Source organism: Pseudomonas extremorientalis, from assembly GCF_024584605.1.
Classification (GTDB): Bacteria; Pseudomonadota; Gammaproteobacteria; order Pseudomonadales; family Pseudomonadaceae; genus Aquipseudomonas; species Aquipseudomonas extremorientalis.
This window is the reverse complement of record NZ_CP089519.1, coordinates 572626-687968: the sequence shown is the minus strand read 5'-3', so window position 1 is coordinate 687968 and position 115343 is coordinate 572626. Positions and strand designations below refer to the sequence as shown.

Below are 115343 nucleotides of genomic sequence, written 5' to 3'. Positions count from 1 at the left end.
CCGGCACTGGTCAGTGAGTGATGGGACGCCTGCAAATCTGCCTTGAAGCGTGGCCCGCGATAGCCGGTTTCCAGCACGCCCATCACCCAGGCGGCCAGGTGAAACAGCGCGCTCATGATTCGGCCCTTCACGCCGTCAGCGGGGTAATGCAGGTGGATATGGTCCGCCAGCTCCGAGCCATGATTGGGGCCTGCCACGGAGGTCACCGAGGCGACCCACTCAGGGCGCTTGGCCGCCGCATACCGCGCAGTGAGCGAGCCCTGGCTGTGGCCGATCAGGTTGACCTTGTCGGCACCGGTTTCGCGGCGAATGCGTTCGATCTGCAGCAACAGTTGCTCGCCACGCACCTCACTGGAATCCAGCGGCGCCACCTGCACGGGAAACACCTGCGCCCCGCCCGCCCGCAATGCCGGGACGATGCCGTACCAGTAAGGGAACCAGCCCAGGCGCACGAAACCGAGCATGCCGGGTACCAACACCAGGGGGTAACGCGTGGCCAACGACTGCGGCATGAACCGGGCATCCTCTCAATCCGATCCATCCAGCCTAGCCCAGCCTCAAGTCGGGCTTGTGACGTTGCCGGTAAATCCAATAAAACTTTTTGCTCCTCCCAAGACTCACAACTTGGAGCGATCACGCCGGCAGAGCGTGGCGCAAAACCGGATTAGCCCCAGGAGATAGAGATGACCGAAGCAAACTTGACTGACGTTGCGACCCTGCGCAGCCGCGCCCGCCAGAACGTCGAAAACGGTGCCGTGACCGAGGGCTATGACGCCGACCGCGAAGAAATCATCCGCCTGCTCAACGCGTCGCTGGCCACCGAGCTGGTCTGCGTGTTGCGCTACAAGCGTCATTACTTCATGGCCAGCGGCATCAAGGCCGCCGTCGCTGCACAAGAGTTCCTCGAACACGCCACCCAGGAAGCCGAACACGCCGACAAACTTGCCGAACGCATCGTGCAGTTGGGCGGCGAGCCGGAGTTCAACCCGGACCTGCTGTCGAAGAACTCCCATGCGCAATATGTAGCGGGCAATAACCTCAAGGAAATGGTCTACGAAGACCTGGTCGCCGAACGGATTGCCGTGGACAGCTACCGCGAAATCATCCAGTACATCGGTGATAAGGACCCGACCACGCGCCGCCTGTTCGAAGAGATCCTCGCGCAGGAAGAAGAGCATGCCGACGACATGGCGGATATTCTCGAAAGCCTGTAACCCGGCAGAACGCAATACCCATGTGGGAGGGGGCTTGCCCCCGATAGCGGTGGATCAGTCAATTGAGATATCGACTGATATGCCGCCATCGGGGGCAAGCCCCCTCCCACATTTGCAGTTAGCCTTTCACGGTTTTTGGCGCCTTGCCTTCTTTCATCTGTTGCAGCAGCGGCGCGCACTCGTTCGGTTCCCCGCCACTGGGGGCAACCAGCGCCAGCAACCCGGCAGCCGGTCCGGCGATGACCCCCAGCGCCACCATGCCTGCGCCACGCAGTGCCAACGGAATGGCCTTCACACCCGCATTCGGCTTGATGAACGGCCCGTTCACATACAGCGGTGAACGCAGGGAGAACAGGCGGAAGCCTTTCGATTCCGGGGTAATGGTCAAGTCCAGTTGCTCGGTGGCCATATTCGCCGTGCCATCGATATAGATGATCGCGTTCTCGGTATCGAACACAAACAGGCGAGTGGTCGCCAGGCCGGTCTTGATGCCGAAGTCCGCCGCTGCGCAGTTGATCTTCACTTCTTTATCGCCGAACAGGCGACCCACCACGTAGTTCCCCACGTTGAGCCCGGCAATTTCCATCAGGCCACGGCTGATCGCGCCGTCGTTGATGAGCATCTTCAGGTCACCGTTGGAGGTGCCCAGCAGTGCCGCCACCGAGTTGCCGCGTCCGGAAATATCGGCATCGCCATTGAGTTCACCGAAACTGGTCTTCATCGGTTCGAAGGTCGGGAACAGTTGTTTGAGCTTGAAGTTGCGCGCGGTGAGTTTGGCGCGACCCTCCATCGGCGTGGTGCGGCCATTCAGGCGAATCTGCGCATCCAGCTTGCCGCCGGCCACGCCGAAACGCAGGGGTTCGAGGCTCAGTTCGCCGTCATTCAGCACCAGGTGGGTGTAGAGATCGGTGAACGGCAGATCGGCACTGTGCACGATGCGTTTTCCGGTGAATTCCACATCGGCATCCATCACGCGCCAGCGCTCGGTGCGGAATTCTTCCACCGGCAACACTTTGGTCGCCGGTTGCTTGCTGTCGCCACCACGGGCTTTTTGCTTGGCATTGGAGTCGGCGCCGATCAGGGGCGCGAGGTCGGTCATCAGCAGTTGGTTGGACACCAGCGTACCGCTGAGTTTGGGCCGTGGCTGGCTGGCGACGTAGGCGAGGCTGCCGTGGATGTCGCTGTTGCCGATCTTGCCGTTGAAGTTTTCATAGCTGAACGAGGCACCGGTGGGCTCGTGCAGCTTGGCGATCAGGTGGCCATCGGTGGAATAGGACGGTGAATCCGGCAGGGTCACGCCGGTCAGCGGATACAGGTTGCCCAGGCTGGAACCGGCGAGTTTCAGGCGCAGGTCGAGGGCGCCCAGATTCAGTGGGTCCGTGAGGGTGCCGGCCAGGGAGATGCTGGTGTCGGCAATCTTGACCTGGGCTTGCAGAGGGAACGGCTTGGCCGCGTCCTGCAAGGCCAGCAGGCCGCCGATCTTGCCGCTGCCGTCGAGTTTCTGGCCGTGGTACTGGCCTTTGACCTTGAGGCCGAATGCATAGTCCTGAGGGGCCGAGCCTTTTTCCAGGGCTTTCTTGGCATCCGCGTCGCCGACGATTTCGCCGAAGGGAATGGGTTTGCCCAACGGATCGATGATCACATCCAGTTGAGACTTGAGGGTCTGGTCGTCGAGGGTCACGTGGCCTTTGTCGAAGCCGATGGCGCCGATATCCACCACCCAGTTGGAGGGCTCGGCGTTGGGGTCCTTGGGATCGAACGTGAAGGTCCAGTTGGCGCGACCGTCGGCCAGGCGCTGCAATTGCGCGCTGGGCTCAGTGAGGTCGATGCGCGGGATCACTACACGCTGCACCAGCAACGCCAGGGGCGAAATGCGCAGTTCCACCTTCTTGAGGGTGACCATCTGCGGGTTTTTCGACCAGTCAGGGTTGCCCAGGGTCAGGTCTTCGGCAATCACATGGGGCCACGGCACCCAGGCGCGCCAGCCGCCTTCATCGGGCTCGCGCGCCCACACCACCGCCAGGTTGCCATTGATGGCAAACGGTCGATGCAATTCTTCGGAGACCTTGGCATTGAGGGGGGGCTTGATGCGGTTCCAATCAAAGAACACCAGGACCAATACCACTATGGCGATTAACAGAACGAAGCTGGCGCAGCTCCAAGCGGCGATTTTACGCGTGCGCGTCATTGCACAGGACTCCTGAATACGACTGGCCGGATGACAGCCTTTAAGGACAGCTTATAGGACTACGACTGGCAAACCGCAGCGGGGTTTAACCCAATCGCCGATTTGCCAGGAAAAAGCTCATTTCCTGACCGACTCGACAGATTCCACCTGCGCCACCGCACCATTGTTACCCATGCGCGTGTCGAAAATACCCACACCGGTGCAAAACCGCGTGCTTGAGAGGCCCGTCCTAGAGCCTCTGACCAGAACAATCAATTCTGTTGATTATTACCATTGTGTTTATGAACTTTTATATCGACTTATCGAGAGTAGCATTAGCCCTGTACCCACTTTATCGCCCTCCCAAGGAGCAACCCATCATGAAACGTCAAGTACTCGCTACCGTCCTGTTATCCATCCTGGCTTCCAGTGCTTTTGCCCTGCCAGCCGCCGAACAGGCCACCCCACAAGTCAAAGCCGACGCCGCTCATTTCAGCCAGACCGTCGCTCGCAGCGGTTCGCAAGAAGAAGAGAACCGTGACTACGCCAAAGGCGCCGTTGCTGAGAATGGCTCGGAACAAGCCAACAAACGCGCCTACACCGAAGGCCTGACCGAAAACGGTCGCAACCGCCTGGAACAGAAAGGTCTGGTTGAAGGTGGCGCCGATCGTCTGCTGGAACGCAATGCTGTTGCCGAAGGTGGCCGTGATCGCCTTGAACAGAAAGGCCTGGTTGAAGGTGGTGCTGAACAAGCCAATGAACGTGCCTACACCCAGGGTATTGCCGAAGGCGGTGCTGACCGTCTGCAAGAACTGCATCAAGCACAGAGCTAACCCCGTGGTGGCCGAAAAAAAAGCCCGATCTGTCGATCGGGCTTTTGCTTTCCTGTAGATCGCGTCACGCCCTTCCCCTGCCAAGTTCGACGCCAACAGAACTGTTTTGCTAGAGTGCGTCGCTGTACTTGCCGACAAAGCCCGCTCGCCAATGCTGCCCCGCGCCGAACAGAAGCAACAGACACGCCTCGCCCTGATGGACGCAGCCCGCCATCTGATGGAGTGTGGCCGTGGGTTTGGCAGCCTGAGCCTGCGCGAAGTGGCGAAGACGGCCGGCATCGTGCCCACCGGTTTCTACCGTCATTTTGCCGATATGGACCAGCTTGGGCTCGTCCTGGTCAGCGAGGTGGGCCAGACCTTCCGCGCCACGATCCGCCTGGTGCGCCACAACGAGTTCGTGATGGGCGGCATTATCGATGCCTCCGTGCGGATCTTCCTGGATGTGGTCTCGGCCAACCGTTCGCAATTCCTGTTCCTGGCCCGTGAACAATACGGTGGCTGCCTGGCGGTGCGCCAAGCGATCGGCGCCTTGCGCGAAGACATCACCCGCGACCTGGCAGCCGACCTGACGCTGATGCCCAAGCTGCAGCATCTGGATGCCGAAGGTTTGCACGTGATGGCCGACCTGATCGTTAAAAGTGTATTCGCTACGCTGCCCGATATCATCGACCCGCCGGCCCAGGCCCTGCCTGACCACCTCACGCCCCAGGCAAAAATCACCCAGCAATTGCGCTTTATCTTTATCGGTTTGAAACACTGGCAAGGCCTGGGCAGCACCGAGTAACGCCGTCATCCCGCTGAGTGGAAGCGCTTGGCCGTGGTGTAGTTCCTGTTCCAGTAGTTGTTGCTCAACGAATCGATGCGGATGCTCTTGCCGGTACGCGGCGAATGAATAAATTTGCCCTCGCCGATATACAGGCCCACATGGCTGACCTGGCCGCGCCCGTTGCCCTTGAAAAACACCGCATCGCCGGGCTTGAGCGCACTGCGCTTGATGGTCGGGGCCGTGGAGCGGTGCATCGCGACCGTCGTACGGGGTAGCTGGATATTGGCTTGGGTCTTGAACAGATAGACCAGGAAACTGCTGCAATCGAAGCCCTGGTCCGCCGAGGTGCCGCCCCATTTGTACGGCGTGCCCAGCAGTTCGTGGGCGCGGTCGATCACGTCATCGATGGATGCTTCTTTCAGTGAAGTGGAGAAAGAGGCGTGAGGCTGCAGATTGGCGGAGGCCGAAGACAGCATAAAAGTCAGGCTGACTATAAACAGGTAACAAAGTGATTTGAACATGATGAACGTCGCAGTGGATTAAACACGGCGCACAGACTAAAGATCTCGCAGGTAACTTGATGAACGCCAATTCCTTTGACCCTGTAGGGAAAATCTGAAAACACCCATCACAGTGCAACAGGCAACACTTCGCACCATTTTGGCGCAATTCAGCCGAGTCTTTTCGCCCTATTTAGTGGCGCCACCCACACACCTACAGGCATTTCCTACACCCCAGTGAGGTTGGCAAGCCCCTTGCTCTAACTGTTGCATCGCTCATAGCTGGAAGCTTCCTGATGCTGGTGATCCACCGCCGAATCGCCCCCCAAGCCCTCTGGGCCGCCGAGTTGCTGCTGAACTTCGAAGCTCGCAGCAAAAGCCGCCTGCGCTGTTTCAGTGCCGACGGTGAAGACGTAGGCCTTTTTCTGGAGCGCGGCCAGCCTCCGTTGCACGATGGCGAATTCCTGCAGGCTGAAGACGGACGCGTCGTACGTGTGCGCGCCCGGCCTGAACACCTCTTACACGTGACCTGCAGCAGTGCATTCGAACTGACCCGTGCGGCCTATCACCTGGGCAATCGCCACGTCGCGTTACAAGTAGGTGACGGCTGGTTGCGCCTGCTCGACGACTACGTGCTCAAGGCCATGCTCGAACAGTTGGGTGCGCAAACGCAAACCATCGAAGCGCCGTTTCAACCGGAGCATGGTGCCTATGGCGGCGGCCATCATCATTCGCGCCATGGCGATGAAGACTTCAATTACCCGCCCAAGCTGCATCAGTTCGGCGTGCGTCTATGAACCCAGCCTGGGCGCTGCTGCGTCTGGCCAGTCCGCAATTGCCGATTGGCGGATACAGCTATTCACAGGGCCTGGAAATGGCTGTCGAGAACGGTCGCGTCAACGATGCGGCCAGTGCACGCCGCTGGATCAGCGACCAGTTGCTGCTCAACCTCTCGCGTTTCGAGGCGCCGTTGCTGCTCGCCCATTGCCAGGCCGCCCAGGCGGCGGATTGGTCGCGCCTGGCACAGTTGTGTGAGGAACACCGCGCCAGCCGTGAGACACGCGAGCTGTATCAGGAAAGCCGGCAGATGGGCTACTCCCTGCAACAACTGCTCAATGGCCTGCCCGAGTTGGACGACGCGGCCCGCACCTTTCTTCAACAGTGCACCGAACCTCACCTCGCCCTGGGCTGGGCCCTGGCCGCCCGCGCCTGGCACATCAGCCCCGCCGATGCCCTCGCCGCGTGGCTGTGGAGCTGGCTGGAAAACCAATTGGCGGTGCTGATGAAAACCCTGCCACTGGGCCAGCAAGCCGCCCAACGCCTGACCAGCGAACTGCTGCCGCTGTTGCAACAAGCCCAGCAGGACGCCAACCACATCGACCCTGATCATCTCGGCAGCGCCGCGTTTGGCCTGTCCCTGGCGTGCATGGCCCACGAGCGCCAATACAGCCGCCTGTTCCGTTCCTAGGAGACAACACACATGAACGCACAACCTCTACGCGTCGGCATCGGCGGCCCGGTGGGCTCCGGCAAGACCGCCCTGACCCTGGCCCTGTGCCTGGCGCTGCGCGATCGCTACAACCTGGCGGTGGTCACCAACGACATCTACACCCGCGAAGACGCCGACTTCCTGGTGCGCAACCAGGCCCTGGCGCCGGAACGCATCATCGGCGTGGAAACCGGCGGCTGCCCGCATACGGCGATCCGCGAAGACGCCTCGATCAACCTGGAAGCCGTGGACCAGCTCAATCGCCGCTTCCCCGGCCTGGACCTGATCCTGGTGGAATCCGGCGGCGACAACCTGTCGGCTACGTTCAGCCCGGAACTGTCGGACCTGACCATCTACGTGATCGACGTGTCCGCCGGCGACAAGCTGCCACGCAAGGGTGGGCCGGGCATCTGCAAGTCCGACCTGCTGGTGATCAACAAGATCGACCTGGCCCCACTGGTCGGTGCCTCGCTGGAGCTGATGAACAGCGACACCACCCGCATGCGCAACGGTAAACCCTTTGTGTTCAGCAACCAGAAAACCGGCGTCGGCCTGGATGACATCGTCGCCTTCATCGAACGCCAAGGCCTGCTGACCGCCGCCTGATCAACCCATAAGGAACCTGTCCATGAACCTCAAGAAACTGCTGACCGCCGCCGCCCTGCTGCTGGCCCCTGCCCTGGCCTTCGCCCACCCGGGCCACGGCGACAACGGCCTGGTGGCCGGCATCAGCCATCCCCTGAGCGGCATCGATCACTTATTGGCCATGGTCGCCGTCGGCTTGTGGGCCGCCCAACAAAAAGGCGCCGCGCGCTGGGCACTGCCGTGCACTTTCGTGGGCACCATGCTGATTGGCGGCGTGCTGGGTTTTGAAGGGCTGGAGTTGCCGGCGCTGGAAAGCGGGATTGCCGCGTCGGTGCTGGCCCTGGGTCTGGCGGTCGCGCTGGCGGTGCGTCCGCCGCTGTTCGTGGCGGTCGGCGCGACGGCGTTGTTCGCGCTGTTCCATGGCGTGGCCCATGGCTTGGAGCTGCCGGACATGTCCAGCCCTTGGGCGTATGCGGCTGGTTTTGTCGGTGCAACGGCGGTGCTGCATGCTGCCGGTTACGCGGTGGTGCGCTTGCTGCCGGCTGCGGCGGCGCCGCTGGTACGGGTTGCAGGGGCGGCTTCGGCGGCGACCGGGGTCTGGCTGTTGGCAGGCTGATTTGCGGCGTATTTGACGGCCTCATAGGGGCAAGCCCCCTCCCACCTTTGGGGAGGGGGCCTGCCCCGATAGCGCTAGACCAGACACCACAGAACCCAAGCCTGCTACCATGCGCGCCTACACCCCTGCCGTGACGACGCCAGCCAATGCCCAGCGCTTTCCAACCCTCCTTGAACACCGTGCTCACGCACTTCCACAGCCTGATCGTGCCGCTCTGGCAAGGCCCGGGCTGGAATGCCGAACTGGCATTGCCGTATGAGGCACTGGACGCCGACCACCGGCCATTACCCGCGCAACGCTACCGCGCCATGGCCTGCGCCCGGCAGTTGTACCTGTTCGCCAGCCTGATAGGCGAGCCCGGCGCGGCCTTTGCCGAAGAACGTGCGGCGGCGTTGTTCCGCTCGCTGCAACGGCACTTCCACGACGCCGAACACGGCGGCTGGTTCTACAGCATCGACCCCGCCGGCCGGCCGCTGGACAAGCGCAAAGACCTGTACACCCACGCCTTCATCATCTTCGCCTGCGCCCATTACTGGGCCAAGGTGCGCGAGCCGCTGGTGGAATCGGTGCTCAATGCCGCCCTGGCCGTGGTCGCCGAACGGTTTTCCACAGGCGACGGCCTGTACGAAGCGGTGCTGGAGCGCAATTGGTCGTCCCTCAAGTCCGGCCCCCTGCAAAACCCGCTGATGCACCTCGCCGAAGGCTTCCTCGCCACGCTGGCCGTGCGCGAAGACGCCATCACCCAAGACGCGCTGCTGGACCTGGCCAACGCCCTGCAGCAGCGCTTCATCGACCGCGAGCACGGCGTAATGATGGAAAAACCGCTGGGTGCTGTGGATAACTGGTTTGAGCCGGGGCACCAGTTCGAATGGTTTTTCTTGCTGGAGTCGTCTGAGTTACTGCGCGGTACGCCGTTGCACGCCTCCCTGACACGGGCGTTTGCCTACGCCGAAGAAAAGGGTGTGGATAACGCGAGCGGCGCCGTCAGTGGCATGTTGGCGTTGGATGGCACGGTGCGCGACGGCACCCAACGCATCTGGGCCCAGGCCGAGTACCTGCGGGCACTGACCTTGCGACCGGACAGCGAAGCGCGGTTGCAGCGCCAGTTGCTGGCGCTGCAACAACACTTCCTGCATGCAAAAGGCTGGCATGAATGCCTGGATGCCCAGGGCGCGGTGAGCCGACGGGATATGCCGTCGACCACGCCGTACCACCTGGCGACCTGTTACCAGGGCCTTATGCAATCCACTTGCGATCTCCGGTAAAGCTGATCGTCAGCCAGCGCGCCGCATCCGGCGTGCCAAGCCCTGTGGATATCTCTTCGCGCAGCCCATCCAGGGTCGCGACGTTATCCACCGGGTAATCCGCCGGCAACACCACATGAATCTCGATAAACCGTGCGCGCCCATGCTTTTGCACGTAGGACACGTAGTCATCGAAGCCATGTTTGGCCCGGGCCGCGTCCATGACCTCGCGCACCTTGTCGTCCAGGTGGTCCGGCGCAATCCCCAGCACCTCGCGCAACGCCGGGCGCAAAATCTTGAACGCCGGCGCCAGCATGCTCAGGGCCAGCAGGATCAGGATCAACGGGTCGACATACACCGCCCACTCGCCATAGCCCTGGGACTTGAGCAACAGGGCCGCCAGAAAGCTGATCAGCAGGCCCACCGAGAGCATCGCGTCCACCAGCCAACTGATGTTGTCGAACTGGATCAGCGATGATTTCAGCGTTCGATTGCGGTAGCGCACGTAGAAAAAATAGGCGAACTCGACGACGGTAAACACCGCCGCATAGATGATCACCAGCCCCAGCTCGATCTCACGCCCGCCATTGATAATGCCGAACACACCGTTGAGGAACGCGTAGATGGCGATCAGCAACAGGAAGCTGCCTTCGATCAGCAGCACCATGGGCTCCAGGTGCCAATAGCCGAACTGGAAACGCTCGTTGCTTTTCTTGGCGATCAGCTTGGCCGTGATCAGCATCAACACCTTGATGGCGGTGGCGATCAGCGAGAAAAAGCCGTCGAACAGAATGGACTGGGCGCCGGATACCACACCCGTGACAATCCCGGCGATCGCTACAGCGAACATCAGGATGGTCGATTGTTTGAGCAGTGCCTGCTCACCTCGGTTACTCACATTTCCTCCCGTCAAAACCTTGAATCCGCAGAGTGCGGAGGGGTTTTCAGGAGGTGAGTGTACCTTATGGCCTGTTTTGGCCGATCTGACGCTATCGGGGGCAAGTCGAATCGTCGCACCGCCCCTCCCACCTTCGACCGCATTCACATGCTGAAACTCGGTCAAGTGTGGGAGGGGGCTTGCCCCCGATGGCAGCGACTCGTTTTTAAGCCTTACTTGGCCCCACGCTCAATCGCAAACCCCGCCCAGGTCTGGCTCACCGGCATCAGCTCCAGGCGGTTGATGTTCACATGCGCCGGTGTGTTCATCACCCAGAAAATCGTGTCAGCAATGTCCTGCGGCTGGATCGGCTCGGCGCCCGCGTAGGTCGCGTCATACCGCGCCTGGTCGCCGCCAAAGCGCACCAGCGAGAACTCGCTCTCACACAGGCCCGGCTCGATGTTGGTCACGCGCACGCCGGTACCTTGAAGGTCGCAACGCAGGTTCAGCGAGAACTGCTTCACGAACGCCTTGGAGCCGCCGTACACATGGCTGCCCGGGTACGGGTAGCTGCCGGCGATGGAGCCGAGGTTGATGATGCCGGCACCACGGCCATGGGCGATCAGGCGCGGCAGCAGCAGGCTGGTGGTGGTGAGCAGGCCCTTGATGTTGGTGTCGACCATGGTTTCCCAATCGTCGAGATTGCACTTGGGCGCAGGGTCGGTGCCCACGGCCAGGCCAGCGTTGTTGATCAGCCCGCGCAGCGTGGCAAACGACGGCGGCAGGTTGGCGATGGCGTCTTCCATGCCCTTGCGGTCACGCACGTCCACGACCAGGCCATGCACTTCGGTCTGCTTGGAAAGCTCTTCGACCAACGCATTCAGGCGGTCGGCGCGACGGCCGGTGAGCACCAGTTTCCAGCCGGCTTCGGCAAAACGACGAGCACAGGCTTCGCCGAAACCTGAGGTTGCGCCAGTAATAAACAGCGTGTCGGACATGGTGTTCTCCTTGCGGGCATCGGGAAAAAAACAGCCAGCAGAATGCCCGTACGCCGCGATGGCGGCAACTACTGGGCACACAAGTTGACACATGCCTGATCACTTTTTGACCACTCAACGCAAAGCCTTACAGGCCGTGGCTTACAGCCATATGCGCGCAGGTTATCCACAACTGCGCCCACAGTCTTTGGGGGCAAGTGCAAAATGCCTCAGGCCTCTATACACAAGGGTTGCAGGCGGTTTTAGAAAGTTTTTTGCTTGACCTTGGCCGGTGCGTATGTAGGCCCTTTCACGAACGGCAAACCAGAACGATGGCTCCAGGCCAGTCATTCCGGCCTCTGCGGCGGTCTTTCCAGAGTTTAGTCACAGACTTATCCACAGGCTGCCGGGACATATTCCAGTCATATACCTGTGTCTTTAAACAGGTTGACAACGGGCTCGGGCGGTCCCTAAAAACCCGCTGATCAAAAAACAATCACCGCGCTACAAGCCGCGTGTTTGTTGGCTTTCAGCCAGCTACTCCCACGTTACCCACAGCCGGTTCCACAGCGGATGGGGACAAGTCAAAACTGTGACAAAACAGAGATTTGCGGCGGCTATATGTCGCGCTTTGGAGGGGGGCTGGATTTGTTTTCCACAATTTGGCTGCAACCCTGTTCATACCACAAAAACAAATGTGGGTCGGCTTGATGTGGGAGGGGCTTGCCCCCTCCCACAAGGGGCCTGCGTTATCCGTTGGATCAGTGACCGCCGAGGTAGGCGTTGCGCACTTCCTCGTTCACCAGCAATTCCTTGCCAGTGCCGGTCAGGCGTATCTCGCCGTTGACCATCACATACGCCCGGTCCGACAAGCGCAGTGCATGGTTGGCGTTCTGCTCCACCAGGAAGATGGTCATCCCGGTGGCCGCCAGCTCGCGCAGGGTCGAGAAGATCTGCTTTACTACGATCGGCGCCAGGCCCAGGCTCGGCTCGTCCAGCAGCAACAACTTCGGACGGCTCATCAGTGCCCGGGCAATGGCGAGCATCTGCTGCTCGCCACCGGACATGGTCATGGCACGCTGGGTACGCCGTTCCTTGAGCCGTGGGAACAGCTCGAACATGCGCTGCATGTCATCAAAGGCATACTTGTCGCCAATCGGGATGGTGCCCATCAGCAGGTTTTCCTCGACGGTCATGTCGGGAAACACCCGCCGCCCTTCCGGCGACTGCGCAATGCCGTTGGAGGCGATGTAGTGGGACGACTTGTGGGTAATGTCGACGCCGTTGTAGAGGATCTGTCCCGACTCGGCCCGTGGCTGGCCGAAGATCGACATCAGCAGCGTGGACTTGCCCGCGCCGTTGGAGCCGATCAGGCTGACGGTTTCGCCTTCGTTGATGTGCAGCGAGACTTTCTTCAGGGCCTGGATCGGGCCGTAATACACGTCCAGGTCCTTCATTTCGAGGATAGGTGCACTCATACCAGCTCCTCTTCGTCAGCGCCCAGGTAGGCGGCAATCACTTTCGGGTCGTTGCGGATCGCGTCCGGCCCGCCCTCGGCGATCACGTTGCCGTGGTCCAGTACCACGATGTGGTCGGAAATACTCATCACCATGCCCATGTCGTGTTCGATCAGCACCACCGTGAGGTCGTGTTCGTCGCGCAACAGGCGAATCATCGCGCTGAGGGCTTCGGTTTCCTGGGGGTTGAGGCCCGCAGCGGGTTCGTCCAGGCAGATAATCTGCGGCCGGGTGCACATGGCGCGGGCGATTTCCAGGCGGCGCTGCTGGCCGTAGGAGAGTTCACCGGCCAGGCGGTTGGCGCAGTCCACCAGGTCCACCACTTCCAGCCAATAGAAGGCGTGGTCAAGGGCGTCGCTTTCAGCCTTGCGGTAGCCCTTGGTGTTGAGGATACCTGCCAGCATATTGCGGTTGACCCACATGTGCTGGGCCACCAGCAGGTTTTCCAGTACCGACATTTCCTTGAACAGGCGGATGTTCTGGAACGTCCGCGCCAGACCCGCACGGTTCACCAGATGCGTTCCGCCGAACATCTTGTAGTACAGGCGACTGAGGAAGCTTTTCGGTGACACGAAGTCGGTCGGCTGAAACCGCTCGCCGAGCAACTGGATCACATTGGTCTGCTTGCCACGTATGTTCAGTTCGATCTTGCCGCCGCTGGCCTTGTAGAAACCGGTGAGGCAGTTGAACACCGTGGTCTTGCCGGCGCCGTTGGGCCCGATCAGGGCGAAGATCGAGTTGCGTTCGACCTTGAGGCTCACATCGCTCAAGGCCTTGATGCCACCGAAGTGCATCATCAAATGTTCCACGCAGAGCACAACTTCCTTGCTCATGGCGCTACCCCCTTGCGTGGTGTCACACCGGTACGGCTGATGCGGATCAGGCCTCGCGGTCGCCAGATCATCATCACCACCATCAACACGCCAAACAGCAGCACGCGGTATTCGGAGAAGCTGCGCAGCAACTCAGGTGCAACGGTCAATACAAAGGCCGCGATCACCACGCCCACCGTCGACCCCATGCCGCCCAACACCACGATGGCCAGGATCAGCGCCGATTCGAAGAAGGTGAAAGACGACGGGTTGACGAAGCCCTGATAGCTGGCAAAGAACACCCCGGCCAAACCTGCCGTCGATGCACCGATAGTGAATGCCGAGAGCTTGACCAGCACATGGTTCAGGCCCATGGAACGGCAGGCGATTTCATCTTCGCGCAGGGCTTCCCAGGCGCGGCCGACCGGCATGCGGGTCAGGCGGTGCTTGATGTACAGCACGGCCAGCACCACCAGGAACAGCACGATGTAGATGAACAGGAATTTGATGTTGGGGTTGTAGTCGATGCCAAAGAACTCATGGAAGGGAACCCCGCCATCCTTCGCGCGCTTGCCGAACTCGAGGCCGAGGAAGGTCGGCGAAGGCACCGGCATGCCATTCGGGCCGCCGGTAAACGACAGCCAGTTATTGAGCACCAACCGGATGATTTCACCGAAGCCCAGGGTCACGATGGCCAAATAGTCACCGTGCATTCGCAACACCGGGAACCCGAGTATGCACCCCGCCAGCGCCGCGGCGATGGCCGCCAATGGCAGCACGGTCCAGAAGCCCAGGCCGAGGTATTGATAACCCAATGCCAGGCCATAGGCGCCGATGGCGTAGAACGCCACGTAACCCAGGTCGAGCAGGCCGGCCAGGCCCACCACGATATTGAGGCCGAGGCCCAGCAATACGTAGATCAGCCCGAGGATCACCACGGTCAACAGGTACTTGTTGGCGAAGATCGGGAACACGATGGCGATCACGATCAGCACCGGGATGATCCAGCGCAGCCGCGACTTGTAGTCCGGTGGCAGCACGTGCACCCCGGAACCACTGCTCTCGAAGCCCTGCAGGATCTTCAGGCCCTTGGGGGTTTGCAGGAACAGGCTCATGGCAAAGCGGCCGACCATCACGATGGCCACCAGCAGGCCCACGCGGGCCGGTTCCAGGTTGAAGCTGTAGCCGTCGAGTACGACGCCGACGATCGGACCGAACACGATCAGCGAAATCAGCCCGGCAAGGATCGTATCGACCACACTTTTCTTGATATCGATTGATTTGGCAGCAGACATGTTTACACCTTCGCCACGAGTGGGCGACCAAGCAGGCCCTGGGGACGGAAAATCAGAATCACCACCAGCAGGGAGAAACTGAACACGTCTTTGTAGTCAGAGTTGATCAACCCCGAGAACAGCGACTCGGAGATACCGAGGATGATCCCGCCCAGCATCGCCCCAGGCAGGGAGCCGATGCCGCCGAGTACCGCCGCGGTGAACGCCTTGATGCCGATGATGAAGCCGGCATAGAAGTCGAAGGTGCCGTAGTTGAGGGTGATGAGCACGCCGGCCAATGCCGCCATGGCGGCGCCGATGACGAACACGTAGGAGATCACCCGGTCGGTGTTGATGCCGAGGATCGACGCCATCTTGCGGTCTTGCTGGGTGGCGCGGCACATGCGGCCGAGCTTGGTGTACTTGATCACGTAGGTGAGCAACGCCATGCCGGCGAACGCCGCCACGAGGATGAAGACCTTGGTGTAGGTGAGCTGGACGAACCCTGTGCCGAAATCGACGCGCCAGGCGCCTGCCAGCAGGGTGGGAATGCCTTGTTGCTTGGCGCCCTGAGCGATCTGCGCATAGTTCTGCAGGATCAGGGAGATGCCGATGGCGCTGATCAGCGGTGCCAGTCGGGTGGAGTTGCGCAGCGGTTTGTAGGCGACACGCTCGATGACCCAACCGTACACGCCAGTGACGACCACGGTGAAGATCAAGGTGCCGAGAATGAGCAGCGGGAAGGATTCGATGCCGAAGTAAGCCAGCAGTGCCAGACTGATCGCCGCGAGGTAAGCGGAAATCATATAAACCTCGCCGTGGGCGAAGTTGATCATGCCAATGATGCCATAGACCATTGTGTAGCCGATGGCGATCAGGCCATAGACCGACCCGAGGGTCAGGCCGTTGACCAGTTGCTGCAGGAAAATACCATCCATAACGCAATCTCACGCGGTGAGCACCTGCACACCGGGAGGTGCGCGGCGCTTCTGGAGGAAAAGACAGATATTGATAACAACACGATCTCCTGTGGGAGGGGGCAAGCCCCCTCCCACATTGGAGCTGTGGTGTTCTGGATTACTTCTGTTTTTCCAGCTGGTGGTATTTGCCGTCTTTATCCCACTGGTAAACCACGTAGTCGGAGATTTTCAGGTCGCCCTTGGAGTCCCAGGCTTTTTCGCCCATGACGGTTTTCACCGGGTGAGCCTTGAGCCACTTGGCGGCGTCTTCGCCCTTGTTGGACTTGGCGCCGTTGAAGCCGGCGGCCAGGGCCTGGACCGACGCGTAGGCGTACAGGGTGTAGCCTTCGGGCTCGGTGCCGTTTTTGCGGAACTCTTCCACTACGGCCTTGCTGTCCGGCAGCAGGCGCGGGTCGGCGCCGAAGGTCATGTACACGCCGTCGACATATTGCTTACCGCCCGCGGTAGCAACCAGTTCGTCGGTGACCACGCCGTCATCGGACATGAACTTCACGTCTTTCAGACCCGCTTCACGGATCTGGCGAACCAGTGGGCCGGCTTCCGGGTGCAGGCCGCCGAAGTACACGACGTCGGCACCGGTGGAGCGGATCTTGGTGACCAGGGCGCTGAAGTCTTTCTCGCCACGGGTCAGGCCTTCTTCCAGCACCGGCTTGACGCCGCGCTTGGTCAACTGGGCAGCGGTGGCGTCGGCCAGGCCTTTGCCGTAGGTGTCCTTGTCGTTGATGACCGCGACCTTCTTGCCCTTGAGCACATCAACGATGTAGTCGCCGGCCACGATGCCTTGCTGGTCGTCACGCCCGCACATACGGAACATGGCGCCCAGGCCGCGTTCAGTCACCTGTGGGTTGGTGGAGCCAGGGGTGATTGCGATGATGCCCGCTTCGTCGTACACCTCGGACGCCGGGATGGTATTGGAGGAACAGAAGTGGCCGACCACGCCGATCACTTTGTCCTGGTCCGCCAGACGGTTGGCCACGGCCACGGCTTGCTTGGGTTCGCAAGCGTCGTCGCCAGCCACCAGCACGATTTTCTCGCCGTTGATGCCACCGGCCTTGTTGATCACATCGGCTGCCGCCTGGGCACCCTTCATGTACTGCTCACCAAAAGCCGCGTTGGCACCCGTCATCGGGCCCGCTACGCCAATCTTCACATCAGCTTGAACAAACGTAGAAACACCCAGCGCCGCTGCAACGGCGAGGGCCAGAAAACCTTTCTTGTAAAACGTCTGGGACATGAGTGGTGCTCCGATATTTTTGATTTTTGGCACGACAACTTGCGTTCAAACTTTTCACTGAAAGCCCAGAGCAAAGCGCGTGCCATTAGGTTTTTATTCTTCAAAAAGACACGGTGTCATTGTTATTGCAGGCGTTTCGGCTCCGTTCGCCAGGACGTGCAACCCTCTAGCGCCCAGAGGTGCAACCGACAGGCCGAAAAAGTACAACCTCGACGGGTCGCACCTGCAACCAGAGCTATAAACGACAGTTCCTACAGCTGTAACAACCTGCGTAACGGAACTGCACATTTACAGTGCGTGATTGCTACGACTTGCACCAATACAGATTAGTAGCCTGCTAAGAAAATGCAGGCTTTTGAGCGGTATTTCGCTGATCAGATCACGATCCTGAGGCATTGGCCGGCGTGATACAGCGAAAATCCTGCTTCATACAGACAGCTACGCAGCCCTACCCCGGACAGCGGTTGCATGGGCGCGAAGGGAATCGGTAAAGCCTGGGGATTCTGGTGACACAAGTAGTCGGCAAACGCCTTGCCGACCACGCTGCCGGTGGTCACGCCACGACCGTTATAGCCCGTTACGGCCACAAGGCCCGGAGCGGGCTCGAACAGGCGCATCAAGTGGTCCGGGGTGAAGGCGATGCAGCCGGTCCAGGTGTACTCCCACTGCACCGATTTGAGGTACGGGAAGTAATGCTGCTGCACCCGATCAGCCCACGCCTTGAGGAACCAGGTAGGTTTCTGGTTGCCGTTGCCCAGGCTGCCGAGTAGCAAGCGACCGTCAGCATCGCGGCGGATGCTGCTCAGCACCTGGCGCGTATCCCAGGAGCCTTGGCCGCCGGGCAAAATCTGCTGGGCGGCTTCGTCTGTCAGCGGGGCCGACGCGACCTGGTAGTAGTAACCGGGGAAAAAGTTGCGCCGCAGCTCGGTCCATTCGCCTTCTGTATAGGCGTTGGAGGCGATGACCACCTGTGCAGCCTGCACTGAGCCCTGGGCGGTCTGCACCGACCAGTGCGCACCTTGGCGCTCAAGTTGAGTAACCGGTGAATGATCGAACAACTGCCCGCCCAGCCCGGCGGCAGCATTGGCGAGGCCGCTGGTGTAAGCCATCGGGTTCAGGGTGCCGGCACGCCGGTCCAGCAAGGCGGCGGCAATCTTTTTGGTACCGGTAGCCTGCTCGCAGGCCTGGCCGGTGAGCAGTTCCACCGGTGCGCCACGACGCTTCCATTGTTCTTCACGACTGCGCAGATCCGCCTCGCCACGGGCGTTGTGCGCCATGTGCAAGGTGCCTTCACGGCGCAATTGGCAATCGATGTTGTATTTGTCGATCAGGCTGAACACCAGCGAGGGGGCCGCGCCCAGCATGCGGTTGAGCTGGCTGCCCACCGCCTCGCCGAAACCGGCTTCGATCTCGTCCGGCGGGATCCACATCCCGGCGTTGACCAGCCCCACGTTGCGCCCCGAACCGCCATGACCAGTGCGATGCGCCTCCAGCACGGCCACGCTTTTACCCTGTTCCAGCAAATGAATGGCCGCCGACAGACCGGTAATGCCGGCACCGATCACGCACACATCCACCTTGACCTCGCCGTTGAGCCCAGCGCGATCCGGCCGGCTGGGGGTGAGGTGTTCCCACAAACATGTTTCGCGTAATGGCATTGCCAGACTCCGTGATGAAACCTAACAAACAGCTCGGTCAATGTGGGAGGGGGCTTGCCCCCTCCCACATGTTGATCCCATTCCGGCCAGCAGGATCAGTCAAACGTGATGCCCTGTGCCAGCGGCAACTCCAGCGAGTAGTTCACGGTATTGGTCTGGCGACGCATGTACCCGCGCCACGCGTCCGACCCCGACTCGCGCCCGCCGCCGGTCTCTTTCTCGCCACCGAACGCGCCGCCGATTTCCGCGCCGCTCGGGCCGATGTTGACGTTGGCGATGCCGCAGTCGCTGCCCACCGCCGACATGAACTGCTCGGCTTCACGCACGTCAGTGGTGAAGATGCACGACGACAAGCCTTGCGGCACGGCGTTGTTCAGACGCAGGGCCTCGGCGAAGTCGGTGTAGCCGACCACGTAGAGAATCGGCGCGAAGGTCTCGGTGCACACCACATCGCTTTGCTCGGGCATTTCCACAATCGCCGGAGACACGTAGTAGGCATTCGGGAACTTGTCTTCCAACTGGCGCTTGCCGCCAAACACCTTGCCGCCTTCGCTCAGGGCCTGCTCCAGCGCGTCCTGCATAGCGTCGAAGCCGTGCTTGTCGATCAGCGGGCCGATCAGGTTGCCTTCCAGCGGGTGGCCGATGCGCACCTTGGAATAGGCCGCCTTGAGGCGAGTGACGATTTCTTCCTTGACCGATTCATGGGCGATCAGGCGGCGCAGTGTGGTGCAACGCTGACCGGCGGTACCAACGGCGCTGAACAGGATGGCGCGCACGGCCATGTCCAGGTCGGCGCTTGGGCCGAGGATCATCGCGTTGTTGCCGCCAAGTTCCAGGATGCTGCGGGCGAAGCGCGCGGCGACTTTCGGTGCCACTTCGCGGCCCATGCGCGTGCTGCCGGTGGCGCTGATCAGGGCGACACGCGGGTCGTCCACCAGCGCGGCACCGGCGTCACGGCCACCGATGATTACTTGGCTCAGGTACTGCGGGGCACCATCGAATTTTTTCAGCACGCGCTCGAACAGTGCCTGGCAGGCCAGGGCGGTGAGCGGGGTCTTTTCCGAGGGTTTCCAGATCACCGCGTTGCCGCACACCAGCGCCAGGGCGGTGTTCCACGCCCACACCGCCACCGGGAAGTTGAAGGCACTGATCACGCCGACCACACCCAGCGGGTGCCAGGTTTCACGCATGTGGTGGCCCGGACGCTCGGAGGCGATGGTCAAGCCGTACAACTGGCGCGACAGGCCGACGGCGAAGTCGCAAATGTCGATCATTTCCTGCACTTCGCCCAGGCCTTCCTGGGTGATCTTGCCGGCTTCCCAGGACACCAGCTCGCCCAGGTCGGCCTTGTATTCGCGCAACACATCACCGAACTGGCGCACCAATTCGCCACGGCGCGGTGCCGGCACTTTGCGCCAGGCCTCGAATGCATGCTCGGCGCGACTGACCTGCTGCTCCACCTCGGCGGCGCCCTCCCAGTGCACACTGCCGATACGGCTGCCATCAATCGGCGAATGCACAGGTTGTTTACCCGACTGGTACAACGCCGGGTTTACCCCGAGACGATCAAGCAATGCGGCAACCATGAGTCACTCCTTCAATTTCAAACAGAAAATTCGCACCGTCACACACACGGCGACCCAGGCCTTATTTGTAGCTGGCCCAAGACTTGCCAACAAACGACGATTAGGCGAGATATCATTCCGTTTATTCATGCAAAGAATAAAAAGAGGCGTGCCGTGCTGAACAAAAGACATTTGCCCTCGATCACTGCCCTGCAGTGCTTCGAAGCCGCCACCCGCCACCTGAGCTTTACCCGCGCCGCCGAGGAGCTGAACCTCACCCAGAGCGCCGTGAGCAAACAGGTGGCGCAGTTGGAAGAACTGTTGCAACACCTGCTGTTTCGCCGGGTGCGCCGCCGTTTGCAGATGACTCCGGCAGGCGACCTGTACCTGGTGGAAGTGCGCAAGATCCTCACCCAGGTGGAGATGTCCACCCACTACCTGCGGTCCTACGGCGGCGAGACCGAAGTATTGCGCGTGTCCACGCCCTACACCTTCGGCGCGCGCTGGCTGGTGCCGCGCCTCAAGGGCTGGCGCCTGCGTCACCCGCAGATCCACCTGGACCTGTGCAACGAGCAGGAGCCGGACGAACTGCTGCAAGGCAAGGCCGACATGGCCTTCTACTTCGGCCAGGGCTCACGCCCCGGTACCGAGAGCCTGAAATTGTTCAGCGAAGAGCTGGTACCGGTGTGTGCGCCGGAAAGCCTGCCGGCGCAGCCTTTGAGTGACCCCACGCAACTGAGCGGCCTGGTCCTGCTGCAAAACGCCTCGCGGCCCCAGGGCTGGCATGACTGGTTCGCCAGCCAGGGTTACCAGACCGAACACAGCTACCATGGGCCGCGCTTTGACACCTTCTATATGTGCATTCGGGCGGCGCAGGTGGGCTGCGGCGTGGCCTTGCTGCCGCGCTTCCTGGTGGAAGAGGAACTGGCCGACGGCAAGCTGGTGATCCCCTGGCAGCATGCGATGCCGAGCCAGGACGCGTATTACCTGGCCTACCCGGAGCATTCAGCGGAGGTGCCCAAGGTGCGTGATTTTGTGAAGTGGATGATGGAACAGGTCATTTAGTGCCTGGAATACCGCCATCGGGGGCAAGCCCCCGATGAGGTCAGTGGTCCCACTGAAAAAATCACTGGCAAAACCCCACAGGTCTATGCGCCACTAGCCCCCTTCCTTAATTGTGCGTAAAGGTCGGCGCCCATCGCCGTCCCGTCTGGAGATTCCCGTTATGAGCGAGAGTGTGTTTGCCGATCGCATCGTGCAGAACTTGCTCGACACCGACTTCTACAAGCTGACCATGATGCAGGCGGTGCTGCACAACTACCCCAACGTGGAAGTTGAATGGGAGTTCCGTTGCCGTAACAGCGAAGACCTGCGCCCGTACCTGGCCGAGATCCGCTACCAGATCGAACGTCTTGCCGAGCTGAGCCTGAGCCCCGACCAACTGGGTTTCCTGGAGCGCATCAGCTTCATGAAGCCGGATTTTTTGCGCTTTCTCGGGCTGTTCCGCTTCAACCTGCGCTACGTGCAGACCGGCATCGAGAACGGTGAGCTGTTCATCCGTCTGCGCGGGCCGTGGCTGCATGTGATTCTGTTTGAAGTGCCGATGCTGGCCATCGTCAGCGAAGTGCGTAACCGCTACCGCTACCAGACGGTGATCCTCGAACAGGCCCGCGAGCAGTTGTACCGCAAGTTCGACTGGCTGACCGCCAACGCCAGCAGCGACGAGCTGTCCGAGCTGCAGGTGGCCGACTTCGGCACGCGCCGGCGCTTCTCGTACCGGGTGCAGGAAGAAGTGGTCAGTGTGCTCAAGCATGACTTCCCCGGGCGCTTTGTCGGCACCAGCAACGTGCATCTGGCCCGCGAATTCGACATGAAGCCGCTGGGCACCATGGCCCACGAATGGATCATGGCCCACCAGCAACTCGGCCCACGCCTGATCGACAGCCAGATCGCCGCGCTGGACTGCTGGGTCCGCGAATACCGTGGCCTGCTGGGCATCGCCCTGACCGACTGCATCACCACCGACGCGTTCCTCGGCGACTTCGACTTGTACTTCGCCAAGCTGTTCGACGGCCTGCGCCACGACTCCGGCGACCCGGTGCAGTGGGCGGAAAAAGCCATCGCCCACTACCACAAGCTCGGCATCGAGCCGATGAGCAAGACCCTGGTGTTCTCCGACAGTCTGTCGCTGCCCAAGGCCCTGGAAATATTCCGCGCACTGCGTGGTCGGATCAATGTGAGCTTTGGCATCGGCACCAACCTGACCTGCGACATCCCGGGTGTCGAGCCGATGAGCATCGTGCTTAAAATGACCGCCTGCAATGGCCAGCCCGTCGCGAAGATCTCCGATGAAGCGGGCAAGACCCACTGCACCGACCCGAATTTCGTCGCCTATTTGCGTCACGTTTTCAAAGTACCTGCCCTATCCAGCAAGGAGTGAATCATGCAAGCCGTACAGCGTGAGATTGCGCAGCAGCTCAAGGTCCAAGCGCCGTTCAACGACCAGGCCGCACTTGAGGCCGAGGTTGCCCGTCGCGTGGGGTTTATCCAGGATTGCCTGCGCAATGCCGGGCTCAAGGCGCTGGTGCTGGGCATCAGCGGTGGTGTCGACTCCCTGACCGCCGGCCTGTTGGCCCAACGCGCGGTGAAAGAGCTGCGTGAAAATACCGGTGATGAGGCCTACCGCTTTATCGCGGTGCGCCTGCCCTACGAAACCCAGTTCGACGAAATCGACGCCACGGCCTCGGTGGACTTTATCGAGCCGGACGAGCGCCACACTGTGAACATCGGCCCGGCGGTCAAAGCCCTGGCCAATGAAGTGGCGGCGTTCGAAGGCAAGGCGGCGGTGTCCCGTGATTTCGTGCTGGGCAACACCAAGGCGCGCATGCGCATGGTGGCGCAGTACACCATCGCGGGCGCGACCGGTGGCTTGGTGATCGGCACCGACCATGCGGCGGAAGCGGTGATGGGCTTTTTCACCAAGTTCGGTGATGGGGCCTGCGATTTGGCACCGTTGAGCGGGCTGGTGAAGAACCAGGTGCGTGCGATTGCGCGGTACTTCGGGGCGCCGGAGTCGTTGGTGGAAAAAGTACCGACTGCGGACCTGGAAGACCTGTCGCCGGGCAAGCCAGACGAAGCGTCACATGGCGTGACCTACGCGGAGATCGATGCGTTCCTGCACGGCGAGCCGGTGCGTGAGGAAGCGTTCAGGATTATCTGCGAGACGTATCGCAAGACGGAGCACAAGCGGGTCATGCCGTTTGCGCCGTGAGGTAGGACGCCATCGGGGGCAAGCCCCCTCCCACACTTTGATTTGTGAACACATCCAAATGTGGGAGGGGGCTTGCCCCCGATGAACGATGATGCGGTGTTACTTGACGGTCACAGTGCCTTTCATCATCGAGATGTGGCCTGGGAACGAGCAGAAGAACGCGTAGTCAGTCCCGGCGGCCAGCTTCGACACATCGAAGGTCACCGAGTCTTTCTCGCCAGCACCGATGATCTTGGTGTGGGCGATGATGCGCGTGTCGCCGTCTTTCAGGTAGTTCTTGTCGATACCGGCGGCCATGCCGTCAGTGGCAACCGGCTGCATGTCGGCGGCGCTGGTCAGCACCCAGTTGTGGCCCATGACGTTTTTCGGCAGGTTGCCGGAGTGCGTCAGCTCGACGGTGAATGTCTTGCAGCTCTTATCGATTTCGATGGCTTTGGTGTTGAAGGACATTTGGTCGGTGGAGTCGACAGTGACCTTGCACTCTGCAGCAAGCAACTGGCCACTTGCCAGAGTCAGCAGGGAAACAGCAACGAGTTTGGCAAACATGTGAATCTCCAAGGCAGGGTTTAAAAAACGCGTAATGCGACAAGGGTGCCTGAAGCAGGCAGAAATTCTTATGACCTGAATCAACAGATTGTATACAACTTTAGGCTATCAGACTTATCGACACAATCAACCAGCCAAAGTGCCGCACGCTGATTATGATCGGCCCATCACCCACTGGAGTCCGAGCCATGCACCTCAATCAACTGTTCAACGGCCTGCTGGCCGCCTACGCCTGCGGTAAGTGAAGGCCAAGCGCACCTTGAAGCTGCTACCATGTCGTCCCAAGGCAGCTGCGCGCCGCCACCCTCACCTTCGACCTTAGAGGATCGCCCATGGCCAAACCTAATTACTCCTTCGCCAAACGTCAGAGAGACTTGGCCAAGGAACAGAAGAAAGAGGAAAAACTGCAACGCAAGAAAGCCGCTGCAGACGAAGAAGCTGGCGCACTGAACCCGGACGCCGATGCTGAAGTAACGAGCGACGAGAGCGAAACACCAAAAGATCCGGCTGAATAATTTTCTTTGTGCTGAGCCGGCTGTTCCGGCTCGGCACAATCAACCATCATTCCAGCGGCATCACCGTCACCCGCACCTCCGGGTCATGGCTCCCTCCCCCCAGAATCACCCCCCGCAACGGCGACACATCGGAAAAGTCCCGGCCCCAGGCCAGGGTGATGTGCTCCAGTGCCGGCTGCACATTGTTCGTCGGATCAAAATCCACCCAGCCTGAAACCGGGCAATACACCGAGACCCACGCATGGGACGCATCGGCGCCGATCAGCCGTGGCTGGCCGGGCGGTGGCTGGGTGAGCAGATAGCCACTGACGTAACGCGCCGCCAGGCCTCGGGAGCGCAGGCAGGCGAGCATCAGGTGGGCGAAGTCCTGGCACACGCCGCGACGGCGCTCCAGCACTTCCACGAGTGGAGTGGCCACCTGGGTGGCTTCGGCATCGAAGGTGAATTCGCTGAAGATCTTCTCCATCAATGCCCGCACGCCCAGCAGCAACGGCTTGCCAGGCGGGAAACAGCTTTCGGAGAACTCGACGAAGGTTTTCTTCAAGTGCACGTAGGGCGATTCGAAACGATAGCGGCAGGCTTCGATCAGCTCACCGGACATCGGCTGGCTGCTGTAGGTCAGGCGGTCGCGGGTCTGGTCCCAGGCCGGCGATTGCTGGAAATCCAGCACCGGCCGCGCCAGCACTTCCACGGTCAGCCCGGCATTCACCAGCAGTTCGTCATGGGGCCTCTCGAACGCCAGGCGGGTGATAGGGTTGCCGAACACGTCCAGCTCATCGCGGCGCGACGACGGCTGCGGGCTGATATCCAGTTGCTGCGAGCTGCAACGCTGCCAGGCGCACGGCCGTGGCCACAGGTGCGCCAGCTGCTGGGCCAGGGACACCGGGCTGTCGTAGTGGTAATGGGTATCGTGGAAAATCTGGTAGCGCGCACTCATCACACCGACACCGTTTGCTGGCTGACATCATCCACATGGGCAAAATGGCGCAAGGCCAGACGATCCGACACTTGCCCACTCTCATCGGCCACTGCTTGCAGCAGGTCGGCCAGGCCGTCCAGTGCGGCACGCACGCTGGACTCGCCGAACAATGGGTTCTCCAGGCAGCCCAGGTCGAAGCGCGCCAGGCGCTCCACCAACGGGCCGAGGCCGGTTTCACGCGGCACGCCAAAGTCATCGTTGAGACGGCGCAGGGTGCGGCTCACCAGTTTGAGCTGGAACAGCACCGCATGGGGGTTCTGTTCATCCAGCAGCAACAGATCGAGCACCGGGATCAACTGCGGCACCGCCAGGTAGCGCGAGCGATAGGTGATGCTGCTGTTGCCCAATTCCAACAACCACTCCAAGCCAGCCTGATCGAACACCGCCACGCCGCGCAGGAATGCCGCCAGGCTGCTGCTCAGGAATTGCAGGCGCTCGATGCGCCGGCCCATCATCAAAAAGCGCCAGCCTTCGTCGCGGGTCATGTCGTCCAGGGCGAACCCGGACAGCGCCGCCAGGGACATCACCAGGCGGTTGAGAAAGTCCAGCAATTCGCCAAAATCCGGGGTCTCGCTTTCCAGCTCCAGGGCTTCGCGTTGCAGCTCCACCAGGGCCTGCCAGTTCTCCCGGGACAGCTTGCCGCGCACCTGGGACGCCGCCCACTGCAAGCGTTGCAGGTTGGCGCGCAGGCTCGATGGCCAGTCATCGCCCAATAGTGCGGCCTGCAAGCGCTCCGGTAACTCGCCCTCTTCCGGCAACAGGCGCAGGTTTTCGCCCAGCTCGACGGCGGCCTGCAAGGCCAGTGGATCGTCGCCGTCCACATAACGCGCCAGCACGATGCGCAGCCAGCGCGCACTGTCGTCACAGCGTTCGCAGTAACGGCCGAACCAGAACAGGTTTTCCACTACGCGGGACGGCAGATAAGGGTCGCGGCGTACCAGGTCATGGGCGCCGATTGCGCGTTGCGCGCGCCAATGTTCACCACCGGATGCGCGCTCACCGAGCACCCAGGTGTCCTTGCTGGCGCCGCCGCGTTGCATCGACACCACTTCGGCATCGGCTTCAGCGGCGACCCGTGTCAGACCGCCGGGCAACACGCGATAACCGTCATCGCTGGCCACGGCGTACACGCGCATGCCGATGGCGCGGTGTTGCAAATGATCATCCTCGGTGTGCCATACCGGCGCCTGGGACAGCTGCGCCAACTCCTGGGCGACGTACGCGTAGGGCCGCGCACGCATGCGCTCGGCCAGGGCTTCGCGCTGTTCTTCATTCAGGTCACGGCCAAATACCGGGGTGAAACTCTGCGACGGAAACGCAGGCTTGATCAGCAGCTCCGGCAGTTTTTCCAGAGCCTCGGCCAGTACCGGCGCTTCACCGCACCACCAGGTGGCGATGGACGGCAGGATCAGTTCTTCGCCAAACAGGAATTCGTTGATCTTCGGCAGGAAACCCAGCAAACCTGGGGACTCCAGCACACCGCTGCCCAAGGCATTGGCCACCAGCACGTTGCCTTGGCGCACCGCATCAAGCAGGCCGGGTACGCCGAGGGCGGAGTCGGTGCGCAGTTCCAGCGGGTCGCAGAAGTCATCATCCAAGCGACGCATGATCGCGTGCACCCGGCGCAGGCCGCTGAGGGTTTTCAGGAACACCGTGCTGTCACGCACGGTGAGATCGCCGCCTTCCACCAGCGGGTAGCCGAGCTGGCGGGCGAGGTAAAGGTGCTCGAAGTAGCTTTCGTTGAACCGGCCCGGCGTGAGCAGCACGATCAACGGCGGCTGGTCATCGCCGGGCGCCTGGCGGGCCAGGGTTTCCTGCAAAGTGCGAAAGAAACCGGTGAGGTGCTGCACCTGCAAGTCGCGGTAAAGATCCGGAAAGGCGCGGGACACGATGGTGCGGTTTTCCAACGCGTAACCGGCGCCAGACGGCGCCTGGGTCCGGTCGGCGGTGACCCACCAGCGGCCATCCGGCGTGCGCGCAAGGTCCACGGCGTACAGGTGCAAAAAGGCACCGTCCGGCGGCTGGATACCCTGGCACGGCCACAGGAAGTTGTTATGCCCGAACACCAGCTCGGCCGGCAGCAAGCCTTGCTTGATCAAGCGTTGCGGACCATACAGGTCGGCAAGCACGGCATTGAGCAAGCGTGCACGCTGGGCGATACCGGCACACAGGTGCTGCCATTCATCGGCGGCCAGCACATGGGGCAGCAGGTCCAATTCCCAGGGGCGGTCGGCGCCCTTGGGGTCGGCGTAGACATTGTAGGTCACGCCGTTTTCCTGGATCTGCCGGGTCAGCAGCGCCTGGCGCTGGGCCAATTGCGCAGGCGTGCTGCGTTGCAGGTGGTCGAGCAGGCGCTGCCAATGGGCACGCACTGCGCCGCTGTCGTCCAGCAGTTCGTGATAAGTGCCCGCGGTCAGCGGGTAACGGTCGAGCAAGTCGGACATGGAACGCTCGGCAGGGACAAGGGGGCTCAGATTAACTCAAATTCACTGCAATCCACTGTGGGAGCGGGCTTGCCCTCTCCCACACTTAAACAGTGTTCAGTCATTTTTATTGGGGAAACGCCGCATATCCAGGGTCATCGGTAATTCATCGTTGACGGTTACCGTCGGTACGGGAAGCTTGCCGGGGCTATGCCCAAGCCGGAAAAACCGCGCCATCCGCCGGCTCTCCGCCTCATTGGCATTTACCGGCAAGCTGTCGTAATTGCGTCCACCCGGATGGGCAACGTGGTACTGGCAGCCGCCCAACGAGCGCTGCATCCAGGTATCCAGCAGATCGAACACCAAGGGCGCATGCACCGGGATGGTCGGTTGCAGGCAGTTGGCCGGTTGCCAGGCGCGATAACGCACGCCGGCGACAAACTCACCGACGCGCCCGGTCGCCTGCAGCGGCACCGGGATGCCGTTGCAGGTCAGCAGGTAGCGTTGCGGTGGCAGCCCGGTCAACTTGACTTGCAGGCGCTCCAGCGACGAATCCACATAGCGCACCGTACCGCCCACCGCGCCCTCTTCGCCCAGTACATGCCAGGGCTCCAGGGCCTGGCGCAGTTCCAGCTCGATACCGCTGACGGCGTAGTCGCCCACCTTGGGAAAACGGAACTCCAGGTGCGCGGCAAACCACTCGGCGCGCAGCGGGTAGCCGGCTGCGTTGAGCTCGACGATCACATCGGCAAAATCCTGCTCGATAAAGTGCGGCAACAGGAAGCGGTCGTGCAACTCGGTGCCCCAGCGCGCCAGCTTCGACGGTGCATAGGGCTCGCGCCAGAAGCGCGCGACCAAGGCACGCAGCAGCAGTTGTTGGGTCAGGCTCATGCGTGCATGGGGCGGCATCTCGAATGCACGCAGTTCCAGCAGGCCCAGGCGGCCGGTAGCGCCATCCGGTGAGTAGAGTTTGTCGATGCAGAATTCGGCGCGGTGAGTGTTGCCGGTCACGTCGATCAGCAGGTTGCGCAGCAGGCGGTCGACCAGCCAGGGCGGGCATTCTTCGCCGGGAGCAGGCATTTGCGCGAAGGCGATTTCCAGCTCATACAGCGCATCGTTGCGCGCCTCGTCCACCCGAGGCGCCTGGGAGGTCGGGCCGATGAACAGGCCGGAAAACAGGTAGGACAACGAAGGATGGTTGTGCCAGTAGCTGATCAAGCTGCGCAGCAGATCGGGGCGACGCAGGAACGGCGAATCCTTGGGCGTGGCGCCACCGAGCACGAAATGGTTACCGCCACCGGTGCCGGTGTGGCGCCCGTCGATCATGAATTTCTCGGTGGTCAGGCGGGTTTGCCGCGCCTCTTCGTAGAGGAACTCGGTGCGCTCCACCAACTCGTCCCAGGAGGCGGACGGCTGCACGTTGACCTCGATCACACCCGGGTCCGGCGTGACGCGAAAGTTGCTCAGGCGCGAATCGGCCGGTGGCTCGTAGCCTTCGAGCAAGACCGGGCAGTGCAGTTCTTCAGCGGTGGCTTCGATGGCCGCCACCAGTTCCAGATAGTCCTCGACGCGCTCCAGCGGCGGCATGAACAGATAGAGCCGCCCTTCCCGCGCTTCGGCGCACAGTGCGGTGCGGGTCAGCCAGTCGGCGGACTCGTCCACCTTGGGCACGCGCTCATCACTCAGCGCAGGTTCGCCATGGCTTTGCAGTTGGGCGGTGGACGGCAGCTCGGGCTGATCCTGGTTAGGGTCCGTCGGGTGCACAAACGGATACTCGGCCGCCGTCACCCACGGCTGCGAAGCCAACGGCAGGCGATAGCCCAGGGGAGAATCTCCCGGCACCAAACGGCAGTGGTTATCGCGCAGGTACCAGCGGCCACTCTGCCAACGATCATTGGCAGGCGTACGCGCCAGCGGCAGTACTTGCCCGATGATTTTATCCAAGCCCTGGGCAAACACCTTGCGCAGGCGTTCGCGCTCCAGCTCATCGCCCAGGCGCGGGTCCTGGGCAGTGACGTTCTGCGGCAGCGCACCTTCGCGCCACAGGTAGTAGAAATTGTCTTCGAAGGCCGGGAACACAAAGCGTGCCGGCAGCTTAAGGCGCTCGGCGACGCTGGCCAGGAAACGCCCGGCCATCACGCCGTCCGCACCGTAATCCTCTCGCTCATCGGCGATCAACGCGCTGTTGTGCCAGATCGGCACGCCGTCACGGCGCCAGTAGCAGTTGAGCGACCAGCGCGGCAGTTGCTCGCCGGGGTACCACTTGCCCTGGCCGAAGTGCACCAGCCCTTTGGGCGCGTAGTGCTTGCGCATGCGCTGGAACAGCTCGGCGGACAGGCGGCGTTTGTCCGGGCCGAGGGCGGCGGTGTTCCATTCGGCGCCGTCGGGATCGTCGATGAAGGCAAAGGTCGGCTCGCCGCCCATGGTCAGGCGGACATCGTCCTTGAGCAGGTCGCCATCGATCTGCCGTCCCAGTGCCTGGATCGCCAGCCACTGTTCCTCGGTGTAGGGCTTGGTGACCCGTGGGGCCTCCCAAATCCTCTCTACAGACATTTCGTGGGTGAATTCACACTCGCAGGGTTCCACCAGCCCACTGATCGGCGCGGCAGACGAGGGATCGGGACTACAGGCCAACGGGATATGCCCTTCACCGGCGAACAGCCCGGAGGTGGCATCCAGGCCGATCCAACCGGCGCCGGGCAAATACACTTCGCACCAGGCGTGCAGGTCGGTGAAGTCCACTTCGGTGCCGGACGGGCCGTCGAGGGCTTTGACATCGGCGGTCAACTGGATCAGATAGCCAGACACAAACCGCGCCGCCAAGCCCAGGTTGCGCAGCAATTGCACCAGCAGCCAGGCCGAATCACGGCAGGAGCCGGAGGCGTTTTCCAGGGTGAATTCCGGTGTCTGCACGCCCGGTTCCATGCGGATCAGGTAGCCGATGTCGGCCGCCAGGCGCTGGTTGAGGCCCACCAGGAAATCCACGGCCGGCAACGGCGTACGGTCGATGCCCGCAAGGTACGCGGCGAACTTCGGCGTCAGCGGCAGGGTTTCCAGGTACGGCGCCAGCTCGCGTTGTTCATCGGCGGCATAGCTAAAGGGGATTTTTTCGGCGTAGGGTTCAAGGAAAAAGTCGAACGGGTTGAACACCGCCATCTCGGCAACCAGATCGACCTCGATGCGCAGCTCATCGGTCTTTTCCGGGAACACCAACCGCGCCAGGTAATTGCCCTGGGGGTCTTGCTGCCAATTGATGAAATGCTGCTCGGGCAGCACTTTCAGCGCGTAGGACAGAATCCGCGTGCGGCTATGGGCGGCCGGACGCAACCGTACAATCTGCGGGCCGAGTTCGACAGCACGGTCGTAGCGGTAATGCGTAACGTGGTGCAACGCGACATGAATCGACACGGCGGCCTCCTGCGAGCCAGGGCATGGACACAAAGCGCGCAAGACTTATGCCAGAGCGGCGGTCATTGCGCTTTATCGTGGGACCCGGTGCAGTACAGCACCAAAACGGCGCCAACGGCGATGCTCTGGTGCAAGTGACGCACATATTTGTGGCGCAGGTGTGAAGGTGGGTGGGGAATCTACCCAATCAGCCGGTTTTGCGCTTGGCGATCACGGCTTGGCGCAGATGGCGTATTTCAAGCAGCTTCTGGCGCATCTCTCGTTGAACCTTGCTGTTAAGTGTCAATAATCCGAGCAATGGGAATAACAGCGCCAACCCATAAAGAATTTTGTGAGGCTGGAATTGAATCATCGGAACTACAAACAGCAGACAGGCGACGTAGATGCCGACCATCACCCACACCCAGGAGGGGCGCCCCCGCAAAATCATAAAGTTGCTATGGACCGTCAACAGAATGAGCAGCGCCCCGGCAGACATGATCTTGAGCCCCACTTGAGCAATGGGCGCATCACGAAAATAGGTGATGAACGCCAGCGCCACAGCCAACGCCAAAGAAAAACACGCAGCAAATACGCCGCCCATAAACGTCAGAAAGTATTGCCTGAAAAAGTCGCGTAGCGTCATTAACTCGTTCATTCGTTTATTTCCTCGTACAACCCAATCGCGATGGTATTGACGTTTCCGGAGTACGCACTCCCGCCAAATCCTATGGTTGCGCCGAGGACGTCTTTGATCTGGGTCGTGGTGCTGTGCTTGAGCTGCGTAGGGGTGAAGCGCTTGGTGAGTTCGCCCGACGCCTGCCGCAATTTGAGCATCTTGGCGGTCAAGCTGGGATGGTTGATGCTCAGCAGCTCTTTCGTCAGCTTGGCTCTTTCCTGGCGATTCAAACCGCGAAGCACATCACGCAGGCTCTTGCCCGTCGATGCTTTGGCAGCCCTGACCAGCTTGACCGTCGTCAGGGCCGAACCGCCTACGCCAGCCAGTGAAACGGCGTCCAGCACAACGGATGCATTCTGGTACCAGCCCTCACTGTCGAGCCAATCGTTTACCTCCGGTTTGGCGACCTCAAGCGCTGTTCGAGCAATGCCGTTAAAGCACTGAAGCGTACTCGCGCCGGCAGCCGCATACCCCACTACAACGATGACGGAACTGGCGCCAGCGCTGAAAGGCACCAGAATGGTTCCACTGGCGATCGCAGCCCAACTGATGACCGCCCCCAAGCAGGAGATTCCGGTATTCACGGCTTCGCCAATCAGTCGCGACTCTCGAGGATTGCTCACGACATGTTGAGCAAACTGTGTTGGCGCAATGTACTTCTGCGCTTCACGCAAAATGATGCGCTTGGGCTTGATGCTGCAGATGGGCTTGAATTCGCGCAGGGTAATGACGTTGAAGTCGGCGTCGATGTATACGACGCCTGCGCCAACGATACCTGGATCGGCGTCGATGGCCGCAAACAGGCGCGGAAGGTTGATCTGGCTTTCGATGCGCTGGCGCGCCATGAACTGCGAGCGGTTGGAGTCCATGCCGATGGAGGCCAGGGGGTTAGCCATAAGTGTTCTTCCTTGAGAATGATGGTGACCAGGCGGGCCCCATCGCGGGCAAGCCCACTCCCACATTTGGAATGCATTCGCCTGTGGGAGTCGGGCTTGCCCGCGATGGCTTTCTAATGGGCGCCACCTTAGCAAACAGGTTACCCAACAGCTAGAAAGCAAAACGCCAGCACGAGGCTGGCGTCTGGCATGTTCAGGCTGCGATCAACGCGGCACGACCGGCTTGCGCGCAGGCTTGCCGCCCTTGCCCTTGGCCGCATCCGCGCGTTCCTTGGCGGCCTGCTTGTTGCGCGCCTGGGCCGCGGCCTTGGCTTGTTCACGCTTGTCCCATGGGTTGCTGCCGTCACTGCCACGGGGCGGCAGGCCGGTATGCTGGGTGAGGATCCTGGTGGTGGTTTCCTTGGCGACCTTGTGGCTGCCGGCCGGCGTCGAGTTCTTGCGACGGGCGCTCTGGTAGCTGTCGGTGCTCGGCTGGTGCAACGGGATCAACTGGTCCTTGCCCGGCCCGATCAGGTCGGCGCGGCCCATGCGGGTCAGTGCCTCACGCAGCATCGGCCAGCCTTTCGGGTCGTGGTAGCGCAGGAACGCCTTGTGCAGGCGGCGCTGCTCTTCGCTCTTGACGATGGTTACCGCGTCGCTCTTGTAGGTGACCTTGCGCAGCGGGTTCTTGCCCGAGTGATACATGGCCGTGGCGGTGGCCATCGGCGACGGGTAGAACGCCTGTACCTGGTCGGCGCGGAAGCCGTTGCCCTTGAGCCACAGGGCCAGGTTCATCATGTCTTCATCGGTGGTACCCGGGTGGGCGGCGATGAAGTACGGAATCAGGTACTGCTCCTTGCCCGCTTCCTTGGTGTACTTCTCGAACATGCGCTTGAACTTGTCATAGCTGCCAATGCCCGGCTTCATCATCTGGTTGAGCGGACCTTCCTCGGTGTGTTCCGGGGCGATCTTGAGGTAGCCGCCGACGTGGTGGGTGACCAGCTCTTTCACGTATTCCGGCGACTCGACGGCCAAGTCATAGCGCAGGCCGGAGGCGATCAGGATCTTCTTCACACCCGGCAACGCACGGGCGCTGCGGTACAGTTGGATCAACGACGAGTGGTCAGTGTTCAGATTCGGGCAGATACCGGGGAACACGCACGACGGCTTGCGGCACGCGGATTCGATTTCCGGGCTCTTGCAGGCGATGCGGTACATGTTCGCGGTCGGACCGCCGAGGTCGGAGATCACGCCGGTAAAGCCGGGGACCTTGTCGCGGATCTCTTCGATCTCGCGAATGATCGACTCTTCGGAACGGTTCTGGATGATGCGGCCTTCGTGCTCGGTGATGGAGCAGAAAGTGCAGCCGCCGAAGCAGCCACGCATGATGTTCACCGAGAAGCGGATCATGTCGTAGGCCGGGATTTTTTCCTTGCCGTACGCGGGGTGCGGGACGCGGGCGTACGGCATGCCGAACACGTAGTCCATTTCTTCGGTGGTCATCGGAATGGGTGGCGGGTTGAACCACACGTCCACTTCGCCGTGTTTCTGCACTAGGGCGCGGGCGTTGCCTGGGTTGGTTTCCAGGTGCAGCACGCGGTTGGCGTGGGCGTAGAGCACCGCATCGCCACGGACTTTCTCCACCGATGGCAGGCGGATCACGGTCTTGTCGCGGGTCATCTTGGGGCTGGCCAGGATCTGCACGACCTTGGCTTCTTCCGGATCATCCTGCGGCCCTTTTTCCTGCTCGATGGCGCAGGCCTGGGTGTCCTGGGTGTTGACGTACGGGTTGATGATCTTGTCGATCTTGCCCGGACGGTCGATACGCGTGGAGTCCACTTCGTACCAGCCGGCCGGCGTGTCGCGACGGATGAACGCGGTACCGCGCACATCGGTGATGTCTTCGATCTTGTGGCCCCACGACAGGCGCTGGGCGACTTCGACGATGGCGCGCTCGGCGTTGCCGTACAGCAGGATATCGGCGGTGGCGTCGATCAGGATCGAATTGCGCACCCGGTCCTGCCAGTAGTCGTAGTGGGCGATGCGACGCAGGGAGGCTTCGATGCCGCCGAGTACGATCGGCACGTTCTTGTAGGCTTCCTTGCACCGCTGGCTGTACACCAGGCTGGCGCGATCCGGGCGTTTGCCGGCCATGCCGCCTGGGGTGTAGGCGTCGTCGGAGCGGATTTTCTTGTCGGCGGTATAGCGGTTGATCATGGAGTCCATGTTGCCGGCCGCGACGCCGAAGAACAGGTTCGGCTCGCCGAGCTTCATGAAGTCGTCTTTGGACTGCCAGTTCGGCTGGGCAATGATCCCGACGCGGAAGCCCTGGGACTCCAGCAGCCGGCCGATGATCGCCATGCCGAACGACGGATGGTCAACGTAGGCATCACCGGTGACGATGATGATGTCGCAGGAATCCCAGCCAAGCTGATCCATCTCCTCCCTGCTCATCGGCAGGAATGGCGCTGGACCGAAACATTCGGCCCAGTACTTGGGATAGTCAAATAACGGCTTGGCTGTTTGCATGACGGTGACCGGTGTTGAGATGGAAAATCGCGGGCGCGGAATATAGCACAAATTTTGACCAATTCCGACGGCAATGGTCGGCTTTTACCCTGGCATCACTTTTCCCCGGTACTCATAGCCGGATTTGCAGGGGGCAAGGGCCTAATCCGCTAGCCCCATCCCCGGAAACACCCTGGATAGGCTGTCAGGATTCAACTAGCCTTTTCATGGAAACCCAGATGAGCAGTAATCCCGCGCCTCCACTGGTAACACCCGACGCCCACGCCGCCTTCATCCAGACCCAACTCCCCACTTGGCTCACCGACTCCCCCGCAGACACCCGCGCAGCCCTGCGCGCCAACCTGCTCAAGAGCAATCAATCCAGGCACAAGATCCAAGAACTCCTCAGGCAACTGCAAAGCCCCGAGGCGTTCGCTTTTCCGCTGTTTGAGCAGGCGCTGCGCCGCGAATACCTGACGCTGCTGAATGCGAAGACTTCGGTCCTGGTGCGCGAATGGAAAAACCATCACCTGTTCGGGCTGCTACGCACCCACGCACGCACCACTGAACAATCCCTTTTGGAGGCGGCCCTGCAGAACTTCGAGGCTTCGGAAGCAGAGGACGGCGGCATGGAGACCGGGACCGAGCTTTTCAACATCACCCAGGACTCACGATTTCCTTCGTTGATTTCCGCGACGCTCTTCGCCGGTTTTTGCCGCAAACTGGACCTGGGCGGGCAATACCTCAAGCATATTCGCACGGTCATCAGCACCAATCTGTCGGTACGCCGGTTCTTTCGCGAGCACGAACAGCAGCGTTTCAACGTTGCCTTGCACCTGGCCTACCTCAAGAAGAAGATGCCGGAAACCCTTTACGAAGAATTGGTCGAGCTCTCCGAGCGCGGACACCACGTGTCCTTCGACTGCTTTCACCTGACGCTTGGTGGAGTGGTGTTGCCTGACGTCCTGGTCATCGTTGACGTCCGGGCAGAAACCGGACCGCTTCTCTACACACCTGAAGACCCGATCGAGGCACTTCGCCAGCACCCCTCGATGGACGACCTGGAAACTCAACTCGTTAAACGCCTGATGCGACCGGACTACCTGGCCTTCTTCAAGCGGCTGGCCCCAGTGCATCAGCGAGAATCGCTGCTGCATGTAAAGCCCATGTGGATTGATTGGCTGCCCATCGGCTCACCCGGGAAAATCAAGCCAGCGCAGCTGGACAAACCGCTGACCCTGACCAAAATCACCGGCAATCTGTTCCACGCCATCATCCTGCGACGGTTTTCCCAGATAGAAAGCGACGCTTGCGAAGTCGCGGTCCCGACGGCACAGGTTGATGCCATCAGCCGACAAAAACGCCTGCAGTTCTATGCCGACCTGGGTAAATCCCTGCTGTTCTTTGCCGCATCCTTCGTGCCAATCGTCGGGGAGGTTGTGCTGGTCGTTACCGCCGCCCAATTGATCGGCACGGTCTATAACGGCTTTGCCGCCTGGAGCCGGGGCGATAGCCAACAGGCGCTCGACGACCTGCTGGACGTGGTGGATAACGTTGCCATGGCCGTAGCGACCGCCGGCGTGATCAAGGCAGGACGCTTTACGGCGGGCCTCGTGAAAGTTCAGGTACGCAATCAGGGCTGGCGCCTCTGGCACTCTGACTTGGAACCCTACCAACACCCCGCGACATTGCCTGAACACGTGGTTGCCGATAAACAAGGTATCTATCAATACCAACAGCAGTCGTATCTAAAACTGGATGATCACCCCCATGCCATTCAGCGCTCACCCGATGGCACACGATGGGAGTTGTCACACCCCAGCAATCCGCACGCTTATGCACCTCCCCTGTTGAACAACGAAGCCGGCGGCTGGCGCCATGTGCACGAAACGCCAGAGGATTGGGACACGCTCAAACTGATCAAGCGCCTGGGCCCAGATGCGGCCAACATAACCCAACCGTCCGTAGAGCCCATCCTGCTGATCAGCGGGCTGGACAGCACCACATTGCGCCAAGCCCATCAAGAGATGGTGCGCCCTGCCCCCTTGCTATGCGATACGGTTACACACTTCAACCTGGACCAGGAAATCAATGATTTCAACCTGAGCCGTGCCGAGGGCACCTCCGTGACGGCTCACTCGCCGCTGATTCAAGCCCACCTGCTCACCTCGCTGCCCGAATGGCCCGCCACTTACGGGCTGAAGGTGGTCGACCAGCAGCAACAGACCGTGATGCAGTTCGGTCAGGGCAACGTCGAAATCAAGGTCAGCGAAGACCGTTTCAGAAAGGGCGAGTTATTGCATGCCATAGAGGCGCAAATGCCTCAGACCGCGTTCAATAATCTGCTGCCCTCCTCGCCTATCGACTACTTCAGTAAAACCGAAAACCTTGCCCTGAGATTGAGCAAGCAGGCCGCACAGAAAAAACAATGGCTGTTTTCTCAACTCAACGCGGCCAATGAAGCCGCGGTCACACCCACCGAAAAAAGTCTGCGCACACTGATGCCGCAACTGTCCAAACGACATCTTGAAGAGATAGAGCGCACACTCCCAGCAAGCAAACGCCAACGCTTGCAAGCGGGAGACAGCCTGGACCCCGTATCGCTCGAAGAAGCAGACCACTACACAAAGATGGCAAAGGTCGCCCAGCTGCAAGAGAGCATTTTCCTCAATACCTTGCGCAACCGGGAAAGCGTGCAATTGATGCTTTACACACTGGAGCAGATACCCGGTTGGCCTGGGGCGCGCCGGATTGATGTGTATGACGACAGTACCGAGGGGCCGCTTCTGGGGAGTATCGGTAACGCGGATGCCCCTTCGAGCCATACGCTGATCCGCAAAGGCGAGCTATACGCGCTTCACGCCTCACCAGATACCCTCCCCCCCCCACTGACCGATCTGCCTCACGCAATCGAGCAAACACTTTCCCCCTTGGAGCACCGTGCACTGCTGCGCCAATCGGGTGCGGATTCGTTTGAGCAGGCCCTGCACAAATCCGGCAAGTCACTGATGGCCAGCAGCCTTCCGCGTCTGCGCGGCAAGCCCCTTACCCTCGAAACCCGGCCCTCGGCAGGGTTGCCACTCGACCCCTTGTTCGCCGAACCAACCCCTCCGGCCGAACTGACAAGGCTGGCTGACCAGACCTTTCAAGCGCCGCCACTGCCTGACGGAAGTTTTCGCTATTACGTCCAGGACGAGCAGAACTACTACCAGATCAAAAAAGACCCGCAGGGATGGCGACTGGTCGATGCGCGTAGCCGTTTCCGGGCCTATTCGCCCTATCTGCGCAAAAACGCCAACGGGGGTTGGGAAATCGACCCCGCCAAAGGTGGGTTACCGGGCGGAGGGGGCTCGCCTGCGCCATCACTCGAAAGCGTCGACTCCATTGACGGGTATGGGTCGGCACACTCGTCCAATTCTTACGGATCAGCCGAGGAAGGCACTGTAGACGCGCTCTACACTCCTCAGGAATTGGCCTACATGCGCACCGAGCGCAGCTACCAGCACAGCCAGAACTATCGGCGTATTTATGACCGCGCCAACTGTGGCCGCTACCCACTGCGCGATGAAAATGGTCAGCCCATGCGGATCCGACTCATGCAAGTCCAAGGGAAGTCGTTAACGTCCGGCACGGTATTCAGCAAAGACCAGCTGCTGCCCTACATCCGCTGGGAAGGTTATGAAAACGTCGCGCGCCTGTATGAAGACAAGCTTGAGGTTTTACCCTTCACCGCCGCTCATCAAAAATTCCCCCAGGAGGCCGCAATGATCGGCGAAGCCACGGTCATCACGCGGCGCCCGCTGAGCAAGGGCGAAGCGCTGGGCGTGTATGGAGGGGACATCCTGCCGTTTTTCGTGGCGAAGGCGCGCCGAGATCCTTATCTGATGGCCGTCAAGGATGTGAGGCCTGTGTCGCCCCACGCGCTCAACACTCAGCCGGTACTGTCCGGCGACAACGCGTTGTCGAGGATCAATACCATTTTTGAATATGAGGCCGATGTTCCGGTGCGACAGGCCGCCTCGGGCTACAACGTTGAGGCGGCACAATTCAGGGTCCAGGCCCAGGTCGGCAACCGACAGGATCAAATGATACTCACCGGATTATTTGCCAGCGAATCTATTCCCGCCGGCACTGAGTTGCGCTGGAACTACCAATACGACGAAGCCACCATCCGTGCGCTGTTTGCCCGGCCGTAAGGCGCGTTATTCGTCGTCGTCGAAGTTGTAGCTGCCCGGGGCGAGGTTTTCGAAGCGTGTGTACTTGCCGATGAACGCCAGGCGGATAAAGCCGATGGGGCCGTTCCGCTGTTTGCCGATGATGATTTCGGCAATGCCTTTGTGCTCGGTCTCGGGGTGATACACCTCGTCGCGATACACGAACATGATGACGTCGGCGTCCTGCTCGATCGCTCCGGATTCGCGCAAGTCGGAGTTCACCGGGCGCTTGTTGGGGCGTTGCTCCAGGGAACGGTTGAGCTGGGACAGCGCCACCACCGGGCAGTTGAATTCCTTGGCCAGGGCCTTGAGGGACCGGGAGATTTCGGAAATCTCGTTGGTCCGGCTGTCGCCGCTGGAACCGGGGATCTGCATCAACTGCAGGTAGTCGATCATGATCAGGGCGATATCGCCGTGCTCGCGCGCCAGGCGGCGGGTACGCGCACGCATTTCCGAGGGGCTGATACCGGCGGTGTCATCGATGAACAGCTTGCGGTCGTTAAGCAGGTTGACCGCCGAGGTCAGGCGCGGCCAATCGTCGTCTTCCAGTTGGCCGGAACGCACCTTGGTCTGGTCGATACGCCCGAGCGACGAGAGCATCCGCATGATCAGCGATTCGCCTGGCATCTCCAGTGAGTACACCAGCACGGTCTTGTCGCTGCGCAACACCGCGTTTTCCACCAGGTTCATCGCGAAGGTGGTCTTACCCATGGAAGGACGGCCGGCGACGATGATCAAGTCGGAGGGCTGCAGGCCGCTGGTTTTCTCGTCGAGGTCGGTGTAGCCGGTGGAAATACCGGTGATGGCGGCGTCGGTGTTGAACAGGGTGTCGATGCGGTCGATGGCCTTGGTCAACAGCTCGTTGACGCCCACCGGGCCGCCGGTTTTCGGGCGGGCCTCGGCGATCTGGAAGATCTGGCGCTCGGCTTCGTCGAGGATCTCTTCGGCGGTGCGCCCTTCTGGGTTGAAGGCGCTGTCGGCGATCTCGGTGCTGATGCCGATCAGTTGGCGCAACGTGGCGCGCTGGCGAACGATCTGGGCATAGGCCTTGATGTTGGCGACGGACGGCGTGTTTTTCGCCAGTTCGCCCAGGTAGCCGAGGCCGCCGACCTGGGAGGTCTGGCCTTCCTTGTCCAGTTGTTCGGCCAGGGTCACCACGTCGATCGGCGAGTTCTGGTCGGCCAGCTTGGCGATGGCGCGGAAGATCAGGCGGTGGTCATGGCGATAGAAATCACCGTCCGAGACTTGATCCAGCACGCGTTCCCAGGCGTTGTTGTCCAGCATCAAACCACCGAGCACAGCCTGTTCGGCCTCGATGGAATGCGGCGGCACCTTCAGGGCAGCGGTTTGCAGATCGTATTGCTCAGGAGCTGAAATATCGTTCATGGCCACTTGGAATTTGGGGTGTGTAGAAAAACAAAAGGCACGACCTGTAAACAGGATCGTGCCCGATGTTAACCGCCTGGCACGCGAGGTGCCAGCCAGTTAGGTGCGGCTTAAGCTGCTACCACGACAACGCGTACGGTGGCTTCAACTTCGGCGTGCAGGTGCACGGCTACGTCGAATTCGCCTACGTTGCGGATGGTGCCGTTCGGCAGACGAACTTCGCTCTTCTGCACTTCAACGCCGGAGGCGGTCAGTGCATCAGCGATGTCGTGGGTGCCGATCGAACCGAACAGCTTGCCTTCGTCACCGGCGGTGGCAGTGATAGTCACTTCCAGCTCAGCCAGTTGGGCAGCGCGAGTTTCGGCCGAAGCTTTTTTGTCTGCTGCGGCTTTTTCCAGCTCGGCACGACGCTCTTCAAACGCAGCCAGGTTGGCAGCGGTTGCAGCGGTGGCTTTGCCGTATGGCAGCAGGTAGTTACGACCGTAGCCGGCCTTAACGTTCACTTTGTCGCCCAGGTTGCCCAGGTTGGCGACTTTTTCCAGAAGGATCAGTTGCATGTGAAAATCCTCTAACTTTTAACCTTCACCGTTCGCGTTATCGGCGTCTTTCGGCGCCAGACGACCGCGAAAATCAATCAGGCCGTCGACAATGGCCAGAACCACGAGTAACGGATAGATCAGCTGCATGAACAGCACCATTGTTACGTACATCCCCACCAGCCAGAACTTGGCCAGGCGCTTCTGCGCGACCAGCCCGTGAATCAGGGCCAGTCCGGCGAACACCAGCGGTACGCTGCAAAACAGCACCAGCAAGGTGGCTTGTGAACCGAAGTACGGTCCGACCACCATGAGTGCCAGCAGCAACATCGCCGGGCCCACGGGGATTCTGATACTGCGAAATTCGCGACCAAAACCACCCGGGTTGTACAACAACGCCTGCCAATATCGCCCAAGCATCAGGCTCAGCACGCTGACGATCTGCATCATTACCGCCATCAGGCCGATCAGGGCCGGTGCAATCAGTGTCGCAAGACGCGCTCGCTCATCTACCGAAAGCTGCTGGTAGAGTTCCCCGAGGGCCATCGGCAGGACCTTGACGATCTCTTGCGACAGCACCTCGATCTGCGGGCGGAAAGCCGCGTCGATCAACACCGAAAACACCAACCCCACTGCCACGCTGACCAGCAGCGTGCGGGCCCAGGACTCACTTGCGCGCAAAACCAACGCAAGGCTCGACGATCCCAGCAGTACCAGAAGTACCTTGGGTTCGCCCAGTTGCAGCCACCAGATCAAGGCGGCCAGCACTCCCAGGGCCAGGACGCCAAGGGCATCCTGCAAACCGCGCCGCAGCAGCACAAGGCAACCTGCGGCAGCACCCAACCAATACAACAACGGCAATGCTGCACATCCAGCCACTACGAGAGTGGCCTGCACGCGACCGCGCATGATGAACTCAGCTAAGGCGCGCATGCATTCAATCCCTTACTACTTGTCGACTGCCCGGTCTCAGCGGCCGTGGCTGTCGGTGTAGGCCAGCAGGGCCAGGAAGCGGGCGCGCTTGATAGCGGTGGCCAGCTGACGCTGATAACGTGCTTTGGTACCGGTGATACGGCTTGGAACGATTTTGCCGGTCTCGGATACGTAGGCTTTCAGAGTGTTGAGATCTTTGTAATCGATCTCTTTCACGTCTTCAGCGGTGAAGCGGCAGAATTTACGACGACGGAAGAAACGTGCCATTTGATAGGCTCCTTAAAAGGTCCGTGGATTACTCGTCAGCGTTATCGCTGTTGTCGCTGTCATCACTATCAGCGCTATCAGCGCCTTCGTGCTCAGGACGGTCGCGACGCTCACGGCGCTCACTGCGGTTTTCTTCAGCCTTGAGCATCTCGGATTGGCCGGTAACGGCTTCTTCGCGACGGATGACCAGGTTACGGATCACAGCATCGTTGTAGCGGAAGTTGTCTTCCAGCTCGGCCAGGGCCTTGCCAGTGCACTCAACGTTCAGCATCACGTAGTGAGCCTTGTGAACATTGTTGATTGCGTAGGCCAGTTGACGACGGCCCCAATCTTCCAGACGGTGGATTTTGCCGCCGTCTTCTTCGATCAGCTTGGTGTAACGCTCAACCATGCCGCCGACTTGCTCGCTTTGATCCGGGTGGACCAAAAAGATGATTTCGTAATGACGCATGAATGCTCCTTACGGGTTGTAGCCTGCCGCTCAAAAACGGTCAGACAAGGAGTGAATGACACTTATGGATCTTGCCGCAGGGAGGCACCTCGGTGCCCGCCAGGAAGGCAAGGGGCGCAATTGTAGAGAAGGGGGAGGATGCGTGCAAGGTGATTGGTGATTATTTGAACAATCTTCCAGACACCCCAAAAACACTGTGGGAGGGGGCTTGCCCCCGATTACGAAGGATCAGCCACATCATCTGCAACTGACACACCGCTATCGAGGGCAAGCCCCCTCCCACATTTTGATCACTTCTTCGTTTTGGCCTTGGCCTTTGCGCCACGCTGGCGCTGGGCTTCGAACAGGCAGACGCCGGTGGCGACCGACACGTTGAGGCTACTGACACTACCGGCCATCGGCAGGTGCACCAGGTAATCACAATGCTCGCGGGTCAGGCGGCGCATACCTTTGCCTTCGGCGCCCATGATCAGGATGGTCGGGCCGGTGAGGTCCTGGTCATAAATGCTGACCTCGGCCTCTCCCGCCGTACCCACGACCCACAGGCCGCGCTGCTGGAGCTTCTCCAGGGTGCGCGCCAGGTTGGTCACGGCCACCAGCGGAATCACTTCGGCTGCGCCACACGCGACTTTACGCACCACCGGCGTCAGCGTCGCCGATTTGTCTTTAGGCACGATTACCGCCAGCGCACCGGCAGCGTCCGCCGAGCGCAGGCAGGCGCCGAGGTTGTGCGGGTCGGTCACGCCGTCCAGCACCAGCAACAACGGCGCACCTTCGGTGCGGTCGAGCAGCTCGTCGAGCATCGCCTCGCCCCAGACCTGACTCGGGCTGACATCCGCCACCACGCCCTGGTGAACGCCCTCTACCCACACGTCCATTTCACGACGCTCGGCCTGGCCGATGGCAACCTTGTTTTGCGTGGCCAATTCAACCAGCGCTTGTACGCGCGGCTCGCTGCGCCCTTCCGCCAGCCAGACTTGCTTGACGCGCTTGGGGTGGTGACGCAGCAGTGCTTCTACGGCGTGGACGCCGTAGATTTTTTCCAGACTCATGACTTAGCCTTAGGTTTGCGCGACCCGCCGCTTTTCGCGGGAGCCGAGCCCGCTTTTGGCGGGCCTTTACGGTGTTTACTGGGCTTGCTCGACGGTTTTTCCGCCCCGTGGGACTTTCCCCCAGACGCCGCTTTACCACCGCTTTTGGCTTCATTGAGCAACTGCTGCTTCAACTCACGGCTCTTGCGCAGTTCAGCGTTTTTCGCCGCTGCATCGCTTGGGCGGTAGGCTTCGGGGGCCTTTTCCTTGGTCGATGAACGACGACCGGCCTTGGCTGGCGCAGGTTCGACGGTCGCTGCTTTGGCAGGCGCGGCCTTGCCTTTGCTGGTCGGTTCGCTACCACGCTTTTTACGGCTGCCCGGCGATTCGGCTGGCTTATCGGACATGCCGAAGTCGATCTTGCGTTCGTCGAGATCGACGCGCATGACCTGCACTTCAACGGTATCGCCAAGGCGGAAGCTGCGACCGGTGCGCTCGCCCGCCAGGCGGTGATGCACAGGGTCGAAGTGGTAGTAGTCGCCCGGCAAGGCGGTGACGTGCACCAGGCCTTCGACGTAGATATCGGTCAGCTCCACAAACAGACCGAAGCCGGTCACGGCGGTGATCACACCCGGGAACGATTCGCCTACGCGATCCTTCATGAACTCACACTTGAGCCAGTTCACCACGTCGCGGGTGGCTTCGTCGGCGCGGCGTTCGCTCATGGAGCACTGCTCGCCCAGCTGTTCCAGGGCCGCTTCGTCGTACGGATAGATCCGCGCCTTCGGAATGGTCATGGCACCGGCGCGCTTGACGTGCGGGGTGTTCATCTTGGAATGGATCACGCTGCGGATCGCACGGTGCGTGAGCAGGTCCGGGTAACGGCGGATCGGCGAAGTGAAGTGGGTGTACGCCTCGTAGTTCAGGCCGAAGTGGCCCTGGTTATCCGCGCTGTACACCGCCTGGCTCAGGGAGCGCAGCATGACGGTCTGGATCACGTGGTAATCCGGGCGGTCCTTGATGCTGGCCAGCAGAGCCTGGTAATCCTTCGGCGTCGGGCCGTCCTTGCCTTTGTGCAGGGACAGGCCGAGTTCGCCGAGGAACGCGCGCAGCTTTTCCAGACGCTCCGGCGGCGGGCCGTCGTGCACCCGGTACAACGCAGGGATCTCGTGCTTTTTCAGGAACTCAGCGGTGGCCACGTTGGCCGCCAGCATGCATTCCTCGATCAGCTTGTGCGCATCGTTACGGGTGGTCGGGGTGATCGCGGCGATCTTGCGCTCGGAACCGAAGACAATCCGGGTTTCCTGGGTTTCAAAATCGATCGCGCCTCGGGTGTGACGTGCGCCCAGCAACACCTTGTACAGCGCATAGAGCTGCTTGAGATGCGGCACGACATGGCCGTACTCACCACGCAATGCTTTGGCTTCGCTGGTTTTCGGCTGTTCCAGGATGGTGCTGACCTTGTTGTAGGTCAGGCGCGCCTGGGAATGAATCACCGCTTCATAGAACTGGTAATCGGTCATTTCGCCGGTTTTCGAGATAGTCATCTCGCACACCATGGCCAAACGGTCGACTTTCGGGTTCAGCGAGCACAGCCCGTTGGACAACTCTTCCGGCAGCATCGGAATCACGCGCTCGGGGAAGTACACCGAGTTGCCACGCACCTGGGCTTCGTTATCCAGGGCCGAACCGATCTTCACGTAGCTGGAGACGTCGGCAATCGCCACGTACAACTTCCAGCCGCCGGAGAACAGACGCAGCTTGCCCGGCTTGGCTTCGCAGTAGACCGCATCGTCGAAGTCGCGGGCGTCTTCGCCGTCGATGGTGACGAACGGCAGATGGCGCAGGTCGATGCGCTTCTCTTTGTCCTTCTCTTCGACTTCCGGCTTGAGCTTGCGCGCTTCTTTCACGACGGCTTCAGGCCAGACGTGAGGAATATCGTAGGTACGCAGCGCGACATCGATTTCCATGCCCGGCGCCATGTAGTTGCCGACCACTTCAATCACATCACCCTGCGGCTGGAAGCGAGGGGTCGGCCAGTGGGTGATCTTCACCTCGACAAACTGGCCAACCTTGGCATTCGCATTGCGGCCCGGGGTGATCAGCACTTCCTGCTGCACCTTCGGGTTATCCGGCACCACAAAACCAATGCCGCCTTCTTCGAAGTAGCGACCGACGATGGTCTCGTGACCACGGGACACCACTTCGACGATCACGCCTTCACGGCGACCGCGACGGTCCAGGCCGGAAACACGCGCCAGGGCACGGTCGCCATCGAACACCAGGCGCATTTGCGCCGGGCTCATGAACAGGTCATCGCTGCCGTCGTCCGGGATCAGGAAGCCAAAGCCGTCACGATGGCCGGCGATGCGGCCGAGGATCAGGTCGAGCTTGTCCACTGGCGCGTAAGTGCCACGGCGGGTGTAGATCAATTGTGCGTCGCGCTCCATGGCGCGCAGGCGGCGGCGCAGGGCTTCGAGCTGGTCTTCGGTGGTCAGACCGAATTCTTCAACCAACTGCTCGCGGCTAGCAGGCGAGCCCCGATCGGCGAGGTGCGCCAGGATCAGTTCGCGGCTAGGAATAGGGTTTTCATATTTTTCCGCTTCACGAGCGGCCTCGGGATCGAGGGACTGCCAATCGGCCATTAGAGAGTTTTCACCTTGTCTATATGCGGGTTAGTTTGGCATACGCGTATTGAAACGGGAAATTTCAGACGTCAACAAGCCTTTTAAAGCCCTTTGCAGCCCGCAACAGGCACCTTGCACGACCACTGGCGAAATTTTCCAGGCTTTTTTCGTGGCGGGGGTTTACAGCTTAAAATCCCCTCCGTATAGTGCGCGCCATCGACGACGGCAACGTTGTTTGATAATGCCCAGGTGGTGAAATTGGTAGACACGCCAGCTTCAGGTGCTGGTGACCTTACGGTCGTGGAAGTTCGAGTCTTCTCCTGGGCACCAAATTCAGATCAAACCCGCGAAAGCGGGTTTTTTCGTTTCAAGGCTCTGATTTTTAACGGAAAACTTGATTTATTTTTTTGAATCAGGGGTTTACAGATCAAAAAGCCCTCCGTATAGTTCGCTCCATCAACAGCGCAAGCGTTGTTGATAATGCCCAGGTGGTGAAATTGGTAGACACGCCAGCTTCAGGTGCTGGTGATCGCAAGGTCGTGGAAGTTCGAGTCTTCTCCTGGGCACCAAATTCAGATCAAACCCGCGAAAGCGGGTTTTTTCGTTTCCGGGGTTTGAAAACTTCCCAGTCGATTTCCGTCTGCGTCCGCACCTGAGAAACTTTATCGTTTATCCTTGCAATGATTTGTTGCACACAAGCGAGGAAAACTTCGGATGACCATCCGCGATACCCGTCTCAAGACATCCCTTCTGCGTGGCCTGACCCTCACCCTGCTCGGCCTGACCTTGCTCTCGCCCACCGCCTATTCCGCCGACAAGGTCTCCCTGACCCTGTACAACGGCCAGCACAAAGAAGTCGGCGATGAACTCGCCAAGGCCTTCGAAGCCAAGACCGGCATCCACGTCAACGTGCGCAAAGGCAGCAGCAACCAGTTGGCCAGCCAAGTCGTCGAAGAAGGCGACCGCTCGCCCGCCGATGTGATCTACACCGAAGAATCGCCTCCGCTGAACAAACTCGGCGAGCAAGGCCTGCTGGCCAGGATCGACGCCAGCACCCTCGACGTATTGCCCAAGGATTATGTTGGCGCCAATGGCGACTGGATGGGCGTGACCGCGCGCACCCGCGTTGTGGCTTTCAACCCGAAGCTGATTGCTGAAAAAGACCTTCCCGAATCGGTACTCGACTTTGCCGGCCCCGAGTGGCAAGGCAAAGTCGGCTTCGTGCCAACCAGCGGCGCGTTCCAGGAACAAGCCGTTGCGATCATCAAGCTGCACGGTCGCGAAGCGGCTGAAGAATGGCTGACCGGCCTGCGCGCCTTCGGCAAGGTGTACAGCAACAACATGGTTGCGCTGAAAGCCGTCGAAAACGGCGAAGTGGCCACTGTTCTGGTGAACAACTACTACTGGTTCGCCCTGAAGAAAGAAAAGACCAATCTGGATTCCCAACTGCACTACTTCACCAATGGCGACGCCGGCGGCTTGATCACCGTGTCTTCCGCTGCCGCGCTGAAATCCAGCAAGCACCCCAAGGAAGCCCAGCAACTGTTGGCGTTCATGGCCAGTGAAGAAGGCCAGCGCGTGATCACCAACACCTCGGCCGAATACCCGCTGCGCAAGGGTATGGAATCCAATCGCGGTCTCAAGCCTTTCAGCGAACTGCAACCGCCGAAAGTCACCCCGGCCGACCTGGGCAACGCCGAAGAAGCCCTCGACCTGGAACGTGACGTTGGCTTGAACTGATGAACCCATCGCTACCCGCCCTGCGCACAGGGCTCAGCCCAAGGCGCAAACGTCCGTCGATCTGGCTGTTGCTGCCGGTGCTGTTTCTGGTTGGCTTGAGCCTGTTGCCGCTGGCGTACGTCGGTACCAAGGCCTGGCAAGCGGGCTGGGCGGAAGCGGTGCATCTGCTGTGGCGACCTTATGTGTTTGGGTTGCTGCGCAACACCCTGGCGCTGATGGTGGGCGTTACGGTGAGCTGCGCAGTGATCGGCCTGTCCCTCGCCTGGCTGCTGGAGCGCAGCAACCTGCCGGGGCGACGTATCTGGGGCGTGATCCTGTGCCTGCCGTTTGCGGTACCGGCGTTTGTCAGCAGCTTTACCTGGGTGTCGCTGAGCGCCAGTTTCGAAGGGCTCGGTGGCGCCATCCTGGTGATGAGCCTGTCCAAATATCCGCTGGTGTTCTTGCCGGTGGCGGCAACGCTGCGCAATCTTGATCCCGCACTGGAAGAGTCGGCCCGCACCCTGGGACTGAATCGCTGGGGCATCTTTTTTCGCGTCACCTTGCCGCTGTTGTGGCCCTCGCTGCTGGCGGGGGCATTGTTGATCGCGCTGCATATGCTGGTGGAGTTCGGTGCGCTGTCGATCATTGGGTTGCAGACCTTCACCACCGCGATCTACCAGCAGTTCGAGCTGGAATTCAGCAATGCGAATGCTGCAATGCTGTCCGCCGTGCTGCTGGTGATGTGCCTGACGCTGCTGTGGCTGGAGCTGCGCGTGCGTGGCAAGGGCCGGCACGTGCGCATTGGCCAGGGCGCAGCGCGACATGCGGAGCAGGTGCGATTGGGCAAGTGGGCGCCATTGGGCCAGGTGTATTGCCTGGCGTTGGCGATCATCGGTAGCGGCATTCCCCTGGGAATGCTCGGTTATTGGCTGGCGGTGGGTTCGTCGGCTGCATTTCCGCTGGCCGAGATCAGTGAGGCGTTGCTGTCCTCCCTGGCGCTGTCTCTCGGCGGCGCCGCGCTTTGCCTGGTACTGGCGGTGCCGGTGGGACTTCTGGTAGTGCGCTACAAAGGTCAGCTGGCGATCTGGGCCGAGCGCCTGCCCTACCTGCTGCACGCCTTGCCCGGCCTGGTGATCGCACTGAGCCTGGTGTATTTCGCCCTGCATTACGTGCCGGCGCTGTACCAGACCTCGGCACTGTTGCTGATTGCTTATGCGCTGCTGTTTCTGCCACTGGCCCAGGCACCGATTCGCACAGCACTGAACAAGGCGGCGCCACAGCTTGAAGAGGCTGCACGCACGCTGGGCGCTTCGTCGTTCAGTGCATTTTGTCGGGTGACGCTGCCGATTATCTTCCCGGCCCTTGGCGCAGCATTTGCGCTGGTGTTCCTGGATGCGATGAAGGAATTGACGGCGACGCTGCTGCTCAGCCCGACCGGCCTGAATACTTTGGCGACGGCGGTGTGGGCGCATACTTCGAATGTGGAATTTGCGGCGGCGGCGCCTTATGCGGCGTTGTTGATAGTGGTGTCGGGGTTGCCGGTTTATCTGCTCACGACGCGGATGTATCTGAGCCGTTGAGACCGCTATCGGGGCAAGCCCCCTCCCACAGTTGACCGAGTTCCAGCTTTGGAATGCTGACAAATGTGGGAGGGGGCTTGCCCCCGATGAGGCCGGCACAGGCAACACTACGCCCTGAACTGCCCCAGGCTCGCCTTCAACTGCGCCGCCAACCCATCCAGCACCTTGCCACTGGCGGTGGTCTCCACCACCGCCTGCGCGGCACGCTCGGCCTGGGCATGGATCACCTCCACCCGACCACGCACCGCATGGGCACCCTGGGCCTGATGCTCGGCTGCACGTGTTGCCAAACCAATCGCGGCATGTACCTGCTCCACCGAGGCCTGCACCGTCTGCTGCAAACGCACGCTGTCACGCAGCACCAACAAGCCTTCGTTGGCCTGGCGCCCAGCCTTGCCGATGGTTTCCACCGCCTCCCGCGCGCCTTGCTGCAACGCCACGATATGCGCCTGGATATCGCCGGTGGAGCTTTGGGTCTTGCTCGCCAGTGCGCGCACCTCATCCGCCACCACCGCGAAGCCGCGCCCGGTTTCACCCGCACGTGCCGCCTCAATCGCCGCGTTGAGTGCCAGCAGGTTGGTTTGCTCGGCAATACCGTGAATCACGGTCAGCACCACCTCGATCTGCTCGCTTTGCTGGGCCAGGCGCTCGATAACCGTGGAACCGGCCTGCACCTGCCCCGCCAGCGCCTCGATCAAACTGCCGACTTCAGCCGAGGTGCGCGAGTTCTCGTCCGTGGCCTGACGAATATCCACCACCTGTTGCAACGCCGCCTGCATGGCGTGGCTTTCAGCCTGAGCTTCATCTGCCATCTGCGACAGCGCACGCAGACTTTCAGCCACTTCATCACGCTGCAAGCCCGCGGCCGCATCGGCACCGGCGTTGCGCAAGGTCATGGCGCCGATTTCCACACCCGTTCGCTGGGCTACATCCCCCGCCTCACGCACGATGGGCTGCAACTTATCCACAAAGCGATTGACCGCCGAGGCCATGTCGCCGATTTCGTCCTTGCTGCTGATTTGTACGCGCTTGGTGAGGTCGCCCTCGCCCGCCGCCAGATCATCCATGGCCGCGATCAACAGCTTCAAGCGGTTGACCACGCGACGACCCAGCACAACAGCGATCAGCAGCAATACGCCAAGACCGACCAGCGCGAGCCCCATGCCAATGCGCCAGCGCAGGGTGCCGGCAGCGTCCTGGACGGCACTGGTGGTGTTGGCCGTCATTTGGGTGGCTGTGGCTTGCGCAGATTGCAGACGGGCGCCCATGGCCGCAGCACTGTCGGCCGCTGCGCCCTTGAGGCTGTCGCCGACCAGTTGATCACCACTGGCGATCAGCGCCGCGAAACGCTTGTCGAGCGCTTGCAAGTCAGCTTCAACCGCAGCTGTCGAAACCCCCATGCGCACCTTGCCGATCTCTACACCATTCGGGCTGATGGACGCTTCCACGTAGAACACAGAAGGATCATCCTTGGCCGCATCCAGCACTTTATCCAGGGCACGATCACCCTTGCCCTTTTCCAACAACGCCTGGTTGATCGGGTTTTCACGGTTCAGGTAGCGAGTCAGGTGCTCACCTGCCGCGTCGTCATACACCACAAACAGCACGTTGGGATTGCGCTGGGCGCGTCGGGCGAACTCCGACAACGTCGGCACGTCACTGTCCCACATGGCGCGGGGCGCCACTGAGGCGAGCAGCTGTGCCATGTCATTGGCGGAGTCTTTCAGGTCTTTTTCCAGGGTCGCACGCAGTTGCTTCTGCTCTTCCTGCAGGCGAGCCGAGAGCCCAGCGGTCAGACGTTGGCGAGTACTTGTCGACAAGCTATCGAGACTGGACGTGACTTCCTTGCCAGCCTGGGCCAATTCGCCGGACAGCTTCTGGCTGTCGACACCCAGGCGATTGCCCAGATCAGCCTCCAGTGCTGTGACCGTGCTTCGCGTCAGGGCGACCGCCACCAGTACTTGCACCAAAAGAGCGATACCTAGGGTAACGAACACCGGCCGCAACAGACGGCTTTGTAACAATGAGAGAACGGCAGACATCGGGAATCCCTCCATCACGGGTGCCATTAATTTGATAGCACCGCGAAAGAAAGAACCAAAGCAAGGGTCGTGCCGCTCGGGCGACAGAAACGACAAAGGGCTCCCGAAGGAACCCTTTGCTTTTTACATCAACAGCTTATTAAGCGAACGGATGACGCAGAACGATGGTTTCGTTGCGGTCCGGCCCCGTCGAAATAATGTCGATCGGCGCGCCAATCAGCGCTTCAACACGCTTGATGTACGCACGGGCATTCGCCGGCAGCTCTTCCAGGGTCTTGGCGCCCACGGTCGATTCGGTCCAGCCCGGCACTTCTTCGTACACAGGCTGCAGACCTACGTAGCTGTCAGCGTCAGTCGGGGCGACATCTTTACCTTCCGCATCTTTATAACCAGTGCAGATATTGATGGTTTCCAGGCCGTCGAGCACATCCAGCTTGGTCAGGCAGATGCCCGAAATGCTGTTCACGTCGATAGCGCGACGCAGGATAACGGCGTCAAACCAGCCGCAACGACGGGCACGGCCGGTGGTCGCACCAAACTCGTGACCTTGCTTGGCCAGGTGCGCGCCGACTTCGTCGAACAGCTCAGTCGGGAACGGACCCGAACCGACACGGGTGGTGTAGGCCTTGGTGATGCCCAGAATGTAGTCCAGGAACATCGGGCCCACGCCCGAACCCGTCGCCACGCCACCTGCGGTGGTGTTGGAGCTGGTCACGTACGGGTAGGTGCCGTGGTCGATGTCCAGCAGGGAGCCTTGGGCGCCTTCGAACATGATGTCCTTGCCGGCGCGACGCAGGTCGTGCAGCTCGGCGGTCACGTCCAGCATCAGCGGCTTGAGCAGCTCAGCGTATTCCTTGCACTCGGCCAGGGTCTTTTCGAACTCGATGGCCGGCTCTTTGTAGTAACCGACCAGCATGAAGTTGTGGTAATCCACCAGTTCACGCAGCTTGTCTTCGAAGCGTGGCATGTTGAGCAGGTCGCCCACACGCAGGCCACGACGTGCGACCTTGTCTTCGTAGGCCGGGCCGATGCCGCGACCGGTGGTGCCGATCTTCAGCTCGCCACGGGCTTTTTCACGGGCCTGGTCCAGCGCAACGTGGAAGGACAGGATCAGCGGGCAGGACGGGCTGATACGCAGGCGCTCGCGCACCGGTACGCCTTTTTCTTCCAGCTTGGTGATCTCACGCAGCAGGGCATCCGGTGCAACTACTACACCGTTGCCGATCAGGCACTGCACGCCTTCGCGCAATACGCCCGACGGGATCAGGTGCAAGACAGTTTTTTCGCCATCGATGACCAGGGTGTGGCCAGCGTTGTGGCCACCTTGGTAGCGCACTACGGCGGCAGCATGTTCGGTCAGCAGATCAACGATCTTGCCTTTGCCCTCATCACCCCATTGGGTGCCCAGGACTACGACATTCTTACCCATAACACTTGTCCTCATTCGCGCAAACTTGGTGCCGGCGATGGCCGGCAGGAAAACTCAAGAAGCCAGTGGCGATACTTGCCAAAGCCCGTTCTGCAGAATCAATTGCCGGTCGCAGTCCGCTTCACGGGCGGCGGCCAATGGCTGACCAGGCAAGGCCTGGACAACACGCTGACCCTCACTGCGCAACTGGCAAACCTGCTGCCAGAGTGCTGCGTCCGTACTGTCGGGCATCCAGATGCCACCAGACGGCAGCTCGACCTCAGCACGCCCCAGGGTCACCAGGGTTTTCAAATCGGTGGAAAAACCAGTGGCCGGACGCGCACGACCGAAGTCAGCGCCGATATCGTCATAACGACCGCCTTGGGCGATGGCCTGGCCAACACCCGGTACAAATACGGCGAACACCACACCGGTGTGGTAGTGGTAACCGCGCAACTCACCCAGATCAAAGTACAGCGGCAGCTCCGGGAAACGCGCCGATAGCTGCTCGGCAATTGCCAGCACGTCATCCAGTGCCGCCAGTACCGGCGCCGGCGCATTGGCCAGGCGCTCACGGGCTGCCACCAGCACTTCACGGCCGCCACACAGATTCACCAGTGCGCGCAGCATGTCGGCCAGATCGGCAGGCACGCCAGCCGTGAGGGCGATCACTTCATCGATGGCCTTGCGTTGCAGGGCATCGAACAGCTGTTGTTCAACTTCACCAGACAAACCGGCCGCACGGGCCAGGCCACGGTAGATACCTACGTGACCCAGGTCCATGTGGACATCCGGTACGTCGGCCAATTGCAGCATGGCCAGCATCAAGCTGATCACTTCAACGTCGCTGCTTGGGCTGGCATCGCCGTACAACTCGGCGCCCAACTGGATCGGGCTGCGGGACGACGACAACGCACGTGGCTGAGCATGCAGCACGCTACCGGCGTAACACAGGCGGCTCGGGCCTTCTCGGCGCAGGGTGTGCGCATCGATGCGCGCCACTTGCGGCGTGATATCGGCACGGAAGCCCATCTGACGGCCCGACTGCGGGTCGATGACCTTGAAGGTGCGCAGATCCAGGTCCTGGCCCGCGCCGGTCAGCAGGGATTCCAGGTACTCGATATGGGGGGTCACGACAAACTCGTAACCCCAGCTCTGGAACAGATCCAACACCTGGCGGCGCGCTACTTCAATGCGCGCAGCTTCTGGTGGCAGTACTTCTTCGATGCCATCTGGCAGCAGCCAGCGGTCTACCGTTGCCATTACGCCATTCCCCTTTGATCCGGGCGGCCAGCCCTCGGCCGAGCCTTGAGTGAAGCAGAAAACACCCGCCCCCTGCATAAACCACGCGCAAGAGCGACGTGACGAACGGCCTGCAATCGGCCTCGTCGGGCACTTTCCTCGAAAAACCTGTCACGCCTGCCGAATCAAACATGCAGACGCAAAAAAGCCGGGAATTTCCCGGCTGCCGCATCATACACCCGTTTTCTGAAAGGATCACCCCGCCTGGCGTTTTAGCCGCCCGACGGAGTGCTTCCTACACAGTGACGAGCTGATTACTTGGCTTTTTCCAGGTAGCGGAAGAAATCGCTACTTGGGTCCAGCACCATGACGTCGGTTTTGTTCGCGAAGCTTTCACGGTAAGCACGCAGGCTACGGTAGAACGCGTAGAACTCCTGGTCCTGACCGTAGGCCTTGGCGTAGATCGCTGCGGCTTGCGCGTCGCCATCACCACGGGCCTCTTCAGACTCGCGATAGGCTTCAGCCAGCAGTACACGACGCTGACGGTCGGCATCCGCACGGATACCCTCGGCCAACTCGTTACCCTTGGCGCGGTGCTCACGGGCTTCACGTTCACGCTCGGTGCTCATGCGCTCGAACACGCTGCGGTTCACTTCCTTCGGCAGGTCGATAGCCTTGACCCGGACATCGACCACTTCGATGCCCAGCTCTTTTTCCGCCATGGTGTTCAGCGAACGGGTGATGTCAGCCATCAGCGCGTCACGCTCACCGGATACCACCTCGTGCAGGGTGCGCTTACCAAACTGGTCACGCAGGCCCGATTCCAGACGACGCGACAAACGCTCGTCGGCAATCTGCTTGAGGCCGGAGGTCGCGGTGTAGAAGCGCTCGGCATCCTTGACGCGCCACTTGGCGTAGGCGTCAACCATCACGGCTTTCTTTTCCAGGGTCAGGAAGCGCTGTGTCGGTGCATCCAGGGTCATCAGGCGGGCGTCGAACTTGCGTACCTGGTTGACGTAGGGGACTTTCACATGCAGGCCCGGCTGGACATCCGCCTGGACCACGCGACCGAATTGCAGCAGCACCGCACGCTCGGTCTGAGCCACGATGTAGAAGCAGTTCCAGGCAGCGATGACCACGACGACGCCCACAATCAGGGCGGTCAGCGATTTATTGCTCATCAACGACTCTCCCTGGTACGTGTTTGCTGTTGCAGCAAGTCGGCGGCCGCACGGGCGCTCGCTTCGTTGGCAGCGGCATTGGAACCGGTGGACGGTGCGCTGGTGCTGCTACGACCACCTTCGATCATCTTGTCCAGCGGCAGGTACAGCAGGTTGTTCTGCCCACCCTTGCTGCCGGTCACGAGAACCTTGCTGGTGTTGCTGAAGACTTCCTGCATGGTGTCCAGGTACAGACGCTCACGCGTGACTTCCGGCGCCTTGCGGTACTCGGCAACCAGCTTGGTAAAGCGATCCGCCTCACCCTTGGCGCGGGAGACCACTTCGTCGCGGTAACCGTTGGCATCCTCGAGGATGCGCTGGGCCTGACCACGGGCTTCCGGCACGACGCCGTTGGCGTAGGTTTCAGCCTGGTTGCGCGAACGCTGCTCGTCTTCACGGGCGCGGATCACGTCGTCGAAGGCTTCCTGTACTTCACGCGGTGCGGCTGCGCTCTGTACGTTCACCTGGGTGACGGTGATACCGGTGCGGTAGGTGTCGAGGAACCGTTGCAAGCGCTCCTTGATCTCGCTGGCCATCAATTCACGACCTTCGGTCAGCACCTGGTCCATCGCGGTCGAACCCACGACGTGGCGCAGGGCACTTTCGGTGGCGTGTTGCAAGCTGATTTCCGGCTGGTCAACGTTCAGCACGAAGTCCTGCAGGTTGCTGATCTTGTACTGCACGGTCAGCGGCACTTCGACGATGTTCTCGTCTTCGGTCAGCATCTGGCCCTGCTTGGTGTAGGCACGCTCACGCGTGACGTTCTCCATGTACTTCTTGTCGATCGGCGGGAAATAGATGTTCAGGCCCGGTCCGACGGTTTCGTAGTACTTGCCGAAGCGCAGCACCACGGCCTGCTCCTGCTCGTCCACCACGTAAACGGCGCTGTACAGCCAAACGGCCGCCAGCACGACAAGACCCAGGCCCAGCAGGCCATAGCCACCGCCCTTGCTTGTGCGACCGCCGTCGTCACCACCACGTTTTTTCCCACCACCGAACAACCCATTCAGGCTTTCCTGCAGCTTTCGGAAGGCCTCGTCGAGATCTGGTGGCCCCTTGCGGTCGCCATTATTGCGGCGTTTACCACCCCAGGGATCCTGATTATTCGAGTTGCCACCCGGCTCATTCCAAGCCATAGCGCTCTCCATCTGATAAAGCAAAGACGCACCCACGGCGCGCCGACCAATGCTACAGAATGCCTGCCACTGCGGCACAACCGCTTTAGGAGGCTTTTATTGCAAAGTGTGTTGTTCGATGAACTCTGTCGGTACCACGCCTTCACGGCTGACCAGCCGATTCAGCTCCGAGCGCGGCAATCGAACGGCCAGCAAGCTGACACCTTCTTCGTCGTGTTCTTCTTTCTGTACCGCGCCCAACTCGAAAAACTGTGCACGCAGTCGAGCAAAACGCTGGGGCAAGCGCAAGGTGCCAACGAACAAATCGCTGCCGAGCAACTCGGCAATGGCTTGTTCAAGCAACTCAAGACCGCTGCCATCACGCGCCGACAGCCAGACCCGCTGGGGCTTGCCGTTCTCATCGCGCTGGATTTGTGGCTCAACGCCCTCAAGCAAATCGAGTTTGTTATAGACCTCGAGGATCGGCAAGTCCTGGGCGCCAATCTCGCCCAGCACCAGCATCACCTGTTCAATCTGCAACATGCGATCCGGTTCCGCCGCATCGATCACGTGCAACAGCAAGTCGGAATTGCTCGACTCTTCGAGCGTAGACCGAAATGCCTCGACCAGCTTGTGCGGCAAGTGACGAATGAAACCCACGGTATCGGCCAGGACAATCGGCCCCAGGTCGTCAAGGTCCAGACGGCGCAGGGTCGGGTCGAGGGTGGCGAACAGTTGGTCGGCCGCGTACACGTCCGACTTCGTCACGTTGTTGAACAGTGTGGATTTGCCGGCGTTGGTATAACCCACCAGGGACACGGTCGGGATATCCGCACGGGAACGGCCACGCCGCGATTGCTCGCGCTGGCTGCGCACCTTCTCGAGGCGGCCCTTGATCTGGCGCAGGCGAACCCGCAGCAGGCGTCGGTCGGTTTCGAGCTGGGTTTCACCCGGACCGCGCATACCGATACCGCCACCCTGGCGCTCGAGGTGAGTCCAGCCGCGGACCAGCCGGGTGCTCATGTGGTCAAGCTGGGCCAGTTCGACCTGGAGCTTGCCTTCATGGGTACGGGCGCGCTGGGCGAAAATATCGAGAATCAGACCGGTACGGTCGATCACGCGACACTCGAAGACACGTTCGAGGTTACGTTCCTGACTGGGCGTGAGGATGTGGTTGAAGATCACCAGATCGGCTTCTTCGGCGTGGACCAGGTCGCGCAGCTCCTCGACCTTGCCGCTGCCAATCAGGAATTTGGCGGTTGGCCGATGACGCGGCACGTTAAAAAACGCAACGGTCTCGGCGCCGGCCGAATTTGCCAACTCCTGAAACTCCTGCGGATCTTCGCGCGCCTCAGGGTCCTGTCCATCCAAGTGAACGAGGATCACTCGCTCACCACCACCGTGGCGCTCAAAGAACAAAGGAGACTCCTATCAGGCGTTACCTGCCTCAACATCACCCTGTTCATCACCCGCTGCGCTAGGCAGACGGATTGGACGAACTGGAACGACTGTCGAGATAGCGTGCTTGTAGACCATCTGGCTGACGGTGTTTTTCAGCAGGATCACGAACTGGTCGAACGACTCGATCGTACCTTGCAGCTTGATACCGTTGACCAGATAAATGGAAACCCCCACTTTCTCTTTACGTAAAGTATTCAAGTAAGGGTCTTGTAGCGAATGCCCTTTTGACATGTGCCGCACTCCTTTAAGGATCAATAATAAAAAATCGGAAAATAGATAGCTTATGGCCGTCACACCCCCAAGGATAGACGGCAATTGCAAGGACTCAGCTCAATATGGAGACCGTTCCCAAGTATTTCAAGGCGCGTGACAGATTGTCGCTGTCCAGGCTGTCCAGCCAGTGCAAATCGCTCCAGCTGCGCAACCAGGTGAACTGGCGTTTCGCCAATTGGCGCGTGGCAATGATGCCGCGCTCCTGCATTTCGGCTGACGTCAGCTTGCCATCCAGATGATCCCAGACTTGGCGGTAGCCTACGGCACGTATCGAAGGTAACCCTGGATGCAGGTCACCTCTGGAACGCAGAGCTACGACCTCGTCCACAAACCCCTGTTCCAACATAATTGTGAATCTTTGTGCAATTCGTTCATGCAGCACCTGGCGATTTGCCGGAGCGATGGCCAGATTCGCCACAGTATAGGGCAATTGTGACTGTCCCGAAGCGCCTGCGTCAGCACTTTGCGCACTTTGTTTGCGCCGGTGTTCAGTCATGGTCTGCCCGCTCACACGCCAGACTTCCAGGGCGCGGGTGAGGCGCTGGGGATCATTGGGGTGAATGCGTGCGGCGGAGACCGGGTCGACTGCCGCCAACTGGTCGTGCAGGGCTTGCCAGCCAAGGCGTGCCGCTTCTTCTTCGAGCTCGGCGCGCACCTGGGCGTCGGCCGGGGGCATATCCGCCAGACCTTCCTGCAAAGCCTTGTAGTAGAGCATCGTCCCCCCCACCAGCAGCGGAATATTGCCCCGAGCGGTGATGTCGGCCATGGCGGCGAGTGCATCGGTGCGAAAATCTGCAGCCGAATAGCTCTCGGACGGGTCGATGATGTCGATCAACCGGTGCGGATACTGGGCCAGAAGCTCTTTCGAAGGCTTGGCGGTGCCGATGTCCATGTCCCGGTAAACCAGGGCAGAGTCGACACTGATCAGCTCGCACGGCAACACCTTGGTCAGCTCGATGGCCAGGTCGGTCTTGCCGGCGGCCGTGGGGCCCATCAGGAAGATCGCGGGGGGCAAGGCGCTCATCAACGGCCGCGCAGGAATAGTTTGTCCAGATCGTCCAGGCCCATCTGGGTCCAGGTCGGTCGGCCATGGTTGCATTGCCCGCTGCGCTCGGTGTTTTCCATGTCGCGCAGCAAGCCGTTCATTTCCGGCAGGGCCAGGCGGCGGTTGGCGCGGATGGCGCCGTGGCAGGCCATGGTGCCGAGCAGCTCGTTGATGTGCGCCTGGATGCGGTCACTGGTGCCGTACTCCATCAGGTCAGCCAGCACGTCAGCCACCAGCCGGTTAGCCTCGGCCTGCTTGAGCAGCGCGGGAATCTGGCGGATGGCCAGGGTTTCCGGGCCAAGGCGTTGCAATTCAAAGCCCAGTTTCTGGAACACGCTGTGGTGCTCTTCGGCGCAGTCGGCCTCACGCTGGCTGACTGCCAGGGATTCCGGCACCAGCAGCGGCTGCCCACTGAGGCCTTCGCTGGCCATGGCAATCTTGAGGCGTTCGTACATGATCCGCTCGTGGGCGGCGTGCATGTCCACCAGCACCAGGCCGTGGGCGTTCTCCGCCAGGATGTAGATGCCCTTGAGCTGCGCCAAGGCGTAACCCAGCGGTGGAATATCACCACCGCCTTCCGGCAAGGCGACCGGCGCCCCCGGCTCAGCCCCCGGCAGCGGTGCAAAAAACTCGCGATACGCAGCCTGGGCTTCGGCCACCGGCACCGCCGATTGCGGGCGCGGGGTGTATTGGTACTGATAACCCGAGCCGGAGCCGGCATTCGGCGCGGTATACGAAGGTTGCGGCTGTGGCGATTGCAGCAGGTTTGCCGCCAGGCTCATTTCGCCTTGAGGGCCGAACTCACCGGCTTGCGGGCCACTCGGCCGGACCACTGCCGTCACAATCGGTGCGGACAACTGATCATCCGGGCGCACATCCCCCAGGGTGCGGTGCAAGGTGCCATAGAGGAAGTCATGCACCATGCGTCCATCACGGAAGCGCACTTCGTGCTTGGTGGGGTGCACGTTGACGTCCACCACCGACGGGTCGACCTCAAAGAACAGCACAAACGTCGGGTGACGCCCGTTGAACAGCACGTCGCGATACGCCTGGCGCACCGCATGGGCCACCAGCTTGTCGCGCACCGCGCGGCCGTTCACGAAGAAATACTGCAAGTCCGCCTGGCTGCGGGAGAACGTCGGCAACCCGACCCAGCCCCACAGTCGCAAGCCGTTGCGTTCGATTTCAATGGGTAACGCTTGCTCTAAAAAGCCCGCGCCGCAAATCGCCGACACCCGGCGCGCTCGCGCAGCGTCATCGTTGGCTTCATGCAGGCTAAGGATGGTCTTGCCGTTGTGGCGCAGGTGGAAGGCCACGTCGAAGCGGGCCAGGGCCAAGCGCTTGATGACTTCCTGCAGGTGATCGAATTCGGTTTTCTCGGCCTTGAGAAATTTGCGTCGCGCCGGAGTGTTGAAGAACAGGTCGCGCACTTCCACCGACGTCCCGACAGGGTGCGCCGCCGGCTGGACCCGAGGCGCCATGTCGCGGCCTTCGGTTTCCACTTGCCAGGCCTGCTCGGCGCTGCGGGTGCGGGACGTCAGGGTCAGGCGCGCCACAGAGCTGATGGACGCCAGGGCCTCGCCGCGAAAGCCCAGGCTCATCACCCGCTCAAGGTCTTCCAGGTCGCGAATCTTGCTGGTGGCGTGACGCGCCAGAGCCAGCGGCAGGTCATCGGCGGAAATGCCGCTGCCATCGTCGCGCACGCGCAACAGCTTGACGCCGCCCTGCTCCACATCGACGTCGATGCGCTTGGCGCCGGAGTCGATGCTGTTTTCCAGCAGCTCCTTGATCACCGATGCGGGGCGCTCGACCACCTCGCCTGCCGCAATCTGGTTGGCGAGGCGCGGGCTCAGCAGTTCAATGCGCGACCCGCTGTTCAGGAGTGATTCACTCATTACTGCGCCGCCAATTCAGTGCCAGGGATGGTCAGCACCTGGCCGACCTTCAGTTCATCGGTTTTCAGGTTGTTGGCGCTGCGCAAGGTAGCGGCCGATACCTGGAAACGCACCGCCAGCATGGCCAGGGTGTCGCCCGGCTGCACGCGATGGTCACGCGGGCCCTGGGCGATTTTCCCCGAGTCACGCAGCCAGGCGATGTAGGTGCCCGGCGGCGGGTTCTGCTGGAAGAACTGGCGGATACCTGCACTGATCGAACGCGCCAGTGCCTGCTGGTGACTGGCGCTTGCCAGCTTCGAGGCTTCGTTGGAGTTGGAGATAAACCCGGTTTCCACCAGGATCGAGGGGATATCCGGCGATTTCAGCACCATGAACCCGGCCTGTTCCACACGCTGCTTGTGCAGCGAGGTGACCCGGCCGATGTTGCTCAGGACCTTCTGGCCCACGTTCAAGCTGGACGTCAGCGAAGCGGTCATCGACAGGTCCAGCAGCACGCCGGCGAGCATTTTGTCCTTGTCATCGAGGGACACGTTGCCGGCGCCGCCGATCAGGTCGGAACGGTTTTCACTGTCGGCCAGCCAACGGGCGGTCTCGGACGTAGCACCTCGATCCGACAGGGCAAACACCGAGGCGCCAAACGCGGCGGCCGAAGGCGCGGCGTCGGCGTGGATCGACACAAACAGGTCGGCGCCTTTCTTGCGGGCGATTTCGGTACGGCCGCGCAGCGGAATGAAGTAGTCGCCGGTACGCGTCAGCTCGGCGCGGTAGCCCTTCATGCCATTGACCTGGCGCTGCAGTTCGCGGGCGATGGCGAGTACCACGTCTTTCTCATGCTGGCCGCGTGAGCCGGAAGCACCCGGGTCTTCCCCGCCGTGACCGGCGTCAATCACCACGATAATGTCACGCTTGCCGGCCGGGGCCGGTGGCGGCGGTGGCAGCTTGACCTGCGGTTGCGACGGGTTCACCGGCACCGCCGGCACCGTTGCTACGCTCGGGGTCGGCGCAGGCGGCGGCGCGGCATCGGCGGCGTTGTCGAACAGATCGACCACCAGCCGGTTGCCGTACTGGGCGTTGGGCGCCAGGGAGAAGCTTTTCGGGGTCACGACCTTTTTCAGGTCGATGACCACGCGCAAATCGGTCGGCGTACGCTGGGCCGAGCGCATGGCGGTAATCGGGGTGTTGGCGGTGGAGACTTTCAACGGCGCGGCCAGGGTCGCCCCGTTGATGTCGATCACCAGACGATCAGGCGCCGTCAGGGTAAAGACGCTGTGCTGGACCGGGCCAGACAGGTCGAACACCAGTCGCGTGTTATCCGGCGCTCGCCACAGGCGAACACTCTTCACCTGTGAAGCAGCCAGAGCATTGACAGTCATTGCCGCAAGCAACACCCCCACGACAGCAACCAACGCGCGAAAGCGCATACCTAACCCCACCAATTATTTGAATTCCAATGCCAAAGCCGCGCACCACGACTGGCCGCGCACGCTTTGGGGCAACAACTTCAACTGACGTCCATGCTCATGCGGCGTAATGGTAATGGTCAGGTCAGGCTTTGGCAAAAAGCCTGTGCCTTTATCTGGCCACTCGATCAGGCACAGCGCATCTTCGTCGAAGTAATCCCGGATACCCATGTATTCCAGTTCTTCGGGATCGACCAGGCGATAGAGGTCGAAATGGAACGCTCGCACGTCGCCGATTTCGTAGGGCTCTACCAGGGTGAACGTCGGGCTTTTTACCGCCCCCGTGTGGCCCAACCCGCGAATGATCCCCCGGGACAGCGTGGTCTTGCCCGCCCCCAGGTCGCCTTCCAGAAAGATCAGCCCCGCTCCCGCCGTGACCTGGGCGATGCGCTGGCCGAAGGCAACCATGGCCTCTTCATCGACCAGGAAAAGAATTACTTCAGACACGGTGACTGCTCCTCCAGCAATTGACGAATGGCAGGGATCAAGTCACTGGCGGCCAACCCGCGACCGAACGTGCCCTGGCGATCTCCCGCCGTTGCGTGCAACCACACGGCCAGGCAGCTTGCCTCATAGGCTGGCATGCCCTGGGCCAGCAGTGCACCCACCAGGCCGGCCAACACGTCACCCAGCCCTGCCGTGGCCATCGCCGGTTGGCCTTGGTCACAGCGTGAAACACGCCCGTCCGGGCTGGCAATCAAACTGCCTGCGCCCTTGAGAATAGCCACTGCGTTGAATTTCTGGCTCAACGCGCGCGCCACCTTAATGCGATCGGCCTGAACCTCGGCTGTCGACAGACCCAACAACCGCGCCGCCTCCCCGGGATGCGGTGTGATCACGCAGTTGGCCGGCAAGCTGACGCTGCCGGTGGCGAGTTGATTCAAGGCGTCGGCGTCCCACACCTGCGGCTGGCTGGCGTTGGCGGCGACCGAAAGCAGGCTTTTGCCCCAAGACGCGTCACCGAGCCCAGGCCCGATCACAATGACCGAGATCTTTTCCAGCAGGCCCATCAGTTGGTTGGCCGAGGCGACGCCGACGGTCATGACTTCCGGCAGTCGCGCCAGGGCCGCGGGCACATGCTCCAGGCGCGTCGCCAGGGACACCATGCCCGCGCCGCTGCGCAAGGCGCTTTCGGCACTCAGCAGCGCTGCGCCGCCAAAGCCGCGGTCACCACCGATGACCAGCAAATGGCCGAACCGGCCTTTATGGGCGTCCGGGGAACGCGCAGCGAGTTGCGGCAAATGGCCGTGCAGCAGCGGTTGTACGTCGGTTATTGCGTGTTTTGTCTGCGGCATGCGTCTTCAAGCTCCGATGTCTGGCAGAATTATACCTATCTAACCTGCGGTTTCCCTTGTCTCATGCCTGCCATCACCACCGATCTGCCTGCCCTCGCCCAATCGATCAAAGACTGGGGCCGCGAGCTGGGCTTTCAGCAAGTCGGCATCAGCGGCCTGGACCTGGCCGAGCATGAACAGCACCTGCAACGCTGGCTCGACGCGGGTTACCACGGCGAGATGGACTACATGGGCGCCCATGGCAGCAAACGCTCCCATCCGGATGAGCTGGTGCCCGGCACCTTGCGCGTGGTGTCGCTGCGCATGGATTACCTGCCCGGCGACACACAGATGGCGCAACTGCTGGCCAAGCCGGAAAAAGCCTATATCTCGCGCTACGCCCTGGGCCGCGACTACCACAAGCTGATCCGCAAGCGCGTGCAGCAACTGGCCGACCGTATCCAGGCGCAAATCGGCCCCTTCGGCTTCCGCGCCTTCGTCGACAGCGCACCCGTGCTTGAGAAAGCCATCGCCGAAAAAGCCGGGCTGGGCTGGATCGGCAAGAACACCCTGGTGCTCAATCGCAAGGCCGGCAGCTACTTCTTCCTCAGCGAGCTGTTTGTCGACCTGCCGCTGCCGATCGACGCACCTCATAGCACTGAACATTGCGGGCGCTGCACCGCCTGCCTGGACATCTGCCCCACCAATGCCTTTGTCGGCCCCTACGTGCTGGACGCCCGTCGCTGCATTTCCTACCTGACCATCGAGCTCAAGACCGCAATCCCCGAAGACCTGCGCCCGTTGATCGGCAACCGCGTGTTCGGTTGTGATGACTGTCAGATCGTTTGCCCGTGGAATCGTTTCGCCCGCGCCACGGCCGAAGTCGACTTCAAGCCACGCCACAACCTGGATAACGCCGAACTGGCCGAGTTGTTTATGTGGGATGAGGATAAATTCCTCAGCAGCACCGAAGGTTCACCCCTGCGTCGCGCCGGCTATGAGCGTTGGTTGCGCAACCTGGCGGTAGGCCTGGGCAACGCACCGTCGAGCATTCCGGTGCTGGAAGCCTTGAAGGCGCGGCGCGAATATCCCTCCGAACTGGTGCGCGAACATGTGGAATGGGCGCTGAACCAGCACGCCAACCGCTAATGCACGTCGTCGTTGTAGACGAACTTGGGCATTTCCCAATGGAAACGGATCGCCAGCAAGCGCAGTAGAAAGCCGCTGAACAGCGTCAGCAGGATCGACTGCTCACTGGGCAGTTCCAGATACAGGCACAGCATGTAGAACCAGGCGGCCAGGAACGACACGCTGGCGTACAGCTCACGGCGGAAGATCAGCGGGATATCGTTGCAGAAGATATCCCGCAGGATGCCACCGAAAACGCCGGTGATCACGCCGCTGACCGAGGCCACCAGCATGCCGTGGCCCATCTCCAGGGCGGTCATGCAACCGATCAGGGTGAAGGCCACCAGGCCCAGGGCGTCCAATGCCAGGAACAACGAACGCAGGCGGCGCATCAGCGGGGCGATAAAGATCGTCACCAGCGCGGCGACGGAGGTCAGCACCAGGTATTCCGGGTGCTTGACCCAAGTCAGCGGGTAATGCCCCAGCAACACATCGCGCACCGAACCACCACCCAGTGCCGTCACGCAGGCGATCAGCACGACGCCAAACCAGTCCATGCCCCGCCGCCCAGCCGACAGCGCACCGGTCATGGCTTCGGCAGTGATGGCGATGAGGTAGAGCATCAGCAGCATGAGGGCGATCCTTGCAAAACTGTGGCGAGCGGGCTAGCCCCGCGTTGGGCTGCGCAGCAGCCCCAAAGCCGGCAATGATATCTGTTTGGAGAGGTGTGTTGGCAGTATTAGGGCTGCTTCGCAGCCCAACGCGGGGCTAGCCCGCTCGCCACAAAAAACCGGCTCACCCTTGAAGGAATTCAAGCCTTGATGAAATGCTTGCGGTAATGCTGCAACTCGGCAATCGACTCGCGAATATCATCCAGCGCCAGGTGCGTGCTGCCTTTGTGGAAGCTGTCCTTCACTTCCGGCGCCCAGCGCGCCGCCAGCTCTTTAAGCGTGGACACATCCAGGTTGCGGTAGTGGAAGTAGCTTTCCAGCGCTTTCATATGCGTATAAAGGAAGCGGCGATCCTGGCAGATGCTGTTGCCGCAGATCGGCGACTTGCCCCTGGGCACCCATTTTTCCAGGAAGGCGATGGTTTCGGCTTCGGCTTCGGCCATGCTGATGCGGCTGTCACGCACGCGCTGGGTCAGGCCGGAGTTACCGTGGGTGCGGGTGTTCCACTCGTCCATGGTGGCGAGTACGGCATCGCTGTGGTGGATGGCGATCACCGGACCTTCGGCCAAGGTGTTGAGGTTGCTGTCGGTGACAATGGTCGCCATCTCGATGATGACGTCGGTGTCGGGGTTCAGACCGGTCATTTCCAGATCGATCCAAATCAGGTTCTGTGGGTTTTGCATGGGTTGATTCTCTTGGCACCTTGGCGTAGCTGCGCAGTTTAGCAGGCGGGGCCGTGCTAGACTCGCGACCGTTTTACCCAACCTTTGCATTATCGACACGGAACACCAATGGCCAAACGCCAGCTCAACCGTCGCCAAAACTGGCGCATCGAAAAGATTCAGGGCGAACGCGCCGCGCGCGCCGCCAAACGTGAATCCTCCGCCGTGGAAGCGCTCGAGGGAGGCGACCTCGGCCCTGAACAAACAGGCCTGGTGATCGCGCACTTCGGCGTGCAGGTCGAAGTCGAGGCGCTCGAAGGCGAACTCGCCGGCCAGGTGTTCCGCTGCCACTTGCGCGCCAACCTGCCGGCGCTGGTCACTGGTGACCGGGTTGTGTGGCGTGCTGGCAACCAGGGTATCGGCGTAATCGTCGCCCAACTGCCGCGCACCACCGAACTGCGCCGCCCCGATAGCCGCGGCCAGCTCAAGCCGGTCGCGGCCAACGTCGACATGATCGTGATCGTGTTCGCGCCGCTGCCCGAGCCCCATGCCAACCTGATCGACCGCTACCTGGTGGCGGCCGAACACGCCGGCATCCGCCCGCTGTTGCTGCTGAACAAATTCGACCTGATCGACGAGCAGAATGCCCCGGCACTCAACGCCCTGCTGGCGGTCTATCGTACCCTGGGTTACCCGGTGCTGGAGGTTTCGGCGCATCACGGTAATGGCATGGAACAGCTGCAACAGCAGCTGGACGGGCGCATCAGCGTGTTTGTGGGCCAGTCCGGCGTGGGTAAGTCCTCGCTGGTCAACAGCCTGCTGCCGGAAGTCGACACCCGCGTAGGTCCGCTGTCGGAACTGTCCGGCCAGGGCACCCACACCACCACCACCGCGCGGTTATTCCACTTCCCCGGCGGCGGCGAACTGATCGACTCCCCCGGCATCCGCGAATTCGGCCTCGGCCACGTCAGCCGCAGTGATGTGGAAGCGGGCTTCATCGAGTTCAACGACCTGATCGGCACCTGCCGCTTCCGCGACTGCAAACACGACCGCGAACCGGGCTGTGCGTTGCTCAAGGCGCTTGAGGATGGGCGCGTGCAGCAGCAGCGGATGAACAGCTATCGATCGATTATTGCGAGCTTGCCGGAGAGCAGTTACTAAAACCGCCCTGCCTTGATACACATAAAGCACGGCACAGCATGGCCTGGTCCATTGATTTAACGGGGTCTGGCATTAAGAATTCAGGACAACTGGGCGGCCCACCGACACGAGCCAGCCTGAATTCGGAATTCCTGCTGCGCATAATTGCTCCGTCACCAGCGCAAGCTGGCAGGAGTCTGGATCCTCTTCGGGGCTGATCCAGCGGCGCAGATGGGGCGAAGCAAGCTCCATAGAAAGACGCGAGCCACAGGGCGGGAGTACTTCGTACCGCGCCTGTGCACCGATGACATGCGAGGCGTGATCAAAGGCGTCAAAGCCTACCTCCCGCTATGACTGCAAAAGAAAACGCCCCGATCAGTATCGGGGCGTTTTCATGAGTGAAGCAGCTTCGGCAGCTTAAGAACCCGTCTTGGGCACCGTAGGATCCTTCACCCCACCGTCATCAAACAGGTTCAGCTTCTGGCGCAACTCATGCGCCGGCAACGGCTCCTGCCCTGGCGGAATCGCGTTCGGGTCGGCCGGTACTTCACCCGGTGCGCCGGCCCCCGGAGTAGGTTGCGGCGCTGGCGGCTGGTCACCTTCAATCGCACGCTGGGCCTTTTTGGTCAGCACCACGATGTCGATCCGGCGGTTGACCGGGTTGAACGGGTCTTGATGATCAAACAGCTGCGACGAAGCAAAACCCACCACCCGCGCCACCTGCGCATCCGGATAGCTGCCGGCCACCAGCGCACGGCGTGCGGCGTTGGCGCGGTTGGCCGAGAGTTCCCAGTTGCCGAAATCCCCCTGGCCCGCGTAAGGCTTGGCGTCGGTGTGGCCGCTGATGCTGATTTTGTTGGGTACCGCTTTGATGGTATCGGCCATGGCCAGCAGGATGTCTTCGAAGTACGGCTTCAAGCGTGCGCTGCCGGAGTCGAACATCGGCCGGTTGGCGGCGTCGGTGATCTGGATGCGCAGGCCTTCAGGCGTGATTTCGAAGGAGATCTGGTCCTTGAACTTCAGCAGTTGCGGGTTTTCCTCGACCTTGTTCTGCAGCTCCTGCAGCAACAGCTCAAGGCGCTCCTGCTCGACCTGTTCGGCCATCGACTCGACAGTATCGCGCTCGATCGGGATTTTTTCCTGAGGCGCTTCAGTCTTGACTTCGGGGTTGATGGTGCGCTCAGGCGCCAACTGCGGCGAACCGCCCAGGTCGATCACAAAGGGCGTGCCGCTTTCCGAAAAGCCAATCGGGTCCTTGAAGTAACCGGCAATGGCGATCTTCTGTTCGGGCGTGGCGGTGGACATCAGCCAAAGCACCAGGAAGAACGCCATCATCGCCGTCGCAAAGTCGGCGAAGGCGATTTTCCAGGCGCCACCATGGTGCCCCGCAGCGAAGCGCTTGACGCGCTTGATGATTATCGGCTGGTTGTTTTCCATGGCTTAGCGACCGCGAACCGCTTGTTCCAGCTCGGCGAAGCTTGGGCGATGCTTGGGGTAAAGCACTTTGCGACCGAACTCCACCGCCAGCGACGGTGGCATGCCGGAAGCGGAAGCAACCAGGCTGGCCTTGATCGATTCGTACAGGTTCACTTCTTCCTTGGCGTCATGGGCCAGGGAAGTCGCCAGCGGGCCGAAGAAACCATAGGCCGCCAGAATACCGAAGAAGGTACCGACCAGCGCTGCACCCACGTGCATGCCAATAGCGGCCTGGTCGCCCTCACCCAGGGACGCCATGGTCACCACGATACCGAGTACCGCCGCGACGATACCGAAACCCGGCATACCATCGGCGATGCCGGTCACAGCGTGGGAGGGGTGCTCCAGCTCTTCTTTAAGGCTGAACAATTCCATGTCGAACAGGCCTTCCAGCTCATGGGGGGCCATGTTGCCGGAGGACATGATGCGCAGGTAGTCACAGATGTAGGCGGTCATGCGCTCGTCTTTGAGCACGGCCGGGTACTTGGCGAAAATCGGGCTGGCGGCAGCGTCTTCGATATCGGCTTCGATGGCCATCATGCCTTCACGGCGGCTCTTGTTGAGGATCTCGTAGACCAGGCCCAACACCTCCAGGTAGAAGGTATGGGTAAAGCGTGAACCGAACATGCCCAGCGACTTCTTGATCACGTGCATGGTCATGTAGCCGGGGTTGGCCTGCAGGAATGCACCCAGCGCCGCACCGCCGATGATCATCACCTCGAAAGGCTGGATCAGCGCAGCGATTTTACCGTGGGACAGGACGTACCCGCCGAGCACGCTTGCGAAGACGACGATGATGCCGATAATTTTAGCCATAGGAGATGAGTACTTGCGCCGTCGGGTTCATGGACATATTGGGTGTAGCAGAAAACTCTTGTTCTACTTATCGGCAAAACTGCGCCAGACTATAGCCCGTTAAGGCGAAAAGCCAGTTCGGCCCGCTCCGGGCGTGTAGACCGCAAGTGATGATCGCGCCCCAATCATGGCTAATGAAACGACAGTCCCAACTGCAAAACCCAACTCTCTCGCCGCTTGGATCAAGCGCCTGGACGAAGTGCTGCTGCCCGTTCCCCAGGCCAGTCACGACCGTGTGTGCAAAGGCATCCGCGATAACCGCAGTTCATTGCGGGATATTGCCGAACTGATGCAAAGCAGCCCGGCCCTGGTGCTCAGCGTGATGCGCGAGGCCAACAGCCACACCCATGGCAGCCTGGCGGAACCGGCGGAAAACCTGGAAGTGGCGCTCAACCGCCTGGGCCTCAAGCGCGCCGAAGAACTGCTGGCACGCCTGCCCTCGGTGCCGGCCAACGAGATCCCCGTGGCGTTGCGCCAACTGTTGCTGGTCAGCCAGCACGCGTCGCAGCAGGCCAACGGTCTGTTCGGCAGCCGCCTGGCGCGGCTGTGGCAAGACATCCACTGGGGCAGCCTGTTGTTCCTGTCGCCACTGTGGCCGATGGCGGTGGCCTACCCCAAGCTTCTGGAGGAGTGGGAGCTGCGGGTTATCCACAAGGGCCAATCAGCCCGCACGGTCGAGCAGGAACTGTTCGGCGTACGCCTGCTGGACCTTTGCGTCGGCCTGACCGAAGCCTGGCACCTGCCGATCTGGGTGTCCCAGGGCTATAAGTTGCTGATGAGCGAGCAGCGCCTGCTGGTCAAGGCCCTGCATATCGCTCGTGAAGACGACCCGCTGCGCCATCAGCAATTGCTCGACGCTGAACCCAATCTGCGGCGCTGGCTGAACCAGCCGGCCAATACCGTGTTGCTGGCCAACGGCCTGGCGATGTCGGCCCAGGAGTCCTGGACCTGCCCGCACACCGAACGCTGGCAGTTGCTCACAGCACTGTACCTGCAACAACCGTTGGATGAGGTGCAGCAACTGGTCCACCAACAAGCCGTCACCAGTGCCCGTACCACCCTGATGCCCGACCTCTGGCACCCGGCGCTATCGCTGATCTGGCCGTGGCATGTGGCGAAGATCCATCGCGGCCTGCTGCCGGCGCCACCGCCCACCGCCGAGGCCCTGGCCGTGTGGCGCAAGCGCTGCACTGAACTCTTGGTGGAACCGAGCCGCTTTGCCAACGCGATGCACCTGACCACCTGCGCCAAGGAGGCCTTGGTCGCCAGCGGCATGCAACGGGTCATGCTGTTGATGGCCGATCGCGCCATGAGCACCTTGCGCGTGCACCAGGTCGATGGCCTGCCCAAGGACGCCGCCAACCTGAGCCTGGACGTGGTCAACAGCACCTTGCTGCAACGTCTGCTGGAAAAGTCCGCCCAGGTGCGCCTCAACCCCGAAAACCATGCCCAGTTCTCAGCCTTGCTGCCGCCGATCCTGCGCCGCCTGTTCACCGGCGAACACCTGCTGCTGCGTTCCCTGAGCTGCAATGGCAAGGTGGTGATGCTGATGGTGGCCGACCAGGGTGGGGGGCCGTTCTCGGAAACCACCGTGCAGGCCTTCGGCAAAACCGCCCAATGCATCGAAAAAGCCCTGCACTGCTTTACCAACCGCAGCGCCTGATGCTTGCGCTACAATCGCCCTCTTTTATCGCCAACATTTGTGCCCAGGAGACCTCACATGCCTGACTTCTCTGGCTTGCCGCTGGTGATCGAGTCCAGCGACCTGATTGGTCGCCTCGGTGCCGAACACCTGATTCTGGTGGACCTCACCAGCGCTGCCCGCTACGCCGAAGGGCATATCCCCGGCGCGCATTTCGTTGACCCCAAGCGCACCCAACTGGGCCAGCCGCCGGCGCCCGGCCTGCTGCCCAGCAAGGCGGACCTGGAAAAACTGTTCGGCGAACTGGGCCACACCCCGGATGCAACCTACGTGGTCTATGACGACGAAGGCGGCGGCTGGGCCGGGCGCTTTATCTGGATGCTCGACGTGATCGGCCACCAGAAATACCACTACCTGGATGGCGGCCTGCTGGCCTGGCTGGAAGAACACCACCCGGTCTCCACCGACGTGCCCGCGCCTGTCGGTGGCCCGGTCAGCCTCACGCTGCACGAAGGCCCCACCGCCACGCGTGAATACCTGCAAAGCCGCCTGGGTGCTGCCGACCTGGGCATCTGGGATGCTCGCGGGCCGCTGGAATACTCCGGCGAGAAGGTCCTCGCTGCCAAAGGCGGGCATATCCCCGGCGCGGTCAACTTCGAATGGACCGCGGGTATGGACAAGGCACGCAACCTGCGTATCCGCCGTGACATGCCGCAGATTCTCGAAGACCTCGGATTGACCAAAGATAAAGAAATCATCACTCACTGCCAGACTCACCACCGCTCTGGCTTCACCTACCTGGTGGCCAAGGCGCTCGGTTATCCGCGAGTCAAAGGTTATGCCGGTTCCTGGGGCGAATGGGGCAACCACCCCGACACCCCCGTCGAGATTTAAGGTTTAAGGACAGTTATGAAAAAGCAGTTGTTTATCCTCAGCCAATACTTGCTGCCGCACCACTTGCTGTCGCGCCTGGCAGGTTGTGTCGCCGAGTGCCGCGTGCGCTGGTTCAAGAATGCCTTCACCGCCTGGTTTGCCAAGCGCTATCAAGTGGACATGTCCCAGGCCCTGGTTGAAGACCTGAGCGCCTACGAGCACTTCAACGCCTTCTTCACCCGCGCCCTGAAAGACGGCGCCCGCCCGCTGGATCAAACCCCAGGCGCGGTGCTGAGCCCTGCCGATGGCGCGGTCAGCCAACTGGGCCCGATCGAACATGGCCGCGTATTCCAGGCCAAGGGCCACAGCTTCAGCGTGCTGGAACTGCTGGGTGGCGATGCGGCCGTAGCTGCACCGTTCATGGGCGGCGACTTCGCCACCATCTACCTCTCGCCGAAGGACTACCACCGCGTGCACATGCCGTTGGCCGGCACGCTGCGCGAGATGGTCTACATTCCTGGACGCATCTTTTCGGTCAACCAGACCACCGCTGAAAACGTACCCGAGTTGTTCGCACGTAACGAGCGCGTTGCCTGCATCTTCGACACCGAACGCGGCCCGATGGCCGTGGTATTGGTGGGCGCGATGATTGTGGCGTCGATTGAAACCGTATGGGCCGGCTTGGTGACACCGCCAAAGCGCGAGCTGAAAACCTTCCGCTACGACGAAGCTGCACGTGCGCCGATCCACCTGGAAAAAGGTGCCGAGCTGGGGCGCTTCAAGCTGGGATCGACGGCGATTGTGCTGTTCGGGCCGGATCAGGTGAAGTGGGCTGAAGAATTGGCGGCGGGTACGCCAGTGCAGATGGGCCAGGGTATTGCACTGCCAAAAGCCTGATTTGAATTCAGTACAGAGCAAATGTGGGAGGGGGCTTGCCCCCTCCCACATTTGCTCTGTATTCCTACTGTGAGATCGAGTTACAGCTGACCGTCGCGATCGCGAAAGCCCAGCAGGTACAACACACCGTCCAGCCCCAGCGTCGAAATCGCCTGCTTGGCCGATTGCTTTACCAACGGCTTGGCCCGGAACGCCACACCCAACCCGGCAATCGCCAGCATCGGCAAGTCATTCGCCCCGTCGCCGACTGCAATGGTCTGCTCCAGACGCAACCCTTCCTTGTGAGCCAATTCCTTGAGCAGATCCGCTTTGCGCTGCGCGTCGACAATCGGCTCCACCGCCACGCCGGTCACCTTGCCATCCACCACTTCCAGCTCGTTGGCGAACACATAGTCGATACCCAGCCTGGCCTGCAATTGCTTGGCGAAGTAGGTGAAGCCGCCGGACAGAATGGCGGTCTTGTAGCCCAGGCGCTTGAGTTCGGCGAACAGGGTTTCGGCGCCCTCGGTCAGGCGCAGGGAAGCGCCGATGGAGTCCAGCACGCTCACGTCCAGGCCCTTGAGCAGCGCCAGGCGTTCCTTGAAGCTGGCGCGGAAGTCGAGTTCACCGGCCATGGCGCGCTCGGTGATTTGCGACACCTGCTCGCCAACACCCGCGGCCTTGGCCAGCTCGTCGATGACCTCAGCCTCGATGAGAGTCGAGTCCATGTCGAACACTGCCAGGCGGCGGTTGCGGCGGAAAAGCGAGTCCTCCTGGAAGGCGATATCGACGTTCAGCTCCTGGGCCACGCTGAGGAACTCGGCACGCAGGGCTTGCGGGTCGGCCGGTTCACCGCGCACGGAGAACTCGATGCAGCCCTTGCCCTTGTCGGCCGGCGTGTCCAATGGCATACGACCCGACAAACGGTCGATATGGTCGATATTCAGGCCATATTGCGCGGTGATGGAGCTGACGCGCTGCAGTTGCTCGGCGGTGACCTTGCGGGTCAGCAGCGTCACGATGTGGCGTTTCTTGCCCTGGCCGGCAACCCATTGCCGGTAATCCTCTTCGGACACCGGAGTGAAACGCACCTGTTGGTCCAGCTTGTAGGCCGTAAACAGGATGTCCTTGAGCACCGAAGACGCCTGCTCGGTGCTCGGAATCTCGACCAGGATGCCGAACGACAGGGTGTCGTGGATCACCGCCTGGCCGATGTCGAGAATGTTCACACCACCCTGGGCCAGAACGCCGGTAATGGCTGCGGTCAGACCCGGGCGGTCTTCCCCAGTGATGTTAATCAGGACAATTTCGCGCAAGGCGCACCCCCAGGCTGGAAAAAAACCGCATTCTACCCACTTTCAGTGACCATCGGGCACAGCCAGCGCTTTGCCGGTCATGGGGCTGTCGCTATACTGCGCGTCAACTTCACGGACCAAGAGCCGAGCGCAAGTGAACCGGCCCACGCCAGTAAAAACCGATAACTTCTTCCTGCTGATCTTCCGGGCACTGCGCCACCGCCGTGTACCGATCGCATTACGCATCGCCAGCCATAACGTGATCCTGGTCGCCCTGGCCCTGGTGATCTACGCCTGCGTGATGGGATTGCAGTTCAAGCAGGCCATGCACGAACAAGCCGACGCCCTGGGCGAGAGCCTGACGACCCAGACCGCCACCTCGGCGACTGAGTTGCTGGTGTCCAACGACATCCTCAGCCTCAACGTACTGCTCAACAACCTGACCAAGAACCCGCTGGTGGCCCACGCCGCCATCTACAGCGTGGACAACCGGATCATGGCCGAAGCCGGGCAACGCCCGAAAAACGGCCTGCTGGGTGAAGCCGAAGGCCTGTATTCGAGCAATATTACGTTTCAGGATGTGAAGGCCGGCCAACTGCGCATCAGCCTCGACATGCAGCAATTCCAGCAGCCGATGACCATCAGCCTGCAAAGCATGGGCATTCTCAGCGCGATCCTGCTGGCCCTGGCCCTGGCTCTGAGCCTGCGCCTGGGACGGCATATCTCTACGCCCTTGATGCAACTGCGCATCTGGCTGCGGGACATCGACGAACATACTCCGGCCACTGATCGCCAGGACGAAATAGGCGACCTCGCTCGCCAGCTGCACGCCAGCTTCGCCCCGGAACCGGTGGTGCGCGAGATTGAGCCCGAGCCTGAGTTCGACGATGAGCCTGAGTTTGAAGTGGAAGACGCCCCGGTCGCAGGCCTCAAACCTGCCACTCGCCAGGCGTTCAAAGCCGAAGAGGACGAGCTGGACGACGAAGACCCGTTCGCCGATCTGCGCGACACCTCGGCCAGCGCCCCGGCCGTCGCCGCCAAACCGGCTCCGGTAAAGAGTGCAGAACCCCAGTACAGCGCCGTTCTGGCGGTGCAACTGGGAGCACAGGATCAACTCCGTCGCCTGCCACGCGCACGCCTGACCGAGTTGCTGGAACGCTACCGTGACTGCCTCGACCAGGCCGCTTCGCTGTACCAGAGCGAATTGCACACCCTGAACGATGGCAGCACGCTGATGCTGTTCCACAGTGAAGACAGCGGTGAAGACTACCTGACCAACGCCATCTGCTGCGGCGAGTTGCTGCGCGCGCTGGGTCATGAATTGCAGATCGAAGTGGCGGACAGCGGCATTACCCTGCAACTGCAGCTTGGCCTGACAGTGGGCGACGATCTGTTCGGCATAAGTCAGATCGACCTGCTGCTCACCGAAATCGCCCAGGACGCCCTGGCCCTGTCCCAACACAGCCGCAACCTGCTGCTGGTGGAGCGCAAGATCAGTGAAGACACGCTGATCCGCCAACGCGCGCGTATCCGCCCGATTGCCAGCCCTGAAGGGGCCAGTTGTGTGGAGCGATTGATGGAGCCGTATCCGTCGATGCTGGAGCGGCAGTTGGCGCGGATGCATGAAACCCGCGCCAAATAAAACGGTAGGACTCATGTGGGAGGGGGCTTGCCCCCGATAGCCGAGTATCAGTTAACACATCATTAACTGAACTACCGCTATCGGGGGCAAGCCCCCTCCCACATTGGGTCCGCAGCCTGGCTCAAATTGCGCACAAACAAAAAGGCCCGCTGATTCAGCGGGCCTTTTTGTTTGTCTGCGATTCAGGTCAGAACCTGAACACTTCCATATCCGTACGGATCGGCGTAGCCATCGGCATCTTCGGCTTCTGCGGCTCTGCCGGCCTGGCCTGCGCCGGCGCGCTTTGCTTGCGCGGCGCTTCGGCAATCGGCGGTTGGTTGGCCAATGGCTTGAGCGCCACCGACAACTGCTGCGCCAAATGCTGCAACAACACGCCCTGGGCCTGGACCTGGGACGCAGTGGAACCGGTGTGCTGTTCCTGCAAGTGCACGATACGGTTATCACGCACCTGCCCACGACGGTCGATCAAGCGCCATTGCGCATCGAGGATGGCCGGTTGCGACGTGCCGGAGTCAAGCCGGGTAATGGTCAGCAACACCTGTACATCAGGCGTGAACCCGGAGGGCCCTGGTGCCAGGACCACCCGCTGGCTGTCCAACTGACCCGCCACCTGGCGCAACATCAACTGATTGATATCAGAGGACAAACTCCCCGCCCAACGGCCATCGGTGGAACCTTGCAGGCTTCCATCGTTCTGACGTTGCAGGAGGGTTTCGCGTTGCAGGTAGTCGGCTACGACCACCGGGCCGAGCAGGACGGCCATGCCGGCGGACTGTGCAGGTTGAGCCGGACTTCCGCTGTCCAGCTGGTACAGCGACACCGGTTGGTGTGTGCTGCAACCCGCCAGCCCCAAAAGGCCAGCGAGCATGAAAATAAAAGGAAGGCGTGGAGCAGTCATCATCCCATCCAGGTGGCTGCCACAAGGCGAACCACAATGTAATACTAAAAATAACCTAAATACGCTCGGCCACGCCGGCGCTGGAAAGGCCATATCATCCGTGAATATGCGCCATGACTCCAGCGCCAAAGCATCGATCTACGCGTTAAATCGTAGATCGAGAGCTCTAAAACGCGTTAAACCGGCGCTTCTACCAGCAAGGCATCCACTCGCTGGAAGCCTCGAGGCAGTTTGTTACCACGCCGACCACGTTCGCCCTTGTAATGTTCAAGGTCGTCAGGGCGTAGCGACAGCGTACGCTTGCCGGCCTGGAGCACCAGGGTCGCGCCTTCCGGGATCACCGCGATGTCGGTCACGTACTCTTCGCGACTGGCCACCCGCTCGCCGGGAATACCGATGATCTTGTTGCCTTTACCTTTGCCCAACTGCGGCAGGTCGCTGACCTTGAACACCAGCAAACGCCCTTCGGTGGTCACCGACGCCAGCCAGTTGCTCTCACGATCATCCACCGGCCGCGGCAGGATCACCTTGGCGTTGTTGGGCAAGCTCAGCAACGCCTTGCCCGCCTTGTTCTTGGCCTGCAGGTCTTCACCCTTGACCACGAAACCGTAACCCGCGTCGGATGCGATCACATACAGCGCATCGTCGTCCGGCAGCAGCACACATTCGAAATTCGCCCCTGGCGGCGGCGTCAGACGCCCGGTCAACGGCTCGCCCTGTCCCCGTGCGGATGGCAAGGTGTGAGCCGGCACCGAATAACTGCGCCCGGTGGAATCGATAAACACCGCAAACTGGTTGGAACGCCCGGCCGCAGCGGTCTTGAACCCGTCACCGGCCTTGTACGACAGACCAGTGGCGTCAATATCATGCCCCTTGGCGGATCGAACCCAACCCTTTTCCGACAGAACGACAGTAATTTTCTCGTTTGGCAGCAGCTCGGTTTCTGTCAGGGCTTTCGCCTCGGCACGCTGCACAATTGGCGAACGACGGTCGTCACCGTAGGTTTCGGCGTCTTTGATCAGCTCGCTGCGCACCAGTTTCTTCAGCTTGGCCTCACTGCCCAGCAGGGCTTGCAGCTTAGCTTGCTCCTTGAGCAGCGCGTCCTGTTCGTCGCGCAGCTTCATCTCTTCCAGTCGCGCCAATTGACGCAAGCGGGTGTCGAGGATGTAGTCAGCCTGGATCTCGCTCAGCTCGAAACGCGCAATCAACTCGGCTTTCGGGTGCTCGGCGGTACGGATGATGTGGATCACTTCATCCAGGTTGAGGTAGGCAATCAGCAAGCCGTCCAACAGGTGCAGGCGGCGCTCGACCTTGTCGAGGCGGAACTGCAGGCGGCGACGCACGGTCTGCACCCGGAATTCCAGCCACTCCACCAGCAGGTTGCGCAGGTTCTTCAACTGCGGCTTGCCGTCCAGGCCGATGATGTTGACGTTGACCCGGTAACTGGACTCCAGGTCCGTGCTGGCGAACAGATGCTGCATCAACACTTCGTGGTCGACCCGGCTGTTGGTCGGGATGATCACGATGCGGCATGGGTTCTCGTGGTCGGACTCGTCACGCAGGTCGGCCACCTGCGGCAGTTTCGACGGTTTGGCCTGCATCAGCGCGGCGATCTGCTCCAGCACCTTGGCGCCCGACACCTGGTGCGGCAGTGCGGTGACGATAATGTCGCCATCCTCGATGTGGTAAACGGCGCGCATGCGCACCGAGCCCTTGCCGGTTTCGTACATTTTCAGCAGGTCGGCGCGCGGTGTGATGATTTCCGCTTCGGTCGGATAGTCCGGGCCCTGGATGTGCTCGCAGAGCTGTTCAACCGTGGCTTTGGGCTCATCCAGCAAACGCACGCAGGCCGTGGCGACCTCACGCAGGTTGTGCGGCGGTACGTCAGTGGCCATCCCCACCGCAATGCCGGTGGTGCCATTGAGCAGGATATTCGGCAAACGTGCCGGTAACACCAGTGGCTCGTCGAGCGTGCCGTCGAAGTTGGGGCCCCAGTCGGCGGTGCCCTGCCCCAGTTCGCTCAGCAAGACTTCCGAGTAACGCGACAGGCGCGCTTCGGTGTATCGCATGGCAGCGAAGGACTTGGGATCATCCGGCGCACCCCAGTTACCCTGGCCGTCCACCAGCGTGTAGCGATAGCTGAACGGTTGGGCCATCAGCACCATGGCTTCGTAGCACGCCGAGTCGCCGTGGGGATGGAACTTACCGAGTACGTCACCGACGGTACGTGCCGATTTCTTGTGCTTGGAATCAGCGTCCAGGCCCAACTCACTCATGGCGTAGATGATGCGCCGTTGTACGGGCTTCAGGCCGTCGCCGATATGCGGCAAGGCACGGTCCATGATCACGTACATGGAGTAGTTGAGGTAGGCATTTTCGGTGAAGTCAGCCAGCGACCGGCGTTCTACGCCGTCTAAGCTGTCTGCGAGGATGTCACTCATGCGGGCCTCATCATGCTTGGGTATGGCGCAGCGGAAATGCCACGGCACCGGGTCAATTCAAAAAAGTGTTGGCTCATGGCTTGGCGCTCCAGCCACCGACAGGGGCGGCAAAACGATAGACCATGGGGCGTTTTTCACCATCGGCACGTGGGCCGAAATTGTTGTCCAGACCGATCCAGGCGCCATCGGCGTCCACCACCAACGCTTCGGCCAGGCCGTAGGGCTGATCGTATCGGCGTTGCGGCGTGAGCATCTCGGAAGCAAATGACCAGCATTGCTCGACAGCCCCCGTGACGGCATCGCGGCGGCACAGCTGGTATTGGCTGCTTTCGAGCGTGAACAACTTGCCCTGAAACAGCGCCACATCCGAAAAATTCCTGGCGACCGCCTTGGCCTTGGGCACCTGGGCAGGCTGCATCTCGGTGCCCGCCTCACTCAATAACACGCACGGGCCATCGCAGTCCCACAGGCTTTGCGGACGCTTGATGGAAATCAGGCCACGCCGTTCACGCTCAGCCGCCAGCCAGATCTGATTGCCTTCAGGGTTGATCGCCAGGCCTTCAAACAATGCATTGAAGTGCAGCAACAGGCCGCTGGCCCGGGCCTCACGCACCATGCCCGGCGCGATCCTCAACCAGTCCGGCGCCCCCGTTACCGGCACTTGCAGCACCGCCGCATGGGCTTCGCTGACAATGTAGCGGTTACCGGCGGCATCGCAGGTGATACCTTCAAAATCCAGGTCACCACCGCGAATGAGCGAGGCTGCCTTGGTGCGCGAACGCAACCCCCAGGGCAAGCCGGACTCGGGCACCGGCGGCACGTCGATATTCACGGTTTCGGCCTTCCAAGTCGTCTCGCTTGTATCCAGGCGGTAGATCTGGTCGTCATCACGATCGGAAACCGTCCACAACTCGTTACCGCACAACGCCAGGCCCGACAGGTTGCCGCCGCGCATGCCGTCTACCGGGTGTTCGGACACCAGCTTTAGCTCGGCCGCAGGCGCGGCAGCCACCTGGGCGGCCGCCAAACTGCTCAACATCAGGATCGCCAGGGCGAAACCTGTGCGCATCAGCCCAGAACCTCGGCCAGGTTGCCTTTGGATTCCAGCCAGGACTTGCGGTCCGGCGCGCGTTTCTTCGCCAGCAGCATGTCCATCATTTCCGAGGTGGCGGCGAAATCGTCGCCCAGCGTCAACTGCACCAGGCGCCGGGTGTTCGGGTCCATGGTGGTTTCGCGCAGTTGCGGCGGGTTCATTTCACCCAGGCCTTTGAATCGCGTGACCTGTGGCTTGCCGCGCTTCTTCTCGGCCACCAGGCGGTCGAGGATGCCATCGCGCTCGGCTTCATCCAGGGCATAGTAAATCTCTTTGCCCAGGTCGATACGGTACAGCGGCGGCATGGCGACGTAGACGTGGCCGGCATCCACCAGCGGGCGGAAGTGCTGGACGAACAGCGCGCACAACAGCGTGGCGATGTGCAGGCCGTCGGAGTCGGCGTCGGCGAGGATGCAGATCTTGCCGTAGCGCAACTGGCTCATGTCCGCCGCGCCCGGGTCTACCCCAATGGCCACGGCGATGTTGTGCACTTCCTGGCTGGCCAGGACTTCGCTGCCATCGACTTCCCAGGTGTTGAGGATCTTGCCGCGCAACGGCAGGATCGCCTGGAACTCCTTGTCCCGCGCTTGCTTGGCGGAACCGCCGGCGGAGTCACCTTCCACGAGGAACAGCTCGGAGCGCATCGGGTCCTGCCCGGCGCAATCGGCCAGTTTGCCGGGCAATGCCGGGCCCTGGGTGATGCGTTTGCGCTCGACCTTCTTGCTGGCCTTCAAGCGACGGCCGGCGTTGTTGATTGCCAGCTCAGCCAGGGCCAGGCCCAGTTCAGGGTGCTCATTGAGCCACAGGCTGAACGCATCCTTGACCACCCCAGAGACAAACGCCGCCGCTTCACGGGACGACAGGCGCTCTTTGGTCTGGCCGGAGAATTGCGGCTCCTGCATCTTCATCGACAGCACGAACGCAATGCGCTCCCACACGTCTTCCGGCGCCAGCTTCACCCCGCGTGGCAGCAGGCTGCGGTATTCGCAGAATTCGCGCATGGCATCGAGCAGGCCCTGGCGCAAGCCGTTGACGTGAGTGCCGCCCTGGGCCGTGGGGATCAGGTTGACGTAGCTTTCCTGCACGCTATCGCCGCCCTCGGGCAACCACAACAGCGCCCAGTCCACGGCTTCTTTATTACCGGCCAGGCTGCCGCAGAACGGCTCGTTGGGCAGGCGCTCGAAGTCGCTGACGGAGTCTTCCAGGTACGAACGCAGGCCGTCTTCGTAATGCCACTCGACCTTCTCGCCGGTGCCTTTGTCTTCAAAGGTCACCAGCAGGCCCGGGCACAGCACGGCCTTGGCCTTGAGCACATGCTTGAGGCGGCTGATGGAGAATTTCGGCGAATCGAAGTATTTCGGGTCCGGCGCGAAGTACACGCTGGTGCCGGTGTTGCGCTTGCCAACAGTGCCGATCACTTCCAGGTCGGTGGCTTTGTAGCCATCGGCAAAGGTCATCTGGTACTCGTTGCCGTCGCGCTTGACCTTGACCCGCACCAGCGTGGACAGGGCGTTGACCACGGAAATACCCACACCGTGCAGGCCACCGGAGAACTGGTAGTTCTTGTTGGAGAACTTGCCACCCGCGTGGAGCTTGGTGAGGATCAGCTCGACGCCCGGCACTCCCTCTTCCGGGTGGATGTCCACCGGCATGCCGCGACCATCGTCGGACACTTCCAGGGAGTGGTCAGCGTGGAGAATGACATGCACCGACTTGGCGTGCCCGGCCAAGGCTTCGTCGACGCTGTTGTCGATGACTTCCTGGGCAAGGTGGTTCGGCCGACTGGTGTCGGTGTACATGCCGGGGCGTTTGCGCACCGGGTCGAGGCCCGAGAGGACTTCGATGGCGTCGGCGTTATAAGAGCTAGCGCTGGGAGTGGCCATGGGGTCTCGTCGTGAGTCGTTCGATTAAAAAATGACCTGCGACTTTACAGTGCAGCAAAGTCGAAGGATTGATACTGATCTGCGCCAATACCGGCAAAGCTCAAGATCGCCGGTAATTGCCGGGCGAAACCCTGGTAACCATGGTCGCCGCCGGCCTGGATGCGCAAGGCACAGGCCCGGTAATACTGCTGGGCGAGGCGATAATCCAGGGTTTCATCCCCGGTCTGCAACCACACCTGATACCGCGCGGCGTCCTGGGGCGCCGGCACTTCCAGTTCGGCCAGGGCCGTCACGTGGTCGTGGGTCAGCTCCCAGGTTTCATCGGTGTAGAGGTTCTTCTGGGTGCCCAGGTAACCGTCGAACATCCGATGGGGGCTGACCGCCGGGTTCACCAGCAATGCCTTGAGGCCATGGCGTTCGGCAAGATGGGTTGCATAGTAGCCGCCGAGTGAGCTGCCGACCAGCAGTGGCCGACCCAGTTCGGCAATCGCGGCTTCCAGTTGAGGAATCGCCTGACGGGGATGGTGATGCAGGGCCGGTACACGCAGTTGCCCGGCCAGGCCAAGGTTGTCCATCACGGTGATCAGCTGGCTGGCCTTGTTGGACGCCGGCGCGCTGTTGAAACCGTGGATATACAGGATCGAAGCGGACATGCCGGGCTCTCCATGACTCAGCCAAAGAGGCGCAGTTTACAGGGATCGAAGCCGTGTGTGATGACCTCAGCCCTCAATACACCGAAGATACAATGTGGGAGGGGGCTTGCCCCCGATAGCGGAGTGTCAGGCACTGTTAGATGTGACTGATCCACCGCCATCGGGGGCAAGCGCGCTCCCACAGTCAATAGCCGTTGCTGCCGTAGTCCACGGTAAATTCGAAGCCCTGGACACGCTCCACCCCGGTCTCCAACCGTCCGTCGGCGTGCAGGCGCAGCCAGCGGTAGCCCGGTGCCTGTTCACTGACCTTGAAATCCTCGCTACCCGGCGCGAACTGGATGCAGGTGGACGGCGACGCCAGCAGGCGCACGCCGTTGCGCTCGTGGTCGATTTCCTGGTGCACATGCCCCCACAGTACCGCCCTCACCTGCGGGAAACGGTCGAGCACCGCAAACAGGGCCTCCGGGTTGCGCAGGCCAATGGGTTCCATCCAGGCGCAACCAATGGACACCGGATGATGGTGGAAGCACACCAGATGGTGACGGTTCGGCGCTTCGCTCAGGGCCTGGGCGAGCAGTTGCAACTGGCTGTCCTGCAAGTAACCGGGCACAGAGCCGGGTACGGCGGAGTCCAGCAGGGTGACACGCCAATGGCCGATATCGACCACCGGTTCCAGCAAGTCGCTGTGCACGGCGGCGTGGGCCATGATCTGCGGCTCGTCGTGATTGCCAGGAATCCAGCGCGTCGGGGCGCCAATGAGCGCAGTCATATCGCGAAACTGCTGATAAGACTCCAGCGTGCCGTCCTGGGAAATATCCCCCGTAGCCAATAGCAGGTCGATCCGGGGCTGCTGCGCACGCACCAGCTCGATCACCCTTTGCAGGCTGTCACGGGTGTTCATGCCCAACAGCGTGCCATCGGCCTCGGCAAACAGGTGGCTGTCGGACAGTTGCACCAGCAAGGCCGGTGCATCGGGGCTCACGGTGGATACGCTCGGCAAGGCGCTCTCCCAAGGCAATCACAGGAATGGACGTTTGGCGTGATTATGCTGGGGCAGGACACAAAGAGGAAACCCAGGAAGCGGACGCAGTTCACATCTACCGAACGGCTTCGAACTCATGGCCCAGGGCCAGGCAGTGACTCAACCATTCACCGAGGAACACATTCAGTTGTGCTTTCTCGTCGGGCTGGTGCATGAACACGTTGGGGTAAGGATAGATGCTGCGAAAGCGCCGCGCATGTTCGGCGCTGATCACTTCGGCCATGCGTGCGTCGTGGTACACCTGCACTTCCAGCTGCGGCACCGGCAGCCAAGGCAGGCTGTGTTCCTGGCGCACGCGCAGGGTGGTGGTGTACGGGCAGTTGACGATCACTTCCAAGGCCAGCACGCCGAGCATCTGGTCGCCATGGGTCACGCCGATACGCCGCGCCTCGGGGGCGTGGCGCATGTCGGGGAGCAGGCGCATCAGCCGCGCATAGTTGGCCTCGCAGGCGGCTTGCAGCCCGATCAGGTCGACTCGATAACGTTCCCGTGCCTTTACTGCCATAACCCCCTCACTTCCGCGCGATTAAGCGCAAGCCACTGCAGGGCGATAATGCTGGCTGCGTTGGAAATTTTGCCGTCGCGCACCGCTTGCAGGGCATCTTCGAAGGCCCACACGGTGACGCGGATATCTTCAGCTTCTTCTTCCAATCCATGGACGCCCCCCGCACCCGAGCTGTCGCAACGGCCCAGGTACAAGTGGACAAATTCGGTACTGCCACCGGGCGACGGGAAATATTTGGTGATCGGCCACAGCGCGGAGAATGTCAGCCCAGCTTCCTCCTCGGCTTCGCGGTGTGCAACCTCCTCCGGCTCTTCATCCTTGTCGATCAGGCCGGCGACCATCTCTACCAGCCACGGGTTGTCGGTACGCCCCATGGCGCCGACGCGGAACTGCTCGATCAGCACCACTTCATCACGCTGCGGGTCGTAGGGCAGCACGCACACGGCATCATGACGAACAAAGACTTCGCGGTTGATCACCCGGCTCATGCCGCCATCGAACTTCTCGTGGCGCAGTTGCACGCGATCAAGCTTGTAGAAGCCCTGGTAGGCATTGTCGCGCTGAACAATCTCGATTGTGCTCGGCGTCGATTTTGCAAAATCCGTCATATCCCTTCCTCGTTGAGCCTGCGCAATTGGCGCCATCCTAACGCGCTCATGCCTCTGGATGCAGCCCCTTTCCAGTTGCCGGGATAGACGGCGGGCGTCAAACACACTCTAATCAGCTTAGTGGCGAACTGACTGCCGTGCTGGCAGTCGAAGCTCCACAAATTTCGCTCTTATCGATAGACGAAGGACTTACATGTCGCTTTTAAAAATCGCCTCCGTGGCCTGCATCGCAATGACCCTCGGCGCGTGCCAGAGCCTGTTCCAGCCGAGTTACAAAGCCCCGGTGGAAGCCACCCGCGACGCCACCGAGCAAAGCAAGCCGGGCTGCGCCAGCGCCGATTGCCCGCTGGTGAATATCGACACCGTGCACTTTGCCAAGGAACCCAAGCTGGACGCATTGATTGAACAGCGCCTGCTGGAAATGACCCAAAGCGATCCCCTGCCGACGAGCCTGGAGACCTATCGCGAGCAATTCCTGAAAACCGCCGCTCCACGCAACAGCATGTACTTGCAGGCCAAGGTACGTGAACAGCATGACGGCTTGGTGATCATCGAATTGTCCAGCTACCTGGACCAGGGCGCCACCCACGGCGAGCCCGGCCGCGCGTTCATCAACTATTCGCGCCAGCGGCAAAAGGCCCTGACCCTGACCGACATGCTGCTGCCCGGCAAGGAAGATGCGTTCTGGAAAGCCGCCCAGGTGGCCCACAACAGCTGGCTGATCAGCACCCGCCTGAGCCTGGAGCCGGAGTATGTGAAGACCTACCCCTTCCAGAAAACCCCGAACGTGGCGCTGACCTATGGGGGCGTGATCCTCAAGTACCCTACCAACACCATCGCGCCGTACGCCCTGGGCCACGTCGAATTGCAGATTCCCTACTCACGCCTGGACGGCATCATCCAGCCTGAGCTGGTGCCTGCACGCCGCTGAAGGCTTTAGCCAGAATTAACTGCAACAGCCCTGCCAGCACCAGCGCCGGCAGGGTCGCGCCGATGTCCGGATACAGATTGGCCAACAGGTGATACGTCGCGACGCCGCCCAGCCAAGCCAGCAGCGCCGGCCAACGCAGGTTGGCGACAGCGCCCTGGCCACGACGACGCAGGATAAAGTGATCCACCAGCACCACGCCGAACAGCGGCGCGAACACCGAGCCGATCAGCAACAGGAAGTTCTGGTACTGCGCCAACGGTGCAAAGCAGGCGATAAGCGTGCAGATCACGCCGATGGCCAACGCCAGGTGCTCCACCTTCAAACGCAACAGCATGCCGCTGGAAACCGCCGCCGAGTGAATATCGGCAAAGGCATTTTCCGACTCATCCAGCAGGATCAGCAGCAGCGGAATCCCCAGGCCAGCCCCGGCCAGCGCCAGCAACAGCGCATTCACCTCACCGCTCGGCGCAAACGCCAGGGTGTAGGCCACGCCCAGGCTCATCAGCCAGAAATTACCGATAAAGAAACCCAGCGCCGTGCCGCCGAACACGTTTTTGGCGCGCTTGCCGAAGCGTGAGTAATCGGCAATCAGCGGCAGCCATGACAGCGGCATGGCAATCGCGATATCAACGCCCACCGCGAACGGCATCGAACTGTCACCGGCGTTGGCCCAGAGTGCGGTGAGGTCGGCTTTGGCGAACAGGTTCCAGGTCAGCCACAGGCAGGCGGCGAGCAGCAGCCAGATGCCCCATTTGCGCAGGATCTGACGCACAAACGTCAGTGGACCGCTGACCGCCAGCAAGGTCGCCAGACCGCCGAAGAACAGCGTCCACAGCAATGGGCTGGCCAACAGGCTGCCGTCGCTGAATGCCCGCGCGCCCAACAGGCTCGCGGCGTCACGCATCACGATGATTTCGAACGAGCCCCAGCCGATCAGTTGCAGCAGGTTGAGCAACGCCGGCAGGCTGGCGCCCTTGGCACCCAGGCTGAGCTTGAGCGCGGCCATGGCGGACAGGCCGGTATCGCTGCCGATGACGCCAACGGCGGCCAGCAGCAGGACGCCGACCAGGGTGCCGAGGAAAATCGCCAGCAACGAACCGGACAAGCCCAGGCCCGGCGCCAGCAAGGCGCCGGTCTGCAGAACCATCAGGCCGATGCCGAGGGAGAACCACAGGGAGAACAGGTCGCGGGCGCCGAAGACTCTTTTGTCGCTCGGCACTGCGATATCGGGGGAGTAAGTACTCGGTTGAATGCTCAAGGGTGTTATCTCTGAGGGGCATTTGTTGTTTGCTGGATCGCTATCGGGGGCAAGCCCCCTCCCACAGTTTGAGTCATGTGGGAGGGGGCTTGCCCCCGATAAGGCCGGTACAGACGTCTTGAATCAGACCTTCTTGTAGAGCTGGCTGCCTTCCTGCTTGAACCGCTCCGCCTGCTCGGCCAGGCCCTTGGCCACGTCCACGTCCACCGCTTCAATGCGCTGGTTGGCCGCGTACTCACGCACTTCCTGGGTGATCTTCATCGAGCAGAACTTCGGCCCGCACATCGAGCAGAAGTGCGCGACCTTGGCCGAGTCCTTCGGCAGGGTTTCGTCGTGATAGGAACGCGCGGTGTCGGGGTCAAGGCCAAGGTTGAACTGGTCTTCCCAGCGGAACTCGAAACGCGCCTTGCTCAAGGCGTTATCGCGGATCTGCGCGCCCGGATGACCTTTGGCGAGGTCCGCCGCGTGGGCGGCGATCTTGTAGGTGATGATCCCGGTCTTCACGTCATCCTTGTTCGGCAGGCCCAGGTGTTCCTTGGGCGTGACGTAGCAGAGCATGGCGCAACCGAACCAGCCGATCATCGCCGCGCCGATGCCGGAGGTGATGTGGTCGTAGCCTGGCGCGATGTCGGTGGTCAGCGGGCCGAGGGTGTAGAACGGCGCTTCGTCGCAGCACTCGAGCTGCTTGTCCATGTTCTCCTTGATCAACTGCATCGGCACGTGGCCAGGGCCTTCGATCATGGTTTGCACGTCGTGCTTCCAGGCGGTCTTGGTCAGTTCGCCCAAGGTTTCCAGCTCACCGAATTGCGCGGCGTCGTTGGCGTCGGCAATCGAACCCGGGCGCAGGCCATCGCCGAGGGAGAAGCTGACGTCGTAGGCCTTCATGATTTCGCAGATTTCGTCGAAATGCGTGTAGGTGAAGTTCTCTTTGTGGTGCGCCAGGCACCACTTGGCCATGATCGAGCCGCCACGGGACACGATGCCGGTGACGCGCTTGGCGGTCAGCGGCACGTAGCGCAGCAACACGCCGGCGTGGATGGTGAAGTAGTCGACGCCCTGCTCGGCCTGTTCGATCAGGGTGTCGCGGAACAGCTCCCAGGTCAGGTCCTCGGCGGCGCCGCCGACTTTTTCAAGGGCCTGGTAGATCGGCACGGTGCCGATCGGCACCGGCGAATTGCGGATGATCCATTCGCGGGTTTCATGAATATGTTTGCCGGTGGACAGGTCCATCACCGTGTCCGAGCCCCAGCGAATGCCCCAGGTCAGTTTGGCCACTTCTTCTTCGATGGACGAACCCAGGGCGCTGTTGCCGATGTTGCCGTTGATCTTCACCAGGAAGTTACGGCCAATGATCATCGGTTCCAGTTCGGTGTGGTTGATGTTGGCCGGGATGATCGCGCGGCCGCGGGCGATTTCTTCGCGCACGAATTCGGGGGTGATGATCTTCGGCACGCTGGCGCCAAAGCTGTGGCCGGCGTGCTGCTGGTCGAGCAGGCCACTGGCGCGGGCTTCTTCGAGCTTCATGTTTTCGCGGATGGCGACGTATTCCATCTCGGCGGTGATGATGCCTTTGCGCGCGTAGTGCATCTGGGTGACGTTGGCGCCGGCCTTGGCACGACGCGGGTTCTTCACATGGGCGAAGCGCAACGCGGTCAACTCGGCGTCGCTGAGGCGCTGTTGGCCGAAGTGCGAGCTGAGGCCCGGCAGGCGCTCGGTGTCGCCACGCGCTTCGATCCACGGCGAGCGCACATCGCCCAGGCCTTTGCGCACATCGATGATCACGTTGGGGTCGGTGTAGGGGCCGGAGGTGTCATACACGGTAACCGGCGCGTTGATCTCACCGCCGAAATCGGTGGGGGTGACGTCCAGGCTGATTTGTCGCATCGGTACACGGATGTCCGGGCGAGTGCCTTCTATGTAGATCTTCTGCGAGCGGGTAAAGGGCTGCACGGAGCCGGAGTCGACTTTGGCCGACTCACTCAAATGCACGGTATTTTTTAATTTTGTAGTCATCACGGGCTCCAATATCCAGGCGGTGGATTATTGTCGGAGCGAACCTGTGACGGACGGACGCACTGGAACCAGTGCTGTGCTTGGCGCACGAGGCTGTTCGATTGTCGAACAACATCCCGGACGAAGCACAAGAGGACTCGCCGGGTGACGAGAAATCTTGTTCCCTACGCAGGCGCTAACCTGATCAGGTTCAACGGGATCCGGTATTTACCGATCTCAGCCTTCCAACAAGGCACCCCGACAAGAACGCGGCCAGTCTAGACCATGCCGTGGGCAAATTGCCAATGGCGGTGCATTCAGCGTGATGAATGGCGTGATTGCGGGATTGTTGCGCCGAGTCAGCACCACTACACTCGGTTGCCGCCACAATGCTTGACGCCAGGAATGGCCGGCCTTAGCCTTGGGCGCTAAATTATCACCGTAATATTCAAACTAGGGATCGCCTCATGCTGCGCAAACTTTCACTGGCTTTTGCCGTGTCTTGTGCGACCAACGGAATGGTCTGGGCAGCTGAAGCGCCCTTGTCCGCCAAAACCGACCTGGTCAGCGTCTACCAGGAAGCGGTGGACAACAACGCCGACCTGGCCGCCGCCCGTGCCCAGTACGGCGCGCAAAAGGAAGTGGTGCCCCAGGCCCGCGCCGGCCTGCTGCCGAACCTGACCGGCGGTGCCGATATCAACAACGTGCGCACCCAGATCGACACCCCGGCCGCCACCGCCAACCGCGATGCGCACTCCTGGCGCGCCACCCTGAGCCAGCCGCTGTTCCGTGCCGACCGCTGGTTCCAGCTGCAAGCCGCCGAGGCCACCAATGAGCAGGCGGCATTGCAACTGTCGGCCACCGAACAGAACCTGATCCTGCAAAGCGCCGAAAGCTATTTTGCCGTGCTGCGCGCCCAGGACAACCTGGCCTCGACCAAGGCCGAAGAAAACGCGTTCAAACGCCAGCTGGACCAGTCCAACGAGCGCTTTGACGTGGGCCTGTCGGACAAGACCGACGTGCTGCAATCCCAGGCCAGCTACGACACCGCCCGCGCCAACCGCATCCTGGCCCAGCGCCAGGTCGAGGATGCGTTCGAAGCGCTGATCACCCTGACCAACCGCCAGTACAACTCGATCCAGGGCATCGTCCACACGCTGCCGGTGCTGCCGCCGCTGCCGAACGACGCCAAGGCCTGGGTCGAAACCGCCGGCCGCCAGAACCTGAACCTGCTGGCCAGCAACTACGCGGTCACTGCCGCCGAAGAAACCCTCAAGCAGCGCAAGGCCGGTCACGCGCCAACCCTGGACGCCGTGGCGCAATATGAGAAAGGCGACAATGACGCCCTCGGTTTCAGCAACCCGAACGCTTTCGGCACGCCGTACCGGGGTGATGTGGAACAGCGCACCATTGGCCTGCGCCTGAGCATCCCGATCTACAGCGGCGGGCTGACCAGCTCGCAGGTGCGTGAGTCCTACTCGCGCCTGGGCCAGACCGAGCAGCAGCGCGAAGGCCTGCGCCGCCAGGTGGTGGAAAACACCCGCAACCTGCACCGCGCGGTGAACACCGACGTGGAGCAGGTACAGGCGCGCCGCCAGTCGATCATCTCCAACCAGAGCGCGGTGGAAGCCACGGAAATCGGCTATCAGGTGGGTACGCGCAATATCGTCGACGTGCTCGACTCACAGCGCCAGCTCTACGCGTCGGTGCGCAACTACAACAACAGTCGCTACGACTACATCCTCGACAACCTGCGCCTGAAGCAGGCGGCCGGCACCTTGAACCCGGGAGACCTGCAGGACCTGGCGCGCTACCTCAAGGCTGACTACAACCCGGACCGCGACTTCCTGCCGCCGGACCTGGCCAAGGCTGCCGCCGAGCAGCTCAAGGCCCGCCCCGGCAACTGAATCCACTGCAACCCCCCTCCCACATTGAGTCAGGTGCTGATTCAGTTAGCCAGCAGTCGACCCAGGCCATCCAGTAAACGCTTCAACGCGCCCTGGTTGGCCTGCATCACCCTGAGCCCCGCCTGCGCCATCTTGCGCGCATCCTGCGGCAGTTCGAACAACTGGCGCACGGCTTCGGCCAACCCTTCTGCGTCGTCCACCGCGCGCAACGCCCCGGCTTCACGCATCATCGTGGTGATTTCGAGGAAGTTGAACACATGTGGCCCCATGATCACCGGCAAGGCCAGCGCCGCCGGCTCCAGTGGGTTATGCCCACCGGTCGCCACCAGGCTGCCGCCTACGAACGCGCTATCGGCCAAGGCGTAGAGAAACAGCAACTCGCCCATGGTGTCGCCGAGCAGTACCGACGTGTTCGCGGTGACGGGTTCGCCACTGGAGCGACGCACCGTGGCAAAACCCTGCTGCTCGCACAGTGCGAACATCGGGCCGAAGCGCTCCTGATGGCGCGGCACCAGAATCAGCAGGGCGTTGGGGTAGCTGTCGAGCAGTCGGCGATGGGCGGCCAGCACCACCTCATCTTCACCTTCATGGGTACTCGCTGCGATCCAAACCGGACGCTCGCTGGCACCCCATTGCGCGCGCAACGCGGCGGCGCGCACCGGCAACTGGGGGTCGATGGTCAGGTCGAACTTGATCGAGCCGGTGACTTCGACGGTTTCCGGCCGAGCCCCCAAATCCAGGAAGCGCTGCGCTTCGGCTTGCGTCTGCACAGCGAACAGGCTCATTTCGGCCAACATCGGCGCCGTCAGCCTGGCAAAGCGCCCATAGCCCTTGGCCGAACGCGCCGACAACCGCGCATTGGCCAATGCCACCGGAATCCCGCGCCGGGCGCAGGCGTGGATATGATTGGGCCACAGCTCGGTTTCCATGATCACCGCGAGCTTGGGCTGTACACGATCAAGAAAACGCTTGGCCGCGCACGGCAAGTCATACGGCAAGTAGCAGTGCTGGATTCGCGGTTCATTGGCGAACAACGCCTGGATACGCTCGGAACCGGTCGGCGTCATGCAGGTGACGGTGATCGGCAGCGTCGGATAACGCTCCAGCAACCCGCGCACCATAGGCGCAGCGGCAATGCTTTCGCCCACCGACACGGCGTGCACCCAGATCCCACCCGGCCGCATCACCGGCAAGCCATAGGAGAAGCGCTCGCCGACGCGCTTGGCATAGGCCGGCGCCTTGCGCGCGCGCAGCCACAGACGTAAAGCCACCAAGGGCAGCGCCAGGTAAAACAGACAGCTGTAGAGAGTTCTATTCATGGCGGCGGAGTTTATCGGCTTTTTCAGTCGATCGCCTGCAAGCACTCGGCAAATCGTTTTGCCAGGAAGCGCGCTGCCGGCCCCAGATGTTCGTCGCGCCGCCAGACCAGCTCGACCACCAGGGCCGGCGGCGTCCATTCGCTGTCCAGTTCGACCATCTGTTGCTGGTAGGTCGGGTATTGCACGATATGCCGCGGCAACCAGGCCCAGCCCAGGCCACTCATCAGCCATTCGGCCAGCACGTAGAAACTGTCGGCGCGCCACACCAGCGGGCTGGCGGCCTCGCTGCCGGGGTAGACACTGGTCTGGGTCGACATCAGCAACTGGCGGAACTGTGCCAGGTGCTGGCACGTTACATAGGTTTGCTTGGCCAGCGGGTGATTCACACCGCACACCGTGACCATCTCAACGCTGCCGACCACGCGCCGCTCCAGGGCTTCAGGGATCTGGTCGTGATAGAACAGCAGGCCCAGGTCAGCCTTGCGCTCCACCAGCTTGCGCGCTACATCACCCTGGGCCGCACTGGACAACTGTACCTCCAACAACGGGTACTGCCCGGCCAGTGCCTCAAGACTATCGAGCACTGGCTGGAACAGCATGGCTTCATCCTGGGCCAGGCGCAGGCAGGCCTCTTCACCACGGGTCAATGACAGTGCCCGGCCATTGAGTCGCTCGCACTGGCGCAGCACTTCGCGCGCTTCTTCCAGCAACACACTGCCGGCTTCGGTCAGCCGGGGCTGGCGGCCACTGCTACGCTCGAACAGGCTGACGCCCAGGTCCGCCTCCAGCATGGCAATCCCATTGCTGACCGCCGATTGAGCTTTGCGCTGCTGGCGCGCCACCGCCGAAAACGAACGCTGCTCGGCGACGCTGACAAACAAACGCATCCGTTCCAGATCCCACTGTACGCTCATGGCTCAACCCATCTTTGATTCGGATAGGTAATGACTTTACCCCATCTGACATAACTCTAAAATACCAGCCTTAACTGACCGCTTTATCCGAGGACTGCCCCATGAACGCCGCCTACTGCTATCTGGCTATCGCCATCTGCTCGGAAGTGATCGCCACCGTTTCCATGAAAGCCATCAAGGGCTGGAGCACGCCTATCCCACTGCTGCTGGTGATCGTCGGCTACGGCGTGGCGTTCTGGATGCTGACGCTGGTGGTGCGCACCGTGCCGGTGGGCGTGGCCTACGCGGTGTGGGCTGGAATGGGGATTGTGATGGTCAGCATCGCGGCGTTGTTCATCTACGGGCAGAAGCTGGATATCCCGGCGATGCTGGGGATGGGCCTGATTGTGCTGGGCGTGGTGGTGATCCAGCTGTTCTCGAAAACCGCCGGACACTGACCACTCCTCAACAGCCTGTATACTGCGCCTCTTGTCTTGAACACTGAGGTCGCCCATGCCATCCGTTATTTCCACCGACGTTCTGATTGTCGGCGCCGGGGTTGCCGGCCTCTGGCTGAATGCGCGCCTGCGCCGCCAGGGGTTTTCCACGGTGGTGGTGGAAAACGCCACCTTGGGTGGCGGGCAGAGCGTGAAGTCCCAGGGGATCATTCACGGTGGTGCGAAGTACGCCCTGCACGGCGCGATCACCGGCGCGTCCGAAGCCATTGCCGACATGCCGCGTCGCTGGCGCGAAGCACTGGCGGGTAGCGGTGAGCTGGACCTGCGCGGCGTACGCTTGTTGTCCGAGGCGCATTACCTGTGGTCCCCCGGCACACTCGCCGGCAACCTCACCAGTTTTTTCGCCAGCAAGGCCGTGCGTGGCCGTGTTGATCAGGTCAAGGGCGACGATTTACCCCCAGCGCTGCAAGACCGCCGCTTCAAGGGCAAGGTCTACCGCCTTGCCGAGTTGGTCATCGATGTACCAAGCCTGATCGAACGCCTGGCCCAACTGGCCGGCGATGGTTTGCTCGCCGGCCAGCACATCGAACCGTTGTTGGAAGGCGACACACTGGTGGGCTTGAAGGTGGACAGTCGCGAGATCCGCGCCCAGCGCATCGTGTTGAGTGCCGGCGCAGGTACGGCGGATCTGCTGACCGCGCTGGGCATCAGCCAGCCGGCCATGCAAAAACGCCCATTGCATATGATCATCGCCAAAGGGCCCGGCCTGAAGCCACTGTATGCCCACTGCCTGGGCGGCGGCACCAAACCGCGCATTACCGTTACCACTCACCCGGCGGCCGATGGCAACTGGGTGTGGTACATGGGCGGCGATATTGCCGAAGCCGATGGTGTGGCGCGCACCCCGCAGGAACAGATTGCTACGGCGCAAAAAGAGCTGGCGCAGTTGCTGCCCTGGATCGACATGAGCCAGACCCAATGGGCGACCCTGCGCGTCGACCGCGCGGAGCCCCTGCAATCGGGCCTGACCCGGCCCGACAACGCCTTCATCGCCGAACAAGGCCGTCTGCTGGTGGGCTGGCCGACCAAATTGGCCCTGGCGCCGGACTTCGCCGATCGGGTGATCAACAGCCTGGAGCGTGACGGCATCCGCCCAAGTGTCGGCGAGCCGCTGCCGGACCTGCCACGACCCGCCATCGGCGTGCCTGCCTGGGAGCAACTGTTGCCATGAGCCTGCCCACCCTGCACGACCTGCACCGCCCCCTGGGCAGCACTGGCCTGTTGGTGTCACCCCTGGGCCTGGGCACCGTCAAGCTGGGCCGCGACCAAGGGGTGAAATACCCCAGCGGCTTCCAGATCCCCGGCGACGACGAGGCCCGCATGCTGTTGCGCCAGGCCCGTGAACTGGGCATCAACCTGATCGACACCGCGCCGGCCTATGGCATGAGCGAAGAACGTCTGGGGCCGCTGCTGCGGGGCCAGCGCAAAGACTGGGTGATCGTCAGCAAAGTCGGCGAAGAATTCGAGAATGGCGCGTCCAGCCACGACTTCAGCGCGGCCCACACCCGGATGTCGATCGAGCGCAGCTTGAAACGACTTGAAACCGATTTTATCGACCTGGTGCTGGTGCACTCCGACGGTAACGACCTGCATATCCTCAATGACTGCGAGGTCTACCAGACCCTGGCGGCGCTGAAACAGGAAGGCAAGATCCGTGGTTTCGGCTTTTCCGGCAAGACCGTCGAGGGCGGCGTAAAGGCTCTGGAACAGGGCGATTGCGCGATGGTCACCTACAATCTGAACGAACAGGCCGAGAAAGCCGTCATTGAATATGCGGCGGCCCACGGCAAGGGCATCCTGGTGAAAAAGGCCTTGGCCAGCGGCCACGTCTGCCTGGAGCCGGGAATGGATCCAATTCGCGCCAGTTTCATGTTGTTGTTTGCGCAAACAGGCGTTGCCAGTGCTATTGTCGGGACCATTAATCCGCTGCACCTGGCCCATAACGTGGCGACCGCTGCCCAGGTCATTCGTCAACTCTGATGCCGCCGACGCGGCCGACCCCGTCGCAAGAAGGAGCCGACATGCCGCGAACGCTCATAAGAAAAAACCCCAGCAACTTCAAGACACTGCCGCTACACGTCGAAGCCACCCCCGAAGGCCTGAGCTACCAGAGCGTCGGCATGCCGCTCAACTTTGCCCAGACCCTGCAACGGCGCAAGCCGGTGGAGGTGGCAGACCCCGAGCGTTTCGCCCTGGAACTGGCCAACCTCGGCGTGTCGGTGCGCCTGACCCTGCATTGGCAAAACAAGGATTACTGGGTGCTGGTGCGCCAGCGCCGCCAGGACCGTGGCGACGTGGTACTCAAGCTGATCTCCGGCTACGTGCCCGCCCATGAGCTGAACCTGCCGCTGCACACCGCCATCCAGGAAATTGCCGAAGAATGCCTGCTGGAGACGCCGGAAGGCTGGCTCGGCGGGCGCTTCAACGACACCTGGCTGCCGGCGCCCTACTCCGCCGCCCTGCATTACCGCGAAGCGCTGCCCTTTCGCCTCAGCCCGCTGTCCGGCGCGGCTCGCCCGGTGCGCTGCGCCACCACCCAGTTGATCGAACGCCCGCGCGCCTACGTGCACCTGCCCACGGCATCGCTGCAATTGATCTACGACCTGCGCCTGGAAGTGCCCAAGGAAGCCAAATCCCTGAGCCTGTTCCATGTGGACGAGCGCCTCGAAGGCGACCAACTGGTCGCCCGCCTCGACCGTCAACGCCCGGACCTGTACCTGATGCCATTGAAAGACGGCCAGCCCCAGGCTGAGTTGTACACCGTCAAGAAAGACCAGTTGTACCCGGCGAGCACGCGAGGCTTGTACCTGGCGGAGAGCTTCGCCCAGCAGGAAGGCTGGCTGGTTCGTGAGGAGCGGATTCGCTGGAAGGATTGGCTACGCCAGCAAGGTCTGGCGGAGCCTGAGAAAGAGTCGAAATTGAAACGCCTGGCCCAGCGGGTGCTGCGCAAGATCGTGCCGAAGAAAAAAACCAAGGCCTGACGCAAGCCAGCTCCCACAGTCGATGGCGTTCAGCCTTTGAGCAAGCGCTCCAGGCCCACCTTCAACGGCGTGGGCTCAGGCAGTGTGAAGCTCGCCAGCAACCGCTGGTTGTTCGCCCGCGAATGCCGGATATCGCCGGAGCGTGCCGGCCCGTAAGTCACCGCCGGCAGCTTGCCGACGATGTCTTCCAAGGCCCGCAGCACATCCTTGAGCGTGGTGGTGCGGTTCCAGCCGACATTGATTGCGCCCAGCGGAGCTTCAGGCGCTTCAATAGCCTGCACCAGCAAATCCACCAGGTCCCCCACATACATGAAGTCGCGGGTTTGCTCGCCATCGCCAAACACGGCAATCGGCACGCCCTGTTGCACGCGCTCGCTGAAGATACTGATCACGCCGGAATACGGCGATGACGGGTCCTGCCGTGGTCCGAAGATATTGAAGAAACGGAAGATCACCGGCTCCAGGCCATGCTGGCGACGGTAGAAGTCGAAGTAGTGCTCGCCGGCCAACTTGTCGGACGCATAGGGCGTGAGCGGCGCCTTGGTGGTCTCTTCGTCGATCGAAGCCCCTTCGCCATTGTTGCCATATACCGCGGCGCTGGAGGCATACACCACACGCTTGACGCCGGCCTTGCGCATGGCTTCGCACACATTCAGGGTGCCGACGAAATTGCTCTGGTGCGTGCTGACCGGGTCATCCACCGAGGCCTGCACCGAAGCCACCGCTGCCAGATGCACCACCGCCGCTGCGCCGACAGCGGCACGGGCGACCCACTCGGCATCGGCCACATCACCTTCCAGCAGTTCGACGCGCGGATTGTCCAACGGCAAGTTACTGCGCTTGCCGGTGGAAAGGTTATCCAGCACCCGCACGCCGTAGCCTTTGGCGAGCAGCGCATCGACCAGGTGCGAACCGATAAACCCCGCGCCGCCGGTGACAAGAACCTGCTTACTCATTGTTGCGGATCTTCTCGACGATGGCGGTGGTCGAGCTGTTCTCGACCAGACCCAGCACCTTCACCTTGCCACCATAGGCGCTGACGATGTCCGCCCCCACGACCTGGTCGACAGAGTAGTCGCCGCCCTTGACCAGCACGTCCGGCTTGACCTGGGCCAACAGGTTTTCCGGGGTCGCTTCAGGGAAGCTGATCACCCAGTCCACCGCGCCCAGCCCCGCCAGCACCGCCATGCGCCGGTCGACACTGTTGATCGGACGGCCAGGGCCTTTCAGGCGGCTGACCGACGCATCGTCATTGACCGCGACAATCAGTCGATCCCCCTGGGCACGCGCCTGTTCCAGGTAGGTCACATGGCCGGCGTGCAGGATGTCGAAACAACCGTTGGTGAACACAATGCTTTCGTTGTGGGCGCGGGCATCGTCAATCGCCAGCAGCAATTGCTCGATGGTCAGCACGCCCCGCTCCGAGCCTTCGGAGCGCTGGATTGCACGGCGCAATTCAGGCGCGCTGATGGCAGCAGTACCCAACTTGCCCACTACGATGCCCGCCGCCAGGTTGGCCAGGGCCACGGCGTGGGGCAGTTCTTCACCGGCGGCAATCGAGGCCGCCAGGGTAGAAATCACGGTGTCGCCGGCGCCGGTGACGTCGAATACTTCACGGGCACGTGCCGGCAAGTGCATTGCCGGGTGGCCGGGGCGCAGCAGGGTCATGCCGTGCTCGCCGCGGGTCACCAGCAAGGCGCCGAGGTCGAGGTTGGCCATCAGCCTCGCGCCCTTGGTCACCAGGTCGTGCTCATCGGCGCAACCGCCGACGATGGCTTCGAATTCGCTGAGATTCGGCGTAATCAGGCTGGCTCCGCGATAAATCGAAAAGTCCTTGCCCTTGGGATCGGCCAACACCGGAATGCCCCGGGCCTTGGCGGCCTGGATCAGTTCCTGGTGGTTTTTCAAGGCGCCTTTGCCGTAGTCGGACAACACCAGCACCTTGATGCCTTCCAGCAACTGATCGACCTGACCACTCAAGGCCAGGGCGTCGGTGGCGAAGGGTTCTTCAAAATCGATACGCAGCAATTGCTGGTGACGGCTCATCACCCGCAGCTTGACGATGGTCGGCTGGTGGGCGATGCGCTGGAACAACGCCCGCACGCCGGCACCGCGCAGGCTGTTGGCCAGGCTGTCGGCGGCTTCGTCGTCGCCGGTGACGCCGACCAGCGAGGCCGGGGCGCCGAGCGCGGCAATATTGAGGGCAACGTTGGCAGCGCCACCTGGACGGTCTTCGATTTGCTCGACCTTGACGACCGGCACCGGCGCCTCAGGGGAAATCCGTGAGGTACCACCATGCCAGTAACGGTCGAGCATGACATCGCCGACCACCAAGACAGGGGCTTGATCGAATCGCGGCATGGACAACTTCATGGAGCAACCCACATACAAAATGAACAGGGGCGCGATATTAGCACAGGGCGAGCGTCGCCTAGTTCGAGAGCTTTGTCCGGGATGCATCACGGGCGAATTCTGATCACTTTTTAAACAGGGCCGCCAAAATATGGTCCACGGCGTCGGCCAACTCGACGTCATCCGTATTGATTTCGCAGTCCGCCTTGATCGGGGCCTCATAGGGGCTGTCCAGGCCGGTGAAGGCCTTGATGCGCCCTTCCAGGGCGGCGCGATACAAGCCTTTGGGGTCACGTCGAGCGCACACATCGAACGGTGTACTGATATAGACCTCAAAGAACTGCTCCGCCCCGAACAGCGCTTTGGCGGTCGCCCGGTCGGCGCTGAACGGAGATATCGCCGAGACAATCACGATCAGTCCCGCATCCACCATCAGCCGCGCCACTTCGCCGATACGCCGGATATTTTCCTTGCGCGCCGCATCGCTCATGCCCAAGTCATTGCACAGGCCGGTGCGCAAGTTATCGCCATCGAGCACAAAAGTGTGCCGCCCTTGCTCGCTGAGCCGCACTTCCAGGGCATTGGCCAGGGTCGACTTGCCCGACCCGGACAACCCCGTCAACCACACACAGCAAGGCTGCTGATGCTTGAGTGCAGCCCGTGCCGCCACCGACAACGACATCGCAAAGGGGCGGATAGAAACAGAACTGCCGACGAGCGACTGACTATTCATAACCCAGGACCTCATAGTCACGTTGATAGGCACGCCGAACCAGCCGACGAGTACGCAAGGAGCAGAAATCCCTGACCGGCCCATTGCGCCGTCCCAGTGAAACATTCAGATGTGGCAGGGATGTGGTCACGCCGAGGCGCTCGCACAGGTGCTGGAAGTCTTGCTCCAAGGACTCCTGACGCCCCAGGAAATCCATGGCCATGCGCCCTATCTCGTCCACCAGAAAATCGATCTGGGGCGCAAAGTGCAGCTGGCGACGCAGGTTGTCGGGGTGCAGCCAACCGGCCACGAATTGATCAAAATCGCGATAGCTTGAAACCAGCGCCTGGGCGTGCAGGTCACGACTCCCCATATGATTGCCGCGCAAGTAGGTATAGGCCGAGTAGGCGCGCTCCAGCGGGTCACGCACGAAGGCAAACTTGAAGCTGCGCTCGCAGTGCTCGGGAAATTGCTGCTGGTACCAGTAATACGGCAGGTGCCCCGGCCAGCGCCCATCGAGCAATGCCGAGCAGACACTGCTGCCGGCGCACTTGGGCACGTGGATGAATACACATTGGTGTCGTTCGAAGGCCGGGTTGAGAGTGGTCACTCCAGACAGGGATTTATTCACCGCTTGGCGATCCACCACCGACAACCGCCCCAGCAAGAACACCCTTTGGGGCTTGGGAAGCAATTTCCAGAACAGACGCTGCAACATTCCATTACCCACGCAAGAAGGTTAGCCCTCTCGTTCGTCATTCGAATCGAGAAGGCCAACATAACAAACGGCAGGTCGCGAATTATTTGGCTTTGGTCAAGCTGGGTAAGGATCTTGATACAAATACCGGGGCGCCTTGCGCGCCCCGGTCTATCAGGTGATGTTAGCCGTTGCCGGCTCATCCAGGCCCATGGCGTGCAGGCGCGAGTAGTAGCCGCCCATGGCCAGCAGTTCCACATGTGTACCACGCTCGACAATTTCGCCGTGGTCCATCACCAGAATCATGTCGGCTTTCTCGATGGTGGACAGCCGGTGCGCGATCACCAGGGTGGTGCGGCCTTTCATGACCTTGTCCAGCGCGGCCTGAATGTGACGCTCGGACTCGGTGTCGAGTGCCGACGTAGCCTCATCCAGAATCAGCAGCGGGGCATTTTTCAGCAATGCACGGGCGATGGCCAAGCGCTGCCGCTGGCCGCCGGAAAGCAGCACGCCGTTCTCACCGACTTCGGTGTCCAGGCCTTTGGGCAGCTGGGCGATGAAGTCCATGGCATAGGCATCGGCGGCGGCTTTTTCGATGTCCTCACGCGGCGCATCCGCCAGGTCGCCGTAGGCGATGTTGTTGGCCACGGTGTCATTGAACAGCGTGACGTGCTGGGTCACCTGGGCCACATGGCGGCGCAGGTTACGCAGGCGGTAGTCTTCGATCTCCACCTCATCCAGCAGGATTTCCCCGGTTTCGTGGTGGTAGAAGCGCGGAATCAAGCTGGCCAGCGTGGACTTGCCACTGCCCGAACGCCCGACCAGGGCGATCATCTGCCCAGGTTCTGCGGTGAAGTTGATGTTCTTCAGCACCTCACGCTCGGCACCTGGATAGGTGAAGCTCAGGTTGCGCACGTCGAGACGGCCGCTGACGCGATCACGCTCCACGGTGCCGCTGTCGACTTCCGGTTCTTCATCCAACTGCTCGAAGATGCTTTCGGCACCGGCCACGCCCTTCTGGATCGTCGAGCTGACTTCCGACAGCTGCCGGATCGGCTTGGGCAGCAGGCCCGCAGCGGTGATGTAGGCCACCAGGTCACCTGCCGTGGCGTCCCCGCGCAGCAGCAGCACCAGGAACATCAACGTCGCCATGGCGGTATAGATCACCAACTGCAGCATTGGCGTATAGACCGCGCCGGTCTTGTTCATACGCAGTTGCTTGTCGGTGTTGCCCTGGCTGGCTGCGGCAAAGCGATGCTGTTCATAGCTTTCGCCACCGAAGCTGCGCACCACGCGATAACCCTGGATGGTCTCCGAGGCCACGTGAGTGACGTCCCCCATCGCCACCTGGATCTTCTTGCTCTGCTTGCGGAATTTCTTGCTGGTGCTGCCGACCATCACGGCGATCAGCGGCAGGATCGCCAGCATCACCAAGGTCAGCTTCCAGTTCATCCACAGCAGGTAGCCGAACAGGAACACCACCGTCAGCCCTTCGCGGATGACGACCTTGATCGCATCCGTGGCGGCGCCGGTGACCATGGTCACGTTGAAGGTGATGCGGGAAATCAGGTGCCCGGAGTTATGCGTGTCGAAATAACGGTTGGGCAGCACCAGCAACTTATTGAACAGCTGGACCCGCAAGTCATGCACCAGACCCAGGGAGACCTTGGCCAGGTAGTAGTTGCCCAGGAACGAGCCGAGGCCCTGCCACGCAGCGATCAGGATGATCAGCAGCGGCACGGCCATCAGCAACTTCAGGTCCTTGAAGAACGGGACCTTGGGCATGAACACCACGTCCGGGTTGCTCAAGCCATCCACGAAATACTTGAGGATCCCGGCGAGCATCGGCTGGGTGGAAGCAAAGATCACGAAGCCCACGATACTCAGCAGGAACATGCCGATGTACGGTTTCACATAGCCCAGCAGCCGGAGATAGATCTTCAGGCTGGATTCCTGGTCCGCTTTGGGCGGTGCGTCACTCATGTGTCGAGCTCACTGATTGGGTAGGACGCGAACTTTATCACATGCGTCGGGGTTGGCCCGAGCCCAGACCAGGACACTGGCCAGCGCAATCGGCAGCCACGAGATAAACCACTCCGCCCGTGGCGTGCCCGTGAGGCTCGCCGCATCGAACTGCATGGCCAGGAACGAAAACACCCACATGCCGATGATGCCCTTGCCGTAGAGCGTGTCGCGGGCTTTCCAGGCTTGCCACAGCACGCCGAACCACAGCCCGCACCAGAGCAGCAGGCCAGGCAGGCCCAGTTCGATGGCGACATGGGAAAACAGGTTATGGGCGTGGTCGAAATAAATGCCGTCAGCCAACACTTTGTAATCGCCCCCCAACCCAAGGCCGGCCCACGGATGCTCAGCGATCATCTGCATGGAAGACATGAAGATCTGGGGCCGATAAGAGACACCGCGAGCCAGCATCAACGATTGCATCGCGAAGAACACCGCCAGTGCCGCAACCACCGCCCCAATGGCGATCACTGCGGTACGTCGGTCACGGCACCACGCCGGCATCGCCACTACCGTCAACAGCAACGCCAGTGCAGCGCCACGGCTTTGGCTCAGTACCACGAACAGCCCGAGAAGACCGATGGACAGCACCCACGCCACTTGCATCCAACGACCACGCGGCAGCCAGTGCAGCAGCCAGACCGCCGCCAGGCCAATCACGTAGGCCCCCAGGATCGGGTGGGACAGCTGCCCCAGCCCTTCAAGGCGGGCGAACCAGGCATTATGCTCAACCCCATAAAACTTGATGATCGCCACCAGCGAAGAAAGGGCCAGACCGAAACCGCCCCACTGCATCACACGAATGACACGCTCGGTCTGCCCACAGGCGAACACCGGGAAAAACAGCAGGAACACGCCGATATACAGCAGGCGCTTGGCCTCACGCGAAGGATCTTCAGCGTTGGTCCACAACAAACTGACCGAGCCCCAGACCGCCAGCGCCGCAATCATCAGGCATATCCAGCGTTGCTCACGCCAGACTTCCATGAGCCGCTCACGCGCCGACCAGGCAAACACCATGGCCGGCAACCACAGAAACAGGGTCAAGCCTTGTTGATAAATTTTATTGGTAGGCGCAAAGGCAATTGCCAGCAAAAACCACAGCAATCCGAAAATCATCCATACCTGCGCCCAACGACTTGCTTGCATCACTCGCTCCTGAATACGTTCAACCTGCCAACCCGGCATGGTTAAAACCCAAAACTTTCGGCATTATTGCCGATCACTGTGCCCGCGACTCCCACAAGGCTTTCCGACGATGCAATGTTCAAGGCTTCCCCAAGCCGATTTAACCACGATGATTGAAGGCGCCAAGATCCTCGAACAGGACAGCCACGGCCCCAAAGTCTACCTGTTGGCGGACGGGAACATCCTTAAACTGTTTCGCCGCAAGCGCCTGCTTTCATCAGCACTGTTTCGTCCCTACTCCAAACGCTTCATCGATAACGTGGCGCAGCTGCAACAGCGTGGCATCCCCACCTTGACCGTACTTGCGTACTATCAGTTGGCTGCACCTGGCATGACGGCGGTGCTGTATCGCCCACTGCCAGGGGAAACGCTGCGCCAGATTTCCAACAAGGAAGGCTTTGACTGGCAGTCCAACCTCGACCCGCTGGTAGCACTCATTCGCCGCCTGCATGGCGCAGGCATCTACTTTCGCTCCCTGCACCTGGGCAACATTGTTGTCACGCCTGACAATGAAATGGGGCTGATCGATGTGGCGGATATGCGCTTTCTTCGCGCCCCGCTCAACCCCGCACTCGCACGGCGCAACGTGCAGCATTTCGCACGTTATATTGCGCGCGAGAAGCTGAACGAACGCTTTCCAATGCAAGCACTGGAACAAGCCCTGCTAGCGGCATGAGAAAAGACGCCGGGAGGTTTCACTGAAATCCTTCCACGCTTGCTCCGGCGCCAACGCTCGCGATTGAGCCTCCAGCACACTGTGGGCCGGCGTAGCGAAAGCGCGCTCCATCAGGCGCCCCCAAGCGTGCACATTGTCTGACGGCGCGTACCAGCCGGCATCCGCCAACTGTTCGCGAAACACCGCCAACTCGCTGGTCAATACCGGCACACCGGCCATCACCGCCTCTTGCAGGATCAGTCCCAAGCCCTCTTCCGTCGATGGGATGGCCACCCAGTCAAACGCACGGTACAGAGTCGCCGCTTCTGGCAGATGGCCCGGCAACGATACCCTGCCTCGCAAATCCAGCTCGTCGATGCGCGCCTCAAGGGCAGGCCTTGCCGGCCCCTCACCGATAATCACCAGGCGCGCATCTGGTTGATGGGCCGACACACTGGCAAACGCGTCAAGCAAACAGCCGAACCCCTTACCCTCCACCAACCGTCCGACGGCGCCCAGCACGGGCGAGCCTTCCAGCGGCAAGCCCAGATGCGAACGAGCCTGTTCCCGGGAAAGCGTGGCCGCACGAAAAGCCACTGGGTCAAATGCACTGCGCAGCACCGCGACGGGCCGTTGCAGATACCGCTCCAGCGAGCTTGCAAGGGTTTGCGACACGGCGGCGATGGTCAAGCGTGCAGCCGGAAACTGGTCGAGCAGCTTCTGGTCTGCTCGGCGCAAGCGCGTGGCGCCGTGAAAGACGACAACGGCCCGTACCTGCGGCAACCGTTGGAGTACGGGCAATATCACCCGGGCCACGCCAATTCCATCCAGCAGCACAATTTCCAGATCCTCAGGCAGCGCCTTGTGAAACCGCGTACGCATCAGCGGCGTCAGCAGTTTCCACACGTGCCGGCCCTTGAGCTGGGCAGAGGAGAGGTTCCACTCTCGCACCGGATCACCTTTCTGCGCACCGCCTTGAAGCAGCCAAGTGTTGATCGGTGAAGGACAAATGGCATGAGACAGTATCTGTTGGTGAACCTTCTGCACTGAAGCGAATGCAGAACCCCCGGCCCACATGATATTGAGGATACTCATCGATAAAAGTGACCTTTTGCGGCGTGAAGGTGGCTTGTCATAAGCAACTAATGGATCAACCAGCCGATACCCAGTCCCAGTATCAACATGGCCGCCAGCTTGATCCGCTCTCGCCGCTTGCGCCGTGCTTTGGTCAGACGCTCTTTCGCCGTCGCCACATGCAGACCGAAACCGGTATGCAAAACCGCATCACCTTCAAGAGTCACGGCCACCAGGTTCAACTGCGCGTAACGCTTGGACAACCCTTTCTCACCCTCAAACCCGGCATAGGGAGCGCACAACCGATACTCCTTGATACGACGCAGCCCAGGGTTCAGTGAAAACCCCTGCCACTCAGGCTTGTCGGACTGCAAGGGATAACACGGCACCCCGCCGATCACCTCGCGCGGCCCCAGATGGATATAGGGGCTGTGCACCTGCAAGTCATAAACGTAATTGCGTAACCATACCTGCAGAATGTCGGGGCGCTGCTCCAGCACAGTTTTGGAGTCCTCGACAAAACCCGGTCGATAAAACGCCCAGTCATCCTCGCAATGAAAAATGTAGGGAGTCTTGACCAACTCGTAAGCCAAGTCGATGGATGCCAACTGCCCAAGCTTTGGGCGGTTGATCAAAAAAGTGCAATGTCTTTGCCAGTGTTCGGGAACCGCAAGGCGCACGGCTTCATCGCCGGAGTCTTCAGTAATCAAGACTTCGCGTATGTCCGCCGTATTGAACAGATCGAAGCTCTCGAGCGTGCGCTTCAACAAATCGAAGCGACCACAACTGGTCACCACGAGCGTTATGTCGCTTTGATCGGAGAATTGCATTCAAGCCTCGATAATATCATATAGCCATCATTTACGGCTACTCAGCCGATATTAAACGCCCAGCTTCAGGCGCAACCTTTCCAGCATACTCAAGGGAGAACGCGGCCTTAAGGGCGGCTTTAATACCTCGACAATACGCTGGCCGATACGGGCAAAACTGAACTCGCCAACCGCCAGCGCTTGCCCACGGCGTGCAATATCGGTCGCCAACGACGGGTTGGACCGCAACACGGCGAGCTTTTCCTGCAACTGCGGGATGTCCTTATAGAACACCACATTGACCATATCCTCAAAGCCAAGGGCCTCGTTTTCCGCCGCACCCTGGTCAAACGCCAGCAGTACGCAGCCACAGGCCATGGCTTCGAAGTTCTTGATCATGTATTCGCCCATGCCCACATCGGCACTGACGAAAAAGCGGATGCGGTTGAGGGTGGCGCAATATTCCTCACCGGACTTGGTGCGCGTCACCACCAAAGGCTCAACCTTCGCCAGCTCATCGAGCAATGCCTTGCGACCACTGTAGGCCACGCTGTTGGTGCTGCCGACAAATGCCAGTTCAATATCACGCTCACGATCCTGGGGCTGCAACAGTGCCTGGTCATAGCCCTTGGGTACGAATACCGCATCAAAACCTTCGGCCCGCAGGCGCTCGGTCACCATGTGGCCGGAGCTGATCACCCGCGCCCACGGGAGGCGCCGGTAATGCGCGCTGAACTTGCCGGTGTACTTGCAGGGAATGTAGTTCTGGTAAGCATCGTGCTCGAGGATCACCAGGTTCGGGATCGTGCGGATAAACCCGACCTGACGGATTTCCTGCTTGAAGCGCAGGAAGAACACGATGCGGTCGTAACGGGTCACGTCGACTTCGCGCCGGAAGTAACCACGCAGGTTGCGCTGATCAGCACTGCTCAGCCAGCGGGTATCACACTCGCAGTGCTCGGCAATGCCTTCGTACAAGCGATCGAGGATGGCGCGCTGTTCTTTCTGCACCAGAAACAAGACTTTCATGACTCATCCTTTCCCAAACGCCACAACAACTCGTGCCGTCGTACGGCCTTGCGGAAAAATTCGTTCTCACCATAGGGCGACGGCGCACGGCCCGCCAAGACACGCTGCAGCCAGCGTCGTACACGGCGCTTGAACGGCGGTGCCGGTTGCAGGTCATGCATCATGCCCAACGCCATGGCCTTATCGCGCTGCTGCGCCAGCGACAGCGACACACTGTAGGGTGACAACACCAACGCGTCGTCGAACTGCGGCGGCAACGCAATGCCGGCGCCTGCATCGCCCATGGGCCAGCGGTCGTTGTCATGCAGGTGGTTGGCATAGCCCAGGACAGTTGTCGGTTGCCACTCCAGCCCTTGCAAGGCTTCGGTGACCGCCTGGTGCGCACAGATGTGATCAGGGTGCGGGTCGAGGACCGGATGTGGCAGCACAATCACCTCGGGGCGCGCCGTCAGCAGCAAGTGGCGCAGGTCGGCCAACAGGTTGTTCCAGGTGGGCAGGCCATCCTGGTCCGCCGGCAACGGGAACGGGTTGAACTGGCGGAACAGGCGGATATCCGACAAATCCGCCTCACGCGACGCGACCGGCTGATCCGGCGTCGCCCGCATCGCCGGCAATTGCAGGCAGAAGTAGCCCAATTGCACGCATTGCGCCTCGGGTACCCCGGCCCAGCGGGGTACGGCAATGCTGTCCCAGGCACGCAGGCGTCCCTTGATGCGCGCGGCCTCGACCGCATCCAGGCCCATCTTTTGATAGTGCTCGGCTTCGATTTCACCGGCGGTGAGGGTCACGATCCAGGGTTTGTCGGCCTGGCTGTAAAGACCAAATGCGGCCAGCTCGGCATCGTCGGCATGGGGCGCGATGACCATCACCCGTTGCGCCGTGTAATCCGCAGTGGCCCAGGCCCAAAGCCGGGGCGCTCCCAGCAATCGGCAAAAGCGCCCATGCAAGCGCAACTCATCGGCCATCAGGGCCGGGGCCAAGCCACTGAGGTTGAGATAACGCACGCCATTCACGCCTCGCTCGAAGGCCTGGCGGTCGGGACTCTCGCCCCCCAGAATCTCGACAGCAGGGTCCAGCAGGCGTCCCAACCAAGCGCTTTTGACCCGGATCGCCAACACCAACGTCGCATCGGTCTCCAGAGCCGAATCAACCAGCAGACGCCCGCCCTCGAAGCGAACCCCACTCACCTCGGCATCCGCCGAAAAACGGTATTGATAGTCTTCGCCAGGCGCATAAAACAAATGGTCGGCAAACCAGGCTTCATGGGCAACCCAGGCCAGCACGCCCAGTACCAAGGGCAACCACCAGGCCACGCAGATGCCGATCGCCACCAACAGCAGCAAGCCGATCAACAGGCCGATGCGCTTGTTGCGCCGATGGCGCTTGAGCAATTGCTGTTTGCGGCTCATACGGTCAGCACCGGCACAGGGTTGCACCAGCGGTCCTTGTACTCGCGGTCGGCACGCCCAAAGGAAAACCGCAGCGGCTTGCCGACTTCACGCGCCTGTTCCCAGGCACTCTGGGTGTTGAGAAAACTCAAGACACTGCCCGGGCTGAACGCACGGGTTTCAGGGTCGACGCCACCATTGACATACTCCACGCTGATCCACTCGGGCGACTCGACCCGGTACACCAGTTGGACCGCAATCGGCGCATCGTTGAGAAAGATCACCGAGCCGATCAGCCACTCGCGCAGCAGCTCGATCACCTCAGCCATACGCTCGGCGCCCGTGGCGACAAAGCCCCAGCGGCGCAGGAACAAATCGCAGTAGATCGCCGCCAGCTCCTGGCTGGAAAACTCACCCACCGGCCGCACGACGCCGCCCGCCTCTTCCAGCAGGCGCAGTTCACGGCGCTGGTTGTAGCGGAATTTCTTCGACAGTTCTTCCGGCGTACGCGCCATGGCCAGTTGCTCGGCCTGGGGCTTGAGGCCACTGAAACGGCCTTCGTTCAACACCGACAGATAGCGCGCACGCTGACGCAGCGGCGCCTTGGCCCTAGCGGCTGCCGGCAAGATCAGCTCGGCATTGCCCAGGTCGAACAGGCCCTTTTTGCCGCGCTGCTTGAGTACATCCTTGGACAACGCCAGGTCACGCCCCCAAGTGGCGATGCACGCCTGAAGATCGCCGCCCTGCTCCCAGGCCAGGTAACGCACCGGGATCTCGGCAAGCCCCGCCAGGCGTTCGATCACCTGTGGATGGGTGGCGACGCTGCCGCCAAAACGCTGCCAGGCATCGCTGTAGACTGGCGCGTCAACAACGGACCAGCCTCGCTCGCGCCAGCCTCGGAATCGATTGAGCATCAAGCCCCCGCGGTCAGTTCAATAACGTGCGGCAGTTGCCAGAAAGTATCGCGTACCGCCTGATCCGAGAAACGCGCATGCAGGCGCTCCAGCATCATCTCGGCACACTGCCGTTGCTGCTGGCGATCCATCGCGGCCAGGTGCCGCAGCCCGTGGGCCAGGCGCTCGGTGTCGCCAAAGGGGAACAGGACACCTACCCCTTCCACTACTTCCTTCGCCCCGCCACAGGCCGTGACCAGCAACGGCACGCCAGCAACCATGGCCTCCAGCAACACCATGCCGAACGGCTCGTGGTCGGAGCTCAGTGCAAAGACATCGAATGCGCGGAAATACCGGCGCGCATCCGGCACCTGGCCAAGGAACAGCACCTTGTCGGCAACGCCCAGTTCCCGGGCCAGTTCCTTGAGGTCCTGCTCCAGGCGGCCACTGCCGAGGATCGCCAGTCGGCTTCGCTCCGGCAGTTGCGGCAGTGCCAGGGCAAAACCCTTGAGCAACGTGGCCTGGTCCTTGTCCGGGTGCAGGCGGCCGACATTGCCGACTACCCACTCGTCCGGCGACAGCCCCAGGGCGTCACGTGCCTCATCCACCGGCACCTGCATGGCCTGCTGGGCGTCGACATCGATGCGGTTGTACAGCGTCTGGATCCGCGTAGCCGGCCAAGCCGGCAGGCAACGGCGCATATCGTCACGCACCGCGTCGGACACCCCGAGCAGGCTCAGGCGCTTGCGGAAAATGCCGGCAAACAGCTTGCGGCTACGGCGCTGGTAATCACCAAAGGCATGATGCACACCGATCACCGGCAACCGCGTGGCCAGCAAGGCCACGTAGATCGGCTTGAAACGGTGGGCAATGCAGAATCTGAAATTGCGCGACGCTGCGATCTTGCGCAGCTCGGCAATAGCCCCAAGCTTGAGGCCGCGAACGGCCTTGGAGCTGAATTCCATGAACAGCACTTCATCACTGGCGCAACCGGCGGCCACCTCGAGGTCGGCGACCCCGGTGAGGAACACCGTGGTCACTTTGTAGCCGGAGCCTGCGAACAGACTGGCGTACTGCCGCGCGCAGTCCAGGAACGGCCCGTCATAGCCGTGGCAGAACTGCAGGACGTGGCGTTCAGCCGAGCGCGTCATAAGGGTCCACGCCGTCCTTGACGACCAGGATGTCTTCCATGATCAGGTATTGCAGGTCGGAGCCGAAGAACATGTTCAGCGCGTCGGTCGGCGAGCAGATCATCGCTTCGCCGCGACGGTTGAGCGAGGTGTTCAGGGACACGCCGTTGCCGGTCAGCACTTCGAGCTCTTTCATCATGTCGTAGTAGCGCGGGTTGTACTCGCGCTTGAGCACCTGGGCGCGGGAGGTGCCATCTTCATGGACCACTTCCGGCACGCGGGTCTTCCACTCTTCGGCCACTTCAAAGGTGAAGGTCATGAAGGGTGCAGGGTGGTCGACCTTGATCATCTGCGGCGCGACGGTGTCGAGCATCGACGGGCAGAAAGGCCTCCAGCGCTCGCGGAACTTGATCTGATGGTTGATGCGGTCCGCCACGCCGGTGGCGCTAGGGCAACCGATGATCGAACGACCGCCGAGTGCACGCGGGCCAAACTCCATGCGGCCCTGAAACCAGGCCACCGGGTTGCCATCGACCATGATCTTGGCGATGCGCTGGGGCATGTTCTCGATCTTGCGCCAGTTCGGCTTGCTCTCGTGCTTGGCGCACGCGGCGATCACGTCTTCGTTGCTGTAGGACGGGCCGAGGTAGACGTGCTCCATCTTCTCCACCGGCACACCCCGGGCGTGGGACACGTAGGCCGCTGCGCCCACGGCAGTACCGGCATCGCCGGAGGCCGGCTGTACGAACAGCTCCTTGACGTCATCACGGGCGATGATTTTCTGGTTCAGCTTGACGTTCAACGCACAGCCGCCGGCGAAGGCCAGCTTGCCCGTGTCCTTGAGGATGTCGCCCAGGTAGTGGTCGATCATCTGCAGGGCCAGCTTCTCGAACAGCGCCTGCATGCTGGCGGCGTAGTGGATGTACGGCTCGTCGGCGATATCGCCTTCGCGCTTGGGGCCCAGCCACTCGATCAGTTTTGGCGAGAAGTAGAAACCCTTGCCCTTCTCTTTATAACGGCGCAGGCCGATGACGTTGGCGTAGTCGGTATTGATCACCAGCTCGCCGTTCTCGAAGGAGGCCAGGCGCGAGAAATCGTACTTGCTGGCATCGCCATACGGCGCCATGCCCATGACCTTGAACTCACCGTCGAGCATCTCGAAACCGAGGAACTCGGTGATCGCGCCGTACAGGCCGCCCAGGGAGTCCGGATCGTAGAATTCCTTGATCTTGTGGATCTTGCCGTTTTCGCCGTAGCCGAAGAACGTGGTGGCGTACTCACCTTTACCGTCGATCCCGAGGATCGCGGTTTTCTCCTGGAAGCCGGAGCAGTGGTAGGCGCTGGAAGCGTGAGCCAGGTGGTGTTCAACCGGTTCGATCTTGATTTTCTTCGGATCGAAGCCCAGTTGCTCCAGGCACCAGACGATCTTGTTGCGATAGCGCTTGTAGCGACGGTTGCCCATCAGGATCGCATCAAGGGCGCGGTCCGGGGCGTACCAGTAACGCTTGGCGTAATGCCAGCGCGCCTCACCGAACAGGCTGATCGGGGCGAACGGGATCGCCACCACGTCAACGTCGGAAGGCTTGATACCGGCCTGTTCCAGGCAGAACTTCGCCGACTCGTAGGGCATGCGGTTCTTTGCATGTTTGTCGCGTACGAAGCGTTCTTCTTCGGCGGCAGCGATCAGCTTGCCGTCGATATACAAGGCTGCGGAAGGATCATGGCTAAGGGCGCCGGACAGGCCAAGAATCGTCAATGCCACAGGGGTCTAGCCTCTTTTAGTCTGCATGCAGGCGGGTTGCGCCTGAAAAAAGTGTGTTTCCCGCCTGGGCGGGAAACAGCTAAAGGGCGGGATTATAGCGTAAAAGCGAGGGGAAGCTGTTAGCGGCGAGCGTCAAGAGGGATCAGCGGAAGATCTCGATGCTGCCGTCCCGGCTTTGACGGTAAACGGTGTAGGGCAGCACCAGGGTGTCCAGCACGCCGGAGGCGACAAACTCGACCGCGACAAAGGGTAGCATGCTCCCGCCATGGTCGATCAGGCTGTTGTCCTTCAGGCTCTTGTCGGGCGCCGGCTCCCCATTGAGCGTGCAGAACCCGTAGATCACCCCGCTGTAGATGCGCGGCACGTTTTCGCAGTGACTGCGCGAGTCCTTGAGGTTCTGGCTGGTGACCGCGTCGGGTCGGAAGACCGTATTGATGGTTCCGCAGCCCGTCAACACAAGCGACAGCGTACTGCACAAGACTTTCGACCCCATCCTCATGACCCTCTCCTTATGGCCCATCCGCCATTGTTATTGCCAAGGCTGACCACGCTACCATCGCCAAGGTGGGTGACCCAAAGCAGCAACATTGATTTGCAGCGTAGGACGATTCCCAAATGATAAAAATCGCCTGAGCCACTAAACTCGCGCCCCTTTGCGCGTCTACCTCCTATGCGCGCCATGGATTCCGGCTGACTGATGAAAACCCTCGCCCGCTTCACCTTGTTGCTGCCTGGCCTGTTGGCCCTGAGCGATGCCGCTCGGGCCGACGACGCCCCGCTGGTACTCGACCCCAGCGTGGTCACCGGCTCGCGCAGTGCCAGCCCGACCTTCGACCTGCCGTACTCGGTGGACGGCATCAGCCGCGAACAGATCAGCGACGGCCAATTGGGCATCAACGCCTCCGAGGCCCTGTCCCGCGTGCCTGGCCTGGTGGTACAGAACCGCCAGAACTATGCCCAGGACCTGCAGATTTCCTCCCGAGGCTTCGGCGCCCGCTCGGCGTTCGGCGTGCGCGGCATCAAGCTGATTGCCGACGGCATCCCCGCCAGCACCCCGGACGGCCAGGGCCAGGCGGCCACCTTCAACCTCGATACCGCCGAACGCATCGAAGTGCTGCGCGGCCCTGCCGCCACCCTGTATGGCAGCAATGCCGGCGGCGTGATCCAGATGTTCTCCCGCGACGGCGAAGGCCCACCGCGCATCGGCGCCGAGACCCTGGTGGGCAGCGACGGCCTGAACAAGAACCACCTGAACGCCGAAGGCGCGACCAACGGCGCCGGTTTCGTGCTCGACGCTTCGCGCATGGACACCAACGGCTACCGCGACCACAGCAGCGCACGCCGCGACCAGACCTTCGCCAAGCTCAATGTCCAGCCGGATGACGACAGCAAGCTGGCGCTGATCTACAGCAGCCTGGAGCAGAACGGCACCCAGGACCCGCTGGGGCAGACCTGGGCAGCGTACAAGGCTGACCCACGCTCGGTGAGCGCCAACGCGCTGACGTACAACACGCGTAAAAGCATCGATCATCAGCAATTGGGGATGAATTACGAGCGGTACTTCGGCGATGCGACACTGCAGGTGAACGGATATACGGGGCGGCGGAGTGTGATTCAGTATTTGTCGATTCCAAAGGGCACACCCGCCAACGAGCGTGGCGGCGGCGTGGTGCAATTCGACCGCAAGTTCTATGGCGGCAGCGTGCGCTGGATGCAGCCTATTGAAAGCGCACCGGGCGAGCTAATGATCATCTCCGGCCTGGATTTCGATCAAAGCGAA

General features: G+C 61.4%; 98 protein-coding genes, 2 tRNA genes and 1 riboswitch (2 of these 101 only partly in view). Of the genes, 31 read left to right on the top strand and 69 right to left on the bottom strand.

Going from position 1 to position 115343, the window contains the following annotated elements; all coding sequences use genetic code 11:
* On the bottom strand, positions 1-512 hold the 5' portion of the coding sequence (locus tag LUU92_RS02990) for an esterase/lipase family protein (protein WP_071491641.1). Its footprint begins 379 nt before the window's first position; only the first 512 of its 891 coding nucleotides appear in the window; its start codon is at positions 510-512; its stop codon lies beyond the left edge, outside the window.
* A gap of 171 nt (positions 513-683) precedes the next feature.
* On the opposite strand from LUU92_RS02990, the gene LUU92_RS02985 reads away from it, so the two are divergent.
* On the top strand, positions 684-1214 hold the full coding sequence (locus LUU92_RS02985) for a ferritin-like domain-containing protein (RefSeq protein ID WP_028615542.1): 531 nt from the start codon (positions 684-686) through the stop codon (positions 1212-1214).
* A gap of 118 nt (positions 1215-1332) precedes the next feature.
* Here the strand turns inward: LUU92_RS02985 and LUU92_RS02980 are convergent, their stop codons facing one another.
* Positions 1333-3402 carry an AsmA family protein gene (locus tag LUU92_RS02980; protein ID WP_257103135.1) on the bottom strand — a complete coding sequence of 690 codons (2070 nt, stop codon included), beginning with the start codon at positions 3400-3402 and terminating at the stop codon, positions 1333-1335.
* A 359-nt stretch (positions 3403-3761) separates the two neighbouring features.
* On the opposite strand from LUU92_RS02980, the gene LUU92_RS02975 reads away from it, so the two are divergent.
* Together LUU92_RS02975 and LUU92_RS02970 are read left to right on the top strand one after the other, a co-directional pair.
* Positions 3762-4214 (top strand): hypothetical protein, encoded by a 453-nt coding sequence (locus LUU92_RS02975; RefSeq protein ID WP_071491643.1) that lies wholly within the window; start codon positions 3762-3764, stop codon positions 4212-4214.
* Positions 4215-4365: 151 nt separating this feature from the next.
* Positions 4366-4998 (top strand): TetR family transcriptional regulator, encoded by a 633-nt coding sequence (locus LUU92_RS02970; RefSeq protein ID WP_058423535.1) that lies wholly within the window; start codon positions 4366-4368, stop codon positions 4996-4998.
* A gap of 5 nt (positions 4999-5003) precedes the next feature.
* Here LUU92_RS02970 and LUU92_RS02965 read toward each other — a convergent pair whose 3' ends face one another.
* Positions 5004-5501 (bottom strand): C40 family peptidase, encoded by a 498-nt coding sequence (locus LUU92_RS02965; RefSeq protein ID WP_222540877.1) that lies wholly within the window; start codon positions 5499-5501, stop codon positions 5004-5006.
* A gap of 275 nt (positions 5502-5776) precedes the next feature.
* On the opposite strand from LUU92_RS02965, the gene ureE reads away from it, so the two are divergent.
* The 5 genes from ureE (at position 5777) to LUU92_RS02940 (ending at position 9435) form a co-directional block, all read left to right on the top strand.
* A complete protein-coding gene (gene ureE, locus LUU92_RS02960) occupies positions 5777-6277 on the top strand; it encodes an urease accessory protein UreE (RefSeq protein WP_071491645.1) in 501 nt (166 codons plus the stop codon).
* On the top strand, positions 6274-6948 hold the full coding sequence (locus tag LUU92_RS02955) for an urease accessory protein UreF (RefSeq protein ID WP_257103134.1): 675 nt from the start codon (positions 6274-6276) through the stop codon (positions 6946-6948). The genes ureE and LUU92_RS02955 overlap by 4 nt, the downstream gene beginning before the upstream one ends.
* A gap of 12 nt (positions 6949-6960) precedes the next feature.
* Positions 6961-7575 carry an urease accessory protein UreG gene (gene ureG, locus LUU92_RS02950; RefSeq protein WP_071491647.1) on the top strand — a complete coding sequence of 205 codons (615 nt, stop codon included), beginning with the start codon at positions 6961-6963 and terminating at the stop codon, positions 7573-7575.
* Between the two features lie 22 nt (positions 7576-7597).
* The gene (locus tag LUU92_RS02945; RefSeq protein ID WP_071491648.1) at positions 7598-8170 is read left to right on the top strand and encodes a HupE/UreJ family protein; all 573 of its coding nucleotides are present in this window, start codon (positions 7598-7600) and stop codon (positions 8168-8170) included.
* Between the two features lie 146 nt (positions 8171-8316).
* Positions 8317-9435, top strand: coding sequence for an AGE family epimerase/isomerase (locus LUU92_RS02940; RefSeq protein ID WP_257103133.1), 1119 nt, complete (start codon positions 8317-8319; stop codon positions 9433-9435).
* On the opposite strand, the gene LUU92_RS02935 is transcribed toward LUU92_RS02940, so the two are convergent.
* From LUU92_RS02935 to amaB, 9 genes are all read right to left on the bottom strand, one after another.
* Positions 9407-10312, bottom strand: coding sequence for a cation diffusion facilitator family transporter (locus LUU92_RS02935; RefSeq protein ID WP_071491650.1), 906 nt, complete (start codon positions 10310-10312; stop codon positions 9407-9409). The two genes, LUU92_RS02940 and LUU92_RS02935, sit on opposite strands and share 29 nt — an antisense overlap.
* Positions 10313-10524: 212 nt before the next feature.
* Positions 10525-11289, bottom strand: coding sequence for an SDR family oxidoreductase (locus LUU92_RS02930; RefSeq protein WP_058423435.1), 765 nt, complete (start codon positions 11287-11289; stop codon positions 10525-10527).
* 740 nt (positions 11290-12029) lie between these two features.
* Positions 12030-12746, bottom strand: coding sequence for an ABC transporter ATP-binding protein (locus tag LUU92_RS02925; protein ID WP_071491651.1), 717 nt, complete (start codon positions 12744-12746; stop codon positions 12030-12032).
* The gene (locus LUU92_RS02920; protein WP_071491652.1) at positions 12743-13618 is read right to left on the bottom strand and encodes an ABC transporter ATP-binding protein; all 876 of its coding nucleotides are present in this window, start codon (positions 13616-13618) and stop codon (positions 12743-12745) included. The genes LUU92_RS02925 and LUU92_RS02920 overlap by 4 nt, the downstream gene beginning before the upstream one ends.
* The gene (livM, locus tag LUU92_RS02915; protein WP_071491653.1) at positions 13615-14892 is read right to left on the bottom strand and encodes a high-affinity branched-chain amino acid ABC transporter permease LivM; all 1278 of its coding nucleotides are present in this window, start codon (positions 14890-14892) and stop codon (positions 13615-13617) included. The genes LUU92_RS02920 and livM overlap by 4 nt, the downstream gene beginning before the upstream one ends.
* A gap of 2 nt (positions 14893-14894) precedes the next feature.
* Positions 14895-15809 carry an ABC transporter permease subunit gene (locus LUU92_RS02910; RefSeq protein WP_058423439.1) on the bottom strand — a complete coding sequence of 305 codons (915 nt, stop codon included), beginning with the start codon at positions 15807-15809 and terminating at the stop codon, positions 14895-14897.
* Positions 15810-15948: 139 nt separating this feature from the next.
* Entirely contained in the window at positions 15949-17085 is a 1137-nt protein-coding gene (locus LUU92_RS02905) for a branched-chain amino acid ABC transporter substrate-binding protein (protein WP_025999776.1), read from the bottom strand.
* Between the two features lie 374 nt (positions 17086-17459).
* Positions 17460-18743: an L-pipecolate oxidase gene (gene amaA / locus LUU92_RS02900; protein WP_257103132.1), complete on the bottom strand. Its 1284-nt coding sequence runs from the start codon at positions 18741-18743 to the stop codon at positions 17460-17462.
* Between the two features lie 95 nt (positions 18744-18838).
* A complete protein-coding gene (gene amaB / locus LUU92_RS02895) occupies positions 18839-20329 on the bottom strand; it encodes an L-piperidine-6-carboxylate dehydrogenase (RefSeq protein WP_058423442.1) in 1491 nt (496 codons plus the stop codon).
* A 153-nt stretch (positions 20330-20482) separates the two neighbouring features.
* On the opposite strand from amaB, the gene LUU92_RS02890 reads away from it, so the two are divergent.
* From LUU92_RS02890 to nadE, 3 genes are all read left to right on the top strand, one after another.
* On the top strand, positions 20483-21373 hold the full coding sequence (locus LUU92_RS02890; RefSeq protein ID WP_071491656.1) for a LysR family transcriptional regulator: 891 nt from the start codon (positions 20483-20485) through the stop codon (positions 21371-21373).
* Between the two features lie 160 nt (positions 21374-21533).
* The gene (gene pncB, locus LUU92_RS02885; protein WP_065900159.1) at positions 21534-22748 is read left to right on the top strand and encodes a nicotinate phosphoribosyltransferase; all 1215 of its coding nucleotides are present in this window, start codon (positions 21534-21536) and stop codon (positions 22746-22748) included.
* A 3-nt stretch (positions 22749-22751) separates the two neighbouring features.
* The gene (gene nadE / locus LUU92_RS02880; RefSeq protein ID WP_071491657.1) at positions 22752-23579 is read left to right on the top strand and encodes an NAD(+) synthase; all 828 of its coding nucleotides are present in this window, start codon (positions 22752-22754) and stop codon (positions 23577-23579) included.
* Positions 23580-23678: 99 nt separating this feature from the next.
* Here nadE and azu read toward each other — a convergent pair whose 3' ends face one another.
* Positions 23679-24125 (bottom strand): azurin, encoded by a 447-nt coding sequence (gene azu / locus LUU92_RS02875; protein WP_071491658.1) that lies wholly within the window; start codon positions 24123-24125, stop codon positions 23679-23681.
* A 332-nt stretch (positions 24126-24457) separates the two neighbouring features.
* Here azu and LUU92_RS02870 point away from each other — a divergent pair, with 332 nt between their 5' ends.
* Positions 24458-24640, top strand: a complete 183-nt coding sequence (locus LUU92_RS02870; RefSeq protein WP_071491659.1) for a hypothetical protein — start codon at positions 24458-24460, stop codon at positions 24638-24640.
* 46 nt (positions 24641-24686) lie between these two features.
* Here the strand turns inward: LUU92_RS02870 and LUU92_RS02865 are convergent, their stop codons facing one another.
* From LUU92_RS02865 to LUU92_RS02840, 6 genes are all read right to left on the bottom strand, one after another.
* A complete protein-coding gene (locus LUU92_RS02865; RefSeq protein ID WP_257103131.1) occupies positions 24687-25577 on the bottom strand; it encodes a transglutaminase family protein in 891 nt (296 codons plus the stop codon).
* Complete coding sequence (locus tag LUU92_RS02860; RefSeq protein ID WP_222540869.1) at positions 25577-28063, bottom strand: circularly permuted type 2 ATP-grasp protein; 2487 nt, start codon at positions 28061-28063, stop codon at positions 25577-25579. Before LUU92_RS02860 ends, LUU92_RS02865 begins: the two co-directional genes overlap by 1 nt.
* 96 nt (positions 28064-28159) lie before the next feature.
* The gene (locus tag LUU92_RS02855) at positions 28160-31450 is read right to left on the bottom strand and encodes a transglutaminase family protein (RefSeq protein ID WP_257103130.1); all 3291 of its coding nucleotides are present in this window, start codon (positions 31448-31450) and stop codon (positions 28160-28162) included.
* 187 nt (positions 31451-31637) lie between these two features.
* The gene (locus LUU92_RS02850) at positions 31638-32087 is read right to left on the bottom strand and encodes a hypothetical protein (RefSeq protein WP_071491663.1); all 450 of its coding nucleotides are present in this window, start codon (positions 32085-32087) and stop codon (positions 31638-31640) included.
* Positions 32084-33004 (bottom strand): Ssp4 family T6SS effector, encoded by a 921-nt coding sequence (gene ssp4 / locus LUU92_RS02845; RefSeq protein ID WP_257103129.1) that lies wholly within the window; start codon positions 33002-33004, stop codon positions 32084-32086. Before ssp4 ends, LUU92_RS02850 begins: the two co-directional genes overlap by 4 nt.
* Before the next feature lie 204 nt (positions 33005-33208).
* Positions 33209-35512 (bottom strand): YgiQ family radical SAM protein, encoded by a 2304-nt coding sequence (locus LUU92_RS02840; RefSeq protein WP_071491665.1) that lies wholly within the window; start codon positions 35510-35512, stop codon positions 33209-33211.
* Between the two features lie 218 nt (positions 35513-35730).
* On the opposite strand from LUU92_RS02840, the gene LUU92_RS02835 reads away from it, so the two are divergent.
* Positions 35731-39687: a dermonecrotic toxin domain-containing protein gene (locus LUU92_RS02835; protein WP_257103128.1), complete on the top strand. Its 3957-nt coding sequence runs from the start codon at positions 35731-35733 to the stop codon at positions 39685-39687.
* Positions 39688-39693: 6 nt separating this feature from the next.
* On the opposite strand, the gene dnaB is transcribed toward LUU92_RS02835, so the two are convergent.
* From dnaB to rnr, 7 genes are all read right to left on the bottom strand, one after another.
* Positions 39694-41091 carry a replicative DNA helicase gene (gene dnaB, locus LUU92_RS02830; protein WP_071491667.1) on the bottom strand — a complete coding sequence of 466 codons (1398 nt, stop codon included), beginning with the start codon at positions 41089-41091 and terminating at the stop codon, positions 39694-39696.
* Positions 41092-41201: 110 nt separating this feature from the next.
* The gene (gene rplI, locus LUU92_RS02825) at positions 41202-41648 is read right to left on the bottom strand and encodes a 50S ribosomal protein L9 (RefSeq protein WP_003171376.1); all 447 of its coding nucleotides are present in this window, start codon (positions 41646-41648) and stop codon (positions 41202-41204) included.
* Positions 41649-41666: 18 nt separating this feature from the next.
* A complete protein-coding gene (locus LUU92_RS02820) occupies positions 41667-42560 on the bottom strand; it encodes a YybS family protein (protein WP_071491668.1) in 894 nt (297 codons plus the stop codon).
* Positions 42561-42596: 36 nt separating this feature from the next.
* Positions 42597-42827, bottom strand: a complete 231-nt coding sequence (gene rpsR, locus LUU92_RS02815; protein WP_002551829.1) for a 30S ribosomal protein S18 — start codon at positions 42825-42827, stop codon at positions 42597-42599.
* Positions 42828-42855: 28 nt separating this feature from the next.
* A complete protein-coding gene (rpsF, locus tag LUU92_RS02810) occupies positions 42856-43278 on the bottom strand; it encodes a 30S ribosomal protein S6 (RefSeq protein WP_003236224.1) in 423 nt (140 codons plus the stop codon).
* Positions 43279-43568: 290 nt separating this feature from the next.
* Positions 43569-44330 (bottom strand): 23S rRNA (guanosine(2251)-2'-O)-methyltransferase RlmB, encoded by a 762-nt coding sequence (gene rlmB / locus LUU92_RS02805; protein WP_092246628.1) that lies wholly within the window; start codon positions 44328-44330, stop codon positions 43569-43571.
* Positions 44327-46954 (bottom strand): ribonuclease R, encoded by a 2628-nt coding sequence (gene rnr, locus LUU92_RS02800; protein ID WP_071491670.1) that lies wholly within the window; start codon positions 46952-46954, stop codon positions 44327-44329. The genes rlmB and rnr overlap by 4 nt, the downstream gene beginning before the upstream one ends.
* A 225-nt stretch (positions 46955-47179) precedes the next feature.
* Here rnr and LUU92_RS02795 point away from each other — a divergent pair.
* From LUU92_RS02795 to LUU92_RS02780, 4 genes are all read left to right on the top strand, one after another.
* Positions 47180-47266, top strand: a tRNA-Leu gene (locus tag LUU92_RS02795).
* Positions 47267-47418: 152 nt separating this feature from the next.
* Positions 47419-47505: transfer RNA gene (locus LUU92_RS02790), tRNA-Leu, on the top strand.
* Positions 47506-47650: 145 nt separating this feature from the next.
* On the top strand, positions 47651-48676 hold the full coding sequence (locus LUU92_RS02785) for an extracellular solute-binding protein (RefSeq protein WP_071491673.1): 1026 nt from the start codon (positions 47651-47653) through the stop codon (positions 48674-48676).
* On the top strand, positions 48676-50235 hold the full coding sequence (locus LUU92_RS02780) for an ABC transporter permease (RefSeq protein ID WP_257103127.1): 1560 nt from the start codon (positions 48676-48678) through the stop codon (positions 50233-50235). Before LUU92_RS02785 ends, LUU92_RS02780 begins: the two co-directional genes overlap by 1 nt.
* A 107-nt stretch (positions 50236-50342) precedes the next feature.
* Here LUU92_RS02780 and LUU92_RS02775 read toward each other — a convergent pair whose 3' ends face one another.
* The 12 genes from LUU92_RS02775 to LUU92_RS02720 all read right to left on the bottom strand — a co-directional run bounded on the left by LUU92_RS02775 (position 50343) and on the right by LUU92_RS02720 (position 64691).
* Positions 50343-52277, bottom strand: coding sequence for a methyl-accepting chemotaxis protein (locus LUU92_RS02775; RefSeq protein WP_071491675.1), 1935 nt, complete (start codon positions 52275-52277; stop codon positions 50343-50345).
* A gap of 139 nt (positions 52278-52416) precedes the next feature.
* On the bottom strand, positions 52417-53706 hold the full coding sequence (locus tag LUU92_RS02770; protein WP_071491676.1) for an adenylosuccinate synthase: 1290 nt from the start codon (positions 53704-53706) through the stop codon (positions 52417-52419).
* Between the two features lie 54 nt (positions 53707-53760).
* The gene (locus tag LUU92_RS02765) at positions 53761-54948 is read right to left on the bottom strand and encodes an ATP phosphoribosyltransferase regulatory subunit (RefSeq protein ID WP_016972601.1); all 1188 of its coding nucleotides are present in this window, start codon (positions 54946-54948) and stop codon (positions 53761-53763) included.
* A gap of 293 nt (positions 54949-55241) precedes the next feature.
* Complete coding sequence (gene hflC, locus LUU92_RS02760) at positions 55242-56108, bottom strand: protease modulator HflC (protein ID WP_025857365.1); 867 nt, start codon at positions 56106-56108, stop codon at positions 55242-55244.
* Positions 56108-57283 carry an FtsH protease activity modulator HflK gene (hflK, locus tag LUU92_RS02755; RefSeq protein ID WP_028615515.1) on the bottom strand — a complete coding sequence of 392 codons (1176 nt, stop codon included), beginning with the start codon at positions 57281-57283 and terminating at the stop codon, positions 56108-56110. The genes hflC and hflK overlap by 1 nt, the downstream gene beginning before the upstream one ends.
* Positions 57284-57379: 96 nt before the next feature.
* Positions 57380-58681, bottom strand: coding sequence for a ribosome rescue GTPase HflX (gene hflX / locus LUU92_RS02750; protein ID WP_071491677.1), 1302 nt, complete (start codon positions 58679-58681; stop codon positions 57380-57382).
* Between the two features lie 12 nt (positions 58682-58693).
* Positions 58694-58954: an RNA chaperone Hfq gene (gene hfq / locus LUU92_RS02745; RefSeq protein WP_058423463.1), complete on the bottom strand. Its 261-nt coding sequence runs from the start codon at positions 58952-58954 to the stop codon at positions 58694-58696.
* Positions 58955-59048: 94 nt separating this feature from the next.
* Positions 59049-60020, bottom strand: coding sequence for a tRNA (adenosine(37)-N6)-dimethylallyltransferase MiaA (miaA, locus tag LUU92_RS02740; RefSeq protein WP_071491678.1), 972 nt, complete (start codon positions 60018-60020; stop codon positions 59049-59051).
* Positions 60020-61936, bottom strand: coding sequence for a DNA mismatch repair endonuclease MutL (mutL, locus tag LUU92_RS02735; RefSeq protein ID WP_071491679.1), 1917 nt, complete (start codon positions 61934-61936; stop codon positions 60020-60022). Before mutL ends, miaA begins: the two co-directional genes overlap by 1 nt.
* A complete protein-coding gene (locus tag LUU92_RS02730) occupies positions 61936-63357 on the bottom strand; it encodes an N-acetylmuramoyl-L-alanine amidase (RefSeq protein ID WP_025857370.1) in 1422 nt (473 codons plus the stop codon). The genes mutL and LUU92_RS02730 overlap by 1 nt, the downstream gene beginning before the upstream one ends.
* A gap of 15 nt (positions 63358-63372) precedes the next feature.
* On the bottom strand, positions 63373-63843 hold the full coding sequence (tsaE, locus tag LUU92_RS02725) for a tRNA (adenosine(37)-N6)-threonylcarbamoyltransferase complex ATPase subunit type 1 TsaE (RefSeq protein WP_071491680.1): 471 nt from the start codon (positions 63841-63843) through the stop codon (positions 63373-63375).
* Positions 63831-64691: an NAD(P)H-hydrate dehydratase gene (locus LUU92_RS02720; RefSeq protein ID WP_257103126.1), complete on the bottom strand. Its 861-nt coding sequence runs from the start codon at positions 64689-64691 to the stop codon at positions 63831-63833. Before LUU92_RS02720 ends, tsaE begins: the two co-directional genes overlap by 13 nt.
* 63 nt (positions 64692-64754) lie before the next feature.
* Here LUU92_RS02720 and queG point away from each other — a divergent pair, with 63 nt between their 5' ends.
* A complete protein-coding gene (gene queG, locus LUU92_RS02715) occupies positions 64755-65819 on the top strand; it encodes a tRNA epoxyqueuosine(34) reductase QueG (protein WP_071491682.1) in 1065 nt (354 codons plus the stop codon).
* On the opposite strand, the gene LUU92_RS02710 is transcribed toward queG, so the two are convergent.
* A complete protein-coding gene (locus LUU92_RS02710) occupies positions 65816-66430 on the bottom strand; it encodes a trimeric intracellular cation channel family protein (protein ID WP_058423469.1) in 615 nt (204 codons plus the stop codon). The two genes, queG and LUU92_RS02710, sit on opposite strands and share 4 nt — an antisense overlap.
* A 179-nt stretch (positions 66431-66609) precedes the next feature.
* A complete protein-coding gene (gene orn / locus LUU92_RS02705; RefSeq protein ID WP_071491683.1) occupies positions 66610-67152 on the bottom strand; it encodes an oligoribonuclease in 543 nt (180 codons plus the stop codon).
* A gap of 108 nt (positions 67153-67260) precedes the next feature.
* Between orn and rsgA the strand changes: the two genes are divergently transcribed.
* Complete coding sequence (gene rsgA, locus LUU92_RS02700; RefSeq protein ID WP_071491684.1) at positions 67261-68292, top strand: small ribosomal subunit biogenesis GTPase RsgA; 1032 nt, start codon at positions 67261-67263, stop codon at positions 68290-68292.
* Positions 68293-68688: 396 nt separating this feature from the next.
* Here the strand turns inward: rsgA and motB are convergent, their stop codons facing one another.
* Positions 68689-69708, bottom strand: a complete 1020-nt coding sequence (motB, locus tag LUU92_RS02695) for a flagellar motor protein MotB (RefSeq protein ID WP_071491685.1) — start codon at positions 69706-69708, stop codon at positions 68689-68691.
* 3 nt (positions 69709-69711) lie between these two features.
* Entirely contained in the window at positions 69712-70563 is an 852-nt protein-coding gene (gene motA / locus LUU92_RS02690; RefSeq protein ID WP_058423471.1) for a flagellar motor stator protein MotA, read from the bottom strand.
* Positions 70564-70729: 166 nt separating this feature from the next.
* On the opposite strand from motA, the gene LUU92_RS02685 reads away from it, so the two are divergent.
* Genes LUU92_RS02685 through asd form a run of 3 tightly spaced genes read left to right on the top strand, consistent with a single transcriptional unit; the run spans position 70730 to position 74014 of the window.
* A complete protein-coding gene (locus LUU92_RS02685; protein ID WP_071491686.1) occupies positions 70730-72265 on the top strand; it encodes an HDOD domain-containing protein in 1536 nt (511 codons plus the stop codon).
* A 57-nt stretch (positions 72266-72322) separates the two neighbouring features.
* On the top strand, positions 72323-73138 hold the full coding sequence (locus tag LUU92_RS02680; protein WP_071491687.1) for a rhodanese-like domain-containing protein: 816 nt from the start codon (positions 72323-72325) through the stop codon (positions 73136-73138).
* 15 nt (positions 73139-73153) lie between these two features.
* Positions 73154-74014, top strand: coding sequence for an archaetidylserine decarboxylase (gene asd, locus LUU92_RS02675; RefSeq protein ID WP_071491688.1), 861 nt, complete (start codon positions 73154-73156; stop codon positions 74012-74014).
* Between the two features lie 80 nt (positions 74015-74094).
* On the opposite strand, the gene serB is transcribed toward asd, so the two are convergent.
* On the bottom strand, positions 74095-75309 hold the full coding sequence (gene serB / locus LUU92_RS02670) for a phosphoserine phosphatase SerB (protein ID WP_071491689.1): 1215 nt from the start codon (positions 75307-75309) through the stop codon (positions 74095-74097).
* A 133-nt stretch (positions 75310-75442) separates the two neighbouring features.
* On the opposite strand from serB, the gene LUU92_RS02665 reads away from it, so the two are divergent.
* Positions 75443-76930: an AhpA/YtjB family protein gene (locus LUU92_RS02665; protein ID WP_071491690.1), complete on the top strand. Its 1488-nt coding sequence runs from the start codon at positions 75443-75445 to the stop codon at positions 76928-76930.
* 187 nt (positions 76931-77117) lie between these two features.
* Here LUU92_RS02665 and LUU92_RS02660 read toward each other — a convergent pair whose 3' ends face one another.
* From LUU92_RS02660 to LUU92_RS02625, 8 genes are all read right to left on the bottom strand, one after another.
* Positions 77118-77828, bottom strand: a complete 711-nt coding sequence (locus LUU92_RS02660) for a PqiC family protein (protein WP_071491691.1) — start codon at positions 77826-77828, stop codon at positions 77118-77120.
* Positions 77829-78004: 176 nt separating this feature from the next.
* Entirely contained in the window at positions 78005-80269 is a 2265-nt protein-coding gene (gene parC / locus LUU92_RS02655; protein ID WP_257103125.1) for a DNA topoisomerase IV subunit A, read from the bottom strand.
* A gap of 73 nt (positions 80270-80342) precedes the next feature.
* Complete coding sequence (locus tag LUU92_RS02650; protein ID WP_071491692.1) at positions 80343-81338, bottom strand: esterase-like activity of phytase family protein; 996 nt, start codon at positions 81336-81338, stop codon at positions 80343-80345.
* Positions 81338-83245, bottom strand: a complete 1908-nt coding sequence (parE, locus tag LUU92_RS02645; protein ID WP_071491693.1) for a DNA topoisomerase IV subunit B — start codon at positions 83243-83245, stop codon at positions 81338-81340. Before parE ends, LUU92_RS02650 begins: the two co-directional genes overlap by 1 nt.
* 44 nt (positions 83246-83289) lie before the next feature.
* A complete protein-coding gene (locus tag LUU92_RS02640) occupies positions 83290-83898 on the bottom strand; it encodes a YqiA/YcfP family alpha/beta fold hydrolase (RefSeq protein WP_071491694.1) in 609 nt (202 codons plus the stop codon).
* Positions 83899-84082: 184 nt separating this feature from the next.
* Complete coding sequence (gene cpdA / locus LUU92_RS02635; RefSeq protein ID WP_222540863.1) at positions 84083-84898, bottom strand: 3',5'-cyclic-AMP phosphodiesterase; 816 nt, start codon at positions 84896-84898, stop codon at positions 84083-84085.
* A 97-nt stretch (positions 84899-84995) separates the two neighbouring features.
* Entirely contained in the window at positions 84996-85445 is a 450-nt protein-coding gene (locus LUU92_RS02630; RefSeq protein WP_012721893.1) for a DUF1249 domain-containing protein, read from the bottom strand.
* A complete protein-coding gene (locus LUU92_RS02625; protein WP_058423483.1) occupies positions 85436-86053 on the bottom strand; it encodes an NUDIX domain-containing protein in 618 nt (205 codons plus the stop codon). Before LUU92_RS02625 ends, LUU92_RS02630 begins: the two co-directional genes overlap by 10 nt.
* A 193-nt stretch (positions 86054-86246) precedes the next feature.
* Between LUU92_RS02625 and LUU92_RS02620 the strand changes: the two genes are divergently transcribed.
* Complete coding sequence (locus LUU92_RS02620; protein WP_071491696.1) at positions 86247-86984, top strand: RsiV family protein; 738 nt, start codon at positions 86247-86249, stop codon at positions 86982-86984.
* Here LUU92_RS02620 and cytX read toward each other — a convergent pair.
* Together cytX and thiC are read right to left on the bottom strand one after the other, a co-directional pair.
* On the bottom strand, positions 86950-88242 hold the full coding sequence (gene cytX, locus LUU92_RS02615; RefSeq protein WP_257103124.1) for a putative hydroxymethylpyrimidine transporter CytX: 1293 nt from the start codon (positions 88240-88242) through the stop codon (positions 86950-86952). The genes LUU92_RS02620 and cytX overlap by 35 nt on opposite strands.
* A gap of 123 nt (positions 88243-88365) precedes the next feature.
* Positions 88366-90255: a phosphomethylpyrimidine synthase ThiC gene (gene thiC, locus LUU92_RS02610; RefSeq protein WP_257103123.1), complete on the bottom strand. Its 1890-nt coding sequence runs from the start codon at positions 90253-90255 to the stop codon at positions 88366-88368.
* A 144-nt stretch (positions 90256-90399) separates the two neighbouring features.
* Positions 90400-90505, bottom strand: a riboswitch (TPP riboswitch).
* A gap of 196 nt (positions 90506-90701) precedes the next feature.
* On the opposite strand from thiC, the gene LUU92_RS02605 reads away from it, so the two are divergent.
* Positions 90702-92141, top strand: coding sequence for a TolC family outer membrane protein (locus LUU92_RS02605; RefSeq protein ID WP_071492293.1), 1440 nt, complete (start codon positions 90702-90704; stop codon positions 92139-92141).
* 41 nt (positions 92142-92182) lie between these two features.
* On the opposite strand, the gene waaA is transcribed toward LUU92_RS02605, so the two are convergent.
* The gene (waaA, locus tag LUU92_RS02600) at positions 92183-93460 is read right to left on the bottom strand and encodes a lipid IV(A) 3-deoxy-D-manno-octulosonic acid transferase (RefSeq protein WP_257103122.1); all 1278 of its coding nucleotides are present in this window, start codon (positions 93458-93460) and stop codon (positions 92183-92185) included.
* A gap of 23 nt (positions 93461-93483) precedes the next feature.
* A complete protein-coding gene (locus LUU92_RS02595; protein ID WP_071492295.1) occupies positions 93484-94374 on the bottom strand; it encodes a LysR family transcriptional regulator in 891 nt (296 codons plus the stop codon).
* A gap of 101 nt (positions 94375-94475) precedes the next feature.
* Here LUU92_RS02595 and LUU92_RS02590 point away from each other — a divergent pair, with 101 nt between their 5' ends.
* From LUU92_RS02590 to LUU92_RS02575, 4 genes are read left to right on the top strand one after another with little or no spacing between them, the layout of a single operon-like run.
* Positions 94476-94811: a DMT family transporter gene (locus LUU92_RS02590; protein WP_012721885.1), complete on the top strand. Its 336-nt coding sequence runs from the start codon at positions 94476-94478 to the stop codon at positions 94809-94811.
* Positions 94812-94866: 55 nt separating this feature from the next.
* On the top strand, positions 94867-96042 hold the full coding sequence (locus tag LUU92_RS02585; RefSeq protein ID WP_071492296.1) for an NAD(P)/FAD-dependent oxidoreductase: 1176 nt from the start codon (positions 94867-94869) through the stop codon (positions 96040-96042).
* Positions 96039-96851 (top strand): aldo/keto reductase, encoded by an 813-nt coding sequence (locus LUU92_RS02580; RefSeq protein ID WP_071492297.1) that lies wholly within the window; start codon positions 96039-96041, stop codon positions 96849-96851. The genes LUU92_RS02585 and LUU92_RS02580 overlap by 4 nt, the downstream gene beginning before the upstream one ends.
* Positions 96852-96892: 41 nt before the next feature.
* Entirely contained in the window at positions 96893-97852 is a 960-nt protein-coding gene (locus tag LUU92_RS02575) for a metal ABC transporter ATPase (RefSeq protein WP_071492298.1), read from the top strand.
* A gap of 29 nt (positions 97853-97881) precedes the next feature.
* Here the strand turns inward: LUU92_RS02575 and LUU92_RS02570 are convergent, their stop codons facing one another.
* From LUU92_RS02570 to LUU92_RS02545, 6 genes are all read right to left on the bottom strand, one after another.
* Positions 97882-98808, bottom strand: a complete 927-nt coding sequence (locus LUU92_RS02570) for an NAD-dependent epimerase/dehydratase family protein (protein WP_071492299.1) — start codon at positions 98806-98808, stop codon at positions 97882-97884.
* Positions 98801-100225: a bifunctional D-glycero-beta-D-manno-heptose-7-phosphate kinase/D-glycero-beta-D-manno-heptose 1-phosphate adenylyltransferase HldE gene (gene hldE / locus LUU92_RS02565; protein WP_222540859.1), complete on the bottom strand. Its 1425-nt coding sequence runs from the start codon at positions 100223-100225 to the stop codon at positions 98801-98803. Before hldE ends, LUU92_RS02570 begins: the two co-directional genes overlap by 8 nt.
* 103 nt (positions 100226-100328) lie before the next feature.
* Positions 100329-100937 (bottom strand): adenylyl-sulfate kinase, encoded by a 609-nt coding sequence (gene cysC / locus LUU92_RS02560; protein WP_071492301.1) that lies wholly within the window; start codon positions 100935-100937, stop codon positions 100329-100331.
* Entirely contained in the window at positions 100930-101634 is a 705-nt protein-coding gene (locus LUU92_RS02555; RefSeq protein ID WP_071492302.1) for a sulfotransferase family 2 domain-containing protein, read from the bottom strand. The genes cysC and LUU92_RS02555 overlap by 8 nt, the downstream gene beginning before the upstream one ends.
* Before the next feature lie 153 nt (positions 101635-101787).
* Positions 101788-103596 carry a lipid A export permease/ATP-binding protein MsbA gene (gene msbA / locus LUU92_RS02550; RefSeq protein ID WP_071492303.1) on the bottom strand — a complete coding sequence of 603 codons (1809 nt, stop codon included), beginning with the start codon at positions 103594-103596 and terminating at the stop codon, positions 101788-101790.
* 9 nt (positions 103597-103605) lie between these two features.
* The gene (locus tag LUU92_RS02545) at positions 103606-104784 is read right to left on the bottom strand and encodes an O-antigen ligase family protein (RefSeq protein ID WP_071492304.1); all 1179 of its coding nucleotides are present in this window, start codon (positions 104782-104784) and stop codon (positions 103606-103608) included.
* A gap of 148 nt (positions 104785-104932) precedes the next feature.
* Between LUU92_RS02545 and LUU92_RS02540 the strand changes: the two genes are divergently transcribed.
* Positions 104933-105499: a BUD32 family EKC/KEOPS complex subunit gene (locus tag LUU92_RS02540; protein ID WP_173668598.1), complete on the top strand. Its 567-nt coding sequence runs from the start codon at positions 104933-104935 to the stop codon at positions 105497-105499.
* Here the strand turns inward: LUU92_RS02540 and LUU92_RS02535 are convergent.
* The 8 genes from LUU92_RS02535 to LUU92_RS02500 all read right to left on the bottom strand — a co-directional run bounded on the left by LUU92_RS02535 (position 105488) and on the right by LUU92_RS02500 (position 114062).
* Positions 105488-106573 carry a glycosyltransferase gene (locus tag LUU92_RS02535; RefSeq protein WP_257103121.1) on the bottom strand — a complete coding sequence of 362 codons (1086 nt, stop codon included), beginning with the start codon at positions 106571-106573 and terminating at the stop codon, positions 105488-105490. The two genes, LUU92_RS02540 and LUU92_RS02535, sit on opposite strands and share 12 nt — an antisense overlap.
* 47 nt (positions 106574-106620) lie before the next feature.
* Positions 106621-107382 (bottom strand): glycosyltransferase family 2 protein, encoded by a 762-nt coding sequence (locus LUU92_RS02530; protein WP_071492307.1) that lies wholly within the window; start codon positions 107380-107382, stop codon positions 106621-106623.
* A gap of 51 nt (positions 107383-107433) precedes the next feature.
* Positions 107434-108390 (bottom strand): glycosyltransferase family protein, encoded by a 957-nt coding sequence (locus LUU92_RS02525; RefSeq protein ID WP_071492308.1) that lies wholly within the window; start codon positions 108388-108390, stop codon positions 107434-107436.
* Positions 108387-109799, bottom strand: a complete 1413-nt coding sequence (locus tag LUU92_RS02520; protein WP_257103120.1) for a PIG-L deacetylase family protein — start codon at positions 109797-109799, stop codon at positions 108387-108389. The genes LUU92_RS02525 and LUU92_RS02520 overlap by 4 nt, the downstream gene beginning before the upstream one ends.
* Entirely contained in the window at positions 109796-110692 is an 897-nt protein-coding gene (locus tag LUU92_RS02515) for a GNAT family N-acetyltransferase (RefSeq protein ID WP_071492310.1), read from the bottom strand. Before LUU92_RS02515 ends, LUU92_RS02520 begins: the two co-directional genes overlap by 4 nt.
* On the bottom strand, positions 110692-111822 hold the full coding sequence (locus LUU92_RS02510; protein ID WP_257103119.1) for a glycosyltransferase: 1131 nt from the start codon (positions 111820-111822) through the stop codon (positions 110692-110694). Before LUU92_RS02510 ends, LUU92_RS02515 begins: the two co-directional genes overlap by 1 nt.
* A complete protein-coding gene (locus LUU92_RS02505) occupies positions 111806-113563 on the bottom strand; it encodes a carbamoyltransferase family protein (RefSeq protein WP_034136622.1) in 1758 nt (585 codons plus the stop codon). Before LUU92_RS02505 ends, LUU92_RS02510 begins: the two co-directional genes overlap by 17 nt.
* A 142-nt stretch (positions 113564-113705) precedes the next feature.
* On the bottom strand, positions 113706-114062 hold the full coding sequence (locus tag LUU92_RS02500; protein WP_071492312.1) for a YceK/YidQ family lipoprotein: 357 nt from the start codon (positions 114060-114062) through the stop codon (positions 113706-113708).
* A gap of 198 nt (positions 114063-114260) precedes the next feature.
* On the opposite strand from LUU92_RS02500, the gene LUU92_RS02495 reads away from it, so the two are divergent.
* A protein-coding gene (locus tag LUU92_RS02495; RefSeq protein ID WP_257103118.1) for a TonB-dependent receptor family protein crosses the window boundary here: on the top strand, positions 114261-115343 show its 5' portion. The gene runs 1002 nt beyond the window's last position; 1083 of the gene's 2085 nt are visible here — the first part of the coding sequence; it begins with the start codon at positions 114261-114263; the stop codon falls past the right edge of the window.

What these genes read in the sequence shown, in the direction of transcription:
- rpsR (WP_002551829.1), bottom strand. Translation starts at nt 42,827, where the DNA reads ATGGCACGTTTCTTCCGTCGTCGTAAATTCTGCCGCTTCACCGCTGAA.
- LUU92_RS02980 (WP_257103135.1), bottom strand. Translation starts at nt 3,402, where the DNA reads ATGACGCGCACGCGTAAAATCGCCGCTTGGAGCTGCGCCAGCTTCGTT.
- rsgA (WP_071491684.1), top strand. Translation starts at nt 67,261, where the DNA reads ATGGCCAAACGCCAGCTCAACCGTCGCCAAAACTGGCGCATCGAAAAG.
- ureG (WP_071491647.1), top strand. Translation starts at nt 6,961, where the DNA reads ATGAACGCACAACCTCTACGCGTCGGCATCGGCGGCCCGGTGGGCTCC.
- LUU92_RS02510 (WP_257103119.1), bottom strand. Translation starts at nt 111,822, where the DNA reads ATGACGCGCTCGGCTGAACGCCACGTCCTGCAGTTCTGCCACGGCTAT.
- parE (WP_071491693.1), bottom strand. Translation starts at nt 83,245, where the DNA reads ATGGCCACTCCCAGCGCTAGCTCTTATAACGCCGACGCCATCGAAGTC.
- LUU92_RS02860 (WP_222540869.1), bottom strand. Translation starts at nt 28,063, where the DNA reads ATGTCCGACTTGCTCGACCGTTACCCGCTGACCGCGGGCACTTATCAC.
- hflC (WP_025857365.1), bottom strand. Translation starts at nt 56,108, where the DNA reads ATGAGCAATAAATCGCTGACCGCCCTGATTGTGGGCGTCGTCGTGGTC.
- waaA (WP_257103122.1), bottom strand. Translation starts at nt 93,460, where the DNA reads ATGAATAGAACTCTCTACAGCTGTCTGTTTTACCTGGCGCTGCCCTTG.
- LUU92_RS02595 (WP_071492295.1), bottom strand. Translation starts at nt 94,374, where the DNA reads ATGAGCGTACAGTGGGATCTGGAACGGATGCGTTTGTTTGTCAGCGTC.
- LUU92_RS02525 (WP_071492308.1), bottom strand. Translation starts at nt 108,390, where the DNA reads ATGAAAGTCTTGTTTCTGGTGCAGAAAGAACAGCGCGCCATCCTCGAT.
- LUU92_RS02770 (WP_071491676.1), bottom strand. Translation starts at nt 53,706, where the DNA reads ATGGGTAAGAATGTCGTAGTCCTGGGCACCCAATGGGGTGATGAGGGC.
- LUU92_RS02540 (WP_173668598.1), top strand. Translation starts at nt 104,933, where the DNA reads ATGATTGAAGGCGCCAAGATCCTCGAACAGGACAGCCACGGCCCCAAA.
- LUU92_RS02650 (WP_071491692.1), bottom strand. Translation starts at nt 81,338, where the DNA reads ATGCGCACAGGTTTCGCCCTGGCGATCCTGATGTTGAGCAGTTTGGCG.
- LUU92_RS02865 (WP_257103131.1), bottom strand. Translation starts at nt 25,577, where the DNA reads ATGAGTGCGCGCTACCAGATTTTCCACGATACCCATTACCACTACGAC.
- LUU92_RS02575 (WP_071492298.1), top strand. Translation starts at nt 96,893, where the DNA reads ATGCCGCGAACGCTCATAAGAAAAAACCCCAGCAACTTCAAGACACTG.
- dnaB (WP_071491667.1), bottom strand. Translation starts at nt 41,091, where the DNA reads ATGAACGATATTTCAGCTCCTGAGCAATACGATCTGCAAACCGCTGCC.
- LUU92_RS02985 (WP_028615542.1), top strand. Translation starts at nt 684, where the DNA reads ATGACCGAAGCAAACTTGACTGACGTTGCGACCCTGCGCAGCCGCGCC.
- queG (WP_071491682.1), top strand. Translation starts at nt 64,755, where the DNA reads ATGCCTGCCATCACCACCGATCTGCCTGCCCTCGCCCAATCGATCAAA.
- LUU92_RS02590 (WP_012721885.1), top strand. Translation starts at nt 94,476, where the DNA reads ATGAACGCCGCCTACTGCTATCTGGCTATCGCCATCTGCTCGGAAGTG.
- LUU92_RS02680 (WP_071491687.1), top strand. Translation starts at nt 72,323, where the DNA reads ATGCCTGACTTCTCTGGCTTGCCGCTGGTGATCGAGTCCAGCGACCTG.
- ssp4 (WP_257103129.1), bottom strand. Translation starts at nt 33,004, where the DNA reads ATGGCTAACCCCCTGGCCTCCATCGGCATGGACTCCAACCGCTCGCAG.
- LUU92_RS02835 (WP_257103128.1), top strand. Translation starts at nt 35,731, where the DNA reads ATGAGCAGTAATCCCGCGCCTCCACTGGTAACACCCGACGCCCACGCC.
- LUU92_RS02925 (WP_071491651.1), bottom strand. Translation starts at nt 12,746, where the DNA reads ATGAGTGCACCTATCCTCGAAATGAAGGACCTGGACGTGTATTACGGC.
- hflK (WP_028615515.1), bottom strand. Translation starts at nt 57,283, where the DNA reads ATGGCTTGGAATGAGCCGGGTGGCAACTCGAATAATCAGGATCCCTGG.
- livM (WP_071491653.1), bottom strand. Translation starts at nt 14,892, where the DNA reads ATGTCTGCTGCCAAATCAATCGATATCAAGAAAAGTGTGGTCGATACG.
- LUU92_RS02965 (WP_222540877.1), bottom strand. Translation starts at nt 5,501, where the DNA reads ATGTTCAAATCACTTTGTTACCTGTTTATAGTCAGCCTGACTTTTATG.
- LUU92_RS02720 (WP_257103126.1), bottom strand. Translation starts at nt 64,691, where the DNA reads ATGCCGCAGACAAAACACGCAATAACCGACGTACAACCGCTGCTGCAC.
- cysC (WP_071492301.1), bottom strand. Translation starts at nt 100,937, where the DNA reads ATGAATAGTCAGTCGCTCGTCGGCAGTTCTGTTTCTATCCGCCCCTTT.
- LUU92_RS02945 (WP_071491648.1), top strand. Translation starts at nt 7,598, where the DNA reads ATGAACCTCAAGAAACTGCTGACCGCCGCCGCCCTGCTGCTGGCCCCT.
- LUU92_RS02930 (WP_058423435.1), bottom strand. Translation starts at nt 11,289, where the DNA reads ATGTCCGACACGCTGTTTATTACTGGCGCAACCTCAGGTTTCGGCGAA.
- miaA (WP_071491678.1), bottom strand. Translation starts at nt 60,020, where the DNA reads ATGAGCGCCTTGCCCCCCGCGATCTTCCTGATGGGCCCCACGGCCGCC.
- LUU92_RS02535 (WP_257103121.1), bottom strand. Translation starts at nt 106,573, where the DNA reads ATGAGTATCCTCAATATCATGTGGGCCGGGGGTTCTGCATTCGCTTCA.
- LUU92_RS02580 (WP_071492297.1), top strand. Translation starts at nt 96,039, where the DNA reads ATGAGCCTGCCCACCCTGCACGACCTGCACCGCCCCCTGGGCAGCACT.
- mutL (WP_071491679.1), bottom strand. Translation starts at nt 61,936, where the DNA reads ATGAGTGAATCACTCCTGAACAGCGGGTCGCGCATTGAACTGCTGAGC.
- LUU92_RS02585 (WP_071492296.1), top strand. Translation starts at nt 94,867, where the DNA reads ATGCCATCCGTTATTTCCACCGACGTTCTGATTGTCGGCGCCGGGGTT.
- rplI (WP_003171376.1), bottom strand. Translation starts at nt 41,648, where the DNA reads ATGCAACTGATCCTTCTGGAAAAAGTCGCCAACCTGGGCAACCTGGGC.
- LUU92_RS02530 (WP_071492307.1), bottom strand. Translation starts at nt 107,382, where the DNA reads ATGCAATTCTCCGATCAAAGCGACATAACGCTCGTGGTGACCAGTTGT.
- nadE (WP_071491657.1), top strand. Translation starts at nt 22,752, where the DNA reads ATGCAAGCCGTACAGCGTGAGATTGCGCAGCAGCTCAAGGTCCAAGCG.
- LUU92_RS02605 (WP_071492293.1), top strand. Translation starts at nt 90,702, where the DNA reads ATGCTGCGCAAACTTTCACTGGCTTTTGCCGTGTCTTGTGCGACCAAC.
- msbA (WP_071492303.1), bottom strand. Translation starts at nt 103,596, where the DNA reads ATGAGTGACGCACCGCCCAAAGCGGACCAGGAATCCAGCCTGAAGATC.
- LUU92_RS02710 (WP_058423469.1), bottom strand. Translation starts at nt 66,430, where the DNA reads ATGCTGCTGATGCTCTACCTCATCGCCATCACTGCCGAAGCCATGACC.
- LUU92_RS02940 (WP_257103133.1), top strand. Translation starts at nt 8,317, where the DNA reads ATGCCCAGCGCTTTCCAACCCTCCTTGAACACCGTGCTCACGCACTTC.
- hldE (WP_222540859.1), bottom strand. Translation starts at nt 100,225, where the DNA reads ATGAAGTTGTCCATGCCGCGATTCGATCAAGCCCCTGTCTTGGTGGTC.
- LUU92_RS02500 (WP_071492312.1), bottom strand. Translation starts at nt 114,062, where the DNA reads ATGAGGATGGGGTCGAAAGTCTTGTGCAGTACGCTGTCGCTTGTGTTG.
- LUU92_RS02970 (WP_058423535.1), top strand. Translation starts at nt 4,366, where the DNA reads ATGCTGCCCCGCGCCGAACAGAAGCAACAGACACGCCTCGCCCTGATG.
- LUU92_RS02955 (WP_257103134.1), top strand. Translation starts at nt 6,274, where the DNA reads ATGAACCCAGCCTGGGCGCTGCTGCGTCTGGCCAGTCCGCAATTGCCG.
- LUU92_RS02640 (WP_071491694.1), bottom strand. Translation starts at nt 83,898, where the DNA reads ATGTCCGCTTCGATCCTGTATATCCACGGTTTCAACAGCGCGCCGGCG.
- LUU92_RS02570 (WP_071492299.1), bottom strand. Translation starts at nt 98,808, where the DNA reads ATGAGTAAGCAGGTTCTTGTCACCGGCGGCGCGGGGTTTATCGGTTCG.
- rnr (WP_071491670.1), bottom strand. Translation starts at nt 46,954, where the DNA reads ATGGCCGATTGGCAGTCCCTCGATCCCGAGGCCGCTCGTGAAGCGGAA.
- orn (WP_071491683.1), bottom strand. Translation starts at nt 67,152, where the DNA reads ATGCAAAACCCACAGAACCTGATTTGGATCGATCTGGAAATGACCGGT.
- LUU92_RS02730 (WP_025857370.1), bottom strand. Translation starts at nt 63,357, where the DNA reads ATGCGCTTTCGCGCGTTGGTTGCTGTCGTGGGGGTGTTGCTTGCGGCA.
- LUU92_RS02515 (WP_071492310.1), bottom strand. Translation starts at nt 110,692, where the DNA reads ATGCTCAATCGATTCCGAGGCTGGCGCGAGCGAGGCTGGTCCGTTGTT.
- motB (WP_071491685.1), bottom strand. Translation starts at nt 69,708, where the DNA reads ATGGAAAACAACCAGCCGATAATCATCAAGCGCGTCAAGCGCTTCGCT.
- LUU92_RS02780 (WP_257103127.1), top strand. Translation starts at nt 48,676, where the DNA reads ATGAACCCATCGCTACCCGCCCTGCGCACAGGGCTCAGCCCAAGGCGC.
- LUU92_RS02520 (WP_257103120.1), bottom strand. Translation starts at nt 109,799, where the DNA reads ATGAGCCGCAAACAGCAATTGCTCAAGCGCCATCGGCGCAACAAGCGC.
- pncB (WP_065900159.1), top strand. Translation starts at nt 21,534, where the DNA reads ATGAGCGAGAGTGTGTTTGCCGATCGCATCGTGCAGAACTTGCTCGAC.
- LUU92_RS02820 (WP_071491668.1), bottom strand. Translation starts at nt 42,560, where the DNA reads ATGCGCGCCTTAGCTGAGTTCATCATGCGCGGTCGCGTGCAGGCCACT.
- LUU92_RS02910 (WP_058423439.1), bottom strand. Translation starts at nt 15,809, where the DNA reads ATGGATGGTATTTTCCTGCAGCAACTGGTCAACGGCCTGACCCTCGGG.
- asd (WP_071491688.1), top strand. Translation starts at nt 73,154, where the DNA reads ATGAAAAAGCAGTTGTTTATCCTCAGCCAATACTTGCTGCCGCACCAC.
- LUU92_RS02920 (WP_071491652.1), bottom strand. Translation starts at nt 13,618, where the DNA reads ATGAGCAAGGAAGTTGTGCTCTGCGTGGAACATTTGATGATGCACTTC.
- parC (WP_257103125.1), bottom strand. Translation starts at nt 80,269, where the DNA reads ATGAGTGACATCCTCGCAGACAGCTTAGACGGCGTAGAACGCCGGTCG.
- LUU92_RS02620 (WP_071491696.1), top strand. Translation starts at nt 86,247, where the DNA reads ATGTCGCTTTTAAAAATCGCCTCCGTGGCCTGCATCGCAATGACCCTC.
- LUU92_RS02765 (WP_016972601.1), bottom strand. Translation starts at nt 54,948, where the DNA reads ATGGCAACGGTAGACCGCTGGCTGCTGCCAGATGGCATCGAAGAAGTA.
- LUU92_RS02905 (WP_025999776.1), bottom strand. Translation starts at nt 17,085, where the DNA reads ATGTCCCAGACGTTTTACAAGAAAGGTTTTCTGGCCCTCGCCGTTGCA.
- amaA (WP_257103132.1), bottom strand. Translation starts at nt 18,743, where the DNA reads ATGCCATTACGCGAAACATGTTTGTGGGAACACCTCACCCCCAGCCGG.
- LUU92_RS02840 (WP_071491665.1), bottom strand. Translation starts at nt 35,512, where the DNA reads ATGCAAACAGCCAAGCCGTTATTTGACTATCCCAAGTACTGGGCCGAA.
- thiC (WP_257103123.1), bottom strand. Translation starts at nt 90,255, where the DNA reads ATGACTACAAAATTAAAAAATACCGTGCATTTGAGTGAGTCGGCCAAA.
- hfq (WP_058423463.1), bottom strand. Translation starts at nt 58,954, where the DNA reads ATGTCAAAAGGGCATTCGCTACAAGACCCTTACTTGAATACTTTACGT.
- rlmB (WP_092246628.1), bottom strand. Translation starts at nt 44,330, where the DNA reads ATGAGTCTGGAAAAAATCTACGGCGTCCACGCCGTAGAAGCACTGCTG.
- LUU92_RS02555 (WP_071492302.1), bottom strand. Translation starts at nt 101,634, where the DNA reads ATGTTGCAGCGTCTGTTCTGGAAATTGCTTCCCAAGCCCCAAAGGGTG.
- amaB (WP_058423442.1), bottom strand. Translation starts at nt 20,329, where the DNA reads ATGGTTGCCGCATTGCTTGATCGTCTCGGGGTAAACCCGGCGTTGTAC.
- rpsF (WP_003236224.1), bottom strand. Translation starts at nt 43,278, where the DNA reads ATGCGTCATTACGAAATCATCTTTTTGGTCCACCCGGATCAAAGCGAG.
- LUU92_RS02785 (WP_071491673.1), top strand. Translation starts at nt 47,651, where the DNA reads ATGACCATCCGCGATACCCGTCTCAAGACATCCCTTCTGCGTGGCCTG.
- LUU92_RS02660 (WP_071491691.1), bottom strand. Translation starts at nt 77,828, where the DNA reads ATGACTGCTCCACGCCTTCCTTTTATTTTCATGCTCGCTGGCCTTTTG.
- azu (WP_071491658.1), bottom strand. Translation starts at nt 24,125, where the DNA reads ATGTTTGCCAAACTCGTTGCTGTTTCCCTGCTGACTCTGGCAAGTGGC.
- LUU92_RS02975 (WP_071491643.1), top strand. Translation starts at nt 3,762, where the DNA reads ATGAAACGTCAAGTACTCGCTACCGTCCTGTTATCCATCCTGGCTTCC.
- LUU92_RS02545 (WP_071492304.1), bottom strand. Translation starts at nt 104,784, where the DNA reads ATGCAAGCAAGTCGTTGGGCGCAGGTATGGATGATTTTCGGATTGCTG.
- LUU92_RS02685 (WP_071491686.1), top strand. Translation starts at nt 70,730, where the DNA reads ATGGCTAATGAAACGACAGTCCCAACTGCAAAACCCAACTCTCTCGCC.
- LUU92_RS02850 (WP_071491663.1), bottom strand. Translation starts at nt 32,087, where the DNA reads ATGAACGAGTTAATGACGCTACGCGACTTTTTCAGGCAATACTTTCTG.
- LUU92_RS02630 (WP_012721893.1), bottom strand. Translation starts at nt 85,445, where the DNA reads ATGGCAGTAAAGGCACGGGAACGTTATCGAGTCGACCTGATCGGGCTG.
- ureE (WP_071491645.1), top strand. Translation starts at nt 5,777, where the DNA reads ATGCTGGTGATCCACCGCCGAATCGCCCCCCAAGCCCTCTGGGCCGCC.
- LUU92_RS02625 (WP_058423483.1), bottom strand. Translation starts at nt 86,053, where the DNA reads ATGACGGATTTTGCAAAATCGACGCCGAGCACAATCGAGATTGTTCAG.
- motA (WP_058423471.1), bottom strand. Translation starts at nt 70,563, where the DNA reads ATGGCTAAAATTATCGGCATCATCGTCGTCTTCGCAAGCGTGCTCGGC.
- LUU92_RS02870 (WP_071491659.1), top strand. Translation starts at nt 24,458, where the DNA reads ATGGCCAAACCTAATTACTCCTTCGCCAAACGTCAGAGAGACTTGGCC.
- LUU92_RS02775 (WP_071491675.1), bottom strand. Translation starts at nt 52,277, where the DNA reads ATGTCTGCCGTTCTCTCATTGTTACAAAGCCGTCTGTTGCGGCCGGTG.